The organism is Microbacterium sp. TWP3-1-2b2 (genome assembly GCF_049896145.1).
In the GTDB taxonomy this organism is placed as follows: Bacteria; Actinomycetota; Actinomycetes; order Actinomycetales; family Microbacteriaceae; genus Microbacterium.
Genome location: NZ_JAFCTS010000001.1, coordinates 628196 through 739856 on the forward strand (window position 1 = coordinate 628196; position 111661 = coordinate 739856).

The 111661-nt window shown below is 66.1% G+C and carries 111 protein-coding genes and 3 tRNA genes (1 of these 114 only partly in view); 69 read left to right on the forward strand and 45 right to left on the reverse strand.

The window, feature by feature from the left end:
* Window positions 1-160: 160 nt before the first annotated feature.
* The 7 genes from ACP7AR_RS03145 (at window position 161) to leuA (ending at window position 7057) form a co-directional block, all read left to right on the forward strand.
* Window positions 161-508 (forward strand): HIT domain-containing protein, encoded by a 348-nt coding sequence (locus ACP7AR_RS03145; RefSeq protein ID WP_426182643.1) that lies wholly within the window; start codon window positions 161-163, stop codon window positions 506-508.
* Window positions 509-557: 49 nt separating this feature from the next.
* The gene (locus ACP7AR_RS03150) at window positions 558-1586 is read left to right on the forward strand and encodes a PhoH family protein (protein ID WP_426187599.1); all 1029 of its coding nucleotides are present in this window, start codon (window positions 558-560) and stop codon (window positions 1584-1586) included.
* Window positions 1580-2041: an rRNA maturation RNase YbeY gene (gene ybeY / locus ACP7AR_RS03155; protein WP_426187601.1), complete on the forward strand. Its 462-nt coding sequence runs from the start codon at window positions 1580-1582 to the stop codon at window positions 2039-2041. The genes ACP7AR_RS03150 and ybeY overlap by 7 nt, the downstream gene beginning before the upstream one ends.
* On the forward strand, window positions 2038-3315 hold the full coding sequence (locus ACP7AR_RS03160; protein ID WP_426182646.1) for a hemolysin family protein: 1278 nt from the start codon (window positions 2038-2040) through the stop codon (window positions 3313-3315). Before ybeY ends, ACP7AR_RS03160 begins: the two co-directional genes overlap by 4 nt.
* On the forward strand, window positions 3308-4204 hold the full coding sequence (era, locus tag ACP7AR_RS03165; RefSeq protein WP_426182649.1) for a GTPase Era: 897 nt from the start codon (window positions 3308-3310) through the stop codon (window positions 4202-4204). The genes ACP7AR_RS03160 and era overlap by 8 nt, the downstream gene beginning before the upstream one ends.
* 1 nt (window position 4205) lies before the next feature.
* Complete coding sequence (locus tag ACP7AR_RS03170; protein ID WP_426182651.1) at window positions 4206-5141, forward strand: NADP-dependent oxidoreductase; 936 nt, start codon at window positions 4206-4208, stop codon at window positions 5139-5141.
* A 161-nt stretch (window positions 5142-5302) separates the two neighbouring features.
* Window positions 5303-7057 (forward strand): 2-isopropylmalate synthase, encoded by a 1755-nt coding sequence (gene leuA / locus ACP7AR_RS03175; protein WP_426182654.1) that lies wholly within the window; start codon window positions 5303-5305, stop codon window positions 7055-7057.
* On the opposite strand, the gene ACP7AR_RS03180 is transcribed toward leuA, so the two are convergent.
* A complete protein-coding gene (locus ACP7AR_RS03180; protein WP_426182656.1) occupies window positions 7054-7740 on the reverse strand; it encodes a trimeric intracellular cation channel family protein in 687 nt (228 codons plus the stop codon). The genes leuA and ACP7AR_RS03180 overlap by 4 nt on opposite strands.
* A 36-nt stretch (window positions 7741-7776) precedes the next feature.
* Here ACP7AR_RS03180 and recO point away from each other — a divergent pair, with 36 nt between their 5' ends.
* Together recO and ACP7AR_RS03190 are read left to right on the forward strand one after the other, a co-directional pair.
* Window positions 7777-8520 carry a DNA repair protein RecO gene (recO, locus tag ACP7AR_RS03185; protein WP_426182659.1) on the forward strand — a complete coding sequence of 248 codons (744 nt, stop codon included), beginning with the start codon at window positions 7777-7779 and terminating at the stop codon, window positions 8518-8520.
* Window positions 8517-9314 (forward strand): isoprenyl transferase, encoded by a 798-nt coding sequence (locus ACP7AR_RS03190; RefSeq protein ID WP_426182662.1) that lies wholly within the window; start codon window positions 8517-8519, stop codon window positions 9312-9314. The genes recO and ACP7AR_RS03190 overlap by 4 nt, the downstream gene beginning before the upstream one ends.
* Here the strand turns inward: ACP7AR_RS03190 and ACP7AR_RS03195 are convergent.
* Together ACP7AR_RS03195 and ACP7AR_RS03200 are read right to left on the reverse strand one after the other, a co-directional pair.
* Window positions 9260-9868: an AAA family ATPase gene (locus ACP7AR_RS03195; RefSeq protein WP_426182665.1), complete on the reverse strand. Its 609-nt coding sequence runs from the start codon at window positions 9866-9868 to the stop codon at window positions 9260-9262. The genes ACP7AR_RS03190 and ACP7AR_RS03195 overlap by 55 nt on opposite strands.
* A gap of 8 nt (window positions 9869-9876) precedes the next feature.
* Window positions 9877-10431, reverse strand: a complete 555-nt coding sequence (locus ACP7AR_RS03200; RefSeq protein WP_426182667.1) for an AAA family ATPase — start codon at window positions 10429-10431, stop codon at window positions 9877-9879.
* Between the two features lie 52 nt (window positions 10432-10483).
* Here ACP7AR_RS03200 and ACP7AR_RS03205 point away from each other — a divergent pair, with 52 nt between their 5' ends.
* Window positions 10484-11185 (forward strand): DsbA family oxidoreductase, encoded by a 702-nt coding sequence (locus ACP7AR_RS03205; RefSeq protein ID WP_426182670.1) that lies wholly within the window; start codon window positions 10484-10486, stop codon window positions 11183-11185.
* 17 nt (window positions 11186-11202) lie between these two features.
* Here the strand turns inward: ACP7AR_RS03205 and ACP7AR_RS03210 are convergent, their stop codons facing one another.
* Window positions 11203-11697, reverse strand: coding sequence for a glutathione peroxidase (locus ACP7AR_RS03210; RefSeq protein ID WP_426182673.1), 495 nt, complete (start codon window positions 11695-11697; stop codon window positions 11203-11205).
* 61 nt (window positions 11698-11758) lie between these two features.
* Here ACP7AR_RS03210 and dusB point away from each other — a divergent pair, with 61 nt between their 5' ends.
* The 5 genes from dusB (at window position 11759) to ACP7AR_RS03235 (ending at window position 17154) form a co-directional block, all read left to right on the forward strand.
* The gene (dusB, locus tag ACP7AR_RS03215; protein ID WP_426182676.1) at window positions 11759-12913 is read left to right on the forward strand and encodes a tRNA dihydrouridine synthase DusB; all 1155 of its coding nucleotides are present in this window, start codon (window positions 11759-11761) and stop codon (window positions 12911-12913) included.
* Window positions 12903-14312 carry a deoxyguanosinetriphosphate triphosphohydrolase gene (locus tag ACP7AR_RS03220; protein WP_426182678.1) on the forward strand — a complete coding sequence of 470 codons (1410 nt, stop codon included), beginning with the start codon at window positions 12903-12905 and terminating at the stop codon, window positions 14310-14312. The genes dusB and ACP7AR_RS03220 overlap by 11 nt, the downstream gene beginning before the upstream one ends.
* The gene (dnaG, locus tag ACP7AR_RS03225) at window positions 14312-16171 is read left to right on the forward strand and encodes a DNA primase (protein ID WP_426182681.1); all 1860 of its coding nucleotides are present in this window, start codon (window positions 14312-14314) and stop codon (window positions 16169-16171) included. The genes ACP7AR_RS03220 and dnaG overlap by 1 nt, the downstream gene beginning before the upstream one ends.
* Window positions 16172-16207: 36 nt before the next feature.
* Window positions 16208-16984: an ATP-binding cassette domain-containing protein gene (locus ACP7AR_RS03230; RefSeq protein ID WP_426182684.1), complete on the forward strand. Its 777-nt coding sequence runs from the start codon at window positions 16208-16210 to the stop codon at window positions 16982-16984.
* 94 nt (window positions 16985-17078) lie between these two features.
* Window positions 17079-17154, forward strand: a tRNA-Asn gene (locus ACP7AR_RS03235).
* A 193-nt stretch (window positions 17155-17347) separates the two neighbouring features.
* Here ACP7AR_RS03235 and ACP7AR_RS03240 read toward each other — a convergent pair.
* Together ACP7AR_RS03240 and def are read right to left on the reverse strand one after the other, a co-directional pair.
* Entirely contained in the window at window positions 17348-17893 is a 546-nt protein-coding gene (locus ACP7AR_RS03240; protein ID WP_426182686.1) for a septum formation family protein, read from the reverse strand.
* Window positions 17894-18014: 121 nt separating this feature from the next.
* Complete coding sequence (def, locus tag ACP7AR_RS03245) at window positions 18015-18581, reverse strand: peptide deformylase (RefSeq protein ID WP_426182688.1); 567 nt, start codon at window positions 18579-18581, stop codon at window positions 18015-18017.
* 61 nt (window positions 18582-18642) lie between these two features.
* Between def and ACP7AR_RS03250 the strand changes: the two genes are divergently transcribed.
* The gene (locus ACP7AR_RS03250; protein ID WP_426187603.1) at window positions 18643-19665 is read left to right on the forward strand and encodes a DMT family transporter; all 1023 of its coding nucleotides are present in this window, start codon (window positions 18643-18645) and stop codon (window positions 19663-19665) included.
* Here the strand turns inward: ACP7AR_RS03250 and pgl are convergent.
* The 6 genes from pgl to tkt are packed head-to-tail and all read right to left on the reverse strand — an operon-like array spanning window position 19659 to window position 27761.
* Complete coding sequence (gene pgl, locus ACP7AR_RS03255) at window positions 19659-20438, reverse strand: 6-phosphogluconolactonase (RefSeq protein ID WP_426182691.1); 780 nt, start codon at window positions 20436-20438, stop codon at window positions 19659-19661. The two genes, ACP7AR_RS03250 and pgl, sit on opposite strands and share 7 nt — an antisense overlap.
* A gap of 5 nt (window positions 20439-20443) precedes the next feature.
* A complete protein-coding gene (locus ACP7AR_RS03260; protein ID WP_426182693.1) occupies window positions 20444-21379 on the reverse strand; it encodes a glucose-6-phosphate dehydrogenase assembly protein OpcA in 936 nt (311 codons plus the stop codon).
* Window positions 21376-22923, reverse strand: coding sequence for a glucose-6-phosphate dehydrogenase (gene zwf / locus ACP7AR_RS03265; protein ID WP_426182695.1), 1548 nt, complete (start codon window positions 22921-22923; stop codon window positions 21376-21378). The genes ACP7AR_RS03260 and zwf overlap by 4 nt, the downstream gene beginning before the upstream one ends.
* Before the next feature lie 22 nt (window positions 22924-22945).
* Window positions 22946-24553, reverse strand: a complete 1608-nt coding sequence (locus ACP7AR_RS03270; protein WP_426182697.1) for a glucose-6-phosphate isomerase — start codon at window positions 24551-24553, stop codon at window positions 22946-22948.
* Window positions 24550-25662, reverse strand: coding sequence for a transaldolase (gene tal / locus ACP7AR_RS03275; RefSeq protein ID WP_426182700.1), 1113 nt, complete (start codon window positions 25660-25662; stop codon window positions 24550-24552). The genes ACP7AR_RS03270 and tal overlap by 4 nt, the downstream gene beginning before the upstream one ends.
* Window positions 25659-27761, reverse strand: coding sequence for a transketolase (gene tkt / locus ACP7AR_RS03280; protein ID WP_426182703.1), 2103 nt, complete (start codon window positions 27759-27761; stop codon window positions 25659-25661). Before tkt ends, tal begins: the two co-directional genes overlap by 4 nt.
* A gap of 210 nt (window positions 27762-27971) precedes the next feature.
* Here tkt and ACP7AR_RS03285 point away from each other — a divergent pair, with 210 nt between their 5' ends.
* Window positions 27972-28877, forward strand: coding sequence for a heme o synthase (locus ACP7AR_RS03285; protein ID WP_426182706.1), 906 nt, complete (start codon window positions 27972-27974; stop codon window positions 28875-28877).
* Here ACP7AR_RS03285 and ACP7AR_RS03290 read toward each other — a convergent pair.
* The 3 genes from ACP7AR_RS03290 to ACP7AR_RS03300 all read right to left on the reverse strand — a co-directional run bounded on the left by ACP7AR_RS03290 (window position 28823) and on the right by ACP7AR_RS03300 (window position 31234).
* A complete protein-coding gene (locus tag ACP7AR_RS03290) occupies window positions 28823-29260 on the reverse strand; it encodes a hypothetical protein (protein ID WP_426182709.1) in 438 nt (145 codons plus the stop codon). The genes ACP7AR_RS03285 and ACP7AR_RS03290 overlap by 55 nt on opposite strands.
* Before the next feature lie 202 nt (window positions 29261-29462).
* Entirely contained in the window at window positions 29463-30137 is a 675-nt protein-coding gene (locus ACP7AR_RS03295; protein ID WP_426182712.1) for an HAD family hydrolase, read from the reverse strand.
* The gene (locus ACP7AR_RS03300; protein WP_426182715.1) at window positions 30134-31234 is read right to left on the reverse strand and encodes a COX15/CtaA family protein; all 1101 of its coding nucleotides are present in this window, start codon (window positions 31232-31234) and stop codon (window positions 30134-30136) included. Before ACP7AR_RS03300 ends, ACP7AR_RS03295 begins: the two co-directional genes overlap by 4 nt.
* A gap of 231 nt (window positions 31235-31465) precedes the next feature.
* Between ACP7AR_RS03300 and sufB the strand changes: the two genes are divergently transcribed.
* Genes sufB through ACP7AR_RS03335 form a run of 7 tightly spaced genes read left to right on the forward strand, consistent with a single transcriptional unit; the run spans window position 31466 to window position 38061 of the window.
* Window positions 31466-32884 carry a Fe-S cluster assembly protein SufB gene (gene sufB, locus ACP7AR_RS03305; RefSeq protein WP_426182718.1) on the forward strand — a complete coding sequence of 473 codons (1419 nt, stop codon included), beginning with the start codon at window positions 31466-31468 and terminating at the stop codon, window positions 32882-32884.
* Window positions 32885-34105 (forward strand): Fe-S cluster assembly protein SufD, encoded by a 1221-nt coding sequence (sufD, locus tag ACP7AR_RS03310; RefSeq protein WP_426182721.1) that lies wholly within the window; start codon window positions 32885-32887, stop codon window positions 34103-34105. It abuts the gene before it with no gap.
* Entirely contained in the window at window positions 34102-34428 is a 327-nt protein-coding gene (locus tag ACP7AR_RS03315) for a non-heme iron oxygenase ferredoxin subunit (protein ID WP_426182723.1), read from the forward strand. Before sufD ends, ACP7AR_RS03315 begins: the two co-directional genes overlap by 4 nt.
* Entirely contained in the window at window positions 34429-35199 is a 771-nt protein-coding gene (gene sufC / locus ACP7AR_RS03320) for a Fe-S cluster assembly ATPase SufC (RefSeq protein ID WP_426182726.1), read from the forward strand.
* Between the two features lie 9 nt (window positions 35200-35208).
* On the forward strand, window positions 35209-35538 hold the full coding sequence (locus ACP7AR_RS03325; protein ID WP_426182728.1) for a metal-sulfur cluster assembly factor: 330 nt from the start codon (window positions 35209-35211) through the stop codon (window positions 35536-35538).
* Between the two features lie 7 nt (window positions 35539-35545).
* Entirely contained in the window at window positions 35546-36703 is a 1158-nt protein-coding gene (locus ACP7AR_RS03330; RefSeq protein WP_426182731.1) for a MalY/PatB family protein, read from the forward strand.
* Window positions 36700-38061 (forward strand): MFS transporter, encoded by a 1362-nt coding sequence (locus ACP7AR_RS03335; RefSeq protein WP_426182734.1) that lies wholly within the window; start codon window positions 36700-36702, stop codon window positions 38059-38061. The genes ACP7AR_RS03330 and ACP7AR_RS03335 overlap by 4 nt, the downstream gene beginning before the upstream one ends.
* Here the strand turns inward: ACP7AR_RS03335 and ACP7AR_RS03340 are convergent.
* From ACP7AR_RS03340 to ACP7AR_RS03355, 4 genes are all read right to left on the reverse strand, one after another.
* Complete coding sequence (locus ACP7AR_RS03340) at window positions 37983-39314, reverse strand: acyltransferase family protein (RefSeq protein WP_426182737.1); 1332 nt, start codon at window positions 39312-39314, stop codon at window positions 37983-37985. The genes ACP7AR_RS03335 and ACP7AR_RS03340 overlap by 79 nt on opposite strands.
* 98 nt (window positions 39315-39412) lie before the next feature.
* Complete coding sequence (locus ACP7AR_RS03345; protein WP_426182739.1) at window positions 39413-40081, reverse strand: response regulator; 669 nt, start codon at window positions 40079-40081, stop codon at window positions 39413-39415.
* Window positions 40078-41346 carry a sensor histidine kinase gene (locus ACP7AR_RS03350; protein ID WP_426182742.1) on the reverse strand — a complete coding sequence of 423 codons (1269 nt, stop codon included), beginning with the start codon at window positions 41344-41346 and terminating at the stop codon, window positions 40078-40080. The genes ACP7AR_RS03345 and ACP7AR_RS03350 overlap by 4 nt, the downstream gene beginning before the upstream one ends.
* The gene (locus ACP7AR_RS03355; RefSeq protein WP_426182744.1) at window positions 41343-42014 is read right to left on the reverse strand and encodes a DedA family protein; all 672 of its coding nucleotides are present in this window, start codon (window positions 42012-42014) and stop codon (window positions 41343-41345) included. The genes ACP7AR_RS03350 and ACP7AR_RS03355 overlap by 4 nt, the downstream gene beginning before the upstream one ends.
* 191 nt (window positions 42015-42205) lie before the next feature.
* Here ACP7AR_RS03355 and ACP7AR_RS03360 point away from each other — a divergent pair, with 191 nt between their 5' ends.
* Together ACP7AR_RS03360 and ACP7AR_RS03365 are read left to right on the forward strand one after the other, a co-directional pair.
* A complete protein-coding gene (locus ACP7AR_RS03360; RefSeq protein ID WP_426187605.1) occupies window positions 42206-43804 on the forward strand; it encodes an ABC-F family ATP-binding cassette domain-containing protein in 1599 nt (532 codons plus the stop codon).
* Window positions 43805-43834: 30 nt separating this feature from the next.
* Entirely contained in the window at window positions 43835-44572 is a 738-nt protein-coding gene (locus tag ACP7AR_RS03365) for a class I SAM-dependent methyltransferase (RefSeq protein WP_426182747.1), read from the forward strand.
* Between the two features lie 82 nt (window positions 44573-44654).
* On the opposite strand, the gene ACP7AR_RS03370 is transcribed toward ACP7AR_RS03365, so the two are convergent.
* Together ACP7AR_RS03370 and map are read right to left on the reverse strand one after the other, a co-directional pair.
* The gene (locus ACP7AR_RS03370) at window positions 44655-45248 is read right to left on the reverse strand and encodes a histidine phosphatase family protein (RefSeq protein WP_426182750.1); all 594 of its coding nucleotides are present in this window, start codon (window positions 45246-45248) and stop codon (window positions 44655-44657) included.
* 39 nt (window positions 45249-45287) lie between these two features.
* Complete coding sequence (gene map / locus ACP7AR_RS03375) at window positions 45288-46070, reverse strand: type I methionyl aminopeptidase (protein WP_426182753.1); 783 nt, start codon at window positions 46068-46070, stop codon at window positions 45288-45290.
* Between the two features lie 98 nt (window positions 46071-46168).
* Here map and ACP7AR_RS03380 point away from each other — a divergent pair, with 98 nt between their 5' ends.
* The 9 genes from ACP7AR_RS03380 (at window position 46169) to ACP7AR_RS03420 (ending at window position 53182) form a co-directional block, all read left to right on the forward strand.
* Window positions 46169-46675 (forward strand): MFS transporter permease, encoded by a 507-nt coding sequence (locus tag ACP7AR_RS03380; protein WP_426182756.1) that lies wholly within the window; start codon window positions 46169-46171, stop codon window positions 46673-46675.
* A gap of 166 nt (window positions 46676-46841) precedes the next feature.
* Entirely contained in the window at window positions 46842-47186 is a 345-nt protein-coding gene (gene rplS / locus ACP7AR_RS03385; protein ID WP_307364253.1) for a 50S ribosomal protein L19, read from the forward strand.
* Between the two features lie 123 nt (window positions 47187-47309).
* Window positions 47310-48041: a signal peptidase I gene (gene lepB, locus ACP7AR_RS03390; RefSeq protein WP_426182758.1), complete on the forward strand. Its 732-nt coding sequence runs from the start codon at window positions 47310-47312 to the stop codon at window positions 48039-48041.
* Window positions 48038-48697, forward strand: coding sequence for a ribonuclease HII (locus ACP7AR_RS03395; protein WP_426182762.1), 660 nt, complete (start codon window positions 48038-48040; stop codon window positions 48695-48697). Before lepB ends, ACP7AR_RS03395 begins: the two co-directional genes overlap by 4 nt.
* A 20-nt stretch (window positions 48698-48717) precedes the next feature.
* Window positions 48718-49044: a DUF2469 family protein gene (locus tag ACP7AR_RS03400; protein WP_033107234.1), complete on the forward strand. Its 327-nt coding sequence runs from the start codon at window positions 48718-48720 to the stop codon at window positions 49042-49044.
* 93 nt (window positions 49045-49137) lie between these two features.
* Complete coding sequence (locus ACP7AR_RS03405; RefSeq protein ID WP_426182765.1) at window positions 49138-49500, forward strand: YraN family protein; 363 nt, start codon at window positions 49138-49140, stop codon at window positions 49498-49500.
* A complete protein-coding gene (locus ACP7AR_RS03410; RefSeq protein WP_426182768.1) occupies window positions 49497-51026 on the forward strand; it encodes a YifB family Mg chelatase-like AAA ATPase in 1530 nt (509 codons plus the stop codon). The genes ACP7AR_RS03405 and ACP7AR_RS03410 overlap by 4 nt, the downstream gene beginning before the upstream one ends.
* On the forward strand, window positions 51023-52189 hold the full coding sequence (gene dprA / locus ACP7AR_RS03415) for a DNA-processing protein DprA (protein ID WP_426182770.1): 1167 nt from the start codon (window positions 51023-51025) through the stop codon (window positions 52187-52189). Before ACP7AR_RS03410 ends, dprA begins: the two co-directional genes overlap by 4 nt.
* 90 nt (window positions 52190-52279) lie before the next feature.
* Complete coding sequence (locus ACP7AR_RS03420; RefSeq protein WP_426182773.1) at window positions 52280-53182, forward strand: tyrosine recombinase XerC; 903 nt, start codon at window positions 52280-52282, stop codon at window positions 53180-53182.
* On the opposite strand, the gene ACP7AR_RS03425 is transcribed toward ACP7AR_RS03420, so the two are convergent.
* Window positions 53145-53759: a M23 family metallopeptidase gene (locus tag ACP7AR_RS03425; protein ID WP_426182776.1), complete on the reverse strand. Its 615-nt coding sequence runs from the start codon at window positions 53757-53759 to the stop codon at window positions 53145-53147. The two genes, ACP7AR_RS03420 and ACP7AR_RS03425, sit on opposite strands and share 38 nt — an antisense overlap.
* Before the next feature lie 314 nt (window positions 53760-54073).
* Here ACP7AR_RS03425 and rpsB point away from each other — a divergent pair, with 314 nt between their 5' ends.
* The 9 genes from rpsB to ACP7AR_RS03470 all read left to right on the forward strand — a co-directional run bounded on the left by rpsB (window position 54074) and on the right by ACP7AR_RS03470 (window position 60774).
* Entirely contained in the window at window positions 54074-55009 is a 936-nt protein-coding gene (gene rpsB / locus ACP7AR_RS03430) for a 30S ribosomal protein S2 (RefSeq protein WP_426182779.1), read from the forward strand.
* Between the two features lie 41 nt (window positions 55010-55050).
* Complete coding sequence (gene tsf / locus ACP7AR_RS03435; RefSeq protein ID WP_426182782.1) at window positions 55051-55878, forward strand: translation elongation factor Ts; 828 nt, start codon at window positions 55051-55053, stop codon at window positions 55876-55878.
* 93 nt (window positions 55879-55971) lie between these two features.
* Window positions 55972-56688 (forward strand): UMP kinase, encoded by a 717-nt coding sequence (gene pyrH / locus ACP7AR_RS03440; RefSeq protein ID WP_426182785.1) that lies wholly within the window; start codon window positions 55972-55974, stop codon window positions 56686-56688.
* Between the two features lie 69 nt (window positions 56689-56757).
* Window positions 56758-57312 carry a ribosome recycling factor gene (gene frr, locus ACP7AR_RS03445; protein ID WP_426182788.1) on the forward strand — a complete coding sequence of 185 codons (555 nt, stop codon included), beginning with the start codon at window positions 56758-56760 and terminating at the stop codon, window positions 57310-57312.
* Window positions 57313-57318: 6 nt separating this feature from the next.
* Window positions 57319-58422, forward strand: coding sequence for a phosphatidate cytidylyltransferase (locus tag ACP7AR_RS03450; protein WP_426182791.1), 1104 nt, complete (start codon window positions 57319-57321; stop codon window positions 58420-58422).
* Window positions 58423-58451: 29 nt separating this feature from the next.
* A complete protein-coding gene (locus ACP7AR_RS03455; RefSeq protein WP_426187607.1) occupies window positions 58452-59009 on the forward strand; it encodes a DivIVA domain-containing protein in 558 nt (185 codons plus the stop codon).
* A gap of 59 nt (window positions 59010-59068) precedes the next feature.
* Window positions 59069-59767, forward strand: a complete 699-nt coding sequence (locus ACP7AR_RS03460; protein WP_426182794.1) for a transglycosylase SLT domain-containing protein — start codon at window positions 59069-59071, stop codon at window positions 59765-59767.
* 9 nt (window positions 59768-59776) lie between these two features.
* The gene (locus tag ACP7AR_RS03465; protein WP_426182797.1) at window positions 59777-60064 is read left to right on the forward strand and encodes a hypothetical protein; all 288 of its coding nucleotides are present in this window, start codon (window positions 59777-59779) and stop codon (window positions 60062-60064) included.
* A gap of 2 nt (window positions 60065-60066) precedes the next feature.
* Window positions 60067-60774: an alpha/beta hydrolase gene (locus tag ACP7AR_RS03470; RefSeq protein WP_426187609.1), complete on the forward strand. Its 708-nt coding sequence runs from the start codon at window positions 60067-60069 to the stop codon at window positions 60772-60774.
* Window positions 60775-60798: 24 nt separating this feature from the next.
* Here the strand turns inward: ACP7AR_RS03470 and ACP7AR_RS03475 are convergent, their stop codons facing one another.
* A complete protein-coding gene (locus tag ACP7AR_RS03475; RefSeq protein ID WP_426182799.1) occupies window positions 60799-61851 on the reverse strand; it encodes an AI-2E family transporter in 1053 nt (350 codons plus the stop codon).
* Window positions 61852-62026: 175 nt separating this feature from the next.
* Between ACP7AR_RS03475 and ACP7AR_RS03480 the strand changes: the two genes are divergently transcribed.
* Both ACP7AR_RS03480 and ACP7AR_RS03485 read left to right on the forward strand, forming a co-directional pair.
* Window positions 62027-63907: a glycosyl transferase gene (locus ACP7AR_RS03480; RefSeq protein WP_426182801.1), complete on the forward strand. Its 1881-nt coding sequence runs from the start codon at window positions 62027-62029 to the stop codon at window positions 63905-63907.
* The gene (locus ACP7AR_RS03485) at window positions 63904-64863 is read left to right on the forward strand and encodes a tetratricopeptide repeat protein (RefSeq protein ID WP_426182804.1); all 960 of its coding nucleotides are present in this window, start codon (window positions 63904-63906) and stop codon (window positions 64861-64863) included. Before ACP7AR_RS03480 ends, ACP7AR_RS03485 begins: the two co-directional genes overlap by 4 nt.
* Before the next feature lie 3 nt (window positions 64864-64866).
* Here the strand turns inward: ACP7AR_RS03485 and glgB are convergent, their stop codons facing one another.
* The 3 genes from glgB to glgX all read right to left on the reverse strand — a co-directional run bounded on the left by glgB (window position 64867) and on the right by glgX (window position 71276).
* The gene (gene glgB / locus ACP7AR_RS03490) at window positions 64867-67044 is read right to left on the reverse strand and encodes a 1,4-alpha-glucan branching protein GlgB (protein WP_426182806.1); all 2178 of its coding nucleotides are present in this window, start codon (window positions 67042-67044) and stop codon (window positions 64867-64869) included.
* Complete coding sequence (locus ACP7AR_RS03495) at window positions 67041-69143, reverse strand: alpha-1,4-glucan--maltose-1-phosphate maltosyltransferase (RefSeq protein WP_426182809.1); 2103 nt, start codon at window positions 69141-69143, stop codon at window positions 67041-67043. The genes glgB and ACP7AR_RS03495 overlap by 4 nt, the downstream gene beginning before the upstream one ends.
* A 63-nt stretch (window positions 69144-69206) precedes the next feature.
* Window positions 69207-71276, reverse strand: coding sequence for a glycogen debranching protein GlgX (gene glgX / locus ACP7AR_RS03500; RefSeq protein WP_426182811.1), 2070 nt, complete (start codon window positions 71274-71276; stop codon window positions 69207-69209).
* Between the two features lie 92 nt (window positions 71277-71368).
* On the opposite strand from glgX, the gene ACP7AR_RS03505 reads away from it, so the two are divergent.
* The 4 genes from ACP7AR_RS03505 to ACP7AR_RS03520 are packed head-to-tail and all read left to right on the forward strand — an operon-like array spanning window position 71369 to window position 76521.
* Window positions 71369-72538: a cysteine desulfurase family protein gene (locus ACP7AR_RS03505; RefSeq protein WP_426182813.1), complete on the forward strand. Its 1170-nt coding sequence runs from the start codon at window positions 71369-71371 to the stop codon at window positions 72536-72538.
* A gap of 50 nt (window positions 72539-72588) precedes the next feature.
* Window positions 72589-73686, forward strand: coding sequence for a tRNA 2-thiouridine(34) synthase MnmA (mnmA, locus tag ACP7AR_RS03510; protein WP_426182815.1), 1098 nt, complete (start codon window positions 72589-72591; stop codon window positions 73684-73686).
* 43 nt (window positions 73687-73729) lie between these two features.
* Window positions 73730-76045 carry an NAD-dependent DNA ligase LigA gene (gene ligA / locus ACP7AR_RS03515; protein WP_426182818.1) on the forward strand — a complete coding sequence of 772 codons (2316 nt, stop codon included), beginning with the start codon at window positions 73730-73732 and terminating at the stop codon, window positions 76043-76045.
* Window positions 76042-76521 carry a hypothetical protein gene (locus ACP7AR_RS03520; RefSeq protein ID WP_426182821.1) on the forward strand — a complete coding sequence of 160 codons (480 nt, stop codon included), beginning with the start codon at window positions 76042-76044 and terminating at the stop codon, window positions 76519-76521. Before ligA ends, ACP7AR_RS03520 begins: the two co-directional genes overlap by 4 nt.
* A 97-nt stretch (window positions 76522-76618) precedes the next feature.
* On the opposite strand, the gene ACP7AR_RS03525 is transcribed toward ACP7AR_RS03520, so the two are convergent.
* The 3 genes from ACP7AR_RS03525 to ACP7AR_RS03535 form a co-directional block, all read right to left on the reverse strand.
* Entirely contained in the window at window positions 76619-76894 is a 276-nt protein-coding gene (locus ACP7AR_RS03525) for an acylphosphatase (protein WP_426182823.1), read from the reverse strand.
* 91 nt (window positions 76895-76985) lie between these two features.
* On the reverse strand, window positions 76986-78815 hold the full coding sequence (locus ACP7AR_RS03530; protein ID WP_426182825.1) for a DEAD/DEAH box helicase: 1830 nt from the start codon (window positions 78813-78815) through the stop codon (window positions 76986-76988).
* A 49-nt stretch (window positions 78816-78864) separates the two neighbouring features.
* On the reverse strand, window positions 78865-80565 hold the full coding sequence (locus ACP7AR_RS03535) for a long-chain-fatty-acid--CoA ligase (RefSeq protein ID WP_426182828.1): 1701 nt from the start codon (window positions 80563-80565) through the stop codon (window positions 78865-78867).
* 71 nt (window positions 80566-80636) lie between these two features.
* Here ACP7AR_RS03535 and gatC point away from each other — a divergent pair, with 71 nt between their 5' ends.
* The 6 genes from gatC to ACP7AR_RS03565 are packed head-to-tail and all read left to right on the forward strand — an operon-like array spanning window position 80637 to window position 86214.
* Complete coding sequence (gatC, locus tag ACP7AR_RS03540; protein ID WP_307364192.1) at window positions 80637-80936, forward strand: Asp-tRNA(Asn)/Glu-tRNA(Gln) amidotransferase subunit GatC; 300 nt, start codon at window positions 80637-80639, stop codon at window positions 80934-80936.
* Window positions 80933-82450: an Asp-tRNA(Asn)/Glu-tRNA(Gln) amidotransferase subunit GatA gene (gene gatA / locus ACP7AR_RS03545; RefSeq protein WP_426182831.1), complete on the forward strand. Its 1518-nt coding sequence runs from the start codon at window positions 80933-80935 to the stop codon at window positions 82448-82450. Before gatC ends, gatA begins: the two co-directional genes overlap by 4 nt.
* Window positions 82450-83982, forward strand: a complete 1533-nt coding sequence (gene gatB / locus ACP7AR_RS03550) for an Asp-tRNA(Asn)/Glu-tRNA(Gln) amidotransferase subunit GatB (protein ID WP_426182834.1) — start codon at window positions 82450-82452, stop codon at window positions 83980-83982. The genes gatA and gatB overlap by 1 nt, the downstream gene beginning before the upstream one ends.
* Before the next feature lie 52 nt (window positions 83983-84034).
* A complete protein-coding gene (gene dinB / locus ACP7AR_RS03555; protein ID WP_426182837.1) occupies window positions 84035-85291 on the forward strand; it encodes a DNA polymerase IV in 1257 nt (418 codons plus the stop codon).
* Between the two features lie 37 nt (window positions 85292-85328).
* The gene (locus ACP7AR_RS03560; protein WP_426182840.1) at window positions 85329-85649 is read left to right on the forward strand and encodes a hypothetical protein; all 321 of its coding nucleotides are present in this window, start codon (window positions 85329-85331) and stop codon (window positions 85647-85649) included.
* Window positions 85633-86214: a hypothetical protein gene (locus ACP7AR_RS03565; RefSeq protein ID WP_426182843.1), complete on the forward strand. Its 582-nt coding sequence runs from the start codon at window positions 85633-85635 to the stop codon at window positions 86212-86214. The genes ACP7AR_RS03560 and ACP7AR_RS03565 overlap by 17 nt, the downstream gene beginning before the upstream one ends.
* A gap of 15 nt (window positions 86215-86229) precedes the next feature.
* Here ACP7AR_RS03565 and ACP7AR_RS03570 read toward each other — a convergent pair whose 3' ends face one another.
* Genes ACP7AR_RS03570 through ACP7AR_RS03595 form a run of 6 tightly spaced genes read right to left on the reverse strand, consistent with a single transcriptional unit; the run spans window position 86230 to window position 88889 of the window.
* Window positions 86230-86574 (reverse strand): YciI family protein, encoded by a 345-nt coding sequence (locus tag ACP7AR_RS03570; RefSeq protein ID WP_426182846.1) that lies wholly within the window; start codon window positions 86572-86574, stop codon window positions 86230-86232.
* A gap of 36 nt (window positions 86575-86610) precedes the next feature.
* Complete coding sequence (locus ACP7AR_RS03575; protein WP_426182849.1) at window positions 86611-87120, reverse strand: DUF2017 family protein; 510 nt, start codon at window positions 87118-87120, stop codon at window positions 86611-86613.
* Window positions 87117-87413: an ATP-dependent Clp protease adapter ClpS gene (gene clpS / locus ACP7AR_RS03580; RefSeq protein WP_426182852.1), complete on the reverse strand. Its 297-nt coding sequence runs from the start codon at window positions 87411-87413 to the stop codon at window positions 87117-87119. The genes ACP7AR_RS03575 and clpS overlap by 4 nt, the downstream gene beginning before the upstream one ends.
* On the reverse strand, window positions 87410-87757 hold the full coding sequence (locus tag ACP7AR_RS03585) for a metallopeptidase family protein (RefSeq protein WP_426187611.1): 348 nt from the start codon (window positions 87755-87757) through the stop codon (window positions 87410-87412). Before ACP7AR_RS03585 ends, clpS begins: the two co-directional genes overlap by 4 nt.
* A gap of 28 nt (window positions 87758-87785) precedes the next feature.
* Window positions 87786-88415, reverse strand: coding sequence for a LysE family translocator (locus ACP7AR_RS03590; protein ID WP_426182855.1), 630 nt, complete (start codon window positions 88413-88415; stop codon window positions 87786-87788).
* A gap of 21 nt (window positions 88416-88436) precedes the next feature.
* A complete protein-coding gene (locus ACP7AR_RS03595; RefSeq protein ID WP_426182857.1) occupies window positions 88437-88889 on the reverse strand; it encodes a DUF2000 family protein in 453 nt (150 codons plus the stop codon).
* 48 nt (window positions 88890-88937) lie between these two features.
* On the opposite strand from ACP7AR_RS03595, the gene ACP7AR_RS03600 reads away from it, so the two are divergent.
* Window positions 88938-89717 (forward strand): AraC family transcriptional regulator, encoded by a 780-nt coding sequence (locus ACP7AR_RS03600; RefSeq protein WP_426182860.1) that lies wholly within the window; start codon window positions 88938-88940, stop codon window positions 89715-89717.
* A gap of 108 nt (window positions 89718-89825) precedes the next feature.
* On the opposite strand, the gene ACP7AR_RS03605 is transcribed toward ACP7AR_RS03600, so the two are convergent.
* The 4 genes from ACP7AR_RS03605 to ACP7AR_RS03620 all read right to left on the reverse strand — a co-directional run bounded on the left by ACP7AR_RS03605 (window position 89826) and on the right by ACP7AR_RS03620 (window position 91465).
* A tRNA-His gene (locus ACP7AR_RS03605) sits at window positions 89826-89898 on the reverse strand.
* 36 nt (window positions 89899-89934) lie between these two features.
* The gene (orn, locus tag ACP7AR_RS03610; protein WP_426182863.1) at window positions 89935-90561 is read right to left on the reverse strand and encodes an oligoribonuclease; all 627 of its coding nucleotides are present in this window, start codon (window positions 90559-90561) and stop codon (window positions 89935-89937) included.
* A gap of 38 nt (window positions 90562-90599) precedes the next feature.
* Window positions 90600-90674, reverse strand: a tRNA-Arg gene (locus ACP7AR_RS03615).
* Between the two features lie 521 nt (window positions 90675-91195).
* The gene (locus ACP7AR_RS03620) at window positions 91196-91465 is read right to left on the reverse strand and encodes a hypothetical protein (RefSeq protein WP_426182866.1); all 270 of its coding nucleotides are present in this window, start codon (window positions 91463-91465) and stop codon (window positions 91196-91198) included.
* Window positions 91466-91664: 199 nt separating this feature from the next.
* Between ACP7AR_RS03620 and ACP7AR_RS03625 the strand changes: the two genes are divergently transcribed.
* From ACP7AR_RS03625 to ACP7AR_RS03640, 4 genes are all read left to right on the forward strand, one after another.
* Window positions 91665-92186 (forward strand): single-stranded DNA-binding protein, encoded by a 522-nt coding sequence (locus ACP7AR_RS03625; RefSeq protein ID WP_426182869.1) that lies wholly within the window; start codon window positions 91665-91667, stop codon window positions 92184-92186.
* A gap of 88 nt (window positions 92187-92274) precedes the next feature.
* The gene (locus ACP7AR_RS03630; protein ID WP_426182872.1) at window positions 92275-92778 is read left to right on the forward strand and encodes a DUF6993 domain-containing protein; all 504 of its coding nucleotides are present in this window, start codon (window positions 92275-92277) and stop codon (window positions 92776-92778) included.
* A 58-nt stretch (window positions 92779-92836) separates the two neighbouring features.
* Window positions 92837-94516 (forward strand): energy-dependent translational throttle protein EttA, encoded by a 1680-nt coding sequence (gene ettA, locus ACP7AR_RS03635; protein WP_426182875.1) that lies wholly within the window; start codon window positions 92837-92839, stop codon window positions 94514-94516.
* Window positions 94517-94588: 72 nt separating this feature from the next.
* Complete coding sequence (locus ACP7AR_RS03640; protein WP_426182878.1) at window positions 94589-95068, forward strand: acyl-CoA thioesterase; 480 nt, start codon at window positions 94589-94591, stop codon at window positions 95066-95068.
* Window positions 95069-95087: 19 nt separating this feature from the next.
* Here ACP7AR_RS03640 and ACP7AR_RS03645 read toward each other — a convergent pair whose 3' ends face one another.
* Complete coding sequence (locus tag ACP7AR_RS03645; protein ID WP_426182881.1) at window positions 95088-95972, reverse strand: acyl-CoA thioesterase; 885 nt, start codon at window positions 95970-95972, stop codon at window positions 95088-95090.
* A 50-nt stretch (window positions 95973-96022) separates the two neighbouring features.
* On the opposite strand from ACP7AR_RS03645, the gene ACP7AR_RS03650 reads away from it, so the two are divergent.
* Window positions 96023-96688: a hypothetical protein gene (locus ACP7AR_RS03650; protein WP_426182883.1), complete on the forward strand. Its 666-nt coding sequence runs from the start codon at window positions 96023-96025 to the stop codon at window positions 96686-96688.
* Here ACP7AR_RS03650 and ACP7AR_RS03655 read toward each other — a convergent pair.
* From ACP7AR_RS03655 to pepN, 4 genes are all read right to left on the reverse strand, one after another.
* A complete protein-coding gene (locus tag ACP7AR_RS03655) occupies window positions 96685-98349 on the reverse strand; it encodes an FAD-binding dehydrogenase (RefSeq protein ID WP_426182886.1) in 1665 nt (554 codons plus the stop codon). The two genes, ACP7AR_RS03650 and ACP7AR_RS03655, sit on opposite strands and share 4 nt — an antisense overlap.
* A complete protein-coding gene (locus ACP7AR_RS03660) occupies window positions 98346-98798 on the reverse strand; it encodes a globin (RefSeq protein WP_426182889.1) in 453 nt (150 codons plus the stop codon). The genes ACP7AR_RS03655 and ACP7AR_RS03660 overlap by 4 nt, the downstream gene beginning before the upstream one ends.
* Window positions 98795-99871, reverse strand: a complete 1077-nt coding sequence (locus tag ACP7AR_RS03665) for a mechanosensitive ion channel family protein (RefSeq protein WP_426187613.1) — start codon at window positions 99869-99871, stop codon at window positions 98795-98797. Before ACP7AR_RS03665 ends, ACP7AR_RS03660 begins: the two co-directional genes overlap by 4 nt.
* Window positions 99872-99952: 81 nt before the next feature.
* Window positions 99953-102520: an aminopeptidase N gene (pepN, locus tag ACP7AR_RS03670; RefSeq protein WP_426182892.1), complete on the reverse strand. Its 2568-nt coding sequence runs from the start codon at window positions 102518-102520 to the stop codon at window positions 99953-99955.
* 123 nt (window positions 102521-102643) lie between these two features.
* Here pepN and ACP7AR_RS03675 point away from each other — a divergent pair, with 123 nt between their 5' ends.
* The 7 genes from ACP7AR_RS03675 (at window position 102644) to ACP7AR_RS03705 (ending at window position 111220) form a co-directional block, all read left to right on the forward strand.
* Window positions 102644-103825: a ferrochelatase gene (locus tag ACP7AR_RS03675; protein WP_426182895.1), complete on the forward strand. Its 1182-nt coding sequence runs from the start codon at window positions 102644-102646 to the stop codon at window positions 103823-103825.
* 37 nt (window positions 103826-103862) lie between these two features.
* Window positions 103863-104366, forward strand: a complete 504-nt coding sequence (locus ACP7AR_RS03680) for a ribose-5-phosphate isomerase (protein WP_426182898.1) — start codon at window positions 103863-103865, stop codon at window positions 104364-104366.
* Between the two features lies 1 nt (window position 104367).
* Window positions 104368-105366, forward strand: coding sequence for an Fpg/Nei family DNA glycosylase (locus ACP7AR_RS03685; protein ID WP_426182901.1), 999 nt, complete (start codon window positions 104368-104370; stop codon window positions 105364-105366).
* 44 nt (window positions 105367-105410) lie between these two features.
* Window positions 105411-106901 carry an amino acid carrier protein gene (locus ACP7AR_RS03690; RefSeq protein WP_426182904.1) on the forward strand — a complete coding sequence of 497 codons (1491 nt, stop codon included), beginning with the start codon at window positions 105411-105413 and terminating at the stop codon, window positions 106899-106901.
* A 20-nt stretch (window positions 106902-106921) separates the two neighbouring features.
* On the forward strand, window positions 106922-107566 hold the full coding sequence (locus tag ACP7AR_RS03695) for an FMN-binding negative transcriptional regulator (protein ID WP_426182907.1): 645 nt from the start codon (window positions 106922-106924) through the stop codon (window positions 107564-107566).
* Window positions 107563-109038 (forward strand): amidohydrolase, encoded by a 1476-nt coding sequence (locus ACP7AR_RS03700; RefSeq protein WP_426182910.1) that lies wholly within the window; start codon window positions 107563-107565, stop codon window positions 109036-109038. The genes ACP7AR_RS03695 and ACP7AR_RS03700 overlap by 4 nt, the downstream gene beginning before the upstream one ends.
* A 67-nt stretch (window positions 109039-109105) precedes the next feature.
* Window positions 109106-111220: an acyltransferase family protein gene (locus ACP7AR_RS03705; RefSeq protein WP_426182913.1), complete on the forward strand. Its 2115-nt coding sequence runs from the start codon at window positions 109106-109108 to the stop codon at window positions 111218-111220.
* A gap of 75 nt (window positions 111221-111295) precedes the next feature.
* Here ACP7AR_RS03705 and ACP7AR_RS03710 read toward each other — a convergent pair whose 3' ends face one another.
* Window positions 111296-111661, reverse strand: the 3' portion of a protein-coding gene (locus tag ACP7AR_RS03710) for a Dps family protein (protein ID WP_426182915.1). The gene runs 120 nt beyond the window's last position; only the last 366 of its 486 coding nucleotides appear in the window; its start codon lies beyond the right edge, outside the window; the stop codon is at window positions 111296-111298.

Below are 111661 nucleotides of genomic sequence, written 5' to 3' on the forward strand. Positions count from 1 at the left end.
CCCGGCGCCCTGCCCCGCGGCGGCGTCGCCCTCGGTGGGGGGGGCTCCTCCCCCCCCCCCCCCCCCCGAAACTCTTCTTTCATCCACGGGCTCGGGTGTTGCGGCGTCCGGCCTTCATATGCTCGCCGCCCGAGGGGCCCCGCCCCGTAGACTGGGAAACATGACGGAACCCTCGATCTTCACCCGAATCCTCAACGGTGACGTTCCCGGTGAGATCATCGCGTCCACGGGAAAGCTGTTCGCGATTCGCGACATCGCACCGCAGGCCCCCGTCCATCTGCTCGTGATCCCCAAGACCGAGCAGTACCGCGACGTCACCGAGCTCGCAGCAGGAGATCCCGATCTGCTCGCCGAGCTCATCGCCTTCGCCGCCCAAGTCGCCGCTGATCACTCCGACGGGGACTTCCGCCTCGTGTTCAACACGGGTGCCAACGCCGGGCAGACCGTGTTCCATGTCCATGCTCACGTCCTCGCCGGCGGATTGAAAGAAGAGAGCCTCGTTGCCTGACGCCAATTCCGACTCGACAGTCGAGCGCATCTACGTCGACGGAATCGCAATGGTGCGGCTGCTCGGGCCGCAGGACAGACTTCTGCGGATGCTCGAGAAGGAGCATCCTGACGTACAGGTGCTCGTCCGAGGCAACGAGATCACATTGACCGGCGAAGCGGGGAACGTCGCTGCGGCGAAGACCCTGGTGGAGGAACTGCTCACGATGACCAGAGAAGGCTACGATCTCGCGCCGAGCGACGTCTCGAGCTCTGCGCGTATGTTGCGGCAGGAGGGCGGCCCACGTCCGAGCGAGGTGCTCGGCGAAGCGATCCTCTCGACACGGGGCCGAGTGATCCGCCCGAAGACGACGGGGCAGAAGGAGTACGTCGACGCGATCGAGGAGAACACGATCGTCTTCGGCATCGGTCCGGCCGGAACGGGAAAGACCTATCTCGCGATGGCGAAGGCCGTGCAGGCGCTGCAGCGCAAAGAGGTCACCCGCATCATCCTCACGCGCCCTGCCGTCGAGGCGGGCGAGCGACTGGGTTTCCTTCCCGGCACCCTGAACGACAAGATCGATCCCTACCTGCGTCCGCTCTACGATGCTCTCAACGAGATGATGGATCCCGACGTCGTCCCGCGGCTCATGGCCACGGGGACGATCGAGGTCGCGCCCCTCGCGTACATGCGTGGACGCACGCTGAATGACTCGTTCGTCGTGCTCGATGAGGCGCAGAACACGACGCCTGAGCAGATGAAGATGTTCCTCACGCGCCTGGGCTTCGGCACGAAGATGGTCGTGACCGGAGACATCACCCAGGTCGACCTGCCGCAGGGCGCGTCCGGCCTTCGGCTCGTCACCCGCGTGCTGGACGACATCGAGGACATCCATTTCTCCAGGCTCACCAGCGCTGACGTCGTTCGTCACTCGCTGGTCGGTCGGATCGTCGACGCATACAGCGAGTACGACGAGCAGCGCACAGCCCAGCGCGCGGAGCGTGAGCAGGCTCATGAGTTCGCCAACCGCGCGGAACGTCGTGCGGGGCTTCGTCCCGGACCGAGGGACCGCTCGCCGAAACGAGGACACTCATCATGATCGAGATCAACAACGAATCGGCCATCGACGTCGACGAGACGGTGCTGCAGCGCCTCACCGATTTCAATCTCGCTCAACTGCACGTCAGCGCTGACGCCGAGGTCGCCATCGTGCTGGTCGACGAGGGGGCCATGGAGGCCCTGCACGTGCAGTGGATGGACGAACCAGGCCCGACCGATGTGCTCAGCTTCCCGATGGATGAGTTGCGCCCTGGCACCGAGGAACGCCCGACGCCTCCCGGACTCCTCGGCGACATCGTGCTGTGCCCGCAGGTCGCAGAGTCCCAGGCTCAGGCCGCAGGCCACACGCTGATGGACGAACTCATCCTTCTCACGACGCACGGGCTCCTGCACCTGCTCGGATACGACCACGCCGAACCCGAAGAGGAGCGTGAGATGTTCGGGCTGCAGAAGGAGCTGATCCAAGGATTCGCGCGCGTCGAACGCGGCCGATGACCGAGATACTGCTGCTTCTCGCCGCTGTGCTGATGGTGGCGTTCGGCGGTCTGATGGCGGCCATCGACGCCGCGTACAGCGTCACATCACGCGGCGATCTCGCCGAGATGGCGACGGAAGGACGCAGGGCGCAGGCACTCGGACGCATCGCGGACGACCTCGACGCTCACGTCAACGCGATCGCATTCATCCGCGTCCTCGTCGAAGTGACCGCCGCTGTGCTCGTCACCGTCGCGTTCACGATCATGTTCGAGAACATCTGGTGGGCGATGCTCGCCGCTGCGATCCTCATGACCGGGATCACCTTCGTCCTCGTGGGCGCGAGCCCGAGAACGTTCGGACGCCAGCGCTCGGAGGGAATGATCCGTGGCACGGCTTCGATCGTCCGCGGTCTGCGTCTCATCCTCGGTCCGATCGCCCAGGGGCTCGTCATCCTCGGCAACAAGGTCACCCCCGGTGCCGGCCGCAGCTCGTTCACCTCGGAGGACCAGCTGCTCAGCATGGTCGATGAGGCAGCATCCCACGACCTCATCGAAGAGGATGACCGCGATCTCATCCACTCCGTCTTCGACTTCACCGACCAGTTCGTGCGCGCTGTCATGGTGCCCCGCACCGAGATGGTGACGGTGGATGCCGAGGCCACCAACAGCGAGGCGATGGCGCTGTTCCTTCAGCGCGGCGTCTCGCGGATGCCGGTGGTCGATGACGACGCGGACGATGTCGTCGGAGTGCTCTATCTCAAGGATCTGGTGCAGTTCGCGTATCGCGATGACAGTGCATGGCGCACCGCATCCATCCGCCCGATCGCGCGGCCGGCCACGTTCGTCCCCGAATCGATGCGCGCAGAGACGCTGCTGCAGCAGATGAAGCGCGATGCGGTGCACGTGTGCCTGGTGATCGATGAGCACGGTGGCATCTCAGGACTCGTCACGCTGGAGGACCTGATCGAAGAGCTCGTCGGGGAGATCTCCGATGAGTACGACCACGCTGCTGCCGAAGTGGTGGAGCTGGGCGACGGACGATACCGCGTCAGTGCCCGGCTGTCGCTGGACGATGTCGGCGACCTGTTCGGCATCGAACTCGAAGACGAGGACGTCGACTCGATCGGCGGACTGCTCGGAAAGGCCGTGGACCAGGTCCCGCAGCCGGGGGTCACCGCGACGATAGACGGACTCGTCCTGACCGGCGGAGCATCGCGCGGTCGAGGTCGAGGCATTGCCACGGTGTTCGTGGAACGCGCCGCCGGCGCGGCAGAGGAGACAGACGATGACTGACACCACCCGTAGCGGATTCGCGACCTTCGTCGGGCGTCCCAACGTCGGAAAGTCCACCCTGACGAACGCGCTGGTGGGCGAGAAGATCGCGATCACCAGTGAGAAGCCTCAGACGACCAGACGTGCCATCCGCGGCATCCTGAACCGCCCGGCCGGTCAACTCGTGATCGTGGACACCCCCGGCATCCACAAGCCGCGAACGCTGCTCGGCGAACGTCTGAACGACCTCGTGGACCAGGTGCTCGGGGATGTCGATGTGATCGGCTTCTGCGTTCCGGCGACCGAGAAGGTCGGACCGGGCGATCGACGCATCGCGGCGTCTCTTGACGGTTACGCGAGAGCGAAGAAGGTCGCGATCGTCACCAAGACCGACATCGCGGATCGCGACCAGATCACTGAGCGGCTCATCGAGGTCGACGCGCTCCGAGAAGACTGGGCCGCCGTCATCCCGCTGTCCGCCCTCACCCGCGAGCAGCTGGACGTCCTCACGGATGAGATGCTCTCGATGATGCCGGAGGGACCCGCGCTCTATCCCGAGGGGATGACGACCGACGAGTCTCAGGAGGACCGGATCGCTGAGATGATCCGGGAAGCGGCGCTGGAGGGCGTGCGCGATGAACTGCCGCACTCGATCGCGGTCGTCATCGATGACATCGCTCCGCGCGAGAACAGCGATCTCACCGACGTGCACGCGCAGATCGTGGTGGAGCGGGACAGCCAGAAGGCGATCATCATCGGCCACAAGGGCAAGCGGCTGGCCGACGTCGGAAAGCGTGCGCGCGTCGGCATAGAGGAACTTCTCGGCACACGCGTCTTCCTGGCGCTTCACGTGAAGGTTGCCAAGGAGTGGCAGCGCGACCCGAAGCAGCTGGGGCGTCTGGGGTTCTGAGGTGGCCACGCACTGGGTGGCGAAGGACTGGGGCTCTCCCGAGAACTGGGAACTCGTGGAGTACGACGTTCCTGCACCGGCGAAAGGCGAGATCACCGTCCGTGTGCGCGCGGCGGGCATGAATCCCGCCGACCGGAAGCACGTCGCCGCGCCGCGGGAGGGCGCCACGCTTCCGGTGCCCATCGGCTATGAGATCTCCGGGGAGATCACCGCGATCGGCCCTGACACGATCATCGGTTCCGGGCCTGCGCAGATAGGCGATGAGGTTCTCGCTTTCCGTATCAGTGGTGGCTACGCCACCGAGATCACGATCCCCGCCGACAAGGCGTTCTCGAAACCGAGCACGTTGACGCACGCGGGTGCGGCGAACCTTCTGCTCGCTGGCACCACGGCGGCCGAGATGCTCTCCGTCACAGAAGCCGGGCCGGGGGAGACCATCCTCCTGCATGGCGCATCTGGCGCGGTGGGCGTGAGCGTGCTGCAGCAGGCAGCGCTGCACGACATCAGGGTCATCGGCACGGCGAGCGAAGGGCGTTTCGACGTGGTGCGGAGGTTCGGCGGCGTCCCCATCGAATACGGCGAAGGTCTCGCAGACCGCGCGCGCGACGCCGCCGGCGGAGAGATCGCCGCAGCGCTGGATGCCGTCGGCACTGAAGAGGCGATCGATGTGTCGCTGGAGCTCGTCGCCGACCGAACGCGCATCGTCACGATCGCTGCTGCGGTCCGCGCACGGGCGGAGGGATTCCGCTGGATCGTCGGCTCAGCACCCGAGAGTGCCCGCTTCCGCGACAGCATCCGGAGCGAACTCGTGAGCCTTGCGGGACGCGGGGTGCTCGAGGTGCCGATCGCCCGCGCCTACCCGCTGACCGAGGCGCTCGAGGCGACACGACTGCTCGCCGACGGGCATCCGGGCGGAAAGATCGCTCTGATCCCGTGACCGCCGCCGCGCATCGAAGCGTCATCGCCTGGTAGCATGACCACATGCCTTTCGGCGGTCTGCTTCTTCTTAGCTGCCGCGACGAGTCCTAAGAGCTAGGGCCTTCCTCGTCGCGGCGCTTGTGTTGGCCCGATCATTCTGACGAAGAGAAGAAGCCCATCATGCAGAACTCCCAGCGCCCGTCCGCGATGCCGATCCACAAGTACCGGCCGTTCCACGAGCTGATCACCGTCGATCTTCCTGATCGCACCTGGCCGTCCAAGCGGATCACCGAGGCGCCCCGTTGGTGCGCGGTAGACCTGCGTGACGGCAACCAGGCGCTCATCGATCCGATGTCGCCCGAGCGCAAGCGCGTCATGTTCCAGTTGCTCGTCGACATGGGGTACAAGGAGATCGAGGTCGGATTCCCCTCCGCCAGCCAGACCGACTTCGACTTCGTGCGTCAGCTCATCGAAGAGGACCTCGTCCCGGACGACGTCACGATCCAGGTGCTGACACAAGCGCGAGAGCACCTCATCGAGCGCACCTACGAGTCGATCGCGGGCGCGAAGCAGGCCATCGTGCACCTGTACAACTCGACGAGCGTGCTGCAGCGCGATGTCGTGTTCCGCACGGACAAGCAGGGGATCATCGACATCGCTCTCGAGGGCGCTCGTCTGTGCCGCGAGTACGAGAAGCGCATCCCCGAGACACAGGTGTTCTACGAGTACTCACCTGAGAGCTACACCGGCACCGAGCTCGAGTTCGCGCTCGACATCTGCAACCAGGTGATCGAGGTGTTCGAGCCGACGCCGGAGCGCAAGGTCATCATCAACCTGCCCGCCACCGTCGAGATGGCGTCGCCCAACGTGTACGCCGACTCGATCGAGTGGATGAGCCGTCGCCTCGCTCACCGCGAGAACATCATCCTGTCGCTGCACCCGCACAACGACCGCGGCACCGCGATCGCCGCGGCAGAGCTCGGCTACATGGCCGGTGCCGATCGCATCGAGGGGTGCCTCTTCGGGAACGGCGAGCGCACAGGCAACGTCGACATCGTGGCTTTGGGCATCAACCTGTTCACGCAGGGCATCGACCCGCAGATCGACTTCAGCGACATCGACCAGGTCAAGCGCACGGTCGAGTACTGCAACCAGCTGCCTGTGCCCGAGCGCAGCCCCTGGGCGGGCGACCTCGTGTTCACGGCTTTCAGTGGCTCGCACCAGGACGCCATCAAGAAGGGCTTCGAGGCGATGTCCGCCGAGGCTGATGCGAAGGGCGTCACCGTCGACGAGATCGAGTGGGCGGTGCCGTACCTGCCGATCGACCCGAAGGATCTCGGACGCTCCTATGAGGCCGTCATCCGTGTCAACTCGCAGTCCGGCAAGGGTGGTGTCGCCTATCTGCTGAAGACCGATCATGCGATCGATCTGCCGCGCAAGCTCCAGATCGAGTTCTCCGGTGTCGTGCAGTCCAAGACCGATGCCGAGGGCGGCGAGGTGACGAGCGCCCAGATCTGGTCGATCTTCAACGACGAGTATCTGCCGTCCGATGACGCGGACGCGAAGTGGGGGCGCTTCGAGCTGCTCGCCACGCAGACGCGCAGTGACATGTCCGGTGAGGTCGTGCTCGATGTCACTCTCCGCGACGAAGAGCAGCAGCATGCCGTGTCCGGTCAGGGGAACGGGCCGGTCGCAGCCTTCGTCGAGGTGCTGCGCGCGCAGGGCTTCGACATCACGGTCTACGACTATGTCGAGCACGCTCTCAGTTCAGGAGGCGACGCGCAGGCAGCGGCGTACGTCGAGCTGCAGGTCGGCGACCAGCGCCTGTGGGGCGTCGGCATCGACGGCGACATCTCCACGGCCTCGCTCAAGGCGATCGTCTCAGGCGTGAACCGTTCTATCCGCACCCGTCAGCCGGAGCTCGCCACGGCCTAAGGCTTGACGATCGGGATGGCGCCGGTCTCTGCCGCCACTTTGCGGCGGTAGAGGCGGCGCTGTTCCGGCAGAGACAGGTCGAAGGCCACGGCCAGCACGCGGATCACGGCGGTCACGACGAGGCCGATGACGCCGGCGATCGTGATGCTGACGCCGAGGGCATGCACCGTGACGATCACGCTGCAGCCGAGCAGCGCCGCCACGGCGTAGAGCGAACCCACGTGCATGATCGCGACGGGCAGCCCCATGATGACGTCGCGCAGGATGCTGCCGCCGACGGCGGCGCACGCGCCGATGAAGACCGCTGGCACAGGCGGAACACCCAGACCGAGTGCCTTGCTGGTGCCAAAAGCACCGAACATTCCGATCACGACGGCATCGAGACCCACGATGACGGCGTTCGCCCGGTTCAGGAGACCGGCAAGCAGCATGCCGAGGATGGCAGCACCGGCGGCGGTGATGAGATACCAGTTGTTCTGCAGCGTCGCCGGTGGCTGTCCCAGGAGCAGATCGCGGATGAGGCCTCCGCCCATCCCGATCAGGATGCCGATGATGGCCACACCGAGCAGGTCGAGTCGGCGCTGCCCCTGGAATCCGGAGGCGAACATCGCACCCTGGATGCCGCCCAGGCCCACGCCGAGCAGGTCCGCCCAGAGCGGAATGGTGAAGAGCGGTTCGGTCACACGACCATTGTGTCGTGGACGGAGGATAATCGGACAGTGCCCACCTATCGAGATGAAGCGGTGATCCTGCGCACTCACAAGCTCGGTGAGGCGGATCGCATCGTCACCATGCTCTCCCGCCGCAACGGGAAGATCCGTGCGGTGGCTAAAGGCGTACGGCGCACGTCGTCGAAGTTCGGCTCTCGGCTCGAGCCCTTCATGGTCGCAGATCTCCAGCTGTATCAGGGGCGCTCACTGGACATCGTGCAGCAGGCGGAGTCCTTGGGGGCGTACGGCGCCGACATCGCGGCGCACTACGACCGCTTCACTTCGGCGAACGCCATGGTCGAGACGGCTGACCGGCTGAGCGATGCCGAGGCGACGCCTGAGCAGTATCTGCTGCTCGTCGGAGGTCTCCGCGCGCTTTCTCGCGGCGAGCACGCTCCGCGCAGCATCCTGGACTCCTACCTGCTGCGCGTGATGGCGCTGTCGGGCTGGGCGCCGTCGCTCAGCGACTGCGCGCGGTGTGCTGCACCCGGTCCGCACACGCACTTCATCGGTCAGCTCGGCGGCCTCATCTGCGCGAACTGCGCGCCCGCCGGCAGTCCGCGGGTCTCGCAGTCGACGCTGCAGCTGCTGCGCGCTCTCATGCAGGGCGAATGGGATGTCGTCGACGCGGCGCCGCACGCCGAGACCGCCGCGGCATCCGGGCTCGTGTCGGCGTACGCGCAGTTCCATCTGGAGCGCGGCATCCGCTCGCTCGCCCACGTCTCAGATTCGTCGCGAGAGGGAATCCGTTGACCCCGAAGCCGTACACGCACAAGGATGCCGTCGCCTACCGACCGCTGGATTGGACCGGCGTGCATCCGCCGGCGTTCGGCAAGGTGCCGGAGCACGTGGCGATCGTGATGGACGGCAACGGCCGCTGGGCCAACAAGCGCGGTCTCACCCGCATCGAAGGCCACAAGGCCGGCGAGGAGGTGCTGCTCGACGTCGTCGCCGGTGCCATCCAGGCGGGCGTGAAGCATCTGTCGGTGTACGCGTTTTCCACTGAGAACTGGGCGCGTTCTCCTGAGGAAGTGCGCTTCCTCATGGGCTACAACCGCGACGTGCTCCACCGGCGGCGCGACCAGCTCAACGAGTGGGGTGTGCGGATCCGCTGGGCCGGACGCAAGCCCCGCCTCTGGGGCTCTGTCATCAAGGAGCTGCAGCGCGCCGAAGAGCTCACCGAGGCCAACGACGTGCTGACTCTCACCATGTGCGTGAACTACGGCGGCCGTGTCGAACTGGTCGACGCGATGCGCTCTCTCGCGGGCGAAGTGGCCGCCGGTCGGCTGAAGCCCAAGGCGATCACCGAGAAGATGATCGGCCGTCAGCTGTACGTTCCCGAGATGCCGGACGTCGATCTGTTCTTGCGCAGCTCGGGGGAGCAGCGCACCTCGAACTTCCTGCTCTGGCAGTCGGCGTACGCGGAGATGGTGTTCCTCGACACGCTCTGGCCCGACTTCTCGCGCCAGGAGCTCTGGCGCGCGATCGAGATCTACGTGTCGCGAGATCGTCGTTTCGGCGGTGCGGTCGACGCTCCGTCGTCCTGAGCTCGGATCCAGCGCTCCGTCTCGCGCGGATGGGTGAGACGGATGATCTGCAAATGCGGGAATCGTGCGCGGACATCCGGCATCTTCGCCGTCCAATACCCGAGCGTCTTGGTCTGCCACGCCAGGATGTTCTCTTCCGGTTCGCGGGTTGCCAGCAGCTTCCAGATCGGCCGCTCGACGTTACCGTTGTACATCTCTGTACGCAGGACGCTGCGCCCGAGCGTGCGCCGGATCAGCCGTGAGCGCACCACCCGATACGGGTAGTCCAGCCAGAGCGCCAGCTGCGCGCGCGGCGTCATGATGTCGTCGGTTCCCTTGCTGGTGTACTGCCACTCGGTGACCCAGCGGTCCGTCGCGGCGAACGCGCGCACGTCGTCGAGGAACTCGAGTCGCGGCGTCCAGTCCGGTCCGTGGAACAGCGAGTCGATCTCGATGTGCTCGAGATTCCAGAGGTGAGCGAGCCGCCGTGCCAGCGTCGTCTTCCCGGATCCGGTGACCCCGGCGATCAGCACGCGCTCAGGCCGGAAGGGAAGAGGATCGTCGGCTGAGAGCATCCGAGCGATCATCGCGCGAGCCAGCGCTCTGTCTCGCGGGGATGCCGCAATCTCACGATCGTCAGGTGCGGATGCTCGGTCTCGATCCGGGGCATCCTTTCGTCCCATTTGGTGCGGGTGTTCTTCTGCCAGTCGAGGATGTTCTCATCGCCGCGGACCGTGAGCGCATGCCACAGGTTCGGCTCGACGTTCCCGTTCCAGAGCTCCGTCCGGAACATCCGGCGCTTCCAGGTGCGACGGATCAGTCTTCGGCGCGCGATCCGAAACGGGTAATCCAGCCATAGGAGCAGATCAGCGCGTCGGGGGAGGATCTCATTCGTTCCCTTGGAGGTGTACTGCCACTCGGTGATCCAGCGGTCCGTCGCGGCGAACGCGCGCACATCGTCGAGGAACTCGGGTCGCGGCGTCCAATTCGGACCGTGATGCAGCGCGTCGAGCTCGTGGTGCACGAGATCCCACCGTGCAGCGATGCGTCCAGCGAGACTGGTCTTGCCGACACCGGTGACCCCGGCGATCAGCACGCGCTCAGGCCGGAAGGGAAGAGGATCGTCGGCTGAAAGCATCCGAAGATGCTATCAACGGAATACTCGCGCGTTCGAGGAGGTTCCTACTGAAGTGAGCCAACCTATATCGATTGACATCTGGTCCGACATCGCCTGCCCGTGGTGCTACATCGGAAAGCGCAACCTCGAAACAGGTCTCGCGGCCGTCGCCGCCGACGACGACGCTCCGAAGGTGACAGTGACGTTCCATTCGTTCGAGCTCTCCCCAGACACTCCGATCGACTTCGACGGCGACGAGATCGACTTCCTCGCGGGACACAAGGGCATGCCACGTGAGCAGGTGCAGGGCATGCTCGACAACGTCACTGGTATCGCCAAGAACGCGGGCCTGGAGTACCGCTTCGATCTGCTGAAGCACACGAACACGGTCAAGGCCCATGAGCTTCTTCACCATGCCAAGGCGAACGACCTGCAGCACGAGATGGAAGAGCGCCTGATGTCCGCGTACTTCACCGAGGGCAAGCACGTCGGCCGTATCGACGATCTCGTGGAACTCGCCGTCGAGGTCGGGCTGGATGCCGACGATACGCGTGCAGCGCTCGAGAGCGACCAGCACCTTCCCGCCGTCCGCCAGGATCAGGCGCAGGCTCGCGCATACGGCATCCAAGGGGTGCCGTTCTTCGTGATCGACGGACAGTACGGCATCAGCGGTGCCCAGCCTCCGGAGACGTTCGAGAACGTGCTGCGCGACCTGTGGGCCAAACGTGACGAGAACGACTCAGCGCAGAACGCGTCCGAGGAAGCCGCGGTCTAGCGCACGACCGCCATCCTCTATCGGAGAAGGGCGCCCTCGATCGCTTCGACGATCTCGGGGGCGACCGGCTTCTGCTTCGGACGGAAGCGCTTGACCGAACCGTCAGGAAGTACGAGGAACTTCTCGAAGTTCCACTCCACGCGGCCGGCCTTGCCGCCGTCATCCGGATTCTCCTTGAGCGCCTTGTAGAGCTCAGCCGCCTTCTTGCCGTTGACCTTGACCTTGTCGTTGACGGGGAAAGTGACACCGTACGTGGTGGAGCAGAACTCCAGGATCTGCTCCAGCGAACCCGGCTCCTGACCCATGAACTGGTTGCTCGGGAATCCGACGACGCTGAAGCCGCGGTCGCCGTAGTTGCGCTGCAACTGCTCCAACTGCTCGTACTGGGGCGTGAGGCCGCATTTCGAGGCCACGTTGACGACGAGGAGCACGTCGGCGCCGAAGTCGTCAAGAGTCTTCTCGGCGCCTTCTGCGTCCGTGAACGGGATCTTGCGCACACTGGTTTCGGTCATATCCACAGCCTATGACGCGGTGCGGCGCCGAGGGTCGGAGGGGTGGGAGAATGGAGAGGATATGACTCTCGCTGCCGCCCCCGCCCGCGCACTGCGCATCGGCCCGATCGACCTCGACGTGCCGGTCGTCCTCGCACCCATGGCGGGCATCACGAACACCGCGTTCCGCCTTCTGTGCCGTGAGTACGGTGCCGGTCTCTACGTCAGCGAGATGATCACGTCTCGCGCACTGGTGGAGCGCAATGACACCACCATGCGTCTCATCCGTCACCATGAGAGCGAGACGCCACGATCGATCCAGCTGTACGGCGTCGATCCGAAGACCATCGCGGAGGCCGTGCGGATCATCGTCGCGGAAGATCACGCCGACCACGTCGACCTGAACTTCGGGTGCCCTGTTCCCAAAGTCACCCGCAAGGGCGGTGGCGCAGCGCTGCCGTGGAAGACGGGTCTCTTCGCAGAGATCGTCGACCAGGCGGTGAAGGCGGCAGGAGACATTCCGCTCACGGTCAAGATGCGCAAGGGCATCGATCCTGATCACCTCACCTTCCTCGACGCGGGTCGCGCCGCTGAAGACGCCGGCGCCGCCGCGGTGGCGCTGCACGCCCGCACTGCGAGCGAGTTCTACTCCGGTCATGCCGATTGGAACGCGATCGGCGAACTGAAGCAGGCCGTCACGAGCATCCCCGTGCTGGGCAACGGTGACATCTGGTCCGCTGAGGATGCCGTGCGGATGATGGCCGAGACCGACTGCGACGGCGTCGTGGTCGGACGTGGTTGCCTCGGACGGCCATGGTTGTTCGGCGATCTCGCTGCGGCGTTCGGGGCGGAGTCGCGCGCTGTCGATGCCACACTCGGCTTCGTCGCAGACGCATTCCGCCGGCACGCACAGCTGCTGGTCGAGTTCCTCGAGGATGAAGATCACGGGTGCCGCGACATCCGCAAGCACGTCGCCTGGTATTTCAAGGGCTATCCGGTCGGCAGCGACATCCGCACCGGTCTCGCCACAGCGCAGAGCCTTGCGCACATCGACGATCTGCTCGGCCAGCTCGATCGAGATGCTCCCTATCCCGGTGCGGATGCCGAGGGCCAGCGCGGTCGTGCCGGTCGTCCCAAGCGTCCTGCGCTGCCTGACAAGTGGCTGGAGTCACGCGATGTCGCAGCCGACACCGGCGAGATGTTGCGCGGAGCGGAGATCGAGAACAGTGGTGGTTGACCCTTCGGCCGCTGAGCATGTCGAAGCGTCGGGCGGAGCAAGGGCTGATGGCTACGAAGCGCGCGACACGGCACGCTTCTTCCGAGAGCAGCACCGCTCTGAACGTGACCACTTCGCCCGCGACAGGGCACGCGTGCTGCACTCTGCGGGCCTGCGACGCCTCGCGGCGAAGACCCAGGTGCTGAGCCCGGCGAGCACGGCCGACTTCGCCCGCAACCGACTGACGCACTCGCTCGAGGTGGCTCAGGTCGGCAGGGAGCTCGCCGGAGCGCTCGGAGTCTCGGCCGATGTCGTCGACACCGCATGTCTCAGCCACGATCTCGGGCACCCTCCGTTCGGGCACAACGGCGAGCGGGCTCTGAACGAGTGGGCCGAGCCGATCGGCGGATTCGAGGGAAACGCGCAGTCGCTGCGCATCCTCACCCGGCTCGAGGCGAAGGTCCTCGATGACGAAGGGCACTCCGTCGGCCTGAACCTCACGCGCGCGAGTCTTGACGCGACATGCAAGTATCCGTGGACGGTGGACAGCCCGCTGCCGGATCCTGGCGGACGTCTGAAGTTCGGTGTCTATCCAGAGGACGAAGAGGTGTTCCGCTGGATGCGCGAGGGCGCCCCAGGACGCCTGCGATGCATCGAAGCGGAGATCATGGATCTCTCGGACGACATCGCCTACTCCGTGCACGACTTCGAGGATGCGATCGTCAACGGCTACCTGGACGTGGCGAGCCTGTCGGATCCGAAGGAGCACGACGCGCTCGTCGGCCGGGTGCAGCAGTGGGTCGGGTACGACTTCACCCGTGAGGAGCTCGCCGACGCGCTGTACCGGTTGACGAGCCAGCCGGTGTGGCTGAAGTCCTTCGATCGTTCACGGCGCGACCTCGCCGGCCTGAAGAACCTGACGAGCGACCTGATCGGTCGTTTCGCGCGGGCAGCGGTGGCAGCGACGCGTGAGACGTACCGTGGGCCCGTGCTGGCCCGCTACAGCGCACATGTCGTCGTGCCGCGTGTCGTGGAGGCTGAGATCGCGGTGCTCAAGGGCATCATGGGTCAGGCGATCGTGACGATCGACGCACGCAAGGGCGTCTACAAGGAGCAGCGGCGAGTTCTCAAGCGCCTGGCCGATGCTCTGTGGTCGACGGATACGCTGTGGACCGCGGGCGCCGATGTGCTCGAGCCTGCCTTCGCCGCAGACTTCCACGACGCGTCCTCGGACGCCGAGCGGGCGAGAGTGGTCGTCGACCAGATCGCCAGCCTCACTGACCAGACGGCTCTCGACTGGCACAGTCGCCTGGTCGGCGACGTGGACCCCGCTGAAGTCGGAATCTGGTCTCCCCGCCACGTCCGACCGCGGCCGCGCTCCGACGAGACTGAGCCGGCCGTCGCCGAAAGGGCGCACTGATGCCGAGGATCCGCCAGGCTGACGTCGACGAGGTCAAAGCGCGCACGAACATCGGCGACATCGTCGGAGAGCGCGTCGCCCTGAAGTCCGCCGGTGTCGGTTCTCTGAAGGGCCTCTGCCCGTTCCACGACGAGAAGAGCCCCAGCTTCCACGTCAGGCCGCAGGTGGGCTACTACCACTGCTTCGGTTGTGGAGAGTCGGGCGATGTCTACTCGTTCCTGCGGGAGATGGACCACGTTAGCTTCACCGAGGCCGTCGAGCGTCTCGCCGGCCGCATCGGGTACACCCTGCACTACGAGGACGGCGGCGCTGCACCGGAGACCAGTGGCCGCAGTCGGCTCTATGCGGCGAACACGGCGGCTGCCGAGTTCTTCCGCAGCCAGCTGCTCTCAGCCGAAGCCGAGACAGGGCGGAAGTTCCTCGGTGAACGCGGTTTCGACGCCGGTGCCGCTGCCCATTTCGGCGTCGGCTATGCGCCCCGCGGGTGGGAGGGCATGATGAAGGCCCTCACCGCGCAGGGCTTCACCCGTGATGAACTGCTCGCGGCCGGCCTCGTCTCACAGGGGCAGCGGGGTGTGTACGACCGGTTCCGCGGTCGCCTGGTGTGGCCGATCCGCGACGTCACGGGACAGACCATCGGGTTCGGCGCCCGAAAGCTCTATGACGACGATCAGGGGCCGAAGTACCTGAACACGCCCGAGACCATCATCTACAAGAAGGCGCAGGTGCTCTACGGACTCGATCTGGCCAAACGCGACATCTCTCGCGGCGAACCGCGCCGCGTCGTGGTCGTCGAGGGCTACACCGACGTCATGGCATGCCATCTGGCGGGGCTCACGACGGCTGTCGCGACCTGTGGCACGGCGTTCGGTGCGGAGCACATCAAGGTCCTGCGCCGAGTGATGGGCGATGACAACGCCTCTGGCGAGGTCGTCTTCACGTTCGACGGCGATGAGGCGGGCCAGAAGGCAGCGCTGCGCGCCTTCACCGAGGACGACCGCTTCAACGCTCAGACCTTCGTCGCCGTCGCGCCGAACGGTCTCGACCCGTGTGATCTGCGGCTGCAGCGTGGTGACGCCGCCGTGCGCGGGCTCATGGAGGCGAAGGTGCCGATGTTCGAGTTCGCGATCGACCGCAAGCTCGCCGGGTTCGAACTCGCCACTGTCGAGGGGCAGGTGGGCGCCCTGCGTGCGGCGGCCCCGATCGTGGCAGAGATCCGCGATCGCCTTCTACGCCCGGGCTACGAGCGCGTGCTCGCGCGACGTCTGGGCATGGACCCGACAGAGGTGCGTGCGGAAGTCGAGCGCGCGGCAAGGGGAGTGAGCCACGCGCCGGCGAAACGAGAGCCGGTGGAGACGTCGCAGGAGGGCACCGGTCCGGCGCCCGTCGCTCCGGTGACGCTCGCGAGCCTGCCCCGCACCGCGGATGTCGCGCTGGAGCGGGGCGCGTTGATGGGAGCCCTGCAGTACGGGCACCAGGTGGACCAGGACACATTGGCTCGCGCATTCGAGGTGCCGTTCCGTCACCCGGCACTGGAGTCGATCCGACTCGTGATCATGGCCGCCTCCGATCGCACCCGCGCCGGGTGGGCGATGGATGCCGTGAACGCCGTCCGCGAACCGTACCGATCGCTCGCAGGTGAGCTGCTCATGTCGCCGTTCCCCGCGCGCGACGAGGAGGGAGCTGCTCGTTCGACGGCAGATCTCTTCCGGCGCATGATCCTGCGCAACCTCGACAGGGAGAAGAACGAACTGCTCGGTGCTGTGCAGCGAGTCCCGGCCGACTCCGATGGAGGGCGGGCGCTGCGGATGCGCCTTCGCGATCTCGATATCGAGCGTCAGCGCTTCACCGAGTCGTAACGGGTCGGATCGCTGATTCGGGAGAGGATGGAGCTTATGTCCCGCAGGCAACACTCCTCCCACGCGATCGACTGCTCCGATCTGGTCATTGATCGGATAGGCCACGGTGCTCCCACGCGCGCCGTCGACGGAGTGACCTTCGCCCTGTCTCCAGGGGAGCTCATCTGCGTCGCCGGGCCCACCGGATCGGGTAAGTCCACGCTTGTCGCTGCCCTCGCAGGCTCAACGGATCCCTCGGTGCGCATCGTCGGAGGCAGTGCCGAAGTGTGCGGTGTGAATGTGCGCAAGCCGGGCCGTCGGCACCGGGAGCTGACGTACCTCACCGGCTTCATCCCGCAGGGAGCCGGGGCAGATCTTCCGCCCACGCTCACGGTGGGCGAAGTGATCGCGGAGCCGATCCTCATCAGGGAGAAGCGCGTCAACAGCAAGGCTCTCTCGATCCGAGTCGCGACGCTGCTGGACGAGCTGCATCTGCCGCTCGGCACCGCATCGAAGTTCCCGTACGAACTCAGTGCAGGAATGCGTCAGCGAGTCGCGATCGCGCGAGCCTTCGTGCTGGAGCCCAGAGTCCTCATCGCAGATGAGCCCCTTGCGAACCTCGACCTCGAAGTGCGACCTGTCGTCTTCGACGCGATCACCCGGCGGCGCAAGGAGCAGGAGATGGGTGCTCTGCTGGTCACGAACGACGCCGCCTTCATCCGCGAGCTCAACGCGGAGACGTTGATGCTGCGTGCCGGTCACGTGGTCGCCCGTGGTGTGGGCAAGGATCTGCTCTGGGTGCCCAATGCCGAGGCCGATTCACTCGGTCGCTGACGCCTTCTCGACACGCCCGAGAGAGGTGGCCGGTGTCACGAGCACCCTCGGGTGTTTGCTAAGATTGTGGAGTTGCCTCGGCGACGACGCATGATCCCCTGTAGCTCAATTGGCAGAGCAGCCGACTGTTAATCGGCAGGTTGTTGGTTCGAGTCCAACCGGGGGAGCCAGCACAGAAGGCCCCGTCTTGTACGGGGCCTTCTGCATTTCTGTCGGCGTTGGCGGGACCGATGGGAGCTTTTCGCACGCTTGGGATGCTCGAGACGTGCGAACATCTCCCATCGACACCAACTGCGGCGTTGGGAAGCGCAGAAGAGACTCCGTCCGAACGGACGGAGCCTCTTCTGATTCAGGAGTCGCTGTTCAGCGTGCGGCGCCTTCCAGGGAACCGGTGACTTCGAGCGATGTCTGCCCGCTCTCATCCGCGGGGTCGGGCTCGTAGATCACGCACTGCACGAGGCGGTCATTCGCCTGCGTCCAGGTCTGCTCGGTCGGGGTGAGCCACCAGAAGTCGAGTGCGGACTCGTAATAGTCGATGCCGACGAACTCGGAGAACGCGGGGACGCACTGCGCCTCCACCTCTGCGGTGATCTCCTCATCGGTCGGAAGATCGCCGTCCTCGAGTTCGAACTCGAAGAAGACCTCGTCGGCGTGCGGCTCGGAGCACGGGACGACGTCGGCATCAGTGATCTCGCCGGAGGTGTCGCTCGCCGGCATGCAGTCGCCGACCTTCAGCGAGAAGATGTCGATGTTCGAGCCCTCGGTGACTTCACCGGTCTCCTCATCGCGCTGGGCGTCATTGCCGCCCCCGATGAGATTGTTGATCGCGCTGCAGCCGCTGAGCGCGATGCTCAATGCGACGGCGGTTCCCGCGAGTGCCAGCGCGCGTCGATTGCGCATTTTCATCATGTGAGTTCCCCTCCGAGGGCCATTTACGCGGCGGGCCCCGATGTTCCCGCCCCCACCGGAACCGTACTCAGCCTGAACCTGGGACGCAACTTTGAATCCGTTATGCAGAAGCTGTACGGATTCAGGCCTCGAGGTCGTCGACTCCGGGCATCCAACTCGCTCCCGGTTTGCCCCAGCCGCGTTTGCGAGCGATCTTCTGTACGGTCTTCCAATCGCCGTCGGAGAGCCTGTCCACGTAGAGGATGCCGTCGAGATGATCGAACTCGTGCTGCATGATGCGCGCGCGCCATCCGTCGACCTCGATACGGACGGCCGCGCCATCCAGGTCCACGGCTGTGACGAGCACGCGGTCCGCGCGGCGCAGAGGGAATCGCTCGCCGGGGAAGGACAGGCAACCTTCGGACTCCTCGTCCGGATCGGGGGAGCCGGGTTCCGGAGGAGACATCCACAGGACCGGGTTGATCAGCACGCCGCGCCACGGACGATCGTCGTCGTCGACGTACGAATACGTGTAGATGCGAAGCGGCACTCCGACTTGAGGAGCGGCGAGGCCGACACCCGGAGCAGCATCCATCGTCTCGAACATGTCGGCGACCAGCGTGCGGATCTCGTCATCGATCTCGCCGACGGGGGATGCGGGGGAGTGCAGAACGGTGTCGCCCATGATGCGAATCGGTAGAACAGCCACGCCACAACCCTACTGCGAGCCGTGTGCCAGGTAGTGTTTCAGTGTGAGCGCGGGCGTGTGGATGACAGGTGCTGATGTCGGCGACCAGCTTGTCGGCGCCTTCCAGAACCCAGGACTGCTGCTCGGCATCCCGCTCGCCTTGGCCGGTGCCGTCTTCATGTCCCTCGGAGCGCAGTATCAGCATCGCGGTGTCGAGAAGGTCGAACGGCTCAGCGGCGCCGACGGAGCGACGGGTCTGAGCGTCGGACAGCTCAAGCGGCTGCTCACGCGCCCATCATGGATCCTCGGCACGCTCATGCTCGGCCTCGCCATCATCTGTCAGCTCGCCGCGCTCTCCGTCGCACCGCTGATCGTGGTGCAGCCGCTCGGCGCGATCGCGCTCGTGATCACCACTCTTCTGAACGCCCGCGTCTCCGGGCATTCACCCACCAGGAAGTCGCTGATCGCCATCGGGGCGTGTGTCGGCGGCATCTTCATCTTCGTGTTCTTCGCGGCGATCTTCGCGGTCGAGAAGGACATCACCGACCGCGAACTCTTCGTGATCCTCGCGATACTGCTCGTCGTGATCATCGTGCTCGGCGCGTGCTGGCTGATCCTTCGTCACCGGATGCGGGCGCTGTTCTACGTCGTCGGGGCCGGCATCCTCTATGGGTTCGTGGCGACGTTGGCCAAAGCAGTGATCAAGAGGGTGCAGGCGGGGGAGTTCGACTGGGTGACGCTGGTGTGCGTGATCGCCCTGATCGCCGCGTCGGCTGTGGGAGCGTACTTCGTGCAGACGGCGTACAGCTCCGGCCCGCCAGACCTCGTGATAGCCGGCCTGACCGTCGTCGACCCGATGATCGCGGTTCTGATCGGAATGCTCGTGCTCGGCGAAGCCTCTGCCGCGCCACCCTGGGTGCTCGTCTGCTTCGGCATCGCCGGAGCGATCGCGATCTGGGGAGTGGTCGGCCTCGCCCGATATCACCCGCAGGTGCTCAGCGAGAGCCAGGAACTTGACATCATGCGCGGAAGCGGTCAGGCGGATTCGAGCAGTTCGAGGGGAACAGCTCCCGAATCGGGGTCAGAGCCCGATCGCGATCAGTAGACCTGGTCGATGAGGTCTTCTGAGACCTCGGACGCCGCGGCCTGATCGACGAAGAAGATCGTGCGTTTGCGGCCCTTGGCGCCCGCTGCGGGCACGTTCGTGTAACTGGCGCCCGCGAGTGCGAGACCGAGCGCTGAGGCCTTGTCCGCCCCGGTGAGCACCAGCCAGACGCGCTTGGATGAGTTGATCACCGGACGCGTCAGCGTGACGCGCTCAGGCGGTGGCTTCGGAGAGTCGCGAACGGGAAGTACCGCGGCGTCCGTTTCCGTGACTTCGGGGCGGTCGGGGAACAATGAGGCGACGTGACCGTCTGGGCCGACGCCGAGGAAGCACACCGCGAACGAGGGCCAGGGGTGGTCCTCGTCGCCGAACTTCGCGAGCTCCGTGGCGTAGGCCTCCGCAGCTTCGTCGAGGGTGAGACCGCTGTCGGCCGCAGCGATCTCGTGGATGTTCTCGGCCGGCACCTGAATCCGGTCCAGCAGTGCCTCGCGCGACTGCAACGCGTTTCGGTCCTGATCGCCACGAGCGACGAAGCGCTCATCGCCCCACCAGAAATGCACCAGCGACCAGTCGATCCGACCGACCTTCGGATGCGCGGCGACGGCCCGAAGGACCGTGCTGCCCATCGATCCGCCGGTGAGCGCGATGTGAGCGACCCTGCCGTTCTTCGTTCGCGCCTTCACGCGCGTGAGGAACCGATCTGCGACCCGGTCGGCGAGCTCCGCCGGCGTCGGCTCCACGACGACCAGCTTCTCGGCAGATGATGCCTGCATGTCGCTCACTCTCCGGTCTCGGGCGGACCCAGCTTCTCCCAGCCCTCGGTGATCACTCGACCGTACAGGACGTCGGGATCCAGACGGCGCAACTCCTCGGCCAGGCACTCACGGAGGGTGCGGCGAGGCAGATGCAGGTCGTGCTCGGGCTGACCGGGCTGTGTGAGTACCGCGTCGCCGGGGACGGGTCGCTCCAGCAGGATGTCGCCGCTCGGGCGGGTGAGACGGACGGACTTGATGCCCTCGTCCCATTCTTCGCGCTTCTCGTACGCCCAGCGGACCGGAACCTCGAGGGCGAGCTGAAGCCAAGCGGCGAGCAGCGCTGTGGACGGCGAGGATGCCGCGCCGCGAACCTCGACAGCCGCCACCTCTTCGAACGGCGGCTGGTCGAGGACTGCGGCGAGCTGCTCACGCCAGTGCGTGAGACGCGTCCACGCCAGGTCGGTGTCGCCGGGGGCATGGGAGCGCCCCAGCGACTCGATCTGCGCGCGAACGTCGGTAGCAGTGGCGGCGTCGGTGATGCGACGTTGAGCGATGCGTCCGAGCGGTGTCTCGGACGGCTCCTCCGGAGCGTCATCCGGCCACCAGGCCACGACTGGAGCGTCCGGCAGCAGAAGGCCGGTGAGCAGGCTCTCCTGATTGCTCGCCGCATCGCCGAGCGCGCGAAGCACGACGACTTCGCTCGCCCCGGCGTCGCCGCCTACTCGGATCTGGGCGTCCAGACGGGCGTCGCCCTCACGTACGGTGAGGACGATCACGCGCATCGGATGCTCGCGGGATGCGTCGTTCGCCGCCTCGATGGCCTCCTCCACGACGCTCTCACGCGCAGAGATGACCAATGTCAGCACGCGACCGAGGGCGACGGCGCCGCCCTCTTCGCGCATCTTGACCAGGTGCTTGGCGACCTGGCTCACGGTCGTGTCAGGAAGGTCGATGATCACGGTCGTCTCCAGACTCGTCCGTCGCGGGCCAACAGGGCGTCAGCAGACTCCGGGCCCCATGAGCCGGGGGAGTACTGCTCCACCGGCGTGTCCTGAGATGCCCAATACTTCTCGACGGGGTCGAGGATCTTCCAGGACAACTCCACCTCTTCGTGACGGGGGAACAGCGGCGGGTCTCCGAGGAGAACATCCAGGATGAGCCGCTCGTATGCCTCCGGGCTGGCCTCGGTGAAGGCGTGACCGTATCCGAAGTCCATGGTCACGTCGCGGACGTTGCTGCCGGCACCGGGGACCTTGGATCCGAACCGGATCGTGACGCCTTCGTCAGGCTGCACCCGGATGACGAGCGCATTCTGACCGAGCTCTGCCGTGTTCGTGCGGCCGAACAGGTGCTGCGGTGCGCGCTTGAACACCACGGCGATCTCGGTGACACGACGCCCGAGGCGTTTGCCGGTGCGCAGGTAGAACGGCACATCCGCCCAACGTCGCGTGTTGATGTCGAGCTTGATCGCTGCGTACGTCTCCGTCGACGACTCGGGGCTCATCCCGTCCTCGTCAAGGAATCCGGTGACCTGCTCGCCACCCTGCCACCCGCCGGAATACTGGCCGCGAGCGGTCGCCATGGAGAGATCGTCAGGAAGGGTCACCGCAGCGAGCACCTTCTCCTTCTCGGCACGCAGGTGCTCTGCGCTGAGACTGATCGGCTCCTCCATGGCGGTGAGCGCGAGGAGTTGCAACAGGTGGTTCTGGATGACGTCACGCGCGGCGCCGACGCCGTCGTAGTACCCGGCACGACCGCCGACTCCGATGTCTTCAGCCATCGTGATCTGCACGTGGTCGACGTAGTTGCGGTTCCAGATCGGCTCGTAGAGCTCGTTCGCGAAGCGCAGCGCGAGGATGTTCTGGACCGTCTCCTTGCCGAGGTAGTGGTCGATGCGGAAGATCGCATCCGCCGGGAATGCGACTTCGAGCGCCTCGTTCAGGTCGCGGGCGGACTCGAGGTCGTGACCGAACGGCTTCTCGATGACGACGCGTCGCCACCGCTCGTCGCCGTCGTCGTCGCCGACCAACCCGGAGTCCTTCAACTGCTTCGTGACGACAGGGAACGACTTCGGCGGAATCGACAGGTAATACGCGTGGTTGCCCATCGTGCCGCGTTCGACGTCGAGCTTCTCCACGGTCTGGCGCAGCTTGGCGAACGACTCGGGATTGTCGAACTCGCCCGACACGAAGCGGATGCCCTGCAGCAGCTGCTGCCAGGTCTCCTCACGGAACTCGGTGCGCGCGTGCTGCTTCACCGCGTCGTAGACGACTTCGGCGAAATCCTGGTCCTCCCAGTCGCGGCGAGCGAAGCCGACGAGGGCGAAACCGGGTGGCAGCAGCCCCCGGTTCGCCAGGTCGTACACCGCTGGCATGAGCTTCTTACGCGACAGGTCACCTGTCACACCGAAGATCACCAGCGCGCTGGGACCTGCGATGCGATTGAGGCGACGGTCGTCTGGGTCGCGCAGCGGATTCTGGCCGCGTGATACGGGAACGGTCATCGGCGGGGGATTCTCCTACGGGCTACTTCTGGGCGGCTTCGAACAGGGCGAGTACGTCGGCCGAGTCTTCTGTGATCGTCAGGGAGACGACGGGGCGACCGTGTTCGGCGAGCACACCGGCGTCGCCGGCAGCCTGCGCCTGGATGAGCTGTCCGAAGGTGAAGGGACGCTCGGGGATCTCCAGATCGACGTCTGTGCGTTCCAGGATCTGCAGGAACACGCCTTGAGCTGGACCGCCCTTGTGGTACTGACCGGTCGAGTGCAGGAAGCGTGGGCCCCAGCCGAACGTGGTCGGGCGACCGGAATCAGCGGCGACCAGCTCGCGCAGGCCCTGCAACTGCGGCAGCTCGAGGCGGTTGACATACGCCTGGATCGAGACATAACCGTCTTCGGGCAGCTGCGCCCACAGCGCGTCCAGCACGGCCTCGATGTTCCCCGACGCGGCAAGTGCCGGATCGGACACGCGGACCTCGATACCGCTTTCCACGAACGCCGGCGCGGTCGGCTCAGGACGAGCGTCCAGAAGTCCACGGGTCGCGACCTTCGCCGATTCGACGTCGGGCTGGTTGAACGGATCGATGCCGAGCAGATAGCCGGCGATCGCTGTGGCGTACTCCCACACGATCAGGTTCGCGCCGAGCGACCCGCTCACGAGGACTTCGCCCTGGTGGCGCTCGTGCAGGTGGAACTCGTTCGCGTCGTCGACCAGTCGCACGATCTGCAGGTCAGCGGGGACGTCGTCCAGCTCGGGCGAGACCGGAAGCAGGACGACAGGCAGGATGCCGGTGCCGTCCTTGCCGGTGGATTCGGCGATGAGCTGCTCGATCCAGTCCGGCAGTCCGTTGATGTGCGTGCCGTCGGTGATCAGGCCCAGCTTGTCGCGTCGCGGTCTCGTGCCGGCGATGGCAGCGCCGAGGCGCAGTGCCGGGTTGTCGGCCGCATCGACGGCGACCTGCAGCAGCGTCGCCTCGGCCTCGTCGAGCAGCTCGGAGATGTCGGCTCCGGCAAGCCCGGACGGCACCAGACCGAAGGCGGTGAGTGCGGAGTAGCGCCCGCCGACGTTCGGGTCGGCGTTGAACACACGGTAGCCCGCCTCGCGGGCGGATGCGTCCAGCGGCGAGCCGGGGTCGGTGACGACCACGATCCGGTCCACAGGGTCGATGCCGATGTCGCGGAACGCGGCCTCGAAGGTACGACGCTGAGAGTCGGTCTCGACGGTGGAGCCCGACTTCGACGAGACGACAAGCACTGTCTGCTCGAGATCCACATCCAACGCGGCCAGCACCTGGCCGGGGGCCGTCGAATCGAGGATGGTGAGTGCCACACCGGCGGTCTGCGTTATGACCTCAGGTGCGAGCGATGATCCGCCCATTCCGGCGAGGACCACACGGCTCACCCCCTTGGCGTGCAGCTCATCGCGGAGCGCGACGATCTGCGGAACCAGAGGACGCGACACCGATACGGCCTCGATCCACCCGAGGCGCTTGGCTGCCTCTTCCTCAGCGGCCGCTCCCCAGAGGGACGAGTCGAATCCGGTGATGCGGGAGGCGATGAGATCGCCGACCAACTGGGGGACGACCTCGTCGATCGCCGTCTTCGCGGCGCCCGTGGCGTGGATCGAGAAGGTCATCGCTGCGCCTCGAGCCCCTCGGCCACCTGCGTCAGCAGGTCGTGCCAGGAGTCGATGAACTTCGCGACGCCCTCATCTTCGAGCACCTGGGTGACGTCGTCGAAGTCGACGCCGACCTTCGCGAGGCCGGCGAAGACCTCGCGGGCCTCCTCGTAGCCACCGGTGATCGTGTCGCCCGTGATGACGCCGTGGTCGAACGTCGCCTCCAGCGTCTTCTCGGGCATCGTGTTGACGACGCCCTTCGCGACGAGCTCCGTGACGTACAACGTGTCGGGGAGGGCCGGGTCCTTGACGCCCGTCGAGGCCCAGAGCGGACGCTGCAGGTTGGCGCCGGCATCCAGAAGCGCCTTCGCACGGTCGCCTGCGAAGGTCTGCTCGAACAGTTCGTAGGCGAGACGCGCGTTGGCGAGACCGGCCTTGCTCTTGAGCGCGAGTGCCTCGTCGGTTCCGATGGCGACCAGGCGCTTGTCCGTCTCGGTGTCGACGCGAGAGACGAAGAAGGATGCGACCGACTCGATCGTCGACAGGTCGATGCCGGCGGCCTTGGCCGTCTCGAGGCCCGTGAGGTACGCGTCGATGACCTCGGCGTAGCGCTCGAGGCTGAAGATCAGTGTGACGTTGACGCTGATGCCCGCTCCGATCGCCTGCGCGATCGCCGGAAGTCCGGCCTTGGTCGCCGGGATCTTCACGAGCAGGTTGGGGCGATCGACCTTCGCCCACAGCTCCTTCGCCTGCGCGACGGTGCCTTCGGTGTCGTGTGCGAGGTCGGGGGAGACCTCGATCGACACGCGGCCGTCGACATGGCCCGACGTGTCCCATACGCTGCGGAACACGTCGAGTGCAGCGGCGACGTCCTGTGTGGTGGCCGCGAAGACGGCCTCCTCAGCGGTGGCACCGGAAGCTGCGAGCTCGGTGACCTGAGCGTCGTACGAGGTGTCGTTCTTGTCGGTGATCGCGTTCGCGAAGATCGTCGGGTTCGTGGTGACGCCCACGACGTTGCGCGACTCGATCAGCTCAGCGAGGTTGCCGGAGTTGATGCGAGTGCGGGAGAGGTCATCCAGCCAGATGCTGACGCCTGCGGCTGCGAGGTCTGCGGTGGGGGTGCTCATGCGTTCTCCTTGACAGTTGCGCGTGCCGCCTCGACGACGGCCTCGGCGGTGATGCCGAACTCCTGGAACAGGGTCTTGTAGTCGGCGGATGCGCCGAAGTGATCGATGGCCACCGAGCGACCCTTGTCACCGACGATGCCGCGCCAGGTGAGCGCGGAGCCCGCCTCGACGGAGACCCGAGCGGTGACAGCCGCCGGCAGAACCGATTCACGGTACTCGGCATCCTGCTCGTCGAACCACTCCAGCGACGGAGCGGAGACGACGCGGGCGTTGACACCTTCCGCAGCCAGCGTCTCGCGGGCGGCGACAGCGAGCTGCACTTCCGAACCCGTCGCGATGAGGATGACATCCGGTGTGCCGTTCGGCGCTTCGGCGAGCACGTATGCGCCCTTGGTCGCGTCGGCGGCGGAGGCGAAGGTGTCGCCGGATGCTGCGCCGTCTCCGCGTGCGAACACGGGGATGTTCTGGCGAGTCAGTGCGATACCTGCCGGTCCTGCGTGGCGGCGGAGAAGCTCGAGCCAGACGACGGAGGTCTCGTTCGCGTCAGCCGGGCGCACCACCGTGAAGTTCGGAATGGCGCGCAGCGTCGCGAGCTGCTCGATCGGTTGGTGGGTCGGGCCGTCCTCGCCCAGCGCGACGGAGTCGTGCGTCCAGACGAAGATGCTGGGGATGTTCATCAGCGCGGCGAGACGGACCGACGGACGCATGTAGTCGCTGAAGATCAGGAACGTTCCGCCGAAGGCACGTGTCGGACCGTGCAGCACGATGCCGTTGATGATCGCACCCATGGCGTGCTCGCGGATGCCGAAGTGCAGCACCCGTCCGTACGGTGAGCCGGACCACTCGTCGGTCGACCACTCGGCCGGGATGAACGACTTCGCGCCCTTGATGGTGGTGAGGTTCGACTCTGCGAGGTCGGCTGACCCGCCCCACAGTTCCGGCAGCTCGGCTGCGAGAGCGTTGATGACCTGACCGGATGCAGCGCGGGTGGAGACTTCTTTACCCGCTTCGAAGGCGGGAAGCGCGGCCTCGATGCCGGCGGGCAGATTCTTCGCCTCGAGCCGGTCGAGCAGCGCCTTGCGCTCAGGGTTCGCGGCGGCCCATGCGTCGAAGGACTCCTGCCACGCGGCGCGCTCCTCGGCAGCACGGTCAGCGAGAGCGCGGGTATGCGCGATCACGTCGTCGGCGACGACGAACGACTGCTCCGGATCGAAGTCCAGCACCTTCTTCGTCGCGGCCAGTTCGTCGGCGCCGAGCGCCGAACCGTGGATCTTGCCACTGTTCTGCTTGCCGGGCGAGGGCCAGCCGATGATCGTCTTCAGGACGATGAGCGACGGCTTGTCGGTCTCAGCCTTCGCGGCCTCGACCGCCGCGAAGAGCTCAGCGACGTCTTCGACGTACTCGCCGGTCTTCTTCCAGTCGATCGTCTGCACGTGCCAGCCGTACGCCTCGTAACGCGCGGCGACGTCCTCGGTGAAGGCGACGTTCGTGTCGTCTTCGATCGAGATCTGGTTGGAGTCGTAGAACGCGATGAGGTTGCCCAGCTGCTGGTGACCGGCGAGCGAACCCGCCTCGCTGGTGATGCCCTCCTGCAGGTCACCGTCACCGGCGATCACGTACACGAAGTGATCGAACGGGCTCGTGCCCTCAGAGGCGTCCGGATCGAACAGTCCGCGCTCGTAGCGCGATGCATAGGCGAAGCCGACGGCGGAGGCGAGGCCCTGGCCGAGCGGACCTGTCGTGATCTCCACGCCCTTGGTGTGGCCGTACTCCGGGTGACCCGGCGTCTTCGAACCCCACGTGCGCAGCGACTTGAGGTCGTCGAGCTCGAGTCCGAAACCGCCAAGGTAGAGCTGGACGTACTGCGTCAGGGAGGAGTGGCCTGCGGAGAGGATGAAGCGGTCGCGGCCGAGCCAGTCGGTGTCGGCCGGGTCGTGGCGCAGAACGCGCTGGTAGAGGAGGTAGGCGAGAGGCGCGAGGCTCATCGCCGTGCCCGGGTGACCGTTGCCGACCTTCTCGACGGCATCAGCCGCCAGAATCCGTGCGGTGTCCACCGCGCGCCGGTCAATCTCTTCCCACTGCAATTCCGACAAGGTCATGCCCTTTCCAACGGTTACGAGGGCGCCCGAATTCCCTGCGCCTCCGCATCGTCACGGTCAGGAGCACAGCGCCGGGCGCGCGAGTGGTTTCAGCATAGCGGGGCATGACCGACGGTGACACGAGTCTTACGTCGTGAGTCACTCTCTCCGCTTGGCCTAGAATGAGAGGGTTGGCGGAGTGTGCGCTGGGAGGCGATCGATATCTCGACTATGTCCGAGGCGACGGCGGTGAAACGGCCGATCGGCCAGACGATCAAGGCGTACGTCTCACTCACCAAGCCCCGAGTGCTCGAGCTTCTGCTCGTCTCCACTGTGCCGGTCATGTTCCTCGCCGAAGGCGGGATGCCGAACCTCTGGCTCGTTCTCGCGACCGTGATCGGCGGCTCGATGAGTGCCGGATCTGCAGCGTCGTTCAACATGTACCTCGACAGGGACATGGATGCGCACATGCATCGCACCGAGAAGCGACCGCTCGTCACCGGTGAGATCTCGCCACGAGCCGCACTGATCTTCTCCTGGACTCTCGCCGTGGCATCCACCGTCTGGCTGCTGGCGACCACGAACTGGCTGACCGCGACCCTGTCGGTCGCTGCGATCTTCTTCTACGTCGTGATCTACACGATGATCCTCAAGCGCCGCACCGAGCAGAACATCATCTGGGGTGGAATCGCCGGCTGCTTCCCCGTCGTGATCGGCTGGTCGGCAGTCACCGGCGACGTCGCCTGGCCGGCCATCGTTCTGTTCGCATTGGTGTTCCTGTGGACGCCTGCCCACTACTGGCCGCTGTCGATGAAGTATCGCGATGACTACGAGGGTGCGGACGTTCCGATGCTGGGCGTCACCCGCAATGCATCCCAGGTCGGCCTTCAGGTCATTCTCTATGCGTGGGCGACCCTCGCATGCTCGCTGCTGCTGATTCCGGTCGCCGGCATGGGTCTCGTGTACTCCGTGTCAGCCGTGGTGTTCGGCGGCTGGTTCGTCTACGAGTCGCACCGACTGTATTCGCAGGCGGTGCGTGGAACGAACCCGCGTCCGATGCGGGTGTTCCACGCCTCCATCACCTACCTGACGCTGATATTCGTGGCCGTGGCGGTCGACCCGCTGCTGCCGTTCTGATCTTCTTCTTCGACTGCCTCATCGGCGGCCGGCTCGGTTGCGTCGCTCACTGAGGTCGTCTGAGTCTCGGCGGCGTCTTCCGTGTCCTTCGACCAGTCGATCGGCTCCGCGACCGCGGGGGCGGCGACGGGAATGAGCGACTTGGCCGCGGCGAGTGCGAGCGTGAGAAGGACGCCGATCACGCCTGCGCCGAGGAGGACTGCCCCCACGACGATCCACGGCTGGCCCACGTACACCTCGACACCTGTCGCCGTTCCATCGAGCAGGCGAGCGGTCATGACGGCGGTGTTGTCCGAGATGATCCAGCCACCCACTGCGGCGGATGCGAGGGACAGGACGAGCAGGAGCCAGTACGAGATGCTGCGTGTGAGTGATTTCTTCATGTCCACGAGCCTCACGGACGCGATGATGCGCGCGCTGTGCAGGGCTTATGCGCGACCTGTGCAGACCCGGTCCGATCGCCGGTGCCGCGCGTCATGGCGCGACACTGATCTCTCAGAACGACACGGACTTCGTAGAGATTCTCCGCGTTTCTGCGCGATCCGTGTCGTCGTGCGAATCCGCCGCAGGCGCCGAGGGGCCCCCTCAGAACGCGAGGTCGTCGAGACTCGAGACCGAGGGGATCGCACGATTCCGATGAGCGCCGGCGCGATCGACGAGCACGGCGCGCATACCGAAGTCGATCGCCCCCTGATAGTCGGTGGAGAGCGAGTCCCCGATCATGAGGGAATCGACCTCCGAGTATCCCAGCTCGCGCGTCGCCGCGATGAACGCCGTGGCGTGCGGCTTTCCGAAAGGGATATCCGACGAGCAGACGAGAGCGTCGATCTCGCCGCTCAGCTCGAACCTGTCGAGTTTTCTGAGCTGCTGAGTACGATCGCCGTTGGTGAGGATGACCACCGGACGACCGGCAGCCCTCGCCCTCCGCATCGCGGGAACCGCATCGGGGAAGATCTTCCATCCGGATTCGTAGCGATCGAGGTACCCGCGAAACGTCCTGGATGCCTCGTCATCGGCCAGGCTGCGACCCAGGAGCTCTCGTACGCGCTCTCGCCGCTGATCTTCGAAGGAGATCTCCCTGGCCTGATAACGGGCGAAGTGCCTGCTGGATATCCGAGACCATGTGCGTGCGACGTCGGCATCCGCGATTCCGAGTTCGGACGCCCAGTCGATGACCGCAGCATCGGCCGCTGACGACTGATCGAGCAATGTCTCGTCGAGGTCGAAGACGACCGCGCACGGCGTCCTCACCGCAGTCATGCGACAGGACGCTTCAGATTCAGTACCACCACCGTGTATGCGGCGGCCGAGAGCGAGGCGAGCACCATGTGGATGCCGACCAACAGTTCAGGCAGTCCTTCCCTGGCCTGCCAGATGCCGACGCCCACCTGCACCAGGATCACGAGCACCAGCACCAGGAGCCAACGACGAGGAGCGAGACGCTGCACCCACGCGATGACCGTCAGCGCGGCGACCAGCGCGGCGAGCACGTACCCCGGCCACGAGTGCACGTGCGCGAGGATCGTGGCGTCGAAACCGTCGCGAACGACGTTCGCGTCTCCGGAGTGCGGTCCCGATCCGGTGGTGAGCACGCCGAAGAAGATGGTCACGGCCAAGGCGAGTCCGGTGACGTGGGAGAGCATCGCGAACCATCGTGGGACCACGCGCTCCCGCGGAGCGTCGGGCTCGTACATCCGAACCAGGTACGCAGCGGTGACGCACACCAGCACCAGTGACGATGCGTAATGGAAGCCCACGATGTAGGGGTTCAATCCGGTGAGCACGGTGATGCCACCGACGAACGCCTGCGCGACCACTCCGATGAGCACGATCCACGCGAGCAGCGTCAGATCACGTCGATGCGTGGTGATCCGCATCGAATGCGCAGCACCGATCACGGTGGCCAGCAGCAGCCCGAGCGAGAAGAACGGAAACGCGGGAACCCCGGCCAACCACGCGATGCCGTAGCAGGCGACGCCCGCGCCGATGCCAGCGAGTGCGAACCACAGCGCGGCATTGAGGGATCGTCGCCCGCCGACCGCCTTCAGCGTGAGCAGCAGCACGGCGATGGCGATTATGCCGACCACGCCCGTCATCGTCCGATTGCCGAATTCGATGATGCCGTGAATGCCCTGCTCCGGCGTCGGCACGAGCGACTCGGGGGTGCACAGCGGCCATTCCGAGCATCCGAGCCCGGAGCCGGTGAGGCGCACGGCGCCGCCGGTTCCGATGATGATCACCTCGGCGATGAACGACAACCATGCCAGCACGCGAAGCGGACGCCCGAACGTGGAGGGACGGCGGGGCCCGTGACCCTCGTATGGCGAAGTGACGGCGGGCGCTGCAGTGTCGGGCATGTGTCCTCCGGCCCGCGCCCCAGCGTACGGGCGCGGCCCGTTTACCAGGGGGAACCTGTAGAATCGGATTGTTGCGATGCCCGCGGAAAGCGCGAGGTGCATCACCAACAGCTTAGGCGCGAAGAATGCGTCCGTGATGAGGCCCACCAGCGGCACCAACACCCGTCAACTCGAACGGGCAATGTGGTGTCGGGGCGGATGACACCGTTGAGGCCTGACAAGGAGAGTGTGATGTCGGATGTGTTGATCGACCGCCCAGAACTCGATGGTCTGGGGGTGTACGAGTTCGGCTGGCACGATGAGGACGCCGCAGGCGCCATCGCCAAACGCGGCCTCTCCGAGGACGTGGTGCGCGGCATCTCTGCGCTCAAGAACGAACCCGAATGGATGCTGAAGACCCGCATGAAGGGTCTGTCCCTGTTCGGGCGCAAGCCGATGCCGACCTGGGGTGCAGACCTCAGTGACATCGACTTCGACAACATCAAGTACTTCGTGCGCTCCACTGAGAAGCAGGCGCAGTCGTGGGAAGACCTTCCCGTCGAGATCCGCGAGACATATGAGCGCCTCGGCATTCCGGAGGCCGAGCGTCAGCGCCTCGTGGCAGGCGTGGCCGCGCAGTACGAGTCCGAGGTGGTGTACCACCAGATCCGTGAGGATCTGGAAGCACAGGGCGTCATCTTCATGGACACCGACACCGCACTTCGCGAGCACCCGGAGTTCTTCGAAGAGTATTTCGGAACGGTCATCCCCGCCGGCGACAACAAGTTCGCCGCCCTCAACACGGCCGTCTGGTCTGGCGGATCCTTCGTCTACGTCCCCAAGGGCGTGCACGTCGAGATCCCGCTGCAGGCGTACTTCCGTATCAACACGGAGAACATGGGCCAGTTCGAGCGGACGCTGATCATCGCCGACGAGGACAGCTACATCCACTACATCGAGGGCTGCACTGCTCCGATCTACAAGTCGGACTCGCTGCACTCGGCCGTCGTCGAGATCATCGTGAAGAAGAACGCTCGCGTTCGCTACACGACGATCCAGAACTGGTCGAACAACGTCTACAACCTCGTCACCAAGCGTGCGGTGGCTCATGAGGGCGCAACCATGGAGTGGGTCGACGGCAACATCGGCTCCAAGGTGACGATGAAGTACCCGTCGATCTACCTGATGGGCGAGCACGCCAAGGGCGAGACGCTCTCGGTCGCATTCGCCGGACCCGGCCAGCACCAGGACGCCGGCGCGAAGATGATCCACATGGCGCCGTACACGCAGTCGTCGATCGTTTCCAAGTCGATCGCCCGCGGCGGTGGTCGTGCCGGGTACCGCGGCGAGGTCCGAGTCGACGCCAACGCGCACCACTCCGCGAACACGGTGCGCTGCGACGCGCTGCTGGTAGACACCAAGTCGCGCTCGGACACGTATCCGGCGATCGACATACGTGTCGACGACGTGCAGCTCGGCCACGAGGCCACGGTCTCGAAGGTCAGCGAAGAGCAGCTGTTCTACCTGCAGTCCCGCGGGATGCCGGAGGACGAGGCGATGGCGATGATCGTGCGCGGCTTCATCGAGCCGATCGCACGCGAGCTGCCGATGGAATACGCCATGGAACTGAACAAGCTCATCGAGATGGGCATGGAAGGATCGGTCGGCTAAATGGCGGCCTCGACGACAGCGCCCAGCGAGGCGCAGCACACGAACGCGCCCCAGGCGGGCGCCCACATCGACCCGGCCGCGCAGGTGGCTGCCGCGGGATTCGTTCCCGTGCAGACCCGCTCGGCACGCCCGCGCTCATTCGAGCCGAGCGACTTCGGCACACCGAACGGGCGAGAGGTGAACTGGAAGCACACTCCGGTCGACCGCCTGGCAGGCCTGTTCGCAGTCGCCGCGACGAATGACGGCGTCGACCACGAGATCACGAGCGGTGAGCAGTACATCGCGAAGCCGCTCGCTGTCGGCACCGCGCCGCGGGGAGAGCACTTCGAGCCGGAGGACGTCGTCTCGGCCGTCGCCTGGCAAGGCTCCACCGAGGCCCTCCACGTGCGCATCCCACGTGATGAAGAGGTCGCAGAGCCGATCCTCGTCACGATCACCGGCAGGGGCGCAGACGCGCGCGCCGATGCTCACATCGTGATCGAGGCGCTGGAGCACAGCTCGGCCACGGTGATCCTCCGCCACCGAGGTTCGGCCCAGTACGCGCAGAACGTCGAGATCATCGCTCGTGCAGGATCGCGGTTGACGGTCGTGTCCGTGCAGCGATGGGAAGACGACGCCGTGCACGCCTCGTCGCACCAGGCCCGTGTCGACAACGACGCCGTGCTCAAGCACTTCGTCATCAGCTTCGGCGGTGGACTCGTCCGGGTGAATCCGAATGTCGAACTCTCGGGCAACGGCTCAGAGGGCTATCTCTACGGACTCTCGTACGCCGACGCCGGCCAGCACCTGGAGAGCCAGGTCTACCTGCACCACAAGGGCGCGCACACGAAGGGCGACGTGCTCTACAAGGGCGCGCTGCAGGGCGAGAGCGCGCACAGCGTCTGGATCGGCGACGTGCTGATCGGCGCCGAGGCCACCGGCACCGACTCGTACGAGGCGAACCGCAACCTGGTGCTCACCGAAGGTGCCCGCGCAGACTCGATCCCGAACCTGGAGATCGAGACCGGTGACATCCTCGGCGCCGGCCATGCCAGCGCGACGGGCCGTTTCGACGACGAGCAGCTTTTCTACCTTCAGGCTCGTGGCATCACGGAGGAAGAGGCGCGCCGGTTGGTCGTGCTCGGCTTCCTCACCGACGTCGTCCAGCGGCTCGGCATCCCCGCCCTCGAAGAGGAACTGCTCGCTGCCATCGAGGTCGAACTCGCGGCGGTGAGCGCATGAGCGCCCATCGCGCGTGCGGCCTGAGCGAGCTCGAGCAGGACACCCCGCTGCGGGTGGAGCTCGACGGCGTGCCGATGGCCGTGGTGCTCGATTCGGCCGGTGAGGTGCACGCCATCGGCGACACCTGCACCCACGGCGAGATCTCTCTCTCCGAAGGTTTCGTCGAGGGCGACACGTTGGAATGCTGGGCTCATGGCTCCGCATTCTCGCTGCGCACCGGCATCCCCCAGAATCTCCCCGCATATGAGCCCGTGCCGGTCTACGTCGTCGAGATCGACGGCGACGACGTGCTCATCGATCCGACTGTAACTAAGGAAGTCTGAATGTCTGTTCTCGAGATCCGCGACCTGCACGTCACGGTCGACACCGAGGCCGGGACGACCCCGATCCTCAACGGCATCACCCTGACGATGAACACGGGTGAGACGCACGCCATCATGGGCCCGAACGGCTCAGGCAAGTCCACCCTGGCGTACACGATCGCCGGTCACCCCAAGTACACCGTCACCAGCGGTTCGATCACGTTCGACGGGGCAGACGTCCTCACGATGACCGTCGACGAGCGCGCACGCGCCGGTCTGTTCCTCGCCATGCAGTACCCGGTGGAGATCCCCGGGGTCACGGTGACGAACTTCCTGCGCACCGCGAAGACCGCGCTCGACGGTGAAGCGCCGTCGATCCGCTCGTGGACCAAGGACGTCAAGGGCGCGATGACGAACCTGCGCATGGACCCGAAGTTCGCGCAGCGCAACGTCAACGAGGGCTTCTCCGGTGGGGAGAAGAAGCGCCACGAGATCCTCCAGCTCGAGGTGCTCAAGCCGAAGTTCGCGATCCTCGACGAGACCGACTCCGGTCTGGACGTCGATGCGCTGAAGATCGTCTCCGAAGGCGTCAACCGCGCCAAGGAGAACACCGGACTCGGCGTGCTGCTGATCACGCACTACACCCGCATCCTCCGATACATCCGTCCCGACTTCGTGCACGTCATCGTCGCCGGGAAGATCGTGGAAGAGGGCGGCCCTGAGCTCGCCGACCGGCTCGAGGACGAGGGATACGACCGTTTCCTCGACCCCGCAGCCCCCATAGAGGCGTAGGCTGATCGCATGACCGCGACTCTTGCTCCTGAGAAGTTCGACGAGGTCACCGAGGCTCTCAAGGACGTCATGGATCCCGAGCTCGGGATCAACGTCGTCGACCTCGGACTCATCTACGATCTCGCCTGGGATGACGAGAACGACGCTCTTGTCATCCATATGACGCTCACCAGTGCCGGCTGCCCGCTCACCGATGTGCTCGAGGAGCAGACGGCTCAGGCACTGGATTCGGTCGTCGACCGGTTCCGCATCAACTGGGTGTGGATGCCGCCGTGGGGCCCGGAGAAGATCACTGACGACGGGCGCGACATGATGCGCGCGCTCGGCTTCGCCATCTGACATCGTCGTGAGCACGCCGGTTCGCGCACTCACGCTCGAGCAGTTGCGCGAGCGCACCAGCGAGAAGTGGCGAGAATATCCCGCCGATGTGCTGCCGTTGTTCGTCGCCGAGACGGACTTCCCGCTCGCGCCAGCGATCACCCGGGCGCTTGAGCGGGCGGTGGCAGCGGGGGACACAGGGTATGTGGCGTCGCGCACACCGCTCCCTGCCGCATACTCGGAGTTCGCACGGCGCCGGTTCGGCTGGACGCCGGACCCGGTGCGCATGCGCTCCACCGCCGATGTCAGCATGGGCATCGTCGAGATCCTCCGTCGTGTCACCGCACCCGGCGACCGTGTGATCGTGATGCCGCCGGTCTACCCGCCGTTCTACGACCTGGTGGAAGAGGCCGGTGCGATCGTCGAGCGTGTACCGCTCCGCGACACCGGTGCGGCCTGGGAGATCGATCTCGACGGCATCCGCGCAGCGCTCGAGACCGGCGCGCGTGCGGTGCTTCTGTGCAGCCCGCACAATCCCACCGGAACCGTGCACACGTCAGAGTCACTCGCCGCCCTCGCCGCTCTCGCTGCCGCCCATGGCGCGACAGTGATCTCCGACGAGATCCACGCGCCGCTGGCGCAGCCGGAGTCCGCGTTCACTCCGTTCCTCGCGGTCTCCGATGCCGCGCGTGAGGTCGGCTACGCCGTCATCAGCGCGAGCAAGGCGTTCAACCTGGCCGGGCTCAAGTGCGCGCTGATGGTCACGGCTTCAGACGGCCCGACCGGGGTGGTGCGCGCTCTTCCGGTCGAGGTCGAGTGGCGCACCGGGCAGTTCGGGCTCATCGCGGCGACGGCCGCGTTCAGCGAGCAGAGCGACGACTGGCTCGATGGGCTGCTCGCGACGCTCGACGAGAACCGGCAGTTGTTGGCCGCTCTGCTGGCTGAGCACCTGCCCGGCGCTCGCTACCGGATTCCGGATGCCGGATATCTCGCGTGGGTCGACCTGACCGACCTCGGCTGGGGCGACAACCCCGCGAGACGGATTCTGCGTGAAGCCAAGGTCGCACTGCACTACGGGCCGGCTTTCGGTGCGGAAGGCGCCGGTCACGTGCGTCTCAACTTCGGCACGAGCCCTGAGATCCTGACTGAGGCCGTCGCGCGCATCGCCGCGCTCCGTGACTCATGACCGACGTCCATCCGGTCTCGATATGGGATCGGGAGCGCGTCTGGGTGACGGTAGGCGCCACTGCGCTGATCTTCCTCGGCGCGATCGAGGCGCTGGCAGTGACGACGGTGATGCCGGTGGTCAGCGAGGCACTCGACGGGCAGGCGCTCTTCGCCGTGGCCTTCGCGGGAACACTGGCCACCAGCGTGATCGGGATGGTCGCGAGTGGTGCCGCATCTGATGCCCGCGGTCCGCGAGGTGCTCTCTACACCGCCGTGACGCTCTTCGTCGCCGGACTCGTCATCTCAGGGTTCGCGTTCACGATGGAGCAGTTCCTGATCGGGCGACTCGTGCAGGGACTCGGCGCCGGCGGTCAGACCGTCGCTCTGTACGTGGTCGTCGCACGCCTGTATCCCGCGCATCTGCACGGACGCATCTTCGCGGCTTTCGCTGCTGCCTGGGTGGTCCCTTCGATGATCGGACCGTTCCTCGCGGGCGCCGTCGCCGAATTCCTGGACTGGCGCTGGGCCTTCCTCGGCGTCGCGGTCCTGACCTTGATCGCCTTCGTCATGATCGCCGTGCGTCTGCACGGTGTCGACCTGGGCGGCGGGAACGCCTCGAGCGTCCGTCGTGTCTGGCTACGGATGCTGCTTGCCGTCATCGTCGCCGTCGCGGCAGTGAGCGTGGGTCTCGCTGCGGATCTTCCTCCGAGTGCGGGTTGGCCGATGGCCGTCGTGGCGGTGCTCATCATCGGGTTCGCCGTGCTGAGGCTGCTGCCCAAAGGCACGCTTCGCTCTGCACGTGGACTGCCGAGTGTGGTGCTCGCGCGGGGTCTCATCGCCGGTGCGTTCTTCGCCGCCGAAGCGTACATCCCGTATCTGCTCATGGAGCAGTTCGGCTTCTCGCCGACGTGGGCTGGGGTCGCTCTGATGTTGGCCGCTCTCGCATGGGCAGGCGGATCAGCGCTGCAGGGAAGATACGGCGAGGCGCTGGGGAACCACCGTATCTCGGTGATCGGCATCTCGTTGATCCTCGTGGCGCTCATCGCGGTGCTGGTGACGGCGATCGCGGATGCATCGCCGATCGTCATCGTGGTCGGGTGGGGCCTTGCGGGAGGCGGCATGGGCCTCATCTACCCGCGTCTCAACGTGCTGATGCTGGCGTATTCGGAGAGGGGGAACGAAGGGTTCAACTCCTCGGCCCTCTCGATCTCGGACGCGACCGGATCGGCCGTGGCCGTCGCGCTGGCCGGACTCGGTGTGGCGACCCTCGGCGGGGGCGTGCACGCATTTCCGATCGTCTACGCGTTCTGCATCGTTCTGGTGCTCGTCGCGGCCGTCCCCGGCTTGCGGCTCGGCCATGCCGCCGAAGCGGAGTGACGAGGCCGCGCCAGTCGTAGGGACGCGATCAGCAGAACCACCGCGACCATGGCGGTGATCGGCGTCGTGCCGACGACCAGCAGTCCGACGATCGCGACGGTGCCGATCGCGCTCGCTGTGAAGAGACGCCCACTGGAACGTGTGGGTTCCGGAATGCGCCGTGCCTCGATCCCGGCGAGGGCGAAGGCGATGAGGGCTGTCAACGCGATGACGGTCGCAAGCCACAGCGGCCTGGTCGTCCACCATTCGATGCTGCTCGGCTCCGGCAAGGCGATGCCTGTCATCATCGCGAAGATCGCAGAGACTCCCGCCATCGCGAGCAGCACCGGCATGTGCCACAGATAGATCGTCATCGCACGAGGGGTGACGAAGCTGCGGAACCGGGTGGGCAGAGGGCGCGTGCTCCACACCGCCAGCCGGTCGCGTACGAGCGAGAGCAGCATCGTGTGCGCGAGCCCCACCAGTAGCAGTGACGCAGTGGGCGGGTTGATGTTGGCGATCAGATCGGGGGAGTAGATGCCGGTGAGGAACGTCGCCACCAGGGCGGCGACCGCCGCGAAGCCGATCACGATCCGGGTGCGACGGGTGAGAGAGTCGATCCGCCCGTCGGCGAAGAAGAACCCCAACTGCTGCAGAGCGAGCCACACGAAAGCGAGGTTCACGAATCCGATGCCGTCGATTCCGGTGGCGCTGCGCGCGGCATCCACGGCCACGGCTGCGGCGACCATCAGGACGATCGTGATCCACGGTGCGCGTCGGTGAGCGGCAGCGAACAGCGGCAGCAGCACCTGGCAGAGCAGGAAGACGCCGAGGAACCAGAGCGGTTGGCCGTAACGGTAGCCGGCGATGGCCACCAGATCGGCGGGAACACCGTTGAGGAGCAGGAGAGTCAACACGACTCCCACGACACCGATCGTGACGACAGCAGGCAGGACGAGCCGATGGATCCGCGCCGCGATGAACTGTTTCGCGGTGCCTCCGCGTTGCTGCGAGCGCCGGAGAGATGTGTACCCTGCGAATCCGCCGATCACGAAGAACAGCGGCATGACCTGCAGCACCCAGCTCAGCGGGGCGATCCATACGGCACCGTCGCTCGCGTTCGCGAACAGGGGCCCGGCGTCAGTGACCGTTACACCCACCATCAGCGAGTGCAGTATGACGACGCCGAGCACGCACAGTGCGCGCACGAGGTCGATGCCGGTGTCGCGCGCCGCAGTGGTGGTGACGGTGGATCGCAGTTCCGCGATGGCCATGAGTTCCTCCTCGGTGGATGTTCGAGGAGGTTATTCAGCGGGCGAGTCGGGGCGCATCACCCTACGGGGTCGACGTGGCCCCTACGGCGGTAGGGGCCTCAGGCTGGTTCTGCGAGGCCGGTGTCGTAGGCGAAGATCACGGCCTGCACGCGGTCTCGCGCGCCGATCTTCGCGAGCACTTTGCCGACGTGCGTCTTCACGGTCTGCTCTGCGATGAACAGTGACGTGGCGATCTCGCTGTTCGAGCGACCCTGTCCGATGAGGACGAGTACTTCCCGCTCGCGGTCGGTGAGATCGGCGAGGAGGTTGCCGGAGGCCGTGGTGCGGGGTTTCTGCGCCGCGAACTGCGCGATCATCCGTCTGGTGACGCTCGGCGACAGCAGGGCGTCACCGGCGGCGATGACGCGGACGGCGTGCACGAGTTCTTCCGGGAGTGCGTCCTTCAGGAGGAAGCCGCTCGCCCCGGCCTGCAGTGCGTCGTACACGTAGTCGTCGATGTCGAAGGTCGTGAGCATCAGGATGCGGGGAACCTTGGCAGCCGGATACGCGGGTCCGAGGATCCTCCTGGTCGCCTCGATGCCGTCGAGCTCCGGCATCCGCACATCCATCAGGATCACGTCCGGATCGAGACGCGCGGCGAGGGCCACTGCCTCGGCCCCGTCTGATGCCTGGCCCGTGACGGTGATGCCGTCGTGTGCGTCGAGGAGCGCGGCGAAGCCGGCACGCACCATCGCCTGATCGTCGGCGATGAGTACTTCTATCGTCACGCGCTCTCCTGCTTCGAGTTCCACGGAAGCGCAGCTGCGACGGTCCAGCCGCCGTCCGCATCCGGACCGGCCTCAAGAGTACCGTCGACGAGAGCGACGCGTTCTCGCATGCCGCGAAGGCCGTGCCCGCTGGGCTGGGCTGCGATCTCACGCGTCGCGGCGTTGTTGTGCACTCGGAGGCGGATCGCTGCGTCATCAGTGCGCACGCTCACCGTGATGCGAGATCCTGGGGCGTGCCGCACGGCATTGCTCAGCGCTTCCTGGACGATGCGGAACGCGGCGATCTGCACGCCGGCGGGTGCAGAGGAGACGTCGGCCGTGACGAGCTCCAGCCCGACATCGACCCCGGCCCGGCGGATGCTGTCGACGAGCGCCGGAATGTCGTCGATGCCCTGCTGCGGGGTGAGCTCAGCGGACTGGTCCTCTGTGCGCAGTACTCCCAGCAGGCGTCGCATCTCGGTGAGCGACGAACGGGCAGTGGCCGCCAGATCATCGAACTCCGACAGTGCATCGGCAGGAAGATCGGGCAGTCGGTAGCGGGCCGTCGAGGCCTGAACCTGGATGACGGACATGCTGTGCGCGACGACGTCGTGCAGTTCGCGGGCGATCCGTGTGCGTTCTTCGACGAGTTCCCGGCGGGCCTGTTCCTCAGCCGTGTGGGCGCGTTGGCGGGTGAGTTCGTCGCCCAGGCGCAAGCGCCCTGCGAGCAGAACCGCGATCAGATAGATTCCGCCGACCACCGACGTGGTGACGATCAGGGAGTTCGCGCTCGGCACGGTCGGGAGCATGATCGATGCGATGAGCCCCGACCCCGTGCCCAGTGCGAACATGATCAGGCCGCGACGCCATCCGTGCTGGAAGGTGAGGGCGGCCACGGTGACGGCGAAGGAGATGAGCATCGGCACCGACCATGGCCATGGTGCGTGCACTGCCGCATCTCTGCTGATGGTGAGCGGGATCAGCACTGCGGCGACGGTGAACATGATGATCGCCAGGTTCGGATACCGGACGCCGACGAGCGCGGCAGTGACCGCGACCGCCGCGAGCAGCATCATGATCGGAACCGAGCTCGCGTACAGCGCGACGTGCACCGGGACCATGACCGAGTACAGCGCGATCGCGATCGCCGAGAGGATCACGATCATGATCGTGCGACGGTTGCGCGGAAGTGCGGAACGGCGAGCGGACGTGTCGCGTTTCTTCGCGTCGCGCTTCGCGCGCTTCTTCTCGCGCTTGTCGAATCGGGCGGCCTTCATCTGAGTCATCCTGTCACCCCTGCGGGGTCGCAGACGCGCACTTCGGACTCCGCGGGTGATGCGGAGCGCGCAGTGCGGTCGGCGCGCCGCCGCCGGATCGCGGCCGCGACACGATCGATCACGAAACCGAGGACCAGGGCGAAGCCGACGCCGAAGACGGCGCTGAGCAGCGGCTGATCCTCGAGCCAATGTCCGGCGAGGAGACCGATGCCTGCGCTGTAAGCAGCCCACATCACACCGCCGACCATGCTGAGCGGCAGGAAGCGCCGCCATGAGTATCCGAGGGCACCCGCCGACATGTTCACCGCGACGCGCCCGACCGGGATGTATCGTGCTCCGAGAATGAGCGGTGCACCGCTGCGTGAGAGAGTGCGCTGGGCTCGTTCGAACGTCGCCGCCACCCTGGGCCGGCGCATCCACGCGAACCGGGTCGTTCCGACGGATCGACCGATCGCGTACGCGATGTTGTCTCCGATCATCGCCCCGAGCGCTGCGACGGCGATCAGCAGCGGCACGTTCGTCTCGCCGGTGGATGCCGCGACGGCGGCCGCTGCGACGAGCACCGTCTCGCTCGGGATCGGCGGGAAGAAGCCGTCGATCACCGCTGTCGCGAACATCACGAGGTAGAGCCATGGCGAGGCGGCGGCCTGGAGGATGATGTCGTTGATGATGTCCACTCGTAGAACGTACGTATCGGCCGGGTTCGCACACATCACCCTCAGGTATCTACCTCGTCATACTGCAGAGGTGTCTTGCGGATCGGTGTGTGGGCGTCCTGACAGGTGGTCCGACCTATACTGAGAGGCTGGCCCCGCGTCTGCGCATGCAGCGGCCGACCCACCCCACCCTGACGAAATGGACTATCGCTGTGCTTGCCGTGCACGACCTCGAGATTCGCGTTGGCGCCCGCCTCCTCATGGATGGCGTGTCGTTCCGCGTCTCCGACGGCGACAAGATCGGGCTGGTCGGACGCAACGGCGCCGGCAAGACCACTCTGACCAAGGTGCTCGCAGGCGATCTGCTGCCCTCTGACGGCAAGGTCACGAAGTCCGGCGAGCTCGGCTACCTTCCGCAGGACCCCCGCAGCGGCGATCCCGAGATGCTGGCTCGCACGCGCATCCTTGATGCACGAGGCCTCGGCACGATTCAGCTGGGGATGACAAAGGCCGCTGAAGACATGGCTTCCGACGACCCGAAGGTCGCTGACAAGGCGATGCGTCGCTTCGGTAATCTGACCGAGCAGTTCGAGGGACTCGGCGGCTACGCTGCGGAGGCGGAAGCGGCCTCCATCGCCAACAACCTCTCGCTGCCTGACCGGATTCTCGACCAGCCGCTGAAGTCGCTCTCCGGTGGTCAGCGCCGCCGCATCGAGCTCGCACGCATCCTGTTCTCCGATGCCGAGACGATGATCCTCGACGAGCCGACGAACCACCTCGACGCCGACAGTGTCGTGTGGCTGCGCGAGTTCCTGAAGAGCTACAAGGGCGGGCTGATCGTGATCAGTCACGACGTCGAGATCGTCGGCGAGACGGTGAACCGCGTGTTCTACCTCGACGCGAACCGGCAGAGCATCGACATCTACAACATGAACTGGAAGAACTACCTGCGCCAGCGGGTGGCCGACGAAGAGCGCCGCAAGAAGGAGCGCGCGAACGTCGAGAAGAAGGCGACGACGCTGCAGCAGCAGGCCGCTCGCTTCGGAGCCAAGGCGTCGAAGGCCGCCGCTGCGCATCAGATGGTGGCGCGCGCCGAGAAGATGCTGGCTGGTCTGGATGACGTGCGCGAGGTCGACCGGGTCGCCAAGCTGCGTTTCCCGAAGCCCGCGCCTTGCGGCAAGACGCCGATGATGGCCTCTGGACTCTCGAAGTCGTACGGTTCGCTGGAGATCTTCACCGACGTCGACCTCGCGATCGACCGCGGCTCGAAGGTGGTCGTGCTCGGCCTCAACGGTGCAGGTAAGACGACCCTGTTGCGCATGCTCGCCGGCGTCGACCAGCCGGACACGGGGGAGTTGCAGCCCGGGTTCGGGGTGAAGATCGGCTACTACGCGCAGGAGCACGAGAACCTCGACGTCGAACGGTCCGTTCTTCAGAACATGGTCTCCGCGGCACCGCACATCACCGAGATGGAAGCGCGCCGAGTGCTCGGGTCCTTCCTGTTCACCGGCGACGACGTGCTGAAGCCGGCCGGAGTGCTCTCCGGTGGAGAGAAGACGCGTCTGTCGCTGGCGACCCTCGTCGTGTCTTCCGCGAACCTGCTGCTGCTCGATGAGCCGACCAACAACCTCGACCCTGCGTCGCGCGAGGAGATCCTCGACGCTCTGGCGCACTACGAGGGTGCTGTGGTGCTCGTCTCGCACGATCCAGGGGCTGTGCAGTCGCTGAACCCCGAGCGCGTGCTGATCTTGCCCGACGGTGTCGAGGACATCTGGAGCCAGGAGTACCAGGATCTGATCGAGCTCGCGTAGCAAACTGCGCGCTCCTGTTAGCGTCGAGGTATGCAGAAGCAGGAGCTGGCGAAGTCGTTCGAGAGCATCGGTGAGGAATACGACCGGTTCCGTCCGGGGTTCCCTGATGCCGCCGCGGCCGAGATCCTTCCGGCACGCGTCGGCAGCGTGGTCGACCTCGGAGCGGGCACGGGGAAGTTCACCCAGCGGCTGGTGACGCGAGCCGACCGAGTGGTCGCCGTCGAGCCGTCCGTGGCGATGCTCGATGTGCTGCGCGCGAAGCTTCCCGACGTCGAGGCGATCGTCGCGGGCGCGGAGAGCATGCCGTTGCCCGATTCGTCAGTGGATGCCGTCACCGTGGCGCAGGCCTTCCACTGGTTCGACCGGGAAACTGCGTGCGCCGAGATCGCTCGTGTGCTCGTGCCGGGCGGCACGCTCGGCCTGCTCTGGAATCATTCCGATCCGGACTGCGCATGGGACCGTGCCTGTCACCGCGTCGCGCACCCCGCGGTCACCGACGAGGATGCCACCACCGATTCCGCCGCGGAAGAGCTGCCCGGCTTCACCTTCGAGCGCCGCACGGAGATCGCGTGGTCGGAGAACATCACTCGTGCCGACTACATCTCCCGGTGGCTCACCGTGAGCAGCTTCCTCGTGGCCGAAGAGGAGACTCGCGCGCAGATGGTCGCCCAGCTGGAGGCGATTCTGGATGCCCATCCGCAGACGGCCGGACAGTCGCAGTTCGCACTGCCCATGCGCACCGACGTCTTCATCTACACGGCCTCATGACCCACGAGACCGAGGTTCCAGCGTGAGAACGAGCTGCACGCGCTCGGTCTCGTGCGGCAGAGTCGGTTTCGCGCCCGGGCGGCTACAGCATCCGCTCGGAGTGGTCGGTCACCTCGAACACGGCGCCGAGCGGATGCCGCAGCGCGAGCGCCTGCGCAGCATCCAGTCCGCGCAGCTCAGCGCGCAGCATCCGGCCGATCATCTCGTGCGTCACCAGAACGGGCACGCCGTCGGCCGCCCAGCCGCACGCCGACAACGCTCGTCGCGCTCTGCTCCGCGCTGCTGCGTAGCTCTCCCCGCCGGGAAACGCCCAGCCGTAGCGATTCTCGGCGCGGGCCTCGCGTGCACCGGGGAACGCCTCTTCGATCTCGTCGCGGGTCATCCCCGCCATGTCGCCGAGATGCAGCTCGCTGAGCTCCGGCACCTCGATGAGCTCGGCGCTGAGCCGCTCGGCGATGATGACGGCCGTCCGCAGCGCGCGGCCGAGTGGGCTCGAGCACACGGTGCGCACGCCGAACGGTATGAGTCGCTCGGCGACGGCTGAGGCCTGTGCGATGCCCTCTGCGGTCAGCGCTGAATCCAGTTGGCCGTGCAGGCGTCCTTCGCGATTCCACAGCGTCTGGCCATGACGCACCAGCAGCACACGCTGCGGCACGTGACGGTCCTCAGGGATCATGTCAACACATTGGCATATCCCAGGTCGAAATCGGAGAAGTCAGTCCACCCCGAGGAAAGAGCGGTCGGTGAGGATGAGCGGGCCGTCCTCGGTGACGGCGATCGTGTGCTCGGAGTGGGCACCCCGAGAACCGTCGACGCTGCGCAGCGTCCAGCCGTCCGGGTCGGTGACGAGTTCATCCGTGGTCGCGAGCAGCCACGGCTCGATCGCGAACACCAGGCCGGCGCGCAGCGGGAAGCCGCGCCCTGCGCGCCCGTTGTTCGGGATGTGCGGGTCGCCGTGCATGATGCGGCCGACGCCGTGACCACCGAAGTCGGTGTTGATCGAGTAGCCCTCGCCGTGGGAGACCGCGGCGATCGCCGCGGAGATGTCGCCGATGCGGTTGCCGATCGTGGCAGCCTCGATCGCGGCATCCAGCGCCCGCTCGGTGGTGTCGATGAGGCGGAGATCCTCATCGCGGGGCGTGCCGACGACGAAGGACACTGCGGAATCGGCCACCCAGCCGTCGACGGAGACCGCGAAGTCCAGCGTGACCAGATCGCCGTCGCGCAGCGTGTAGTCGTGGGGGAGTCCGTGCAGCACCGCGTCGTTGATCGAGGTGCAGATGACCTTGCCGAACGGACTGGCACCGAAGGAGGGGTGATAGTCGATGTAGCAGGACTCGGCGCCCTGCGTGCGGATCATGTCGTGCGCGCGCCGATCGATCGAGAGCAGGTTCGTTCCGACCTTGGTCTCATCGCGCAGTGTCGCCAGGGTCTCGGCGACGAATCGTCCGGCCGCTCGCATCTCGTCGATCTCGGCAGGGGTGCGCAATTCGATCATGGTGTTCCTCTCGTCTCATCCATTCTCTCCGATGCGCGCCGTCCATGCTCACAGCGAACACACGCTGAGCGCACATGCGCGCGTCGTACGATCTGATCATGTGGTTGCGACGCGCTTTCTACCGATGGCTCATGCCGGCAGCCGTCGTGCTGCCGCTGTGGCTGCTGATCGGCTGGGGCATCTTCAATGCCGGCGGGTGGGCGTTCCTCTGGGTGCTCTTCATCGCGATCCCGTCCGTCTTCGTCGGGCAGTTGGTGCTCACCCTTCTGGTGCGTGCGCGTGCCTCGGTGCGCGAGACCCGGATGCTCTCGTGGTGGGACGTGCTGGGATTCACCGTCTGGCATGCGTTGACGATCGCCGTCGGCTGCTACCCGCAGGCGTGGTTCCCACTTCTGCTGACCGGCGCGATCGCCGTCGCCCTCGCGATGTTCTGGCTGATGCTGTGGCAGCTGTGGAACGAGGCGCGTGGCGCAGGCGGCGGCATCCGCTTCAGCGCACCGACGGTCGAGACATCGCGGCCCGAGCCCGAGGCTCCGCGCCAGCGTCAGACCCGGGCTGAGGCCGACGTGTTCATCATCCAGGAGAAGCCGGCCTCCGAGCGCTGATCCGTGTTTTGGCACGGTGCCGGATCCATGGCAGAATAGATCTTTGTGCCGTTACCGGCTCTGCCTCAGGGGAGCCCTCGGTCGCATCACGCGCCGTTCAGCACACAATCACGTATTCCTTCCATCCCATGCATCCGACCTGTGGCGAGTGCAGAGAGAGACGATCATGCAGATCCTGGACGCCGTCGACGCGGCTTCGCTCCGTTCCGACATTCCTGTCTTCAACCCCGGTGACACCGTCAAGGTGCACGTGAACATCACCGAGGGCACCCGCTCCCGTGTCCAGGTCTTCCAGGGCATCGTCATCGGCCGTCAGGGCGACGGCGTGCGCGAGACCTTCACGGTCCGCAAGATCAGCTTCCAGGTGGGCGTCGAGCGCACCTTCCCGGTGCACAGCCCGGTGATCGACCACATCGAGGTCGTCACCCGCGGTGACGTGCGTCGCGCGAAGCTCTACTACCTCCGTGAACTGCGCGGCAAGAAGGCCAAGATCAAGGAGAAGCGCGGCTGATCGCTGCTTCTTCACAAGGCACCCCGGGACACAGCGTCCCGGGGTGCCTTCGTTCACCCTGGAGTGTGCGAACCTAGATGGTGCCGTCAGAGCGCGGTGCGAAGAACTTCCTGAAGGAATGCGATGACGACTCGATCCGCCCCCCACGTGCGCCATAGGAGGCGTCGCGGATTCCTCATCTTCCTTCGAGACGTCGTGGTGATCATCGTGATCGCGGCGCTCGTGTCCTTCCTCGTGAAGACCTTCGTGGTGCGCTCGTTCTACATCCCTTCGGCGTCGATGGAACGCACTCTCCTCGTCAATGACCGGATTCTGGTCGACGAGCTGACACCGAACTGGACGGGTTACGCACGCGGCGATGTCGTCGTGTTCGCGGATCCCGGTGGGTGGCTGCCCGCTCACGTGCAGGAGCCCGCGGGCCCACCGCTCGTCGAGGCGATCGACTCGCTGCTCACCCTGATCGGCCTGTCCGCGTCGGACAGCGAAGATCATCTGGTCAAGCGGCTGATCGGCCTGCCCGGTGACCACGTCGTCTGCTGCAATTCGCTCGGACAGATCGAGATCAACGGCGCCCCCATCGACGAACTGTCGTATCTGAATCTGCCTGAGGGGGACACCGCCGCATCGAATGAACCCTTCGACGTGACGGTTCCGGCGGACTCGCTCTGGTTGATGGGTGACAACCGCGACAGATCGCAGGATGCGCGCGCGCACCAGGATCTCCCCAGCGGCGGTTTCGTGCCTCTCGAGAACGTGGTCGGCAAGACCTTCCTCACCACCTGGCCCTTGGACCGCATCGGCGCGGTCGACGGTCATCACGACACCTTCAACGGCGTACCGGATCCGCAGGGATGACTGTCGTCGCGCCCACGCTCACCCTCGAGCGCAAACTGCTCGCCGAGTTCGATCTGATCATCTCGCTCGATGAGGTGGGGCGAGGTGCCCTTGCCGGCCCCGTCGCCGTCGGCGCATCGGTGATGGATGCCGCGGGCTCTCGCCGCCGGGTTCCTGAAGGACTGCGCGACTCCAAACTCGTCACCGAGAAACGTCGCCCTGAGGTGGCCGCCCGTGCCGCGGACTGGGTGCAGGCTTCGGGAGTCGGCTGGGCGAGCGCTGCCGAGGTCGACGAAGGCGGGATCATGCGCGCACTCGGACTCGCGGCCTCCCGCGCGATAGACGCCGTCGTCGCACTGGGCGCGCGTCTCGACGGGGCCCTGGTGATCCTGGACGGCAATCACGATTACGTCTCACGCGTGCATCCGATCCCTCTGCAGGTGCGCTCGGTGATCAAGGGCGACCGTGATTGCGCTTCGGTGTCTGCGGCATCCGTGATCGCCAAAGTCGCACGTGACGCGCATATGGCCGATTTGCATTGCGAGCACCCGGCGTATCAGTGGGACCGCAACAAGGGTTATGCGAGCCTGGAACACCGCGCGGCGATCAGGGATGCCGGGCTTTCGCCGTTTCATCGAGCGTCGTGGGCGATCGCCGATGCCCCCACTCTCTTCTGAACTCGTAGGATGGACTCATCATGGACGAAGAGGCATTCGACGATTACGACCGAGAGCTCGAACTCGCGCTGTTCCGCGAGTATCGGGATGTCGTAGGCCAATTCCAGTACGTCGTCGAGACCGAGCGTCGGTTCTACCTCGCGAATGAGGTGAACGTCGTGCGGCGCGACACCGAGCACGACTTCTACTTCGAGATCTCGATGACGGACGTGTGGGTCTGGGACATCTACCGCGCCGATCGCTTCGTCAAGGCCGTGCGGGTGCTCACGTTCAAGGACGTCAATGTCGAAGAGCTGCAGCGGCGTGAGTTCGAGCTGCCAGAGGAACTCTCGCTCGACGGTAAGTGACTCTTCCGGCACCGTTCTTGTTCTGGTGCCGGATTCCCCAGGTCGTGCGAATCACGCGGGAGGGGGATTGGTCGCCGCGCGCATGCTGTCTCCATGGCAGCGAAAGACGACCTCGGGCGCGCGGGTGAAGACCGCGCAGCACAGCACCTGTCGACGCACGGATATCGGGTCCTCGACCGCAACTGGCGGTGTGCACAGGGCGAGATCGACATCGTCGCCGAGCACGACGGCGTCGTCGGCATCATCGAGGTCAAGACCAGACGCAGCACAGGCTTCGGCCACCCCTTCGACGCGATAGACGAGCGCAAGAGACAACGGCTCTGGCGTCTGGGCTATGCGTGGGCCGCGGAGCATCGTGATGTCGTCGGGCATCGGATGCTGCGCATCGAGATCATCGGAATCATCGGTGCGGATCCCGCGACGGGCACGCTCGAGCATCTGGTGGATCTGCGATGAAGACGGCGCGCACATGGGCCGTCGCTCTCACCGGGGTGGACGGCCACCTCGTCGAGATCGAGGCGGATGTATCGAACCAGACGCCCGGATTCAAGATCGTCGGACTCCCGGACAAAGCGCTGGGAGAGGCCGCCCAGCGCGTGCACAACGCGGTGACGAATGCCGCGCTGGAGCTCACCCGCCGCAGGTTGACGGTGAATCTCTCACCGGCGAGCCTGCCCAAGCACGGCAGCGGATTCGACCTGGGTATCGCGATATCGGCAGTGGCCACAGGGGGAGTCCTCGACGCCGCATCCATCGCTCGAACCGTGCACATCGGCGAGCTGGGTCTCGACGGCCGAGTGCGCCCTGTTCCCGGTGTGCTTCCCGCCGTCTTCGCGGCCGCTCGTGCCGGGTTCGAGCGGGTGGTCGTGCCGCACGCGAATGCCGCGGAGGCGAGACTCGTGCCCGGGATGCAGGTGCGCGCCGCGACCACTCTGGCCGAGGTGGCGATGTGGCACGGAGCAGACATCGCGGTGGTCGACGTCGAACCGGTCGCTGCTTCCCTCGCGCCGCGTCTCAAGTCCGAGATGCTCGATCTCGCCGATGTCGTCGGCCAAGAGGAAGCCGTCGATGCCCTGATCGTCGCAGCCGCCGGCGGTCATCATCTGCTGATGAGCGGCCCACCGGGCGCGGGAAAGACGATGCTCGCGCGCCGTTTGCCGGGCATACTCCCACCCCTGACCGAGGATGCGGCGCTCGAAGTCGCGTCGATCCGATCGCTTTCCGGTGCCGTTGTCGACATCCTCGACGACATCCCGCCTCTTGAAGCACCCCATCACAGCGCCTCGGTGGCCGCGCTCGTCGGTGGCGGGTCGAGGACAGTGCGACCGGGTGCGATCGTGAGGGCGCATCGCGGGATCCTGTTCTTGGACGAGGCCGCGGAGTTCTCGCGTGTCGCGTTGGATGCGCTGCGTCAGCCGTTGGAGACGGGGAGCATCGAGATCGATCGTGCCGGTTTCCGTGCGCGATTCCCCGCGCGGTTCCAACTCGCGCTGGCGACCAACCCGTGCCCGTGTGGAAACTACGGTGTTCGCGGAGCCGAGTGCATCTGTCCGCCGATCGCCATCCGGCGGTACTCGGCGCGCCTGTCCGGGCCGTTGCGTGACCGTATCGACATCGATCTTCAGGTCGCGCGAGTCGCGGCATCGCGCGCGACTGCGCCTGAACGATCGGGAACGACCACCGCGGCGGCCAGGGCGCGAGTGCAGGAAGCAAGAGAGCGCGCGGGCAGACGATGGGCCGACACCCCGTGGACGCTGAATGCCGAGGTCGCCGGTTCTCATCTGCGACAGGGCGATCTGCGGCTTCCTTTCGATGTGCGGGCGCCGCTCGATCGCGCGCTCGAGCGCGGAATGCTGACTCTGCGCGGGTACGACCGCGTGCTGCGCCTGGCGTGGACGATGGCAGATCTCGCGGGAGTGGAGACGCCAGGACATGACGAACTCGGGCGCGCGCTCTTCCTGAAGAAGGGACTGATCGCATGATGGATGCGCTGCTTCGGGATGCTGAGGCGTGCGCGGCGGCCCGCCTCGCACGGCCCGATGACGATGTGGCCGAGACGTTGGCGCGCGTCAGCTGGGGCGTCATCGCCGAACCGGGGGACGGAGTGGCAGGGGCGCTGATCGCCGAGCTCGGCGTCGTCGAGGCGCTGCATGTCGCGATGGAGGATTCACGATTCACGCTGTCCGACCGAGTGATCGGGGAGGCGCAGCGGCGTTGGCGGCCGCGCGCCCGACTTCGTGCCGTCACGGAATCGCTTCGTGGTGCACACGAGGTGGGAGCGGGCCTGGTGCTGCGCGGGGACGCGAACTGGCCGGAGTCGCTCGATGATCTCGGCGACCATGCACCTGTGCTGTTGTGGGTCCGAGGCGACGCGGGTCGACTCGTCTCGTTCGAGCGGGTTTCGATAGTCGGCGCACGTGCGGCGAGTGCGTACGGCGAGTCGGTCGCTGCCGAGTTCGCCGGCGACTTGGCGATGTCCGGCACTCTCGTGGTCTCCGGGGGTGCCTACGGGATAGACGGTGCCGCCCATCGTGCGGCGTTGGGTGTCGGCGGCGCAACCGTAGCCTTCCTCGCCGGCGGCGTCGACCGGGCATATCCGGCCGGGCATCAGCAGTTGTTCGAGCGTATCCAGGCGTCCGGAGCGATGGTGAGCGAGCTGCCTTGCGGTGCAGCACCGACCAAGTGGAGATTCCTCGCGAGGAACAGACTCATCGCCGCGCTCGGACAGGCGACCGTCGTCGTCGAGGCCGGATGGCGAAGCGGGTCGCTGAACACCGCAGGGCACGCGGCCGCGCTCGGGCGACCCCTCGGGGCGGTACCGGGACCGGTGACATCTGCTGCTTCCGCCGGCTGCCATCGGCTGCTGCGCGAGTACGACGCGCGCTGTGTCACGAGCACGACGGAGGTGAGGGAGCTGCTCGGTGTGGATACACGACTCGGCGGCAGTGACGCCAGCGCGATGAGGGTCGACCCCGATCAGATCCGACTCATCGACGCCATGAGCACACGCACGGCCCGCTCCTGCGCAGAACTCGCCAGGATCGCCGGATTGTCCGACACGCGCGTTCGTGCTCTCCTCGGGCTGCTGTCCTTGGAAGGGCGAGTGAGCAGCGACGACGCCGGGTGGCGCCTGCGCGCCGGGTGATGACAAATCGCCGCCAGGCGCCTCATCGCTCATCAGGCCGGGTCGGCGAGGCACCTCAAAGTCGCGATCGCGGCGGGGCATGCTGGGTGCATGGATCTGAATGCCGCCGCCGATGCGTTCACCGCGCATCTCACGCAGGTGCGCAGGCTCTCACCGGCGACGGTGCGCGCGTATCGCTCGGATCTGCACGATCTCTCGGATGCCGTCGGCGAGAGGTCGCTCGCCGACGTCGATCTCGAGACGCTGCGGGACTGGCTCTGGCGGGCGACGCAACGCGGCGACGCACGCGCCACGTTGGCCAGGCGGGCCGCGGCCGCACGATCTTTCTTCTCGTGGGCGAAGGATGAGGAGCTGATCAGCGTGGATCCGAGCCTGCGCCTGATCGCGCCGAAGCGCGGACGCACGCTTCCCGCGGTCGCTTCGCAGGACGGCATGCGGAGCCTTCTCGAGGCGCATCGAGATGCTGCAGCAGACGGCGACCCTCTGCGTCTTCGCGATCATGCGATCCTCGAACTCCTCTACGGGTCTGGAATGCGGGTCTCGGAGCTCTGCGGCATCGATGTCGATGACCTGGACCTGGATCGCGCCACCGTTCGAGTGCTCGGAAAAGGATCCAAGGAGCGGGTCGTGCCGTACGGCATCCCCGCACGCGATGCCCTCGGCGCGTACCTGACGCGTGGACGCACCGTGCTTGCCACCCGCGCGGAGCGCACGACGCCTGCCGTGTTCCTCGGTGTACGCGGCGGCCGTCTCGGTCCGCGCGCCGTGTACACACTGGTCGCTCACGCGCTCGGGCCGATCATCGGCGCAGACGCCGTCGGTCCGCACGCGCTCCGCCACTCCGCCGCGACTCACCTCCTCGACGGCGGGGCCGACCTCAGGGCGGTGCAGGAGATCCTCGGGCATGCGAGCTTGGGAACCACGCAGATCTACACCCACGTCTCCAGTGAGCGGCTCACAGCGACCTACCGACTCGCCCACCCCCGCGCTTGAGCGGATCAGGCGCTCCGGCTGATGGGACGCCGGCGGCAGAGGTGCCGGCAGTCGGCGAGCAGCAGGGGAGGAGGATCGCCCGCGGCACATCTGCGAACATCAGCATGGGGTTGATGTAGACGTCGTCGAACCGCACCCCGAGATGCAGTTCGTCCGCCGCCGTGTGACCGCCGCGCCCAACAGTGCCGATCTCTTCTCCAGCAGTGACCGCGGCGCCAGGCATCAGCGTGGACTCCACCGGCTCGAACGTCGTCACGATTCCGCCACCATGGTCGATCGTGACCAGCGGCCTGTCCACGACCACGCCACGGAAGGCCACGATCCCGTCGGCCGGCGCGTGCACGACCGTGCCGACGGGAGCGGCGATGTCCACGCCGCGGTGGCCGGACGCGTAGGCATGCGCCGGTGCGCGGAAAGGCGCAGTGACGGCGCGATCACCGTCGACCGGCCAGATCCACGGCGGCTCCGGCGTCGGCGGCACGACTGCGGCGCCCGAGAGCAGGACGAGCAGGAGCGTGAACGCGATCGCTCTGCACACCGTGGCGACCCGCTGGTCGCGTCTGCTCTGGGCTCGCATCGGTCCATCTTCGAACGGCGGCCGCGCACGCGCGGCGGGAAACCCGCTTCCTGAGGAGAACGCGGCCAGAGAGCCGCCTGTGCAGGCGAGGTCGACGCCGACGGATCCTGTACACTGGAAGTCGCACCTCGATTATCGGGGTGACTACGCGTGCCCAAAGCGACCGGCGTCTGCAAGGACAAGGTCGTGGCATCGACTCCCTCAGGTCCTGCTCGCAAGAGCGGGTGGGAGCGTGTCGGGCACCAGGCCTGCCGATCATCCGATCGGCGACATAACCTCAACGGCGCTGAACGCGCCAGAACCAGGAGACGACCATGGCTGTGGTCACCATCCGCCAGCTGCTCGACAGCGGCGTGCACTTCGGACACCAGACCCGTCGGTGGAACCCGAAGGTCAAGCGCTTCATCCTCACGGAGCGCAGCGGCATCCACATCATCGACCTTCAGCAGTCGCTGGGCTACATCGACAGCGCCTACGACTTCGTCAAGGAGACGGTCGCCCACGGCGGAACCATCCTCTTCGTCGGCACGAAGAAGCAGGCCCAGGAGATCCTGGCCGAGCAGGCCACGCGCGTGGGCCAGCCGTTCGTGAACCAGCGCTGGCTCGGCGGTCTCCTCACCAACTTCCAGACGATCTCCAAGCGTCTTGCACGCATGAAGGAGCTCGAGGAACTCGACTACGAGGTTCCGGCGAACAGCGGCTTCACCAAGAAGGAGCTGCTGCTCAAGAAGCGCGAGCTCGACAAGCTGCACAAGTCGCTCGGCGGAATCCGCAACCTGACCAAGACGCCTTCGGCTCTGTGGGTCGTCGACGCCAAGCGCGAGCACCTCGCCATCGACGAGGCGAAGAAGCTCGGCATCCCCGTGATCGGCATCCTCGACACGAACGCCGACCCGGACGACTTCCAGTACCCGATCCCCGGCAACGACGACGCGATCCGCTCGGTCTCGCTGCTGACCCGCATCATCGCCGACGCCGCGGCCGAGGGCCTGCAGCAGAAGCACAACCCCGAGTCGGGCGACGCTGAGCCGCTGGCCGAGTGGGAGAAGGAACTCCTCGAGACGCCTGCTGAGGGAGCTGCCGCTGAGACGACCGAGGCTCCTGCCGCTGAAGCGACCGAGGCTCCTGCTGAGGAAGCTGCCGCTGAGACGACCGAGGCTCCCGCCGCTGAGGCGACCGAGGCTCCTGCTGAAGAGGCTCCGGCGACCGAGGCTCCGGCCGAGGCAGCCGACGCCGACGCTGCCAAGTAATTCCGCGTACACACACATCACGAAGCAAGGAGCCACCACACATGGCCAACTTCACCATCGCTGACATCAAGGCGCTGCGCGAGCAGCTCGGCACCGGAATGGTCGACACGAAGAAGGCGCTCGAGGAAGCCGAAGGCGACCGCGAGAAGGCCGTCGAGATCCTTCGCCTCAAGGGTGCGAAGGGCAACGCGAAGCGCGCTGACCGTTCCACCAGCGAAGGCCTCGTCGTCGCTCGCGAGCAGGACGGCAGCGTCACGCTCATCGAGCTCGCATGCGAGACCGACTTCGTCGCGAAGAACGAGCGCTTCATCGCGCTGGCTGACAAGGTCGCCGATGCTGCTGCCGCAGCCAAGGCGAACACGATCGAGGACGCCCTCGCGGCATCCGCGGGCAACCAGACCGTCGGCGAGCTGATCTCTGATGAGGCAGCCATCATCGGCGAGAAGGTCGAGCTGCGCCAGGTGCGCACGGTCTCGGGCGACTCCGTCGAGGTCTACCTGCACCGCACCAGCAAGGACCTGCCGCCGCAGATCGGTGTCGTCGTCGCCTACACGGGTGACGACGCAGCGACCGCGCGCAGCATCGCTCAGCACATCTCGTTCGCCAACCCGTCATACCTCGACCGGGATGCCGTTCCCGCCGAGGCAGTCGAGAAGGAGCGTGAGATCGTCACAGAGATCTCGCGTAACGAGGGCAAGCCAGAGGCAGCTCTGCCGAAGATCGTCGAAGGCCGAGTGTCCGCGTTCATCAAGCAGGTCGCCCTGCTCGAGCAGGACTACGCCAAGGACAACAAGCTCTCCGTCGCCCAGGTCGCGAAGGACGCCGGTATCACCGTGACGGACTTCGCACGATTCAAGGTCGGCGCGTAGCAGTTGTGAAGGGGTTCGGATCCACAGCGATCCGAACCCCTTTTTCATGCCCAGAAGGCACTATCTTGAATCGGAACGAGAGGACCACCATTCATGACTGAACGCAGCGGACGCCGACGCGTCCTTCTCAAACTCTCCGGCGAAGCCTTCGGGGCAGGGCAGCTGGGCGTGAACCCGGACGTCGTCAGTCAGATCGCGCGCGATATCGCCGCGGCAGTCGACCAGGTGGAGATCGCCATCGTGGTCGGCGGCGGCAACTTCTTCCGTGGCGCGGAGCTGAGCCAACGCGGTATGGATCGCGGCCGAGCCGACTACATGGGCATGCTCGGCACCGTCATGAACGCCTTGGCGCTTCAGGACTTCCTCGAGCAGGCCGGTGCAGCCACACGTGTGCAGTCGGCGATCTCGATGACGCAGGTCGCGGAACCGTACATCCCGCGGCGTGCAGAGCGTCATCTGGAGAAGGGACGCGTCGTGATCTTCGGCGCCGGCGCCGGTCTGCCGTACTTCTCCACGGATACTGTCGCGGCGCAGCGGGCGTTGGAGATCGGCGCTGATGAGGTGCTCGTCGCCAAGAACGGAGTCGACGCCATCTACACCGCCGACCCGAATAAGGACACCACTGCCACGCGCATCGAGCAGGTCACCTACCGTGATGCCCTGCAGCGCGGACTCAAGGTCGTCGACTCGACGGCCTTCAGCCTCTGCATGGACAACAACATGGATATGCGCGTGTTCGGCATGGAGCCAGAAGGCAATGTGACCCGCGCGATCCTCGGCGAGCCGATCGGCACGCGCGTCACTGCCTGAGCGCATTACGCAGGGTGTGACCTCACGCCCGGATAGAATTGTTGGAACACCCCGACGATAGGAGTCACCGTGATCGCGGACGTCCTCGCTGAAACCACCTCCCGCATGACGCGCGCTGTCGAAGCAGCCAAGGAGGACTTCGCCACCGTCCGAACCGGTCGTGCGAACCCCCAGATGTTCCAGAAGGTGATGGTCGACTACTACGGCTCGCCCACCCCGCTGGCGCAGCTCGCGTCGTTGGCGAACCCTGAAGCGCGCTCACTCGTGATCACGCCCTACGACAAGTCGGCGCTCAGGGCGATCGAGCAGGCGATCCGCGACATGCCGAACCTCGGTGCGAACCCGACGAACGACGGCGCCATCGTACGTGTCACCATGCCTGAGCTGACCGCTGAGCGTCGCAAGGAGTATGTCAAGATCGTGCGGTCCAAGGGCGAGGACGCGAAGGTGCAGATCCGTGGGATCCGTCGCAAGTCCAAGGACGAGCTCGACGCGCTCAAGAGCGATGTCGGCGAAGATGAGATCGCGCGCGGTGAGAAGGAACTCGACGCCCTGACGCGTCAGCACGTCGACCTCATCGACGACGCCCTCAAGCGCAAAGAGACCGAGCTGCTCGAGGTATAGCCGAGGATGAGCGACGCAGTCGGTCCCGATGACGAGCAACGCCCGCTGACACGGCGCGAAGCTCGCGATGGGGCGACCCCGGACGTCGAGGTCCCCGCTGTCGACGAGAGCGCGATTCCCCCGCGTCCACCGCTGCCGCGGGGCGCGATGCACCCGGCGGATCCGACCGCCGTCGTGCGTGGACAGTTGCGCCAGGCCAGGGGAGAGTTCGAGACGCACGTGACTCAAGCGCGCGAGCATCTCGATCAGGCCAATGAGCGCATCAAGGCTCGGACCGGCCGCGACCTGATCCTCGCGATCCTGGTCGGACTCGGGTTCGGCGCGGTCCTGCTGGCCTCACTCATATTCATCAAAGAGCTGTTCGTGCCGATCGCGCTGGCGATCGCTGTGCTCGGCATCTTTGAGCTGGCGCGTGCCCTTGGCGCTGCGGGCCGCCGAGTCGACATCGTCCCGCAGATCATCGCGGGCGTCGCCCTCGTGCTGGCGGGCTATTTCGCACCCCCGTGGCTCATCTGGGTCGCGCTGCTGTTCGCTGTGGTGTTCGTGATCGTCTGGCGCCTCATCGCACAGATGATGTCGAAGGACGGCCGCACGTACGGCGACGTGCTCACAGACGCGATCGTGAGCGGCTTCGTGCAGGTGTACGTGCCGTTTCTCACCGCCGTCGCCCTCCTGCTGCTGGCTCAGGAAGGCGGGCAGTGGTGGGTGCTCGCGTTCATCGCCATCGCGGTGGCATCCGACACCGGTGCCTACGCTGCAGGTCTCGTCTTCGGAAAGCATCCGATGGCCCCGCGCATCAGCCCCAAGAAGACGTGGGAGGGCTTTGCCGGCGCCGTGTTCGCAGCGATCGCGGCCGGCGTTCTTCTCGCCATCTTCCTGCTGAATCTGCCGTGGTGGGCCGGCGTCGTCTTCGGCATCTCGATCCTGCTGTCGGCGACGCTCGGCGACCTCGGCGAGTCGATGATCAAGCGCGACATCGGAATCAAGGACATGAGTTCCTGGTTGCCCGGTCACGGCGGGCTCCTCGATCGACTGGACAGCATCCTGCCCTCGACGATCCCCGCGCTGAGCCTTTACTTCCTCCTTTCGCCGTGGGTGACTCTCCCTTGACTTCGGATACGGTGAACGGTGTGACTGAGATGGACGACGAAGACACGACGCCCGCCTTCCGTACGGTGAGCGGGCGCGAGCGCGGATACCACCGCACCGCGGTCGACACGTTCCTTGCGGCGGCGCGCGAGAGCTTCGAGCAGGACTCGGACGATCTGTCCGCCGCCGAGGTGCGCGTCGCATCCTTCCCACTGGTCAAGGACGGCTATGACATCGCCGAGGTGGACGCAGCGCTCGGACGGGTCGAGGATGCATTGGCAGCGCGTCAGCGTGAGCGAGCGGTCCGCGCGGATGGTGCGGAGGCGTGGGTGAGTCACGCCCGGTCGGAGGCGCAGGTGATTCTCGATCATCTGGCGCGCAGTCGCCGGCAGAAGTTCGCACGCACGGGCTTCCTGTCGTTCGGGTATCGCATCGACGAGGTGGACCATGTGGCGGCCCGGATCGTGAGATATCTCCGCGACGGTGACCAACTGTCCGTCGAGCAGCTGAGGTCTGCCGCATTCAGGATGCAGCGTGGCGGGTACCGCGAAGAACAGGTCGACGCGCTGCTGGATGCCACGATCGATGTGATCCTCGCCGTCCGCTGAGCCCTCCGCCGCGGATTCGGATGGAGGACTCAGGCACGTCTGGATACACTGGAGCTATTGTGACTTCCGGCACCGAGATCGATTCCGCCGTCGCCGACGCGGCGCCGGCGAGGTCTGCACCCCCGAAATCTCCCGCGATCAAGGCCAGGCGCTGGTCACGGCGACGCGGAGTCGTCGGTGGCTTCGCGGGCTTCGGAGTGGTCGCCTTCGCTGCGGCCATCGTCGCTCCGACCGGCATGGCCCTCGCTGACCCGCCCGTCGCGGACGTGGAGACGCCGTTCTCGTTGGCGGCTCAGGACACCCAGGATCTGACGGTCACTGCGGAGGGCGCGACGATCGAACCCGTCACCCGCGGTGCGTATGACGTGTATGTGACGCCGACACCGACTCCGACGCCGGAGCCGGAGCCCGAGGTGGCATCGGCCGAGTCCTCCGAATCCTCTGAGTCCTCCGGTGGGGGCGGTCCGATGTACTACACGGGCGGCGGAGCGCCGGCGGAGTGGATGGCCGCTGCGGGCATCGCATCCGGCGACTGGGGCTACGTCGATTGGGTGGTCTCGCAGGAGAGCGGATGGAATCCGAACGCCACCAACGCCTCCTCCGGCGCGTGCGGCCTCGTTCAGGTGTACCCGTGCTCGAAGCTGCCCAACGCGTACGACCCCGTCGTGAACCTGCGCTGGGCGAACGGCTATGCGACCGGACGTTACGGCAGCTGGGCGGGCGCGGTCGAGTTCTGGAAGACGAACCACTGGTGGTAATGCTCCGACATGCCACGCTCTCACAGGCGGCGCCAGGAGCGCCCAGAAACTGACGACTCCTTCGACAGGCTGCTGGCAGGCTGGAAGCGCAGCGAGACCCGCCAGGGACGCGACTGGACCGTGCAGCCGGTCTCGGCCCAGCAGGCGCAGAAGGAATACATCTGCCCAGGATGCCGCGGCGTGATCGCGCCGGGAACCGCACACCAGGTCATATGGCGCGCGGACGGAGTCCTCGGCGACGCCGCTGACCTCGCTGCGCGCAGGCACTGGCACACACACTGCTGGAGGATGGCGTGAGCATGGAGATTCGTGGGCCGTTGGAGCTGCCGGCGACGAGGGAGCCGATCGAACTGTCCACGGCGGACGAACTCACCCTCGTGGGGGAGTTGGCGCTGCCGGAGAATGCTCAACCCGTCGCGACACTGGTGACGCTGCATCCGCTTCCCACCGCCGGCGGCTTCATGGATTCGCACATCCTGCGCAAGGCGTCTGCGCGCCTTCCCGCCCTCGCGGACCTCGCCGTGCTCCGCTTCAACACCAGAGGGACCACGTCACCGCGGGGGACGAGTGAAGGCAGATTCGACGGGGGCGAAGCCGAGCAGTTCGACGTCGCAGCGGCGATGGACTTCGTCCGCGAGAGGTCGTTGCCCCGTCCATGGCTGCTGGGTTGGTCCTTCGGCACGGAGCTCGCTCTGAAATACGGACGAGAGCACGACGTAGAGGGGATCATCCTTCTCTCACCGCCCCTGCACAGGACGACCGCGGAGGAGATCGCGGCGTGGGCCGGCGATGAGCGCCGCGTGATCGCGCTCATTCCCGAGTTCGACGACTATCTTCGGCCGGAAGAAGCTCAGAAGCGCTTCGCGTCGATCCCTGACATCACGCTGATTCCTGTCGAAGGCGGAAAGCACCTCTGGGTCGGCGAGACTCAGACGCGCCGTGTGCTCACCGAGATCGTCGCCGTGGTGAATCCGGATGCGCTTCCGCTGCCGAACGAATGGCCCTGAGGCACTCGACTGGCTTCGTTCGCGTCAACGCTCGTTCATCCGAGGGATGAGCACCTGGCGGTAGATGATCAGGATGCTCGCCGCGACCGGAATCGCGATGAGGGCACCGAGCAGTCCGAGCAACGATCCGCCGGCGAGAGCAGCGACGACGACGACCGCACCTGGCACGGAGACCGCGCGGCTCATGATGCGCGGTGAGATCACGTACGCCTCGATCTGCATGTAGATCAGGTAGTAGATGCCTGCCGCGATCGCCGTGGCAGGAGAACCGAGACCGGGGATGAGGCATGCGAGCACGATGATCGTGGACCCCGTGAGCGTGCCCACCAGGGGGATCAGCGAGAAGAAGAAGGCGACGACGGCCAGGACGGCGGTGAACGGCGCGTCGATGATGCTGAGGAAGATCGCGCTGAGCACACCGTTGATCATGCCGAGTGTGACCTGGCCCATCACGTAGTAGCCGACCGAGTCGGTGATCTGCTCTGCGAGGTCGATGAAGCGAGGACGGCGGGATGCCGGAACCAGCTGATAGACCGACCGCTTGAGCGACGGGGTCGATGCCGTCAGGTAGATCGTCAGGATGAGTACGATGAATGCCCCGAACAGGCCCGTCACGAGATTGAGGCTCACCGCGATGACGCCGCCGGTGATGTCGCCCATGTTGGCCAGCAGCCAATCCTGCGCCTCGGTGAGGATGCGGTCGATGTCCAGCGCGGGGAAGACCGCCCCCAGCCACTCCCGCAGATCCCCCCAGATATCATTGCTGGATTGCACGAGTGCGGTGATCTGCTCGACGAGCTGACTGACCTGGTCGATGATGATCGGCAGAACGATGAGGACGATGCCGGCGAAGATGCCGAGCACCCCGAGGATCGTGACGATCACCGCGAGCCAGCGAGGGAGCCTGCGGCGCTCGAGGAACGAGATGACAGGATCGAGACCGAGGCTGATGAACAGCGCGGTTCCGACATACAACAGCACGGTGGACAGTGATTGCACACTGCCGATGAGCAGGATGCCGAGCCCCACACCGAGCGTCGCCACCAGGGCGGTGCGGAACGGATTGTGAACCTTCATGCGCTCTCCTCGACAAGACTGCTCTCAGGCTAGTCGGCAAGTGGTGACGCGAATTCGCGACGTGCCGATCGGGGAGTTGACTGGCCCCTCGTAGTCAACACTCAGCCACTTTCGATAGTCTGAAACGTCGAGCGGGGATCTGGGCGAGCGCCCGGATCACGTAAGGAGTCTTTTCGTGCGTTTCGTGTGGGCCGTCGTGGCCTTCGTCCTGGCCACGCTTCTCATCGGAGCGGGCATCGCTCAGCGAACCATCTTCATGGGGCCGTCGGCGCAGCAAGTCGAGCTGAGCGTGGAAGAGCCTGCACCGTACACGCTTGTCGATGGGGCTGTGCTCCGTGAGAACCCAGGGCAGCAGACGCTGTTGATCCGCGGCGACGGAGACATCTTCGCCGCTTACGGACGTACGGCCGACCTCGAGGCGTGGCTCTCCGATGCGACGTACAACTCCGTGGCGCTCGATTCCGACGGTGCGAGTGTGAGCACGCTCGTCGAGCCGGAGGACACGGCCGACGAGACCGAAGAGGGCACGGATGGCGACGCCGAGCAGCCGGCCGGGCGAAACCCGGCAGGCTCTGATCTCTGGCTCGACTCGTTCAGCGAAGCCGATCAGCTCATCACCGACATGCAACTGCCGGCGGGTATGAGCGTCTTGATTGCGAAGGACGGCACGCAGAACGCTCCAGAGGATGTCGTCGTGTCGTGGCCGCTGGATCGTTCCACGCCTTTCGTCGGACCGCTCATCACAGCCGGCGGTGCCGTGCTGCTGTTCGGTCTCGTCATGTACGTGCTCGCGATCCGCCACCAGCGCAGGGGGCGAGGGCCGCGCCGAAAGGGCCCAGGACCGTTGCCGGCCACACAGCCCATCGATCTCTCCGTGGAGCCCGCGCCCGTGCGCGAGGAGCTCGAGTCCCCGGCCGACGCGAAGCCCGAGACCGACGAATCGCCGAAGGAGAAGAGCGCGCCGAAGACCGAACGCCGGGCGCACTCCCTGCGGCGTCGTCTGCTCGTTCTGCCTGCTTTCGGCGTCGCAGCCATGCTGTTCGCGGGGTGCTCCAGCGACTCCTGGCCGCAGTTCGGAGACGCATCGCCGACGCCATCACCCACGCAGACCGTGATCACGCCGGAGAACCAGAAGCCCCCCGCAGTCACTGAGGCTCAGGCCTCCCGCATCCTCAAGAACGTCGCAGGGACCCTTGAAGATGCGGACGCAGCGCTGGACATCGACCTCGCCGCCACACGACTCGACGGCGCCGCACTGGCTGCGAGGACCACCGACTACACGCTGCGTGAGACCCTGGCCGATCGTGCGCTGCCTGCCACGATCCCGACCGATGTGATCGAGGTGCTGCTGCCGCAGGCGACGGACGGTTGGCCACGAACCGTGCTGGTGCTCAGCAAGAGCAAGAGCGACGAGACCGTTCCTCCCGTCATCCTGACCATGACCCAGGCGGATCCGTGGTCGAACTACAAGGTCGCCAACATCGCTGAGATGCAGGCCTCGGCCGAAGTGCCGGAACTGGCCCCGGCGTGGCTGGGTACCAGTCTCATCACCGAGAACGCTTCTGCGTTCCTCGCACTCGCCCCAGACGAACTCGCGACGGCGTTCGCGGACGTCGTCGACTCCGGCGAGAAGAGCGAGTACCGTTCGCTCTTCGACCCCGTGAGCATCACTCTGGCGGATTCGATCACGGCCAGCCGGGCAGCGGTCACGCAGTCCCTCATCGACAACGGCGCCGCCGAGACCTCGCGTACCGCGTTCGACATCGTGCCGAGCACAGCCCCGCCGGTCGCGATGGCCACGCTCGACAGCGGAGCGATCGTGGCCGTCTCGATGGTCGACAGCGAGACCATCACTCCGACTTCGTCCGACGCCGTGATCAAGTTCGGGGAGAACCCCGATGCGAAGACGCTCACCGGAGTCGAGGAGGCTTCCAAGGGTGTCGTCACCACTTACGGACTGCAGTTGTTCTTCTCCGTTCCTGCTCAAGGCTCGACGGAGCAGATCCGCCTCCTCGCCGTGCACCAAGACCTCCTCAACGTGGAAGTGATCCAATGACCGACATCTCTCCAGCGGCCCTTCGAGGTGCCGTCGATCTCTCCAGCCTTCGCAACCGTCCGGCCGCCGCCGCTGAGGCGGCCCCAGCGGCGTCAAGCGCCGAGGGCGCGGCTCCTGGCGGGTTCATCGTGGATGTGACGGATGCCACGTTCGGTCAGATCATGGAGCTCTCTCGCACCGTGCCGATCGTCGTGGATCTGTGGGCGGAATGGTGCGGACCCTGCAAGCAGCTCAGCCCGATACTCGAGAAGGTCGTCACGGAGCTCGGAGGTCGTGTCGTCCTCGCGAAGGTCGACGTCGATGCGAACCCGCAGCTCGCGCAGAGCTTCCGTGCACAGTCCATCCCGATGGTCGTCGCACTGATCGCCGGGCAGCCGGTTCCGATGTTCACCGGGGCTGTCCCGGAAGAGCAGGTTCGCCAGGTGTTCGACCAACTGCTCCAGGTGGCCGCTCAGAACGGCGTCACAGGCTCCGTGGCAGGCGGCGCTGCTGATTCCGAGGCGGCGGATGCCGATGCGTCCGATGAGCCGCAGGAGGCGCCACTGCCGCCTCTGCATGCTGAAGCCTTCGCAGCGATCGAAGCCGGCGACTTCACGGCTGCGATCACCGCCTACGAGAAGGCGCTCGCTGAGAACCCGCGTGACGAGGATGCGCGCGCAGGGCTCGGGCAGGTGCGACTTCTCGACCGCGTGCAGGGCCTCGACCTGCAGGAGGCACGAGCGGCCGCCGCCGATGCTCCACTCGACGTGAACGCGCAGTTCGCCGTCGCCGACCTCGACATCTCCGGTGGACATGTCGATGATGCGTTCGGACGCCTCCTGGACCTCTTCGCTGCATTGCCCACCGATGAGCGCGCCCCGGTGCGCGAGCGTCTCGTCGAACTGTTCGGGCTCATCGGCACGGCCGACCCTCGGGTGATCGCAGCGCGAAACCGGCTGTCCTCGCTGCTGTTCTGATCCTCAGCCCCGGAGTCGAAGCCAGATCGTCGACAGCGCCGGCAGGGTGATCTTCGTCTTCGGTGTGCCGTGCTCGCCCTCGACATGCGCGGCGACACGTCCGTAGTTGCCGACGCCGGAGCCGCCGAACTCCACCGCATCCGTGTTGAGGATCTCGTCCCACACTCCCGCGACGGGCAGGTCCATGGGAAGTCCGGCACGCTCCACACCGGCGAAGTTGCTGATCACGATGACGCGGCCTCCGTGCTGATCGCGTCGTTCGAAGGCGATCACGTTCGGGTCCCATGACGGCGCGCCGAGGCGACGGAATCGGTTGCTGTCGCCGTCTCGCTCCCACAGTGGCGCGCTCGCGCGATAGACGCCGTTCATCTCGCCGACGAAATGCTGCAGCTGTGCGTGCGAAGGCTGCTCGAGCAGCCACCAGTCCAGCGCTCTCGACTCGGACCACTCAGCGAGTTGGCCGAACTCCTGGCCCATGAACAGCAGATTCTTTCCCGGGTGCCCCCACATGTACGCGAGGTACGCGCGGACGTTCGCGAGCTTGTGGGCGTGGTCTCCTGGCATCTTGGACAGCAGGCTGCCTTTGCCGTGCACGACCTCGTCATGGCTGATCGGGAGCAGGTAGTTCTCACCGAACGCGTAGACGAACGAGAAGGTCATCTCACCCTCATGGTGTGCGCGGTACATCGGGTCGCGTGCGATGTACTGCAGCGAGTCGTTCATCCAGCCCATGTTCCACTTGAAACCGAACCCGAGGCCGGCGTGGTCGGTGGGCCCTGTCACGCCGGGGAAGCTGGTCGATTCCTCAGCGATCATCACGATGCCAGGATGCGCGCGGTATGCCGTCGCGTTGACCTCCTGCAGGAATCGGATCGCTTCGAGGTTCTCGCGGCCGCCGTGGACGTTGGGCTCCCATTCACCGTCGCGCCGCGAATAGTCGAGATAGAGCATCGAGGCGACGGCATCGACGCGGAGGCCGTCGATGTGGAACTGGTCGAACCAGTAGAGGGCGTTCGCGACGAGGAAACCGCGCACCTCCGGCCGGCCGTAGTCGAAGATCAGGGTGCCCCAATCCTGGTGCTCACCGCGCCGGGGATCAGGATGCTCGTACAGCGGCTGTCCGTCGAACCGCGCCAGTGCGAACTCGTCTTTGGGGAAGTGGCCCGGCACCCAGTCCAGGATCACGCCGATCCCGGCCTGGTGCAGGCGGTCGATGAGGTAGCGCAGATCGTCCGGCGTCCCGAATCGTGCGGTCGGTGCGTAGTATCCGCTGACCTGATAGCCCCAGGAACCGCCGAACGGATGCTCGGCGAGCGGCATGAACTCCACGTGCGTGAAGCCGGTGTCGAGGATGTGGGAGATGAGTGGATCTGCGACCTCTCGATACCCCAGTCCTTCGCGCCAGGAGCCCAGGTGCACCTCGTAGATCGACATGGGCTGGGCGACGGCGTGTGTCGCCGCTCGTCTCGTCATCCACGCGCCGTCGTTCCACGAATACGCCGAGAAGGGGACGGCCGACGCCGTCTCCGGTGGGACCTGCGTGCGCTGCGCCATCGGGTCCGACTTGAGGATCCAGCGGCCGTCGCGCGTGAGGATCTGGTACTTGTAGAGCGATCCGGGGGTGAGATCGGGGATGAACAGTTCCCAGATGCCGCTCACACCCATCGAGCGCATGCTGTGACCCTCGCCGCTCCAATCGTTGTGCTCACCGACCACGCGCACGGCCTGCGCATTGGGCGCCCACACCGCGAACGACACGCCGATCTCGCCGTCGAAGAGGTGCACGTTCGCGCCCAGCACCTCCCAGAGCCGCTCGTGACGTCCTTCGGCGATCAGGTGGAGGTCAAGGTCGCCGATGCTCGGAAGATGACGGTAGGGATCACCGGAAAGATGCTCTTCCTCGTCGGCGTATGCGGTCGCGATCCGGTAGGCGACCGGGGATCCGTCGTGTTGACCCTCCCATATGCCGTGTGCGACATGTGTCAGCGGCAATCGGCTTCCGTCCGTGAACACCACCGTCACGCTCTCGGCCAGTGGCCGTCGCACGCGGATGACGGTGTGCGTGCGACCGGTGGCATCCGTCGTCGGATGCGCCCCGAGCACGTCATGCGGAGCATGATGAGCTCCGGCTGCGACGGCTTCCCAGTCGGGCGATGTGATGACATCCTGGATCTCGCTCATGATCGTCCCTTCACCTTGAGGATGTGCACCGGCTCGGTGAACGCGTCGAGCCTGACGAAGTTGTGGTCCGACCAGGTCCATACCGCGCCGGTGACGAGATCCTCAACTTCGTACTGGTCGCCGGGCTCGACGCCCCACACGCGGGTGTCGAGGTGCACCGTGGTCTCGCGCACGGAATGCGGGTCGACGTTGGCGACGACGATGATCGTGTCGGCTGATCCAGTGCCGGTGAAGGCGGCGTCGAGGTGCTTGGAGTAGACGAGGATGCCGTCGTCATCGCTCCAGTGCACTGCGAGGTTGCGCAGCTGCCGCAATGCCGGATGCGCTTCGCGGATCTCATTCAGCTTCCGCAGGAACGGTGCGAGCGAATCGCCGGCGGCTTCCGCCGCGTCGAAGTCGCGCAGCTTGTACTCGTACTTCTCGTTGTCGATGTTCTCTTCCGAGCCGGGTCGCGCGACGTTCTCGTACAGCTCGAAACCGGCGTAGACACCGTAGGTCGGTGCCGCTGTCGCCGCGATCGAAGCCCGGATGCGGTAGGCCGCGCGACCGCCGAACTGCAGATACTCGGTGAGGATGTCCGGGGTGTTGACGAAGAGGTTCGGTCGAAGGTAGTCGGCGGTCTCGTTCGCGAGTGCCGTGAGGAACTCCTCCAACTCGCGCTTCGTGTTGCGCCACGTGAAATACGTGTAGCTCTGCTGGAATCCGACCGCAGCGAGGCTCCGCAGCGGGGCGGGGCGGGTGAATGCCTCTGCGAGGAAGACGACGTCGGGATGCGACGCTGTCACTCTGGCGATCAGCCACTCCCAGAACCAGAGCGGTTTGGTGTGCGGGTTGTCCACGCGGAAGATCGACACGCCCTGCGACACCCAGTGCTCGATGATGCGAAAGACCTCGGCGCACAGACCCTCGGGGTCGCCGTCGAAGTTCAGCGGGTAGATGTCCTGATACTTCTTCGGCGGGTTCTCTGCGTAGGCGATCGTGCCGTCGGGAAGGGTCGTGAACCACTCAGGGTGCGCTGTGACCCACGGGTGATCGGGCGATGCCTGTAGAGCGAGATCGAGTGCGACCTCCATGCCGGACTTGCGCGCCGCTCGCACGAAGTTCCGGAAGTCCGCCAGGGTGCCGAGATCGGGATGCACGGCGTCGTGACCGCCGTCATTCCCGCCGATCGCCCACGGCGAGCCAGGATCGGACGGCCCCGCATGCAGCGTGTTGTTCGGACCCTTGCGGTGCGTCCTGCCGATCGGATGGATCGGCGGCAGATACAGCACATCGAAGCCCATCGCCGCAACGGCGGGGAGGCGTTTCGCCGCGGTGCGGAATGTGCCGCTCGTGATGGTGCCGTCCGCTCTGCGCCTGGCGCCCTCGGAACGGGGGAAGAATTCGTACCACGCGCCGACACCCGCGGCGGTTCGCTCGACGATCAGCGTCTGCTCGGCCGATGCCGAGGCGAGCGATGCGAGAGGCCGAGCCTCGAAGAGCCGGGCGAAGTCCGAGTCAGTGGCGATCGCGAGTGCGGCGGCGGCGTCCGATCCGGCGAGGGTCGCGGCGACCGCTTTGAGACGCGTGCGTTCGCTTGCCGGGCGGATCTCCTCGGCGGCTGCGCGCGCGAACAGCTGCTGACCGAGCGCAGTCATCACGTCGACGTCGACGCCCGCGGCGATCTTCACGGAGGCGGCGTGGGCCCAGGTCGCGTAATCATCCCCGAACGCCTCGAAGCGGTACAGCCAGACGCCCTGCGCATCCAGCGCGATCTCGGTCTGCCAGGAATCGGTGCCGTCCTCTCGCGCTGTCAGTCGATGCAGACTCTCTTCGCCGCTCGGCGCGGTCAAGCGCACGTGAACGCCGATGCGGTCGTGCCCTTCTCGGAATGCGACGATCCCGAACGGAACGATCTCGCCGACGAACGCCTTGGCCGAGAATCCGCCTGGCGCGACCGGTCGCGGTTCAGCGAGCGGGATGCGCCCGGTCAGAGTGGCTCCGCGACGGTGAGACGCGCCGACACGGGCTGGCTCTCGCTCATCGGCGGCACGGGGCCGCAGGGGGATCTGTGCGGGGCTTCGAAGCTCCGCGGGACGATTGCCAGAACGTGCAGCCACACCCTGAATGTACCGCGCCTCGTCGGGAGTGAACACCCGTAGCTGTGCCGTGTTCGAGCAGTGCTACTCGACGCGGAACAGTCGCATGGATGTCCCAGGCGTCGCCAGGAGATCGCCGGGGGAGAAAGTCTCGGACGCGACGTCCGGATTCTCGTCCGCGCTCGACCACAACGACACGAATCGGCTCGCGTCCTCGATCGCGGGCAGTGTGATGTCGATCGGGGTCTCTGTGCCGTGCACGATCAGGAGGATGCGGTTCGCCGGCTCGTCGACGGGCGTGGAAGCCGCCACGTACTGCAGCGTGCGGTTGCTCGGATCCGTCCACTGCTCCTGTTCCATCGTCTCGCCGTTCTGGTCGTACCAGTCCATCACCGAGGCATGGGGTGTGTGCTCACCGAGGCGCGCGTACTGACTCGGCCGCAACGCAGGATTCTCGCGGCGCAGCCTGGTCAGCGCCGCGACGTGCGCGCGCAGGTCGTTCTGCCAGTCCTCGTGCTCCCAGCCGAGCCAGGTGAGATCGGAGTCGTGAGCATACGCGTTGTTGTTTCCGCGCTGCGTGCGTCCTGACTCATCACCGGCGGTGAGCATCGGTATGCCGGCCGACAGCAGCAGTGTTCCGAGCAGGTTCCGCATGGCCTTGCGCCGCGTGGCCTCGATCGACGGATCAGTGCTCGGCCCCTCGACGCCATGATTGAACGCGCGGTTCATGTCGGCGCCGTCGCGGTTGTCCTCGCCGTTCGCTTCATTGTGCTTGACGTCGTAGGAGACGAGGTCGCGCAGCGTGAAGCCGTCATGCGCTGTGATGAAGTTCACGCTGGCGAGCGGGCCCCGAGCTTCGCTGAACGTGTTCGAGGATCCGGCCAGACGGGTTGCGAACCCGCCGATGCCGACCGGGGCGGAGGCGCGGCGCGCATAGTCGATGTCGCTGAGCCAGAAGTTGCGGACGCGGTCGCGATAGCGATCGTTCCACTCGTGCCAGCCGTCAGGGAAGTTCCCGGTCTGCCAGCCGCCGAGGCCGACGTCCCATGGCTCGGCGATGAGCTTCACGCCCTGCAAGGCAGGATCATCGCGGATCGCGAGAAGGAGAGGGTGCTCGGGTGTGTACTCATGCGCGGCGTCGCGGCCGAGAGCTGCAGCGAGATCGAACCGGAAGCCGTCGATCTGCATCTCCTGCGCCCAGTACCGGAGCGAGTCCAGGACCAGTCGTGCCCCGGCATCCATCGCCGTGTTCAGCGTGTTGCCCACCCCGGTCGTGTCGATGTAGGCGCCGTCCGGTTGCTGGCGGTAGTAGTTCGCGTTGTCGATCCCGCGCAGGCTCGACCGCGGGCCCCCGATGCCCTCTTCCGAGGTGTGGTTGTAGACGACGTCGAGGATGACTTCGAGGCCGGCCTCGTGCAGCAGCTTCACCATCCCCTTGAATTCCGCCAGCACGGCCTCCGGCCCTTCTTTGCGTGCGTCGTCTGTGGCGTAGGCCGCGTGGGGTGTGAAGAAGTTGAGGGTGTTGTAACCCCAGTAGTTCGTGAGCCCGCGCTCGAGCAGTCGTGGCTCGGGGACGAACGCGTGGACGGGAAGAAGCTCGACGGCCGTCACACCGAGCGAGTGGAAGTAGTCGATCATCGTCGGATGTGCGAGCCCCGCGTAGGTGCCGTGCAGTGCCGGCGGCACATCGGGGTGACGCTTGGTCATCCCCTTGAGGTGCGCCTCGTAGATCACCGTGCGATCGAGGGGGATCCTGGGCTTGCTCGACTCTCCCCAGTCGAAGCCGTCGACGATGACGACGGAGCGCCATTCCTCGTAGCCGTCACCTTGAGCGAGACCTCTCGCGTACGGGTCGAGAAGCAGCGTCTCCGGATTGAAGGTGTTGCCGGGGCCGTGCGGCCCGCCCACGCGGATGGCGTAGCGGGTCCCGGGCTGCAGCAGATCCGTGGTGACCTCCCAGACATCGTCCGCTCCACGCGCCAGATCCACTTCATCCGTGACCCAGTCGAGGTCGGTCTCGTCGAAGGTGACGAGCTCGATCGAAGTGGCATTCTGCGACCAGACGCGCAGCGTCGCGCCGTTCTCGTGCAGACGGACACCGAGATTGTCGAGGGCGGCGCCGCCGGGCGCGGTGAAGTCAGGGGACTCGGGCATGAGTACACATTAGGCGGGATGTATTGCAGTCTCATGACAACGCGGACTCAGTTCCACGTGCCGTGTCGCGAGAAATGGGGGAGAGTTAAGGGATGCGGTTCTATCTCGACCATGCGGCGACCACGCCACTGCGCCCGGAGGCGCGCGACGCGTGGCTCGCGGCCACCGACGTGATCGGCAACGCCTCGTCGACGCACGGCGCCGGCCAGGATGCTCGCCGGCTGCTCGAGGAATCGCGCGAGCGGATCGCAGCGGTGCTGGGGAGCGAGCCGATCGAGATCGTGCTGACGTCAGGAGGCACCGAGTCCATCAACACTGCGCTGCGCGGCCTCTGGGATGCTCGCGCGGCGGATGCTGACGCCATCGTTCTGCCGGACGGCGAGCACCACGCGAGCATGGACACGGTCGCGGCACTTGCAGCCGAAGGCGCCGGGGTGCGCCGGGTGCCGCTGACAGAGACCGGGCGCATAGAGACGGAAGCGTTCGCTGATGCCCTCGGAGGCGCGGCGCTGGCGACAGCGCTCGTCGCGAACAACGAGGTGGGGACGATCAACGACGCGGCTGCTCTCGCCGCCGCTGCGGCATCGGCTCGGATCCCACTGCACCTGGACGCGGTGAGCGCGCTCGGGCATGTTCCTCTGTCGTTTCGTGAGCTGCGGGCGGATGCCGCGCCAGGAGTGGGCCTCGTGGCGATGAGCGTGGCAGGGCACAAGATCGGCGCCCCGGTGGGCGTCGGCGCCCTCGTCGTCGGACGCACCGCCAGGTTGAATGGTCTGATCCACGGCGGTGCGCAGCAGCGGGGGCTTCGCGCTGGTACGCAGGACGTGGCTGGGGCTGCGGCCTTCGCGGTCGCGCTGGAGCTCGCTGAGGCCGAGCGCGAAGCGGAGGGCGAGCGGCTCTCGGCGTTGCGCGATCGCCTGATCGCCGGCATCCGATCAGCCGTGCCGTCTGCGATGCTGCTGGGGGACCCGGTCGACCGACTGCCGAACAACGTGCACGTGCTGTTCCCCGGCGCCGTGGGGGAGAGTCTGCTGTTCCTTCTCGATGTCGCCGGCGTGGCGGCATCCACGGGATCTGCCTGTCAAGCCGGCGTCGCAGAGCCGTCGCACGTCGTGATGGCCATGGGGCGCGGGGAACCGGACGCCCGCAGCGTGCTGCGCTTCACGCTCGGCCGCACATCTGTCGATGCCGATGTCGACGCGGTGCTAGGTACGATCGCCGATGCGTACGCACGGGCATCCGGAAAGCCGGGCGCTCACTGAGTTCCTCGGCGCTCAGGAACCGAACTGGCGGATGATCGTAGACTGGACGTATGCGAATTCTTGCGGCCATGAGCGGTGGCGTCGACTCAGCCGTTGCGGCTGCACGTGCCGTGGAGGCAGGACACGACGTCACCGGCGTGCACCTCGCCCTCTCCAGGGCGGGTGGCACGCTTCGCACCGGCAGCCGGGGCTGCTGCACCATCGAAGACGCGATGGATGCCCGTCGGGCCTCCGACAAGCTCGGGATCCCGTTCTACGTCTGGGACTTCTCCGAGCGCTTCCGCGATGACGTCATCGACGACTTCATCTCGGAGTACCAGGCAGGTCGCACGCCGAACCCGTGCATGCGGTGCAACGAGAAGATCAAGTTCGCGGCCCTGCTGGAGAGAGCGATCGAGCTGGGCTTCGACGCGGTGTGCACAGGGCACTATGCGACGCTCGTCGATGGCGAGGGCGGGCTCGAACTGCACCGGGCATCCGATAACGCGAAGGACCAGTCCTACGTGCTGGGCGTTCTCACCGCCGAGCAGCTCGCGCACACGTACTTCCCCCTCGGCCTGACGCCGTCGAAGGCCCTCGTTCGTGCTGAGGCGGCCGAGCGCGGGCTCAGCGTCGCGCAGAAGCCCGACAGCCACGACATCTGCTTCATCCCCGATGGAGACACGCGGGGATGGTTGGCGGAGAAGGTCGGCGCGCAGCAGGGCGAGATCCTGGATCGATCCGGTGCAGTGGTGGGCTCGCACGAAGGTGCGCACGCGTTCACTGTCGGGCAGCGTCGCGGCCTGAAGCTGGGTGTGCCGGCGGACGACGGCAAGCCGCGGTTCGTGCTCGAGGTCCGACCGGTGTCGAACACGGTCGTGGTCGGCCCGAAGGAAGCGCTGGCGATCGGCGAGATCTCGGGGGAGCGCTACTCCTGGGCCGGCGCTGCACCGACCTCGTCCGAGTTCGACTGCCACGTGCAGATCCGCGCGCACTCAGAGCCGGTGCCCGCGCGCGCGACTGTGTCCGGCGCCGGAGTGGACGTCGTGCCGGAAGTGCCCCTCGACGGCGTCGCGCCGGGGCAGACCGCGGTTCTGTACGTCGGCACGAGGGTGCTCGGCCAGTTCACGATCGACAAGACGGTGTCGGCGGTTCCGGTCCACGCGTGACACGAGCCTCACTGATGTCGGCTCCCGCTCGTAGACTGGGTGGGTGCCGGAGAACATCTCGCTGGAAGACGCCCGCGTCGAAGCCGAAGAGCTGACCACTCGCATTCTCGAGGCGAAGGACGCGTACTACGGACGCGACACCTCCGTCGTCGACGACGCGACCTACGACGGCTGGATGCACCGGCTCGAAGAGCTCGAGCGGCTGCATCCTGAGCTGCAGGGGCAGGATTCCCCGACGCAGATGGTCGGCGCGGCGGAGATCACCGGACTCGCCACGATCGAACATGCCGAGCGGATGCTGAGTCTCGACAACGTCTTCTCGATAGACGAGCTGCGCGAGTGGGCGGCCAAGACGCAGGCGTCCGCCGGACGTGAAGTGGCCTGGCTCACCGAGTTGAAGATCGACGGACTGGCGATCAATCTGCGCTACGAGAACGGTCTCCTGACCTCCGCGGCGACGCGCGGTGACGGACGCGTGGGCGAGATCGTGACCGAGAACGCGTTGCGCCTGGCTGACATCCCCGAACGGCTGAGCGGTGAAGGCCATCCGGCGATCGTCGAGGTGCGGGGTGAGGTCTTCATTCCGGTGGCGGCCTTCGAGCGACTGAACGCCGCGCAGGCGGCGTTCAGGGAGCGCGCGTACGGCGATGCTCTGGCACGCTGGGAGGGCCGCGGGGGAGCGAAGAAGCCGTTCGATGAGGAGAGGGCACGTGCCGCTGCCGCCAGGCGCTTCCCTTCGTTCGCCAATCCTCGCAATGCGGCCAGCGGCGGGCTGCGTCAACAGATCGATAAGAAGGACGGCCTGGAGCTCGAAGCGGGGCTCCTGCGGGTGAACTCCCTTTCGCTGTACGTGCACGGCATCGGTGCGTGGCCGAATCCGCCCGTCGCCGCGCAGAGCGAGATCTACGATCTGCTCGCGTCCTGGGGGCTGCCCATGAGCCCGCATTCCCGGGTGTGCCATGGCATCGACGAAGTCGTCTCCTTCGTGGAGCACTTCGGTGAGCACCGGCACGACATCGAGCACGAGCTCGACGGCATCGTGGTCAAGGTCGATGAGCTGGCGCTGCATGACGAGTTGGGCATGACCAGTCGCGCTCCGCGCTGGGCGATCGCCTACAAGTACCCGCCGGAGGAAGTGCAGACGAAGCTCCTCGACATCGTCGTGTCCGTGGGGCGTACCGGTCGCGCGACGCCGTTCGCCGTGATGGCACCCGCGCACGTCGCGGGCTCTGTCGTGCGGCAGGCGACACTGCACAACAAAGACGTCGTGAAGGCCAAGGGCGTGCTGATCGGCGACACCGTGGTGCTGCGCAAGGCCGGTGATGTGATTCCCGAGGTGCTCGGGCCCGTGGTCGAAAAGCGCGACGGCACAGAGCGCGAGTTCGTGATGCCGATCGAATGCCCTGAGTGCGGCACGCCGCTGCGCCCCATGAAGGAGGGCGACATCGATCTGCGGTGCCCGAACGCGCGCTCGTGCCCCGCGCAGGTGCGAGGGCGCGTCGAGCACATCGGCTCGCGTGGTGCGCTCGATATCGAAGCGCTGGGTGAGGTGACGGCGGCTGCGCTGACACAGGCGGAGTCTCCGGCTGTCGCACCGCTGGACACCGAGGCGGGACTGTTCTCGCTCGTGCTGGAAGATCTGGTGCCGATCTCCGTCGTCGTCCGAGATGCCGAGACGGGGCTGCCGAAGCAGGACGACGACGGGCTCGTGAAGACTCGGTCGCCGTTCCGCCGAAACCCCACCGCCGCCGAGAAGAAGTCCGGCATCGAGGGACCGCAGCCGTCATCTCAGGCGCAGACGCTGCTGGCCGAGCTGGAGAAGGCGAAGACCAAGGAGCTCTGGCGCCTGCTGGTGTCGCTGAACGTCCGGCATGTCGGCCCCGTCGCGGCCCGCGCGCTTGCGCAGTGGTTCGGTTCTCTCGACGCGATCCGCTCCGCCTCGCGTGAGGAACTCGCAGCGGTCGAAGGGGTCGGCGGGATCATCGCCGATTCGATGTCGGATTGGTTCACGGTCGACTGGCACGTCGACATCGTCGAACAATGGGCAGCGGCCGGTGTGCAGTGGGCGACGCCGGGACACCCGGGTCCGGGTGCCGCGGTGGTGGAAGGCGGCGTGCTCGACGGCCTCACGGTCGTCGCAACAGGGTCGCTGGACGGCTACACACGCGACGGAGCGCAGGAGGCGATCATCAGGGCCGGCGGCAAGGCGGCATCGAGCGTCTCGAAGAAGACCGACTTCGTGGCGGCCGGTCCTGGCGCGGGATCGAAGCTCGGAAAGGCAGAAGAGCTCGGCATCCGCGTGCTGGATGCTGCGCAGTTCCACATCCTCGTCACCGAGGGACCCGACGCGCTTTCATGAAACGCTACGGGCCGCTGCTTGCACTGCCTGAATCCCTCGCCATCGGCGACCCTGGCAGGCATCACCTACGACTCACGCCGGACGCCGTGATCGTTCGTGATGGCGTCGAGAATCGCGGCATCCACATGTGGGACACCCTCGAGGGCATCGCCCTTGAAGTGCCGACGACCCGGTTCCGGCTGCCTGGTCTGCTGGGCACGATCGTCCTCGGTGCGCTCACAGCGATGTTGATGTCAGACCTGGGCGTCGATCCAGACGACGGCTCGGTCGAGATCACGGCTGAAGGAGGATCCAGCCGGTCCCCACTGAGTCGGCATCATGTCGGCGGCTACTGGGCGCCGACAGTGACCGGAGCGCACAGAATGCTGGAGTACCTCATCGCGAGCCCCGAGCACCGTGCGCTCCTCGCGCACCCCGAGTCTCTGATCGACGTGGCGGCGAAGCTCGCGCGAGAAGCGAGGGACGCCGCCGCTTGACCTCCACCTCTCAGTCGCGCTGAGCTGCTGAGCCGAAACGGGCTCCGCCGCATCAGAAAGAGCGCCGAGCAACACATCTCGATGGGCAGCACCTGTTTCAGACCGTGGCGCGGATCTCGAATCCGCGCGGCGCTCCGCTGGACACGTCGGTGACCAGGACCTCGTCGACCTGCGCGCCAGGCGGTCCTTGGGTCATGGAATCGAGCACAACCTGGACGTCGGCATCCGACCCGTGCAATTCGGCTTCCACGGCCCCGTCCCGACGGTTGCGCACCCAACCCGTGACGCCGCGCGCCGACGCTGCCTCGCGCGTGTACCACCGGTACCCGACGCCCTGCACGCGCCCGCGCGTGATCACCAGCACCGACCTCATGCCTCAAGGATGCCAGCGTGAAACAGGACCTGCCGCACGAAACGGGCCGTGGAACGACCTGTCTCGGACGGCAAGCCCTGTTTCGATTCGCTCAGTCCTTGTGGCGGGGCTTGCGGTACGGCTTGTCGTCGCGTGCCGGACGATCGCCGTACGAAGGACGCTCGCGGCGCTCGTAGCCGCCGCGCGCTGCGCCATCGTTGCCGCGTCGCCCTGGGGCGCCACGGTCGGCCTTGATCTCGATCAGACGACCGGAGATGCGGGTGTCCTTGAGCTTTTCGAGCACCGCAGAGCTCAGGTTCGCGGGCAGCTCGACGATCGAGAAGTCCGGGTTGATCTTGATGCCACCGAAGTCATCGCGACCGAGACCACCCTCGTTGGCCAGCGCGCCGACGATCTGGCGCGGCTCGACGCGGTGACGGCGGCCGACCTCGATGCGGTAGGGCGCGAAGTCGCTCCGACTGCGACGCTCAGTGCGCGGGCCGGTTCCTCGCTCCGGGCGGTCTCCGGAGTCACGACGCGGACGGTTGTCGGCCTCGACCGACCTGGCCAACGGATCGTTCGCCGGGTCGAGCAGCAGCGGCGTCTTGCCCTGTGCGACGACGGCGAGCGCCGCCGCGACGTCACCTTCAGGGACATCGTGATTGCGCACGTAGTGGGCGACGATGTCGCGGAACGCCTCGATGCGGCTGGTCTCCGCGAGGGCAGCGGTGATGCCGTCGTCGAAGCGGGCCAGACGCGTGGTGTTGACATCGTCGGTGCTCGGCAGCGTCATCTGCGTCGGAGCCTGGCGTGTCGCCTTCTCGATGCTCTTGAGCAGGTAGCGCTCGCGCGGAGTGATGAAGCTGATCGCGTCTCCGGTGCGCCCGGCACGGCCGGTGCGGCCGATGCGGTGCGTGTACGACTCGGTGTCGGTCGGGATGTCGTAGTTGATGACGTGGCTGATGCGCTCCACGTCCAGACCACGCGCGGCGACATCCGTGGCGACGAGGATGTCGAGCTTGCCGTCCTTGAGCTGGTTCACGCTGCGTTCGCGCTGCACCTGTGCGACGTCGCCGTTGATGGCGGCGGCGGAGTAGCCGCGGGCACGCAGCTTCTCGGCGAGCGTCTCGGTCTCGTTCTTCGTGCGGACGAAGACGATCATGCCGTCGAAGTTCTCGACCTCGAGGATGCGGGTGAGGGCGTCGACCTTCTGCTGATACGAGACGACGAGGTAGCGCTGGGTGATGTTCGTGCTCGAGGCGGTCTTCGACTTGACCGTGATCTCCTCCGCGTCGTGCAGGTACTTCTGCGCGAGGCGTCGGATCTGTGGCGGCATCGTCGCGGAGAACAGGGCGACCTGCTTCTCGGCAGGCGTCTGGGCGAGGATCTGCTCGACGTCCTCGGCGAAGCCCATCTTGAGCATCTCGTCTGCTTCGTCGAGTACGAGGTACTTCAACGCGGAGAGGTCGAGGGTGCCCTTGGCGAGGTGGTCCATGATGCGACCGGGTGTGCCGACGATGACGTGCACGCCGCGGCGCAGCGCGGAGAGCTGAACGCCGTAGCCCTGTCCGCCGTAGACGGGCAGCACGTGCACGCCCTTCATCTTCGCGGCGTACGATTCGAACGCCTCGCAGACCTGGAGCGCGAGCTCACGGGTCGGCGCCAGCACGAGGGCCTGCGGCGTCTTCTGCGAGACGTCGAGGCGCTCGAGCACCGGCAGCGCGAACGCGGCAGTCTTGCCTGTTCCGGTCTGCGCCATGCCGACCACGTCACGGCCGCCGAGCAGGGTAGGGATGGTGGCCGCCTGGATGGGCGATGGGGTCTCATATCCGAGGCCGCGGATAGCAGCGAGGACTGGTCCGGTGATGCCGAGTTCCTCGAATCCGGGGGTCGCTGGGGATTCGTCGGTGGGCTCGTTCAGTTCTGCATCTTCAGGGGTCACTACCTAAAGGTAGCGCGTCGAGCCGCTGCTCACCTGTGAAGACGCGGCGTCAGCTGCCGCTCGTCAACGATTCGAGCTTCTCCTTCACCTGACGACGAAGCACCTTGCCGATCAGAGACTTGGGCAATTCGTCGACGACGAAGATCCTGCGGGGCACTTTGTAGGGCGTCAGGATGCTGCGGGCGAACTGCCTGATGGCCTCCTCACCGAGCTCGGCGCCCGAATCCAGGATGATCGCGGCGACGACCTCTTCACCGGAGTGGTCGCTGTGCAGCCCGACCACGGCGGCGTCCGCCACGGACGGATGCTGGCGAAGCGCATTCTCGACCTCGGTCGGGGCGACGTTGAAGCCGCCGGTGACGATGAGCTCCTTGATGCGATCGACGATCCGCACGAATCCCGACTCGTCGATCGTGACGATGTCTCCGGTGCGGTACCAGCCGTCGACGAACGACTCCTCGGTGGCCTCCGGCTTGCCGTAGTACCCTGCGAACACCTGCGGACCGCGGACCACGAGCTCGCCGGGCGCACCGGGCTCGACGTCCTGAGTCGGATTCTCGGGATCGACGACGCGGCATTCGGTGCCTGGGAGCGGCAGCCCGACGCTGCCAGGCACGCGGTTCTGCGCCACCGGGTTCGCCATCAGGACGGGGGAGCACTCGCTGAGTCCATAGCCTTCGACGAGGTAGCCGCCGGTGGCCTCCTCGAACGGCATGACCAGCTCGTGCGGCAGCGCCATGGCACCGGAGATCGCGACCTCTGTGCCGGCGAGCGAGATGTCTCTGGCCTCTGCGGCCTTCAGCAGACGCTCGGCGATCGGCGGCACCAGGGGAAGGAATGTCGCCGGATGCTTCTTCACGACGTCGAGCACGAGGTCGGGATCGAACTTGGGGAACAGCACGAGGCGGGCGCCCATCGACATCGCGAACGTCAGGCAGAGCGTGAGCCCATAGGCATGGAACATCGGCAGCACGGCGTAGACGACGCAGCCCTGGCCTCGCTGGATCGACGGCACCCATGCCTTCGACTGCGCAGCGTTCGAGAGCAGGTTGCGGTGGGTCAGTGCTGCGCCCTTGGGAGTTCCGGTCGTGCCGGAGGTGTATTGGATGATCGCGAGATCGTCGGTCACCGGTCGCGGATGCGACGCCGGCAGCGCCGTCGTGCCGACGATCTGCTTCCATGAGATCGCGCCGCGCACCTTCTCGGTGAGGGCTGCACGAGACTCGCGCGCTTTCGCGATCGGCAGCGTCAGCGCGATTCGCGTGAGCAACGGCATCGCTGTGGTGACATCGACAGACACCAGTGACGTCACGGCGAGGTCTGCGGGGAACTCCTGCACGGTCTTCACGACCTTGCTCCACACGATCGCGTGCTTCGCGCCGTGATCTTCGAACTGCTTGCGCAGCTCGCGTGGTGTGTACAGCGGGTTGTGCTCGACGACCACGGCCCCGAGGCGCAGGACGGCGTAGAAGGCGATGATGTGCTGCGGACAGTTCGGCAGCACGATCGCGACCGGATCCCCGGCACGAACGCCCAGATAGCGCAGGCCCGCCGCCGCGCGATCGACGGCGCTCTGCATCTCGGCGTACGTGGTCTCCTGCCCGAAGAACTGCAGGGCGACAGCATCCGGATAGTCGCGCGCTGATGCTGCGACGATGTCGATCAGCGAGCCGTCGACGGGGGCGAGATCTTCCGGAACACCCTCCGCGTAACTGGCGACCCAGGGGCGAGGGGGATCGAACGTCGTCATGGCGACAGCCTATTGCGACATCCGGCCTGCCGGCGCGCGGGGGCGTTGATGGCGCGAACTACACTGGGGTGGTGTCTGAAATCACCCCTGAACTTGTGCGCCATCTCGGCGTCCTCGCGCGCATCCAGCTGAACGACGACGAGGTGACGCGGCTCACGGGCCAGCTCGACGCCATCGTCGACAACATCGCGAAGGTGTCGGAGGTGGCGACGCCCGACGTGGCAGCCACCAGCCACCCCATCCCGCTCGCGAACGTCTTCCGTCCCGATGTGGTCGGAGAGACATTGACGCACGAGCAGGTGCTGCAGAACGCACCGGATGCCGCCGACGGCCGCTTCCGCGTCACCGCGATCCTGGGAGAAGAGCAGTGAGCGACATCATCCGCTGGACCGCCGCAGAACTCGCGGACAAGCTCTCAGCCGGTGAGCTCTCCAGCCGCGAAGCCACGCAGGCGCACCTCGACCGCATCGCAGCCGTCGACCGTGACGTGCACGCCTTCCTGCACGTCAATGACGGTGCTCTCGCGGCGGCCGACGCGGTCGACGCGCAGCGTGCTGCGGGGGAGAAGCTCGGGCCGCTCGCGGGCGTACCACTCGCCATCAAGGATGTTCTGGTCACCACGGATCAGCCGACCACGAGCGGTTCCAAGATCCTCGAAGGCTACATGTCGCCGTACGACGCGACTGTCGTCGCACGTGCGCGCGCGGCCGGCCTCGTGCCACTCGGCAAGACCAACATGGACGAGTTCGCGATGGGCTCGTCCACCGAGCACTCCGCGTACGGCCCCACCCGCAACCCATGGGATCTCGATCGCATCCCCGGCGGATCCGGTGGGGGCTCGGCCGCTGCCGTCGCCGCCTTCGAGGCGCCGCTCGCCCTCGGCTCGGACACCGGCGGATCGATCCGTCAGCCGGCGCACGTCACCGGCACCGTCGGCATCAAGCCGACCTACGGCGGGGTGAGCCGTTACGGCGCCATCGCCCTGGCCTCGAGTCTCGACCAGGTCGGCCCTGTGACCCGCACGGTGCTCGACTCCGGTCTGCTGCATGACATCATCGGCGGTCACGATCCGAAGGACTCCACCTCGCTCACCGACGCGTGGCCGTCGTTCGCGGATGCCGCTCGTGAGGGCGCACGCGGAGATGTGCTCAAGGGCCTGAAGGTCGGCGTCATCAAGGAGCTCCCCGACTCGGGCTTCCAGCTCGGCGTCGCGGCGTCCTTCCGCGCATCGCTGGACCTGCTCGAAGCGAACGGTGCGGAGATCGTCGAGGTCTCCACCCCGCACTTCGAATACGGTGTGGCCGCCTACTACCTGATCCTTCCGGCTGAGGCATCCAGCAACCTGGCGAAGTTCGACTCGGTGCGATTCGGCCTTCGGGTCACTCCTGATGGCAACCCGACCGTGGAGGACGTCATGTCGGCCACTCGCGAGGCGGGTTTCGGCGACGAGGTCAAGCGCCGCATCATCCTCGGCACGTACGCCCTGTCCGCCGGGTATTACGACGCGTATTACGGCAGCGCCCAGAAGGTGCGCACGCTGATTCAGCGCGATTTCGACGACGCGTTCGCGCAGGTCGACGTCATCGCGACGCCGTCGGCGCCCACCACGGCGTTCAAGATCGGCGAGAAGATCGACGACCCGCTGCAGATGTACCTGAACGATGTCACGACGATCCCGGCGAACCTCGCCGGTGTCCCCGGCATCTCGATCCCGTCTGGCCTCGCGGAGGAGGACGGCATGCCCGTCGGCATCCAGTTCCTCGCGCCGGCGCATGAGGACGCCCGGCTGTATCGCGTCGGTGCCGCTCTGGAGACCGCGCTCGTCGACTCGTGGGGAGCTCCGCTGCTCACCCGCGCACCCCAGCTCGCAGGAGGGACCCGCTGATGGCTGCCGCAGCAAAGCTGATGGACTTCGACAAGGCCCTCGAACTGTTCGAGCCGGTGCTCGGATTCGAAGTGCACGTCGAGCTCAACACGAACACGAAGATGTTCTCCGATGCGCCGAACCCGGCCAACGAGAAGTTTCACGCCGCCGAGCCCAACACGCTCATCGCACCGGTCGACCTCGGGCTCCCCGGCGCCATGCCCACTGTCAACGAGACGGCGATCCGTTCCTCGATCAGCCTCGGCCTCGCTCTGAACTGCTCGATCGCGGAGTCGAGCCGCTTCGCGCGGAAGAATTACTTCTACCCGGATCTCGGCAAGAACTACCAGATCTCGCAGTACGACGAGCCGATCGCGCACGACGGGTCCGTCGTGGTCGAGCTCGAGGACGGCACACTGGTCACGATTCCGATCGAGCGCGCGCATATGGAGGAGGATGCCGGAAAGCTCACCCACATGGGTGGCGCAACCGGTCGAATCCAGGGCGCCGAATACTCGCTGGTCGACTACAACCGTGCGGGCGTTCCGCTGGTTGAGATCGTCACGAACATCATCTACGGAGCCGGTCACCGCGCTCCCGAGATCGCGAAGGCGTATGTCGCGACGATCCGCGACATCGTGCGCAGCCTCGGAATCTCCGAAGCACGCCTCGAACGCGGCAACCTGCGCTGCGATGCCAACGTATCACTGCGTCAACGTGTCGCGGAGGGTGAGGAGCCGGCACCGCTCGGCACCCGCACCGAGACGAAGAACGTCAACTCGATGCGCTCGGTCGAGCGCGCTGTGCGCCACGAGATCCAGCGTCAGGCGCAGATCCTCGCCGACGGCGGCACGATCATCCAGGAGACGCGTCACTGGCACGAGGACACCGGCACGACATCGCCGGGCCGGCCGAAGTCGGACGCCGACGACTACCGCTACTTCCCCGAGCCCGATCTGCTGCCGGTGCAGCCGACCAGCGAGCTGATCGAGGAGCTGCGGGCCGAACTGCCTGAGCAGCCCGTCGCGCGGCGCCGCCGGCTGAAGGCGGAGTGGAGCTTCACCGACCTGGAGTTCCAGGACGTGCGCAACGGCAACCTGATCGACGAGGTCGAGGCGACCATCGCCGCAGGCGCGACGCCGGCCGCCGCACGCAAGTGGTGGACCGGCGAGATCTCCCGTCTCGCGAACTCCCAGGACAAGGATGCCTCCGGCCTCATCTCTCCGGAGAACGTCGCCGCGCTGCAGAAGCTCATCGACGAGGGAACCCTCACGGACAAGCTCGCTCGCCAGGTGCTCGAAGGCGTCATCGCGGGCGAGGGCACCCCGCAGGAGGTCGTCGACGGCCGCGGTCTGGCTGTCGTCTCGGACGACGGGGCGTTGATCGCCGCGATCGACGATGCTCTCGCAGCGCAGCCCGATGTCATGGCGAAGATCAAGGACGGCAAGGTGCAGGCGGCAGGTGCGGTCATCGGCGCCGTCATGAAGGCGATGAAGGGGCAGGCGGACGCCGCCCGTGTGCGCGAACTGATCCTCGAGCGCGCAGCGCAGTAAGTCGAGTTCTCGCTGAAGCCCCGTTGTCGGTGGCTTCAGCGAGAATGGAATCATGGGGCGCGGAGACGGACGAGGCAGGCTCGTCTCACCTGACGGAGCGGATGACGCCGGCACACGCATACTTCACGTCGACATGGATGCTTTCTATGCAGCCGTCGAGGTGATGGATGACCCGTCGTTGCGCGGTCTGCCCCTGATCATCGGGGCACCAGACGGTCGCTCTGTCGTCTCCAGCGCGTCGTACGAGGCACGTCGCTACGGCGTGCGCGCAGCGATGCCGGTCGGTCAGGCCATGCGGCTGTGCCCGAGCGCGAAGATCGTCATGCCGCATTTCGATCGCTACCAGGCCGTGTCACGTCAGGTGATGGCGGTCTTCGAGTCGATCACGCCCCTGGTGGAGCCGCTGTCGGTCGATGAGGCGTTCCTCGACGTGCAGGGCGTGCGCAGGCTGTGGGGGAGCCCAGGGCAGATCGCGCGTCTCGTTCGAGAACGCGTGCAGGCCGAAGTGGGAATCTCGTGCAGCGTCGGGGTTGCCGCGACCAAGCACGTCGCGAAAATGGCGTCGACCATCTCGAAACCGGACGGGATGCTGATCGTCGCGGCGGCGGACACACTCGATTTCCTCGCTCCACGGTCTGTCCGCGCCATGTGGGGTGTGGGCCCGAAGGCGTCCGACGCGCTGGAGGCGCGGGGCATCCGCACCATCGGCGACATCCGCGAGTCGCCGCAAGAGATGCTCGACCGTGCTGTCGGACCTGCTCTCGGCGCACGCATCGCTCAACTCGCTCGAGGAGAGGACGCGAGGGCCGTGGAGACGGAGCGCGTCGAGAAGAGCGTGGGGCACGAGGAGACGTTCGAGGTCGATGTGATGGACCGGGAGTTCCTCCGCGCAGAGCTGCTGAGACTCGCCGACCGCGTCGCCGTGCGCCTGCGCAAGGCCTCGTGGGAGTGCGCGACCGTCGCGATCAAGATCCGCTTCGATGATTTCACCACGCTGAGCCGATCCCAGACGCTCGCCGAGCCGACGTCGGTCGGTCAGCGGATCGGTGAGGCGGCGCAGACGCTGTTCGAGTCGATCGACCGCCGGGATCCCGTTCGTCTGGTCGGTGTGCGCGCCGAGAAACTGCGTCCGGCAGGCGGCGGGGCCTTCGCTCTGTGGGACGACGACGAACACTGGCGAAAGGTCGAAGGTGCGCTCGACGACGCCCGAGCGCGATTCGGGAACACCACGATCGGTCGTGCGCGTCACGTGGGCCGTGGTGACGGGCGCGGCTCGGTGAGGCATCCGAAGGACCACGGTGTCGATTGATCTCCACAGCCCGCCATCCGTCGAGTAGCGTGGGATCATGCCCAACATCGCACTGGACCTCGGAAATCAAGTCGCCTCATTCGGCGTGAAGAGCGCCTACGGTGAGCCGCAGGACGTCGACGGGGTGAGCATCACACCCGTCGCTCTGACGTGGGCAGGGTTCGGCGGTGGGGCCGACCAGGATGGCAACGGAGGCGGCGGAGGCGGAGGAGTCTCTATTCCGGTCGGGGTATACGTCCGTCGTGAAGAGGGACTGCGGTTCGAGCCGAATCTGGTCGCACTGCTGGCTGTCGCGATCCCGTTCGTGTGGGTCGCGGGCCGTGCGCTCTCGCGCGTGATTCGTGCCCTCAAGAAGTGACGACCCGGTCGCGCAGGCTCTTCAGCGCGCGGCCGTCAGCATCATCGACGCGATCGTCGACGTCGCAGCATCCAACCCCGTCGTCCTGATCGACGGGCGGGCCGGAGCGGGCAAGACGACGCTGTCCCGGCTCGTGGCGGCGAACTGGCCGGTTGCCGGTCGACCGCAGCTCATCGCGCTGGACTCGCTGTACCCGGGGTGGGATGGCCTCGACGCCGGCGTTGATCGCGCACTCCACGACATCCTGCGGCCGCACGCGCGCGGTCTGCTCAGCACCTGGCGCCGCTGGGACTGGGAACTGGAGACCGACGCGGAAGCGCACGCGGTGACACCGGCGCTCGGTGTGATCCTCGAAGGCTGCGGTGCGGTGAATGCTGCCACCGCCCGTCTTGCCGACGTCAGCGTGTGGGTGGAGGCTCCGGATGCGGCGCGCAAGCGGAGGGCCCTCGACCGCGACGGTGACGGGTTCCGGCCGCACTGGGATCGTTGGGCCGCGCAGGAGGACAGACATCTGGAACGCGACGATCCGCGCGCGCTCGCGACGCTTCGCGTCACTGTCCCTTAGGCGGCTTTCGCTGGGTCAGTCGACGACGCCGCCGCTGTGGACGAGCCGAACCTCGACGCCGCCATCTCCGCGGATCGCGGGGTTGGTCCTCGCGATCGCGAGCGCGTCGTCCCAATTCTCGGCTTCCAAGATGTACACGCCGGCGACCACCTGCGCGGAGTCGACGAACGGGCCGTTTGTCACACCGTGCGCGCGAATCGAGCGTGCGAGGTCTCTGGGCGTGAACGCCCACGCGGCTGTCATCGCGCCGGATGAGGCGAGCTCGTCGCCGTGGCCATTCGGCTCGGCCAGATCCTCCTCGGTCGCGTCGAGAGCATGGGCGGAGTCGTCCGTGTAGATCAGCACGGCATATTGCGGCATACTCTCTCCGTTCGTGGTGAAGCGCTCAGTGTGATTCTAGGTGGGCAGTTCGTCGTGGGCATCCGCGAGGGCGATGAGCCCGTCGAGGCGGAAGCCCAGCCAGTCGTAGACCCCGAACCGGGGGTCCTCCAGATCGTGCTCGTCATCGTCTGAGGTGATGTCGAGCCGTGTCGCGATGACGAGGCGCAGGGCAGTGAGCGTACGCAACCATGCGTCGATGTCCGATGCCGGGATCACCACGTCGCGCGGCGCGAGCGCTTCATCCTCGGCGAGATCTTCGGCCGCTGTCGTCAGAAACGGCGACAGGCCGCTTCTCACGACAGCGGCGTCGGCTGCCCGCCTGTCGAGAAGATCATCGTGCGTGGCTTCTGCGAACTCCGCAGAAGCGTCGGCGTCCTCGGGATAGGGGTCCGGCGTGAGCCGCGTCAGACCAGGATCGGGCTCTTCGCCGAAGCTGGTGAGCACGTCGGTGAACTCCTCGACGAGCCCGGCCAGATGGATGCCCTCCACCACGGCGAGAGGCAGGCGGATGGCGGCGTGATTCATTGTGGAGCCTTCCGGACAGTCGCCCACAGGCCATAGTCGTGCATGGCCTGTGCGTGCACTTCCATGGTCTCGCGCGGACCCGTCGCCACGACGGCGTGACCGTCGTTGTGCACGGCGAGCATGAGGGCCGTCGCTCGCTCTGCTGAATAGCCGAAATAAGTGCGGAAGACGCGTGCGACGTAGCTCATCAGGTTCACCGGATCATTCCAGACGATGACCTGCCACGGCTCGAGCGGGGCGGCCCTGAGGTCGGTCACCTCCCCGAGATCGGGCGTCGCCATCGGAGTGCTCATGCCCATCCCATCTCGTGCAGCTGTGTGTCGTCGATGCCGTAGAAGTGCGCGATCTCGTGCACGAGGGTCGTGTGGACCTCTTCGCGCAGCTCCTGTTCATCCTCGCATTCGGCGAGGTGCGATTCGCGGAACAGGATGATGCGGTCAGGGAGTTCACCCATTCCGTATTGACCCCGCTCGGTCAGCGCCAGCCCGTCATACATCCCGAGCAGATCGAGGGTCCCGTCTTCGGGGCGATCCTCGACGACGAAGACGACGTTCTCCAAGCCGTCGACCATCTCGTCGGGCAGTCGATCGAGCTCGTCGACGACGAGCTTCTCGAAGGTCGCGGCATCCATCTCCATCATCGTCCAGCCTATTGCCCGGCCGAGGTCAGTGGACGAACAGCAGCAGCGCGGCGACAGCGAGGAACAACACACCGAAGACCCTGTTCAGAGCCCGCTGACCGCGTGCGGTGCGCGCCACACGCTGGAACGGCCGGGCGGCGGTCGCGAAGAATCCCCACATCACGGCGACGTCGACGACGACCACTGTGGCGATGAGGATCAAGTACTGCGGCAGCGCGGGCTGATCGAGCCGGATGAACTGCGGGATGAACGCGAGGAAGAAGACGATCGCTTTCGGATTGAGCAGGTTCACCCAGAATCCGCGTCGCATCATCGACCAGTGGCTCTCGGGCGATCTCGGGCTGCTCTCCACCGTCTCGCTCGAGTTCTGGACACGAGCGAATATGAGCCGCAGCCCGAGGTAGGCGAGGTAGGCGGCGCCCGAGTACCTGATGATGTCGAACAGCAGGGGAGAGCGGGAGACGATGAGGCCGACCCCGGCCGCGACGATGACGACGTGCACGATCAGGGCCAGTTGCTGACCGATCACACCCCATATGGAGCGTCGCCAGCCTTCGGCGAGCGCGTTCGACATCGTGTTGATCGCGCCTGCTCCAGGGGTGAAGCTGATGACGACGGATGCGGTGAGAAGGGAGAACCAGACCGTCAGAGACACCAGGCAATCCTAAGCGCGCATTCACGCGTGCATACGCGCGCCTTTGAGGAGGCGATCGATGGCGTTCTTCGGGCCGCGAACGGCGATCCCGACGAGGTCGAGTTCGTCGGCGGACACCGCAGCGACGGCGGCTCTGTTCGCCTCATCGTGGGTGGTGGCGAACAGGTCACGGGTGTACACGGCGAGAGCGATGTCGTCGCGGGCAGCAGCCTTGCTGCGAGCTGTGCTGAAGAAGTCGGCGTCGGCCGAAAGCACGAGGACGGGCTGGCGGAGCATGGGCAGGTACTCATTGCCGTCACGGTCGCGGTAGGGGTCCCCGACGAGAGCTGGCGCGCTGCCGGCGATCCCGCTCATGAGGAAGGCGGTGACGTTGAGCTCCTGCCACGGAGCGAGGTCGTCTCGGAGGACGACGGCCACCTTGGTGTCGAAGCGGAACTGAGGGGCGTCTTGGGTGACGGTGGCGATCGAGGTCATGATCCGATTCTGCGCTGCAGTGGGGTGCGGGTCTTGTACGTTTCTTGCATGGCAGATTCGATCCGCGCGTGGCATCCGGCAGTGCCGGGAGTGCGAGAGGTGCTGCACGCATCGTTTGAAGATCACGCGTATCCGATGCATGCGCACGACGACTGGACCGTGCTGCTGATCGACAGTGGGGCAGTGGCGTACGACCTGGGGCGGTACCACCATCTCGCGGTTCCGGATGCTGTGACCCTGCTGCCACCCGGGGTTCCCCATGACGGACGTTCGGCAACCAGAGGATCAGGCTTCCGCAAACGCGTGCTGTATCTCGAAGCCGATTGGCTGCCGAAGTCGGCACCATCCGCTGCGGCGGTCCAGCCGACCTTCGACGATGCGGGCATCGTCGAAGCGGTACGTGCGATCCACCGTGCGCTGCGAGATCCCGCTGAGCTTCTCGACGCGGAGCACGAGGCGTTCGTGCTTCGCGACCGCCTACTGACTCGGCTGGTCGAGCCGACGCGTCCGACGCCTGATGCGCCTCTTGCGCGGCGGCTGCGCGGGCTGTTGGACGACCGCGTCCTCGAGGCGTTCACCATCTCTGACGCAGCGGCCGTACTCGGCGCGCATCCGAGCCACATCACACGATCATTCACCCGCGCGTACGGCATGCCCCCTCATCGGTACCTGATCAGCCGAAGAGTCGATCATGCGCGTCGTCTGCTGGTCGATGGATGGCGTGTGACGGATGCCGCGGCTGCAGCGGGCTTCCATGATCAGGCACATCTCACCAGGCACTTCCGCAGGATCATCGGGACGACGCCGGCTCGCTTCAGAGCAGCGTGATCTCTCGCGCCGACGCGCCGTGCACGGAAAGCAAGAGGGCCCGAGTCTTTCGACTCGGGCCCTCTTCTTCTGAAGTGTCGCGCCGTTCGGCCTGACGATCTTCTTCCGGGTGGCTAACGGGGCTTGAACCCGCGACCCCCGCGACCACAACGCGGTGCTCTACCAACTGAGCTATAGCCACCATGTGCCGGCCGGAGCAGGCAACCAGACGATTCTATTACACGTCTGAGGTGAACGACGACACGGTGCGCTCTGAGATCGCGCGTGCCTCATCGCTCGACGGCCCGGGCTCTGCCACGAAGACGGCTTCGCGGTAATACTGCATCTCCCGGATCGACTCGAGGATGTCTGCCAACGCGCGATGTCCGCCGTCTTTCGACGGGGCCTGGAAGAACACTCGCGGGTACCAGCGACGCGAGAGCTCCTTGACGCTGGAGACGTCGACGTTGCGATAGTGCAGCCACTGATCGATCTGCGGCATGTACTTCGCGAGGAACATGCGGTCGGTGCCGATCGTGTTGCCGGCCAACGGCGCCTTGCGCTCGAGCGGTACGAACCGCTTGATGTACTCGAGGGTCTGCGCCTCGGCATCTGCCAGGGAGACACCGTCGGGGATCTCATTGATCAACCCCGAAGACTCGTGCATCTTCGTGACGAAATCGTTCATGTTCGCCAGTGCGGAGTCGTTCGGCTTGATGACGACCTGGAACCCGGGGTCGAGCGGGCGCAGCTCGAAGTCGGTGACGACGACGGCGATCTCGACGAGTTCATCCACCGAAAGATCGAGTCCCGTCATCTCACAGTCGATCCAGACGAGTCGATCATTTTCGGACGCAGATACCATGCGCTCAGTCTACTGAGGGCATGGACATTGCCTTTCCTTGGTCCCCCAGGCACGATTCGAACGTGCGACCGGCGACTTAGAAGATCGATGCTCTTCCGCTGAGCTACTGGGGGTCGACATCTAGATTAGCGACACTTTCGCCTGCAGTGTGTTCGCTGGACGCCGGTGGGGTTTTCCGTCGAGCCCGCCACTCGCGCGCATAGGAATTGCGGCGTTGCCTGCATGGCTCGCAAAGGCATCCTCGTCGTCCCTTCGTGCCGCCTCCGTGCGGTGTGAGAATTCGGCGGGTCGGAGTCTCGGGGACGATCGGTATGGGTATGCCCATCTTCAGCAGGTGTTTGCGATGACCGGCGCGTTCAGAAGTACGGCGACGGTGACAATTCGCGCAAACGATCTCGCATTTCGCGATCTCGCTCTCGATCAGTGGCCAGGAACGCGTCGAGGCGTTGACTGCGCGAGATATCTCGAATCTCTTGGCTGCACCGGGTAGATGATCGAAGTCGAGCACGACGGGGTCCGATTCGCCGCAGTCGGCGCACGGGTGACCGACGAGATAGTCCATCATCCGCAGAAAGTTGAGATAACGGTGACGTGCCTGCATCGCCTTCAGTCGTTCCCCTTTGCTTGGCACGTCTCACCCGTTGCGCAGGGCCTGCACCGCGTCGTCAGGTCGCCAGAACTCGCCGACGAGGCGGAAGGCGCCGGTCGCGAGATGCAAGCGTTCAGCTCGATAGCGCAACCCGAGTGGATCGGCGACGATGCGAAGGTGGCCGAGAATGCGGCCGGCGGTGTCTTGAACCCGCCACAGCTGTTCTGAAGCTCTGACGAGGTGCTCGCGTTTCGAGACGAGCTGCGGCGTGGCGTATCGCACCTCTGGCAGGTGCAGGATCTGTGTATCGGACATCTGATTCTCCTTCCGATTCGAACATATGACCGACCACGGACATTGGCGTCGCTCGGGAGGAGCATCCTTTCCTCCACTGATCAGGCTTTCGTCGCTTCCGTCCACCGAACGTGGGTTCTGCGATGCGGAGGCCGTGCGTGGCGAGGCACTCTGAGGCGATCCGGGCGCGTCCCGGGCATCGATGGAAGAGGAGATGGACATGAACGACAACGTGACGATCCTGGGGCGCGTCGGCGCTGATCCGAAACGGAGCGAGACCGCGAGCGGGGTGGCGGTGGTGAATTTCCGCGTGGCCAGCCCGCAGCGGCGCTTCGATTCGAAGACCCAGACATGGATCGAGACCGGCACCAACTGGTACAACGTGTCCGCGTTCCGCCAGCTCGCCGACCACGTCAAGTCTTCGCTGCACCAGGGTGATGGCGTCATCGTGACAGGGAAGCTGAAGCTGCGCGAGTGGGAGAACGCGGAACGCAAAGGGATGAGCGCAGATATCGACGCGGAGGCCATCGGGCACGATCTGCGTTGGGGTGCCAGTGCCTTCGCCAAAGCGAGTCGACCGGCCAGTGCGCAGGACTCAGTACCCGGCGGTGTGGATCCGGGAACGGGTGAGGTGCTCGACATCGATCCGGATCCCGAGACCGATGACGGCGGTGACCGCGATGAGGACGAGCCTTCCGAACCGGCGATGGCTCTGTCCGCACCGTGGTCGTCTGGAGGATGAACCACCGGAATCGCTGTACAGCGTGAGCGCCTCCGTGCAGTGCGCGGGCAGGTGGGGAGGGCGGGCGGCACGCCCATAGAATCGGAGCGTGCCCCGTCGACTCCCCACCGTCCGTCTGCGTGTCGTGGCCGCCTCGACGATCTTGCTGGCGGGCCTCGCGCTGGCGGCGTGCGATCCAGGATCACCGGATTCGCCCTCCGCGTCTCCGTCGGCGAATGCCGATGCGACACCGACGGCGACGCCCGGCCACCCGGCCCCGGTCTTTCAGCCGAACGGTTCTGCCGAGGACAACCTGCCGCTCTTCTCCGCGATCACAGATCAGGTCTGGGGGTCGGAGGAGCGGGGCTCCGGTCGCGCGTACATCGATGCCCTGGTCGCAGCCGGGTTCGACCGAACAGCGATGCAGGTGACGCAGGACTTCACCACGGTGGGCAACCCTGTCGAGAGCCTGCAGTTCTCGGTTCGATGGGGAGATGACCACTGCCTCGTCGGGCAGGTCGGCCCGTCCACTGGGGAGCCGGTCGTTGCGGTCGTCGATCAACTCGCGGAGGGACGCTGCCTCGTCGGCAACACGCGCCCGATCGACTGGTGATCCATAGCCGGTAGGCTGGAGTGTCGATCTTCGACGCCTACAAAAGGAGCGGTTCTCAGTGGCTGAGTACATCTACTCGATGGTTCGTGCGCGCAAGGCGGTGGGCGACAAGCTCATCCTCGACGACGTGACGATGTCATTCCTCCCAGGGGCGAAGATCGGCATGGTCGGCCCGAACGGTGCCGGTAAGTCGACGATCCTCAAGATCATGGCGGGCATGGACCAGCCGTCGAACGGCGAGGCGAAGCTGTCGCCCGGCTTCACGGTCGGCATCCTGATGCAGGAGCCGGAGCTCGATGAGACGAAGACCGTGCTGGAGAACATCCAGGACGGCGTCGCCATCAAGCCGAAGCTCGACCGTTTCAACGAGATCTCGGCGCAGATGGCTGACCCCGACGCCGACTTCGACACGCTGCTCGCAGAGATGGGCGTGCTGCAGGAGGAGATCGACGCGGCGGACGGCTGGGACCTCGACTCGCAGCTCGAGCAGGCCATGGATGCGCTTCGCACCCCTCCGGGAGACGCCGATATCGCTCCTCTCTCCGGCGGTGAGAAGCGCCGCGTGGCACTCGCTAAGCTCCTGCTGCAGAAGCCGGATCTGCTGCTCCTCGACGAGCCCACCAACCACCTCGACGCCGAAAGCGTGCTCTGGCTCGAGCAGCATCTGCAGGCCTACAAGGGCGCTGTCATCGCCATCACCCACGACCGGTACTTCCTGGACAACGTCGCGGAGTGGATCGCCGAGGTCGACCGGGGCCGCCTGATCGGCTACGAGGGCAACTACTCCACCTACCTGGAGAAGAAGGGCGAGCGCCTCGCCATCCAGGGCAAGAAGGACGCCAAGCTCGCCAAGCGGCTGAAGGACGAACTCGAGTGGGTCCGCTCCAGCGCCAAGGGCCGCCAGACCAAGTCGAAGGCGCGTCTGGCCCGCTACGAGGAGATGGCGACTGAGGCGGAGCGCACCAGGAAACTCGACTTCGAAGAGATCCAGATCCCCGCGGGTCCGCGTCTGGGCAGCGTGGTCATCGAGGCGAAGAACCTCAAGAAGGGCTTCGGCGACCGCACCCTGATCGAGGGACTCAGCTTCAGCCTTCCCCCGAACGGCATCGTCGGCATCATCGGCGCCAACGGCGTGGGCAAGACCACGCTGTTCAAGACCATCGTCGGCCTCGAGCCGCTCGACGGCGGAGACCTCAAGATCGGCGAGACGGTCAAGATCAGCTACGTCGACCAGTCCCGCGCCAACATCGACCCCAACAAGAACCTGTGGGAGGTGGTGTCCGACGGCCTCGACATCATCACGGTCGGCAAGATCGAGATCCCTTCGCGCGCATATGTGTCGAAGTTCGGCTTCAAGGGTCCTGACCAGCAGAAGAAGGCCGGAGTGCTCTCCGGTGGTGAGCGTAACCGACTGAACCTCGCACTCACGCTCAAAGAGGGCGGCAACCTGCTGCTCCTCGATGAACCGACGAACGACCTCGACATCGAGACGCTGAGCTCGCTCGAGAACGCGCTGCTCGAGTTCCCCGGTTGCGCTGTGGTCATCACTCACGACCGGTGGTTCCTCGACCGCATCGCGACCCACATCCTCGCGTACGAGGGCACCGACGAGAACCCGGCTCAGTGGCACTGGTTCGAGGGCAACTTCGAAGCGTATGAGAAGAACAAGATCGAACGCCTCGGCCCGGACGCTGCCAACCCGCACCGTTCGACGCACCGCAAGCTCACACGCGATTGACCCGTGGGCAGCCGAGCGCGCTCGGCTGCTGAGGCCGTTGGAGCGTGTCGGTGGACGAAGTGAGGAGCACGCGTGACTGAGGGGCGCAGGCTGCACGTCCCCATCCATCTGCGGTGGGGGGATCTCGACGCGTTCAATCACGTCAACAACACCTCGATGCTCAAGCTTCTCGAAGAGGCGCGCGTGCGCGCTTTCTGGAAGGCGGAGCAGGGGGAGACGGCACCGCCGACGGCCGTGCTCAACTCCGGGATCGAGGCGGGAACGCTGACGCTCATCGCGCGGCAGGAGATCGAGTACCTCGCTCCCGTGCCGTACCAGCGACGACCGCTCGAGGTGCAGATGTGGTTCGGCAAGCTCGGTGGTTCAAGCCTCGAGGTCTGCTACGAGGTGTTCAACGACGCGGAGAACGAGGCACGAGTGCTGTACGCGCGCTCGACAGCCGTCATCGTGCTCGTGGATGCGGAGTCCGGGCGTCCCACGCGCATCACCGCGGAGATGCGCGATGCCTGGACTCCGTACATCGGCGAGCCGATCACGTACGCGCATCGTTGACGGCACGCCGAGATCGTGATCAGGCGGAAGGAACCCTGATCATGATCTCCTGTGTGACGCTCGCAGCCAGGACACCCTGCTGCGTGTAGATGCGTCCAGTGGCGAGGCCGCGACCGCCACGAGCATTCGGCGACTCCTGCACGTACAGCAGCCATTCATCCACGCGTGCCGGACGATGCCACCACATGGCGTGATCGAGGCTGGCCACCTTCAGACCCGGCGTCGCCCATGGCACTCCATGAGCACGCAGGATCGACTCCTGGATGCTCATGTCACTGAGATACGCGAGCGCGGCCCTGTGCAGCCTCGGATCCTCCGGCATAGGCGCACGCATCCGCATCCAGACAGCCTGCTGAGCCTTGCGTTCGCCGTCAGCCACGACGTACAACGGGGATTCGACGTGACGCATGTCGACCGGGCGCTCCGTCAGCATCCGCAGGGCCTGCGGGTGAACCCCTTCCACGCGCTCTTCATCAGTCGGAATGTCGTCCGGTGCGGGGATGCCGTCCGGCATCGGCTGCGCATGCTCGACTCCGGGCGCGTCGTCCTGGAACGAGGCGATCATCGAGAAGATCGGAACGCCGTTCTGGTACGCCTGCGAACGCCTGGTGGAGAACGATCGGCCGTCATGGATTCGATCGACCGCGATGGTGAGTCCCTGAGACGAGTCGCCAGGGCGGAGGAAGTACCCGTGCATCGAATGCACCGCACGATCCTCCGGCATCGTCCGCTCGGCCGCGATGAGGCTCTGACCGAGCACCTGACCGCCGTAGATGCGTCCCGTCGGCATGCTGTGCGAACGTCCGGTGAAGATGTCTTCCTCGGTACGTGCCTGAGTCTCGTCGAGATCCAGCACTCCCAGCAGATTGTCGACGGATGCCTGAGCCTGTGCAGCTGCGCTCATGACGCTCCTCCCTGCGACCATGCAGTCGCCTCGTTGGTAGTTTAGAACGCGTGCCCCCACGCCTCGTTCTCTCCGACTCCGATACCGCTCGAGACGTTCTCACGTTCCTCGGTCGGGCCATGCAGGTCTCTGATGACGGCATCCGACTGCAGGGCAGTAACGGGGTTCTGGCGTTGACGGCATCTGCGCTGGCACCGAAGGGCCTGTTCGATCAGACTCCGACGATCCTCGCGATGCGGATCGTGCACGCCGACCCCGAACTGGAATGCGACATCGTCGTGGATGAGCTCACCAGGGATCAGGACGAGCGGATGCTGACGCTGCCGGAGACCGGTCGTTCGCCCGCGTGGGCTGGTGTGGCGCCGCCGCGTGGAGGATGGGAGTCGGCCGGCGAACTCGCCGCTGCGACGATCGCGAAGCGCGCGCAGTGGGGGATATCCGCGGTCGCCCGCGGAGCGACGCCCGGTGCCGGCGAAGAAGCCGTTCGATCTCTCAGGGCAGCGATCTGGGGTGAGCCTGATGACGATCTCGGGGGTCTCGTGCGCGGCGTCGCCTTCGCTGCGCATGCCTTCGGATTCATCTCGGGTGAGGAGAGCGTGCCGGTGACGACGTCGGGTCGTTGGACGCGAGTCGCCTTCCGTCGCGGCCATGTACTCGCCCGCGGCCCGATGGCAACCGGCCTGACGGCCGTGCGCAGCACGGGGGCACAGGCCTAGACCGACCTCGCGGCCGCACGCCCAGCCTGCCGCCCGGAGAACAGGCAGCCGCCGAGGAACGTGCCCTCCAGTGCGCGATACCCGTGCACGCCCCCACCGCCGAACCCGCTGGCCTCGCCTGCGGCGTACAGGCCGGGGATGACGGACCCGTCCGCTCCGAGTGCGCGACCGTCAAGATCGGTCTCTATGCCGCCCAGCGACTTGCGGGTGAGCACGTGGAGCTTGACCGCGATCATCGGACCGGCAGACGGATCCTGCAGTCGGTGCGGAGTCGCGGTGCGGATGAGCTTGTCGCCGCGATAGGCGCGCATGGATCGCAGCATCCCGATCTGAGCATCCTTGGTGAAGTCGTTCCCGATCTCCCGGTCGCGTGCGGTCAACTCACGCCGTACAAGGTCCAGATCGAGCACATCGTCGTCGTCGGCCTGCTTCATCTGGTCCAGCAGCGAGTCGAGATCGTTCTCGACGATGAAGTCCTCGCCTTCATCGAGGAACGCCTGCACCGGACCAGTAGGTCCCTTCGCGAGCCGCGACTTCAGCAGCAGAGCGACGTCCTTGCCTGTGAGATCGGGGTTCTGCTCGCTGCCGGACAGCGCGAACTCCTTCTCGACGATCTGGCGCGACGTGACGAACCAGGAGTGGTCGTGTCCGGTGGTGCGCAGGTACTGGAGCGTGCCGAGTGTGTCGAACCCGGGGAAGAGCGGCACCGGGAGGCGCTTGCCGGTCGCATCGAGCCAAAGCGAGGACGGCCCTGGGAGGATCCGAATGCCGTGTGCCGGCCACACAGGGTCCCAGTTCTTGATCCCCTCCACGTAGTGCCACATGCGATCGCCGTTGATCAGATGCGCTCCAGCGGCCGCAGAGACCGCGTGCATGGAGCCGTCGACGTACGCGGGTACACCGGAGAGCATGTGCGCCGGCGGCGTGCCCAGGCGTCCCGGCCAGGCTGCACGGACCAGGTCGTGATTGCCGCCGATACCACCGGAGGACACGATCGTGGACGCGGCCGTGATCTCGAAGTCGCCGGCGATCTCGCGAGACGACGTCGCACCGCGCGCGGTCTGCTCGTCGATGAGCAGATCGCCCCTCGCCCCGACGACCGCGCGGTCGGCGACGATGAGCTCGGTGACGCGATGGCGGGGGAGGATCGTGAGGGTGCCCGCTTTCTCCGCTCGAAGCGCTGCCTCTGCGAACGGCGCGACGATGCCCGGACCTGTGCCCCACGTGATGTGGAATCTCGGCACCGAGTTCCCCGGGCCGATCGCGCCGTAGCCACCGCGCTCCGCCCAGCCGACGACGGGGAAGAATCCGACCCCGCGCTCGCGCAACCAGGCGCGCTTCTCGCCGGCTGCGAACTGCAGGTACGCCTCGGCCCATGCGCGTGGCCAGCGGTCTTCTTCACGGTCGAACCCCGCATTGCCGAACCAGTCCTGGCTCGCGAGCTCCAGCGAGTCCTTGATGCCGAACCGCCGCTGCTCGGGTGAGTCGATCAGAAAGAGTCCGCCGAACGACCACCACGCCTGCCCGCCGATATTCGAGCGCGGCTCCTGATCGATCAGGACCACCCGTTTACCGGCGGCTGTGGCCTCCGCAACTGCGACAAGGCCTGCCAACCCCCATCCGATCACGAGAACGTCGGCGGACAGGGGTGTGGTGGTCATGGGGTCTCCGTTGAATCCTGACTGCTGCTACGGGTTTCGAGTGTCGAACGACCGGCGGGTGCGGGACCGATGCCTGACGGCTCCATGGTGTTCACCATGGCATATGCGGCGCGCTCCAGGTAGTCCCAGAGGGTGGAATCGTGCAGGGGGGACAGCTGCACCTCATCGAGCGAGGTGCGCATGCAGCGCAGCCAGCGATCCCTCGCGTCCGGATCGACATGGAAAGGCATATGACGCATCCGCAGGCGAGGATGTCCCCTCGTCTCGCTGTATGTCGAAGGACCGCCCCAGTACTGGGCGAGGAAGAGCGTGAACCGCTCGGCGGCGGGTCCGAGATCCTCTTCGGGATACATGCGCCGCAGAACAGGATCGAGCGCGACCTCGCGGTAGAAGACGTCGACGATCTTCTCGAACGTGGCGTACCCGCCGACCTCGTCGTAGAAAGTCATGAATCGTCCTCTGGCTTGTCCTTCGGCGCGGGCTTGGTGTCCTTCTTCCGCCAGATGCCGCGCGAGACCGGTGGCACACCCGTCACGGCGTTGGGGCGGGTGGTTGGCGGGTTCGCCCCGCGTACGCGCCGAGCGCCCTCAGGGCCGGTCGGGACGACCGATTCGAGACTGGGGATCGTGAGCCCGAGCTCCTCGATCGCGCCCTTGAGCCGCATGCGCAGTTCGCGCGCGACGTCATCCTTCGCGTTCGCACGGGTCTTCAGCACGACCCGGATCACGAGGGCCTCGCCGCTGATCGATTCGAGTCCCCACACCTCGGGGCGTTCGATGATGCGCGTGCGCCACTTAGGGTCCTTCGAGAGCCCCAGCGCCGCCTCGAGGAGTGCAGCCTCGACCTCTGGCACGACGGCGTCCACCGGCACGCCGAGGTCGATGATCGCGCGAGCCCAGCCCTGCGACATGTTGCCGATGCGCAGCATCTCGCCGTTGCGGACGTACCAGAGCGTGCCGTTGACATCGCGCACCTGTGTGACGCGCACGCTGACATGCTCGACGACGCCGCTCGCGAGTCCGGTGTCGACGACATCGCCGATGCCGATCTGATCCTCGGCCACGATGAACAGGCCGTTCAGCACGTCTTTGACGATGTTCTGGGCGCCGAAGCCGAGACCGGCGCCCAACGCGGCGGTGAGCAGCGTGAGAGAGGCGATCAGGTCCGGAGCGATGACCGCCATGACCATCAGCAGCCCGATGACCACGACGGCCACGTTGATGATGTTCTGCAGGATGCTGCCGAGCGTGCGGGTGCGCTGGATCAGACGCATGTCCGCGAGCGGCGATCGCTCCAGCGCCTGCGTGTCATCGACATTGGCCTTCGATTTCGCACCGTCGACGATGCGGTGCACGACCCTGCGGACGACATAACGGAGGGCGAGTCCGACCAGGAAAGCGACCACGACGATGATCGCGATGGTGATCGCCCTGCCGCCGATGTCCCTGAGGATGGCGAGGAACGATGCCCACACCTCGTTCGCCGAATCCGGCGCCGGGGTCGTCGTATCGAAGGGAAGCATCAGCACCCTCCGATCCTAGCGATCGGGCCTCTGCGGCAGCTGGATGACAGCGTCGCAGAGGCCCGGCCGGATAAGAGTGCGTCAGTTGTGACTCTCGTCATCCTCTGCGTCGCGGGACTGCGCAGCGAGCGCCCGCTCGACATCGGCGAGACCCTCGCTGACCAGGCGTCGCAGAGCTGGCGCGGCGTCGCCGTTCGCCGAGAGCCAGGCCCGGGTCGCATCACGAAGCGCGGCATTCGCGAGCGCCGTCGGGTAGAGACCGACGATGAGGTAGCTGGCGATCTGGTACGTGCGCGATTCCCATACCGGTACGAGCATGTCGAAGTAGTCCGACACGAACTCGCCGAGCACTCCGGTGCTGTTCGGATGTCCGAACCCGAGTGCCGCCGATCGCACGATCGTGTTGGGCAGGGCGTCGTCGTCGATGAGTGAACTCCACGCGACGCGCTTGTCTGCGCTGGTCGGCAGCGCTGCGCGCGCCTGAGCGGCGAACTCGGCTCCCTTCGAGGTGTTGTCCGCGGCCAGGGCGGCGTCGATGGACGCGCTGTCCGTCGCGCCGATCGACGCGAGGCCGACGAGCAGCTGCCAGGAGAGGTCGGTGTCGATCTCGAGGCCGGGAAGAGTCTCCTCACCCGAGCGCAGACGACCGACGATCCCCGCGTGCTCGGTGTTCACGAGCGCGTTCGCGAAGGCGGTGACGAACTGCAGCTGGCTGTCGCTTCCGGCCTCAGCGCCGTGTGCGAGATCCCACAGGCCGTCGGCGATCTTCTGGCGCGCAGCATCCCGCTCGGAGGGGGCGACGTACAGCGTCGCGGCGGTGCGCAACTGCGCGAGCGTGGTGCGCACCGTGGTCGACTCGGATTCCTTGCCGATGTTGCGCAGCACGAGTTCGATGTAGTCGGATGCTGCGCTCTCGGCGTCGCGAGTCTGATCCCAGGCGGCGCCCCAGACGAGCGAGCGCGCGAGCGGATCGGCGATCGCGCCCAGATGATCGATCGCGGTGGACAGCGAGCGCTCGTCGAGCCGGATCTTCGCGTAAGCGAGGTCGTTGTCGTTGAGCAGCACGAGGTCCGGACGCTTCCTGCCCTGCAGTTCCGGCACCTCGGTGCGGTCGCCGTCCACGTCGATCTCCGCATAGTGCGTACGGGTGAGAGCGCCGTCGACCAGGTCGTAGAAGCCGATGCCGAGGCGGTGCGGACGGATCGTCGGGTAGTCGGCCGGTGCCGTCTGAGTGACGGCGAATCGTGTGATGATGCCGTCGGAGTCCTCTGCGATCACGGGGGAGAGCGTGTTCACACCGGCGGTCTCGAGCCACTTCTTCGACCAGGTGCTGAGGTCCCTGCCACTGGTGGCTTCGAGCTCTGTGAGAAGGTCGGTGACCTCGGTGTTGCCCCACGCGTGCTTCTGGAAGTACTGTCCGACACCCGCGAAGAACGCATCGATGCCGACCCAGGCCGCGAGCTGCTTGAGCACCGATCCGCCCTTGGCGTACGTGATGCCGTCGAAGTTGACCTGCACGTCCTCGAGATCATTGATCTCGGCGACGATCGGGTGCGTGGAGGGCAACTGGTCCTGACGGTACGCCCAGGTCTTCTCCATGGCGTTGAATGTGGTCCAGGCCTCTGTCCACTCCGTGGCCTCGGCCGTGGCGATGGTCGACGCCCACTCCGCGAACGATTCGTTCAGCCACAGGTCGTTCCACCACTTCATGGTGACGAGGTCGCCGAACCACATGTGCGCGAGCTCGTGCAGGATCGTGACGACCCGACGCTCCTTGACGGCATCCGTCACCTTGCTCCGGAAGACGTAGGTCTCGGTGAACGTGACAGCGCCCGCGTTCTCCATCGCGCCCGCGTTGAATTCCGGCACGAACAGCTGGTCGTACTTCGCGAACGGATACGGAACGCCGAACTTCTCCTCGTAGTAGGCGAAGCCCTCACGAGTCTTGTCGAAGATGTAGTCGGCGTCGAGGTGCTGCCAGAGGCTCTTTCGCCCGTAGACACCGAGAGGGATGACATCGCCCGATGCGCTGGTCAGCTCCGAGAACGTGGACTCGTACGGTCCTGCGATGAGCGCCGTGATGTACGAGGAGATGCGAGGTGTGGGCTCGAAGCCCCAGGTCGCGGTCTCGTTCTCGTCGTGTTTGATCGGCTCAGGCGTGGGGGAGTTGGAGATGACCTTCCACGCGTCGGGAGCCGTGATCGTGAACTGGAACGTCGCCTTCAGGTCGGGCTGCTCGAACACGGCGAACACGCGGCGGGAATCGGGCACCTCGAACTGCGAGTAGAGGTACACCTCGCCGTCGACCGGGTCGACGAAGCGGTGCAGTCCTTCACCCGTGTTCGTGTACAGGCAGTCGGCATCCACCACGAGGACGTTCTCCTCCTGCAGACCGGACAGCGCGATGCGGGAGTCATCGAAGACCTCGTCCGGATCGAGTTGTTCACCGTTGAGCGAGATCTCCCGCACATCGCGGGCGATCAGGTCGATGAAGGTGAAACTGCCCGGAGTCGCCCGGAAGTGCACGACGCTGCGGGATCCGAAGACCTCTGCGCCCTTCGTCAGATCGAGCGAGATCCCGTAGGACTGGGTATCGATGAGAGCGCGACGCTCCTGCGCTTCGATTCGGGTGAGGTTCTCTCCAGGCACAGCTGATTCTCCCAGGGGTTCGGGTCGGCACCGAGATCCGACGCGGCTGGCGCCGACGGCAACCATGACAGCCTACGCCAGGACCCGGGCGTTGTCGGTGCGCAGTGGTGGAAAGATGGAAGTGTGAGTGCACCCGTTCCGAACGCCGTTCCCTTCGCATCCGCCGCTGCGGCAGGCGGGCCCGAGTTCGTCGAGACGCCGGTGGCGTACGACGCTCTGGTGCTCGCCAGCTTCGGAGGGCCGGAAGGGCAGGACGACGTGATCCCCTTCCTCCGCAATGTGACGAGCGGCCGCGGAATACCGGACGACCGGCTCGAGGAGGTGGCGCATCACTATCGCCATTTCGGCGGCATCAGCCCGATCAACGCGCACAACCGCGCGCTCAAGGACGCGCTCGAGGCGGAGATCGCCGTACGCGGCCTCGATCTGCCGGTGTACTGGGGTAACCGCAACTGGGAACCGTATCTCGACGACGCCTTCACCGCCGCTGCCGATGACGGGCACTCGACCCTGCTGGTGCTCGCGACGAGCGCCTACAGTTCGTACTCCAGCGACCGCCAGTACCGGGAGGACATCGCACGCGCGATCACGGATGCGGGCCTGGAGGATCGGGTCACCGCTGACAAGGTGCGTCTCTATTTCGATCACCCCGGTTTCGTGCAGCCGTTCCAGGAGGGGGTGGATGCCGCGGTCGCGGCGTTCCTGGAGCAGGGGATCGCGGCATCGGATATCCACGTGCTGTTCTCCACCCACTCGATTCCGACGGCAGACGCCGAGCGATCAGGACCGCGAGATGTGGACTGGGGCGAGGGTGGGGCATATGTCGCGCAGCATCGAGCGGTCGCCACGCACATCATCCAGGAGCTGGCCTCGGTCACCGGTGGTGCCACCGTGCCGTGGCAGCTGGTGTTCCAGTCGCGCTCGGGCCCGCCGACGCAGCCGTGGCTCGAGCCGGACATCAACGATGCGATCGCCGAGCTGCCCGCCGCCGGAGCGAAGGCCGTCGTGATCGTGCCGCTCGGATTCGTCAGCGACCACATGGAGGTCATGTGGGATCTGGACACCGAAGCCATCGAGTCCGCTGCTGAGGTCGGTCTGCTGGCGACGCGCACCCAGACCCCGGGGGTGCATCCAGCGTTCGTCGCCGGTCTGGTCGATCTGGTGGTCGAACGGATCGAGGGTACGCCCGCATCCGAGCGCCCACATCTGACCGATCTCGGACCCTGGTACGACGTGTCGCGTGCGGGCGACTGCGAGAACGTCCGACTGGGTTTCCAGCCCGCTGCCGCCGGGCTGGTGCCCTGAAGAGGGTCGGCGCTCTGACGCTTCTAGGATGGTGAGCATGCGCATCCACATCGCCACCGACCACGCGGGACTGGAATTCTCCACGAAGCTGCAGGAGCACCTTCGAAACGCGAGCCACGAGGTCATCGACCACGGCCCGATCGAGTACGACGCCGTCGATGACTATCCCGCCTTCTGCATCCGTGCGGCTCAGGCTGTCGTCGCGGATCAGGTCGCCGGCGTCGAAGCGCTGGGAGTCGTGTTCGGCGGCTCCGGGAACGGCGAGCAGATCGCAGCGAACAAGGTGCAGGGCATCCGGGCTGCGCTGGTGTGGAATCTCTCCACGGCCGAGCTCGCCCGCGAGCACAACGATGCCAACGTGATCTCGATCGGCGCGCGACAGCACACCTTCGAAGAAGTGACCTCATTCATCGACCGCTTCATCTCGACGCCGTTCTCGGACGAGGAACGCCACGTTCGCCGCATCGCACAGATCGCCGATTTCGAGCACGACGGGTCGTTGTCGCCCGACCCTCGCGAGCTGCCGGACCCGCGGGCCTGACATGCCAGAGGGTCACTCCGTCCACAGGATCGCTCGTCAGTTCGAGCGCAACTTCATCGGCAAGCGGCTCCATGCATCGAGCCCGCAGGGCAGATTCGCGGAGGGAGCGGCGATGCTGGACGGTCGCGACGCCGTGAGCGTCAAGGCCGTCGGCAAGCAGATGTTCCTCGAGACCGAGGGCGATCTCTGGCTACGAGTGCATCTCGGTCTTTACGGCGCGTGGGACTTCGCTGGCGAGATCCTTATCGATCCGACCATCGCGTCCGCGAACGGTCGGATGGGGCAGACCAATCAGCGAGGTACTGATCTGGACAGCCCGATTCTGGATGCTGCAGGCGAGAATTCTCTGGCATCGATCGGGGCGCCGAGGAGGACACGCGTGCATGTGCGCATGTCGGAGCAGACCAAGGGGCTGGCGGATGAGGGCACCGAATGGCCACCGCCGATCGTCGGTCAAGTACGACTGCGCCTGATGACCGACATCACGGCGGCCGACCTCCGCGGGCCGACGGCGTGCGTGCTGCAGACCCCGGACGAGATGCTCGCCACCATCGCCAAGCTCGGCCCCGACCCGCTTGTCGGCGACCCCGTCGCGAACGAGGAGCGCTTCGTCCTCGCTGTGCGCAAGAAGTCGACTCCCATCGCCCTGCTGCTCATGGATCAGTCCGTCGTCAGCGGGATCGGCAACGTGTATCGAGCGGAGATGCTCTATCGGGCGCGTCTGAATCCGCACACGCCGGGGCGCGACGTGCCCGAGGAGATCGTGCGGCAGCTCTGGCACGACTGGGTGCGGCTGTTGGCCATCGGCGTCGAAACAGGGCAGATGATGACCATGGATGACCTGTCTCCGACGGACTACCGAGCAGCGATGGCGAGTCGGGATGACCGGCACTGGGTGTACCACCGGGCCGGCCTCCCATGCCGCGTCTGCGGCACCGAGATCGCGCTCGAAGAAATCGGCGCGCGCAAGCTCTACTGGTGTCCGAGGTGCCAGGCCTGACTAGTGTGGTCCTTCAAAAGAAGGACACCTAGACGGGAGCAACGATGGACCTTGCAGGCTTGCAGAGCGCGCTAGAGACCTTCAGCGGGTGGATCTGGGGGCCGTGGTTCCTCATACCGCTCCTGCTCGGCACCGGGCTTTATCTCACCATCCGGCTGGGCGGGCTGCAGTTCATCCGGCTCGGCTCTGCTCTGAGGCTGGGCCTCCTCACCCGGAAGGACCCGGGCTCGGACGGTGACATCTCGCAGTTCCAGGCGCTGACGACGGCCTTAGCGGCCACAGTCGGGACGGGGAACATCGTGGGGGTCGCGACCGCCATCGGGATCGGCGGCCCTGGTGCGCTGTTCTGGATGTGGGTGACGGGTCTGCTCGGCATGGCTTCGAAGTACTCGGAGGCGTTCCTCGGTGTGCGCTTCCGCACGACAGACTCCGCCGGGGAGAAGAACGGCGGTCCGCAGCAGTATCTCGAGCGGGGCATCCGGGGGCCGGTGGGAAAGGTGCTCGGCCTGTCGTTCTCGATCTTCGCGGTGATCGCCTGCTTCGGGATCGGCAACATGACCCAGGGCAACTCGATCGCACAGAACCTGGACTCGAGCTTCAGCGTGCCGACGTGGGTGACCGGACTCGTGCTGACCGCGTTCGCGCTGATCGTCCTCGTCGGCGGCATCAAGTCGATCGGTCGCGTGACAGCAGGACTCGTGCCGATCATGATCGTCTTCTACGTGCTGGGCGCGATCTACATCCTGATCGCCAATGTCGGCGAGCTTCCCGCCGCGTTCGCGCAGATCTTCACCGAAGCGTTCACGGGTACCAGCGCCGTCGGCGGCTTCGCCGGTTCGGCGATCATCATCGCGGTGCAGTTCGGCGTCGCGCGCGGCATCTTCTCCAACGAATCGGGCATGGGCTCAGCGGCCATCGCGGCAGCGGCTGCGCAGACGAGTCACCCGGTTCGCCAGGGACTCGTGTCGATGACACAGACCTTCATCGACACGATCATCGTCGTCAGCTGCACGGGCCTCGTGATCATCGCCACCGGCACCTGGAACCAGATCGATCCTGAGACAGGCGAGCAGATCAGTCCGGCACTGATGACGGGTGAGGCCTTCTCGCACGGGCTGCCTGGCGACTGGGGCCACATCATCGTGACTCTCGGCCTGGTGATGTTCGCGGGCTCCACGATCCTCGGCTGGTCGTACTACGGCGAGCGCAACGTGGAGCGACTGTTCGGACGGCGGGCGGTGATGCCGTTCCGCATCATCTTCTCGCTGGTCGTGTTCATCGGCTGCACCGTGCAGCTCGGCGTCGTGTGGGCGTTCTCGGACGCGATGAACGGGTTGATGGCCTTCCCGAACCTGATCGGGCTGTTGGTGCTCTCCGGGCTCGTGGCGCGCGAGACCCGGCAGTACCTGAAGCATGATCCGAAGCTGCGTGCGAACCGGGAGGAGATCGACGCGTTCATGGCAGGAACTCCGGGGTGGGAGGAATGGAAGACCGAAGGCGCGAATGCGGCCACGTCGCCCGGACGGACGGGCTGAGCCGGCCATAGGCTGGGCACATGCGTCAGAATCCCAGTTTCACGCTTGCCGATGTCGCCGAGATGAGGCGTGTGATCGCGCAGAATCCGTGGGCGACGATCGTCAGCGACGGCCCCGAGGGACAGGTCGCTTCGCACTACGTGATGATGCTCGATGAGAGCCGTGACGACCTCACCATAGTGGGGCACGTCGGACGCCCTGACGACCTGATCCATGGCATGGGCGAGCGAGAGCTGCTGGTGGTGTTCCAAGGTCCGCACGGTTATGTGTCGCCGGGCTGGTACGGCCCGGACACTCCGGCCGTGCCGACCTGGAATTACGTCGCGGTGCACCTCTCCGGCGTGCCTGAAGTTCTCAGCGACAACGAGAACCTGCGTGTACTGGACCGGCTCGTCGAGCGATTCGAGGGGCGGATGCCGGATCCGAGGCTCATGTGGGAACGGCCCAACGACGAAGCGTTCGTACGCAGACTCGCTGCAGGGACGGTCGGTTTCCGCTTGACGCCGACCAGGGTGGTCGCCAAGCGGAAGCTGAGTCAGAACAAGGACGCCGCGACGGTCGAACGCGTCATCGCCGAGCTGCAGGGCGACGGCGCATACGCGAACCCCTCGCTGGCAGCCGAGATGCGCAGGGCGCAGGATGCTCGACCGGGGCGCACTGCATGACAGAGGTCGGTACGCGCATCGCGGTGATCCGGGGCGCACGGATCGCGGGCCCAGGGCGTGAGTTCCTCATGGACGATGAACCGGTCGACATCCACGTGGACGCCGGACGGATCGTCGACATCGCACCAGCCGGCTCACTGGCTGCCGGCGGGCAGATTCTCGAGGCCGACGGCGCGTGGGTCGTTCCAGGGCTGTGGGACAGCCATGTCCACACGGTGCAATGGGCTCTGGCATCTGAACGTGAACAGCTCGGCGATTCGGTGTCTGCGCTCGATGCGGCCAGGAGAATGTCCACCATCGCGCCACTGTCGGACGGTCGCCGCGTGGGCACGGGCTTCCGCGACGCCCTCTGGGCTGACTCGCCGTCGCTGGATGTGCTCGATGAGGCGACGGGCGCGGTGCCGACGTACCTGATCAACGCCGACGTGCACAGCGTCTGGGTGAACTCCGCGGCGTTGACACGCGAAGGATTCTCCAGCCCGGATGGGATGCTGCGCGAAGAGGATGCGTTCGAGATATCGAAGCGCGTGAACGCGGTCGAGCCGGATCACGGCGACCGCGCGGTACGGGCGGCTGGAACGGCGGCCGCATCCAAGGGAGTGACTGGAATCGTCGACTTCGACATGGCGTGGAACGCGGATGCCTGGACCCGCCGCGCCGGCGGCGGATTCGGGACGCAGCGCGTGGAGTTCGCGGTGTATCCCGCAGACCTCACCCGCGCCATCGCGGAGGGGCTGCGCACCGGAGAGCTACTGCCCCGAACCGACGGCCTCATTCGTATCGGACCGCTCAAGATCATCACGGACGGCTCGCTCGGCACGCGCACCGCGGCATGCTCGCACGCCTACCCCGGCGATGACGGCGATTTCGGGGTGATGAACATCCCACCGAGCGACCTGATCGAACTTCTCACGACTGCGGTCGGATCTGGATTGAACGTCGCCGTCCACGCGATCGGCGATCGCGCCGTGTCGTCCGCGTTGGACGCGGTGACGGTGACCGGCGCATCCGGAACGATCGAACACGCGCAGCTGGTCAGGCACGCCGATCTCGCTCGTCTCGCCCGTCTCGGCCTTGTTGCCAGCGTGCAGCCCCAGCATGCGCTCGATGATCGGGACCTGGTGGACGGATACTGGGCGGCGCAGACGGCGGTGGGCTACCCGATGGCATCGTTGTTGCGCGCGGGCGCCGAGTTGAGGTTGGGCTCTGATGCGCCCGTGGCGCCACTGGATCCGTGGTGTGCGATCGCTGCGGCAGTGGAGCGCACGGACGATGAGCGCGAGGCGTGGCACCCGGAGGAGCGGCTGAGCGTCGACGAGGCACTCAGTGCGAGCGTCCGCAGCGCCGTTCGCCCCGGTGAGCCTGCAGACCTGGTGGTGTGCGGGGCGGATCCGCATGCAACGGGAGCGGACCTGCGTCGGATGCCGATACTGGCAACGCTGCTCGGCGGACGCGTGACGCATCTCGGATGATCGGCGCCGGTACGCGTGCGCTCGGCGTTGCGCATGAGCGCAGGATCGGCACGCTACCGTTGTAGCCGTGAACTCCACAGCGCAGACTCCGCCGGCCACCCGGTCACAGCTTCGCCGCGACCGCTCACCGGAGCATGCGGCATCATCCCGGTTCATCCCGCACGTCCAGGGGCTCAGGGCGATCGCCGTCCTCTTCGTCGTGCTGTACCACTTCTGGCCGGGACGTCTCAGTGGCGGATACGTCGGTGTCGACATCTTCTTCGTCATCTCCGGCTTCCTGATCACCTCGCACCTTGCGCGCGAGCTCACTTCGACCGGAACGGTCAAGCTCGGGCAGTTCTGGGCGAGGCGAGCCCGCCGCCTGCTGCCTGCATCGCTGCTCGTGCTGCTGTTCTGCGCTGTCGTCGCCGCGATTCCGTTCCTCACCCCGACCTCGGCCCTCCCGGCAGAGGTCAAGGAGATCATCGCCTCCACGTTCTACGTGGAGAACTGGTACCTGGTGTTCAACTCCGCGGACTACCTGGCCCACGCCGGAGATCCGACGACAGTGCAGCACTACTGGTCGCTCTCGCTCGAAGAGCAGTTCTACGTGCTCTGGCCGCTCATCATGCTGCTGGCCGCGTGGATCTCGGTCAAGTGGTTCCGCGGCGTCCGGCTGCGCGCGGCGGCCGTCGCGATCGGCGCGGTGTCGATCGCCTCGTTCGTCTTCTGCGTGGTCTACACGATGACGGACCCTGCGCCGGCGTACTTCATCACGATGGGCAGGATGTGGCAGTTCGGTGTGGGAGCGATCATCGCGCTCGTGCCGGTCCTGCGCGTACGCAACGCCGTTCTGAGCTTCGTGCTCGGGTGGGCGGGAATCATCGCCCTGGTGTACACCGCATTCCGCTTCGACGGGCAGACCCCGTTCCCCGGGTACACGGCGCTGTTGCCGACGCTCGGCGCTGCGGCGATCATCGCGGCCTCGAACACCGACCGTTGGTGGTATCCGACGCGGTTGCTGTCCGTGCCTCCTATGCGCTTCACCGGCGACATCTCGTACAGCCTGTATCTCTGGCACTGGCCACTGATCATCATCGCGCCCTCCGTGCCGTTCTGGGGCCTCACGATCTATCATCGCGTCGCACTGCTGATCATCTGCTTCGTTCTCGCATGGCTCACAAAGCGATTCGTCGAGGACCCTGCGCGCTCGTGGAAGCCACTGACGTCGCGTCCGCCCAAGGTCACTTTGTGGTCGGCACTTGCCGCGATGGTGCTCGTCGGTGCGGTCGCCGTCGGAGGCTGGGCGGTCAACGCTCCGGCCTATCAGCAGGGCGTGCAGGCGATCGAGGACGTGCGCGAGAATCCGCCGGCATGCTTCGGTGCGGCATCCGTGCTGGATGAGGCGTGCGCAGACACCGAACTCGACACGATCCTGCCTGCTCCCGGTTTCGCAGGCGTGGACCGACCAACGGACGAGCAGTGCTTCATCCAGTTGAACGACTCGCGGCCCGTGTCCTGCGAGTTCGGATCCGACGATCCCGAAGCACCCCAGGTCGCGCTGGTCGGAGACAGCCATGCGTACCAGCTGCTTCCCACCTTCCAGAGCATCGCAGAGCGAGAGGGCTGGCACCTCACGACGTTCTTCAAGGGTGCGTGCCCGTGGAACGCGACACCGCTGGCGACAGGAGGCTCCTTCGGCGCCGCCTGTTCCGACTGGCGCACAGGCGTCGACGCGCAGCTCGCTGATCGCGAGTTCGACGCTGTGTTCACATCGGCGATCTCGAACACCCCCTATTCGTCGGCGGGGTTCGACTCCGCCCACGACGCTGCCGTCGCCGGATATCAGGAGGCGTGGTCGACCATGACCGAGCGCGGCATCCCGGTCATCACCGTGGTCGACAACCCGGTGTTCGAAACCGATCCGAACAAATGCCTGCGCACTCGTGATCAGGCGGAGTGCTCGGGTGCTCGTGCAGATGTGCTGCTCGAAGACGATCCGCTCCGCGATGCGGCCGAAGGAGTGGAGGGCGTGACGCTGCTCGACTTCACCGACGTGTTCTGCGACGAGGACACCTGCAAGACGGTCATCGGCGGTGCCAACGTGTATCGCGATCAGGACCACCTGACCGTGACCTTCGTCGACACCCTGGCGCCGCAGTACACGCAGGCGCTGAAGGATGCGATGGCGGCTGCGGGCTGAGCCGGTCGCGTCCTCGACAGGAAACGCAGAAGGGCACCGGACGGATCCGGTGCCCTTCTGCGTTCGAGGTGATTCCTACTCGGCGACGTGCGCGACGAGGAACCAGCGGTCCTTCTCGAGGCCGCGCATGATCTCGATAGCGACGTCCTGGCTCGTGAGGTCGATCTCATCGAGGCCGTCGATCGCGGCCTTGGTGTCGACGAGGATCGCATCGATGTCGGCGACGATGTGACGGATCAGATCAGCCGACTGCGTGAAGCCCGCCGGAACGGCGGACGAGCCGGCCTTTGCTGCGACCGCGCTGAGGCGTGCGTCGATCGGCAGTCCGAGAGCGACGATGCGCTCCGCTGCGGTGTCAGCGAACGCGCCCGCATTCGCGACGACGGAGTCGAGCAGCTCGTGGACGCCGATGAAGTTGGCGCCGCGCACGTGCCAGTGGGC

What these genes read in the sequence shown, in the direction of transcription:
- tsf (WP_426182782.1), top strand. Translation starts at nt 55,051, where the DNA reads ATGGCCAACTTCACCATCGCTGACATCAAGGCGCTGCGCGAGCAGCTC.
- ACP7AR_RS03365 (WP_426182747.1), top strand. Translation starts at nt 43,835, where the DNA reads ATGCAGAAGCAGGAGCTGGCGAAGTCGTTCGAGAGCATCGGTGAGGAA.
- ACP7AR_RS03400 (WP_033107234.1), top strand. Translation starts at nt 48,718, where the DNA reads ATGGACGAAGAGGCATTCGACGATTACGACCGAGAGCTCGAACTCGCG.
- lepB (WP_426182758.1), top strand. Translation starts at nt 47,310, where the DNA reads ATGACGACTCGATCCGCCCCCCACGTGCGCCATAGGAGGCGTCGCGGA.
- ACP7AR_RS03200 (WP_426182667.1), bottom strand. Translation starts at nt 10,431, where the DNA reads ATGCTTTCAGCCGACGATCCTCTTCCCTTCCGGCCTGAGCGCGTGCTG.
- ACP7AR_RS03370 (WP_426182750.1), bottom strand. Translation starts at nt 45,248, where the DNA reads ATGATCCCTGAGGACCGTCACGTGCCGCAGCGTGTGCTGCTGGTGCGT.
- ACP7AR_RS03270 (WP_426182697.1), bottom strand. Translation starts at nt 24,553, where the DNA reads ATGACCTTCTCGATCCACGCCACGGGCGCCGCGAAGACGGCGATCGAC.
- ACP7AR_RS03210 (WP_426182673.1), bottom strand. Translation starts at nt 11,697, where the DNA reads ATGACCGAAACCAGTGTGCGCAAGATCCCGTTCACGGACGCAGAAGGC.
- tkt (WP_426182703.1), bottom strand. Translation starts at nt 27,761, where the DNA reads ATGACCTTGTCGGAATTGCAGTGGGAAGAGATTGACCGGCGCGCGGTG.
- clpS (WP_426182852.1), bottom strand. Translation starts at nt 87,413, where the DNA reads ATGAGCACTCCGATGGCGACGCCCGATCTCGGGGAGGTGACCGACCTC.
- dnaG (WP_426182681.1), top strand. Translation starts at nt 14,312, where the DNA reads ATGCCGAGGATCCGCCAGGCTGACGTCGACGAGGTCAAAGCGCGCACG.
- ACP7AR_RS03405 (WP_426182765.1), top strand. Translation starts at nt 49,138, where the DNA reads ATGGCAGCGAAAGACGACCTCGGGCGCGCGGGTGAAGACCGCGCAGCA.
- ACP7AR_RS03525 (WP_426182823.1), bottom strand. Translation starts at nt 76,894, where the DNA reads ATGAGGTCGGTGCTGGTGATCACGCGCGGGCGCGTGCAGGGCGTCGGG.
- ACP7AR_RS03145 (WP_426182643.1), top strand. Translation starts at nt 161, where the DNA reads ATGACGGAACCCTCGATCTTCACCCGAATCCTCAACGGTGACGTTCCC.
- rpsB (WP_426182779.1), top strand. Translation starts at nt 54,074, where the DNA reads ATGGCTGTGGTCACCATCCGCCAGCTGCTCGACAGCGGCGTGCACTTC.
- dinB (WP_426182837.1), top strand. Translation starts at nt 84,035, where the DNA reads ATGGGGCGCGGAGACGGACGAGGCAGGCTCGTCTCACCTGACGGAGCG.
- ACP7AR_RS03160 (WP_426182646.1), top strand. Translation starts at nt 2,038, where the DNA reads ATGACCGAGATACTGCTGCTTCTCGCCGCTGTGCTGATGGTGGCGTTC.
- ACP7AR_RS03655 (WP_426182886.1), bottom strand. Translation starts at nt 98,349, where the DNA reads ATGACCACCACACCCCTGTCCGCCGACGTTCTCGTGATCGGATGGGGG.
- ACP7AR_RS03240 (WP_426182686.1), bottom strand. Translation starts at nt 17,893, where the DNA reads ATGATGAAAATGCGCAATCGACGCGCGCTGGCACTCGCGGGAACCGCC.
- ACP7AR_RS03575 (WP_426182849.1), bottom strand. Translation starts at nt 87,120, where the DNA reads ATGAATCACGCCGCCATCCGCCTGCCTCTCGCCGTGGTGGAGGGCATC.
- ACP7AR_RS03520 (WP_426182821.1), top strand. Translation starts at nt 76,042, where the DNA reads ATGAAACGCTACGGGCCGCTGCTTGCACTGCCTGAATCCCTCGCCATC.
- dprA (WP_426182770.1), top strand. Translation starts at nt 51,023, where the DNA reads ATGATGGATGCGCTGCTTCGGGATGCTGAGGCGTGCGCGGCGGCCCGC.
- ACP7AR_RS03420 (WP_426182773.1), top strand. Translation starts at nt 52,280, where the DNA reads ATGGATCTGAATGCCGCCGCCGATGCGTTCACCGCGCATCTCACGCAG.
- ACP7AR_RS03340 (WP_426182737.1), bottom strand. Translation starts at nt 39,314, where the DNA reads ATGGCCATCGCGGAACTGCGATCCACCGTCACCACCACTGCGGCGCGC.
- ACP7AR_RS03505 (WP_426182813.1), top strand. Translation starts at nt 71,369, where the DNA reads ATGCGGTTCTATCTCGACCATGCGGCGACCACGCCACTGCGCCCGGAG.
- ACP7AR_RS03585 (WP_426187611.1), bottom strand. Translation starts at nt 87,757, where the DNA reads ATGGAGATGGATGCCGCGACCTTCGAGAAGCTCGTCGTCGACGAGCTC.
- leuA (WP_426182654.1), top strand. Translation starts at nt 5,303, where the DNA reads ATGCAGAACTCCCAGCGCCCGTCCGCGATGCCGATCCACAAGTACCGG.
- ACP7AR_RS03690 (WP_426182904.1), top strand. Translation starts at nt 105,411, where the DNA reads ATGGACCTTGCAGGCTTGCAGAGCGCGCTAGAGACCTTCAGCGGGTGG.
- orn (WP_426182863.1), bottom strand. Translation starts at nt 90,561, where the DNA reads ATGGTATCTGCGTCCGAAAATGATCGACTCGTCTGGATCGACTGTGAG.
- ACP7AR_RS03685 (WP_426182901.1), top strand. Translation starts at nt 104,368, where the DNA reads ATGCCAGAGGGTCACTCCGTCCACAGGATCGCTCGTCAGTTCGAGCGC.
- ACP7AR_RS03230 (WP_426182684.1), top strand. Translation starts at nt 16,208, where the DNA reads ATGTCCCGCAGGCAACACTCCTCCCACGCGATCGACTGCTCCGATCTG.
- glgX (WP_426182811.1), bottom strand. Translation starts at nt 71,276, where the DNA reads ATGCCCGAGTCCCCTGACTTCACCGCGCCCGGCGGCGCCGCCCTCGAC.
- ACP7AR_RS03645 (WP_426182881.1), bottom strand. Translation starts at nt 95,972, where the DNA reads ATGAGCGCAGCTGCACAGGCTCAGGCATCCGTCGACAATCTGCTGGGA.
- ACP7AR_RS03395 (WP_426182762.1), top strand. Translation starts at nt 48,038, where the DNA reads ATGACTGTCGTCGCGCCCACGCTCACCCTCGAGCGCAAACTGCTCGCC.
- ACP7AR_RS03150 (WP_426187599.1), top strand. Translation starts at nt 558, where the DNA reads ATGGTGCGGCTGCTCGGGCCGCAGGACAGACTTCTGCGGATGCTCGAG.
- ACP7AR_RS03620 (WP_426182866.1), bottom strand. Translation starts at nt 91,465, where the DNA reads ATGTCCGATACACAGATCCTGCACCTGCCAGAGGTGCGATACGCCACG.
- ACP7AR_RS03295 (WP_426182712.1), bottom strand. Translation starts at nt 30,137, where the DNA reads ATGACTGCGGTGAGGACGCCGTGCGCGGTCGTCTTCGACCTCGACGAG.
- ACP7AR_RS03425 (WP_426182776.1), bottom strand. Translation starts at nt 53,759, where the DNA reads ATGCGAGCCCAGAGCAGACGCGACCAGCGGGTCGCCACGGTGTGCAGA.
- ACP7AR_RS03250 (WP_426187603.1), top strand. Translation starts at nt 18,643, where the DNA reads ATGACAGGTGCTGATGTCGGCGACCAGCTTGTCGGCGCCTTCCAGAAC.
- ACP7AR_RS03455 (WP_426187607.1), top strand. Translation starts at nt 58,452, where the DNA reads ATGGACGACGAAGACACGACGCCCGCCTTCCGTACGGTGAGCGGGCGC.
- sufD (WP_426182721.1), top strand. Translation starts at nt 32,885, where the DNA reads ATGGCGGCCTCGACGACAGCGCCCAGCGAGGCGCAGCACACGAACGCG.
- ACP7AR_RS03700 (WP_426182910.1), top strand. Translation starts at nt 107,563, where the DNA reads ATGACAGAGGTCGGTACGCGCATCGCGGTGATCCGGGGCGCACGGATC.
- ACP7AR_RS03560 (WP_426182840.1), top strand. Translation starts at nt 85,329, where the DNA reads ATGCCCAACATCGCACTGGACCTCGGAAATCAAGTCGCCTCATTCGGC.
- ACP7AR_RS03290 (WP_426182709.1), bottom strand. Translation starts at nt 29,260, where the DNA reads ATGAAGAAATCACTCACACGCAGCATCTCGTACTGGCTCCTGCTCGTC.
- ACP7AR_RS03470 (WP_426187609.1), top strand. Translation starts at nt 60,067, where the DNA reads ATGGAGATTCGTGGGCCGTTGGAGCTGCCGGCGACGAGGGAGCCGATC.
- glgB (WP_426182806.1), bottom strand. Translation starts at nt 67,044, where the DNA reads ATGAGCGAGATCCAGGATGTCATCACATCGCCCGACTGGGAAGCCGTC.
- ACP7AR_RS03570 (WP_426182846.1), bottom strand. Translation starts at nt 86,574, where the DNA reads ATGCCGCAATATGCCGTGCTGATCTACACGGACGACTCCGCCCATGCT.
- ACP7AR_RS03485 (WP_426182804.1), top strand. Translation starts at nt 63,904, where the DNA reads ATGACCGACATCTCTCCAGCGGCCCTTCGAGGTGCCGTCGATCTCTCC.
- ACP7AR_RS03380 (WP_426182756.1), top strand. Translation starts at nt 46,169, where the DNA reads ATGTGGTTGCGACGCGCTTTCTACCGATGGCTCATGCCGGCAGCCGTC.
- ACP7AR_RS03600 (WP_426182860.1), top strand. Translation starts at nt 88,938, where the DNA reads ATGGCAGATTCGATCCGCGCGTGGCATCCGGCAGTGCCGGGAGTGCGA.
- ACP7AR_RS03625 (WP_426182869.1), top strand. Translation starts at nt 91,665, where the DNA reads ATGAACGACAACGTGACGATCCTGGGGCGCGTCGGCGCTGATCCGAAA.
- ACP7AR_RS03475 (WP_426182799.1), bottom strand. Translation starts at nt 61,851, where the DNA reads ATGAAGGTTCACAATCCGTTCCGCACCGCCCTGGTGGCGACGCTCGGT.
- zwf (WP_426182695.1), bottom strand. Translation starts at nt 22,923, where the DNA reads ATGACCGTTCCCGTATCACGCGGCCAGAATCCGCTGCGCGACCCAGAC.
- pgl (WP_426182691.1), bottom strand. Translation starts at nt 20,438, where the DNA reads ATGCAGGCATCATCTGCCGAGAAGCTGGTCGTCGTGGAGCCGACGCCG.
- ACP7AR_RS03300 (WP_426182715.1), bottom strand. Translation starts at nt 31,234, where the DNA reads ATGCCCGACACTGCAGCGCCCGCCGTCACTTCGCCATACGAGGGTCAC.
- gatB (WP_426182834.1), top strand. Translation starts at nt 82,450, where the DNA reads ATGGCTGCCGCAGCAAAGCTGATGGACTTCGACAAGGCCCTCGAACTG.
- rplS (WP_307364253.1), top strand. Translation starts at nt 46,842, where the DNA reads ATGCAGATCCTGGACGCCGTCGACGCGGCTTCGCTCCGTTCCGACATT.
- ACP7AR_RS03195 (WP_426182665.1), bottom strand. Translation starts at nt 9,868, where the DNA reads ATGCTCTCAGCCGACGATCCTCTTCCCTTCCGGCCTGAGCGCGTGCTG.
- sufB (WP_426182718.1), top strand. Translation starts at nt 31,466, where the DNA reads ATGTCGGATGTGTTGATCGACCGCCCAGAACTCGATGGTCTGGGGGTG.
- ACP7AR_RS03665 (WP_426187613.1), bottom strand. Translation starts at nt 99,871, where the DNA reads ATGCTTCCCTTCGATACGACGACCCCGGCGCCGGATTCGGCGAACGAG.
- era (WP_426182649.1), top strand. Translation starts at nt 3,308, where the DNA reads ATGACTGACACCACCCGTAGCGGATTCGCGACCTTCGTCGGGCGTCCC.
- ACP7AR_RS03535 (WP_426182828.1), bottom strand. Translation starts at nt 80,565, where the DNA reads ATGACGACGTTCGATCCCCCTCGCCCCTGGGTCGCCAGTTACGCGGAG.
- ACP7AR_RS03450 (WP_426182791.1), top strand. Translation starts at nt 57,319, where the DNA reads ATGAGCGACGCAGTCGGTCCCGATGACGAGCAACGCCCGCTGACACGG.
- ACP7AR_RS03315 (WP_426182723.1), top strand. Translation starts at nt 34,102, where the DNA reads ATGAGCGCCCATCGCGCGTGCGGCCTGAGCGAGCTCGAGCAGGACACC.
- mnmA (WP_426182815.1), top strand. Translation starts at nt 72,589, where the DNA reads ATGCGAATTCTTGCGGCCATGAGCGGTGGCGTCGACTCAGCCGTTGCG.
- ACP7AR_RS03285 (WP_426182706.1), top strand. Translation starts at nt 27,972, where the DNA reads ATGTCCGAGGCGACGGCGGTGAAACGGCCGATCGGCCAGACGATCAAG.
- tal (WP_426182700.1), bottom strand. Translation starts at nt 25,662, where the DNA reads ATGAGCACCCCCACCGCAGACCTCGCAGCCGCAGGCGTCAGCATCTGG.
- map (WP_426182753.1), bottom strand. Translation starts at nt 46,070, where the DNA reads ATGATCGAATTGCGCACCCCTGCCGAGATCGACGAGATGCGAGCGGCC.
- ACP7AR_RS03350 (WP_426182742.1), bottom strand. Translation starts at nt 41,346, where the DNA reads ATGACTCAGATGAAGGCCGCCCGATTCGACAAGCGCGAGAAGAAGCGC.
- pyrH (WP_426182785.1), top strand. Translation starts at nt 55,972, where the DNA reads ATGACTGAACGCAGCGGACGCCGACGCGTCCTTCTCAAACTCTCCGGC.
- ACP7AR_RS03325 (WP_426182728.1), top strand. Translation starts at nt 35,209, where the DNA reads ATGACCGCGACTCTTGCTCCTGAGAAGTTCGACGAGGTCACCGAGGCT.
- dusB (WP_426182676.1), top strand. Translation starts at nt 11,759, where the DNA reads ATGACTCTCGCTGCCGCCCCCGCCCGCGCACTGCGCATCGGCCCGATC.
- ACP7AR_RS03595 (WP_426182857.1), bottom strand. Translation starts at nt 88,889, where the DNA reads ATGACCTCGATCGCCACCGTCACCCAAGACGCCCCTCAGTTCCGCTTC.
- ACP7AR_RS03680 (WP_426182898.1), top strand. Translation starts at nt 103,863, where the DNA reads ATGCGCATCCACATCGCCACCGACCACGCGGGACTGGAATTCTCCACG.
- ACP7AR_RS03660 (WP_426182889.1), bottom strand. Translation starts at nt 98,798, where the DNA reads ATGACTTTCTACGACGAGGTCGGCGGGTACGCCACGTTCGAGAAGATC.
- ACP7AR_RS03695 (WP_426182907.1), top strand. Translation starts at nt 106,922, where the DNA reads ATGCGTCAGAATCCCAGTTTCACGCTTGCCGATGTCGCCGAGATGAGG.
- ACP7AR_RS03335 (WP_426182734.1), top strand. Translation starts at nt 36,700, where the DNA reads ATGACCGACGTCCATCCGGTCTCGATATGGGATCGGGAGCGCGTCTGG.
- ACP7AR_RS03465 (WP_426182797.1), top strand. Translation starts at nt 59,777, where the DNA reads ATGCCACGCTCTCACAGGCGGCGCCAGGAGCGCCCAGAAACTGACGAC.
- sufC (WP_426182726.1), top strand. Translation starts at nt 34,429, where the DNA reads ATGTCTGTTCTCGAGATCCGCGACCTGCACGTCACGGTCGACACCGAG.
- ACP7AR_RS03410 (WP_426182768.1), top strand. Translation starts at nt 49,497, where the DNA reads ATGAAGACGGCGCGCACATGGGCCGTCGCTCTCACCGGGGTGGACGGC.